Genomic DNA, 113,380 nt, shown 5'->3' with positions numbered 1-113,380 from the left:
CGCCGATGCGACGCAGGTGGCCGCGATGTCGATGAACAGCTCGAAGCCGGGGCTGCCCAGCACCGCGCCGCGCTCGACCGCACCGGGACCGAAGCCCTTGCCGAGGATCGCGATGGTCGTCACGATCGCCGATTGGATGATCGCGAACACCGTGAACACGGCGACCTTGGCCAGCAGGTACGCCGACGTCGACAGCCCGACGGCCTGCTCGCGGCGGAAGATGGCGCGTTCGCCGATCAGCGCGCGGATTGTCAGCGCCGTGCCCATGAAGATCGCGCCGACGTTGAGCATCACCAGAATCTGGCCGGGTTCGTTGGGGGCCTCGCCGCCCTGGATCGCCGGGACGGGCACGCCGAAGCCGACGTCGCCGGGCACCGACAGCGACAGCACGCCCATGATGAACGGCAGCATCATCAAGAACGCGAAGTAGCCGCGGTCGGACACCACGAGCCGAATCTGGCGCCGCGCGATCGTCGAGAGCTGCCGGCCCAGGCTGGTGCGCGTCGGGTTGCCCAGATCGGCCGGGGTCTGGGACGCAGGCAAGGGAGGCGGCGGTCCGTTGCGGGCCAGGTACCGGTCGTGGGCGGCGTCGGGGTCGCCGGCCACGGAGCTGAAGATGTCGGCCCAGTTGGTGGTGCCCATCGACGGGCCGATCTGATCCGGCGGCCCGTAGAACGCGGTCTTGCCGCCCGGGGCCAGCAGCAGCACGTCGTCGCAGACGTCGAGGTAGGTCAGCGAGTGGGTGACGACGAGCACGACGCGGCCGGCGTCGGCGAGCTGGCGCAGCATCGTCATCACCTGCCGGTCCAGTGCCGGGTCCAGGCCGGAGGTCGGTTCGTCGAGGATCAGCAGCGACGGGCCGGTCAGCAATTCCAGCGCCACCGACGCGCGTTTGCGCTGGCCGCCGGAGAGCTTTTCGACCCGGGTGTCGAGGTGTTTGGTCATCTCGAGCTCTTCGAGCACCTCGTTGACGACCTGCTCACGGTCGGCCTTGGTGGTGTCGGGGGGCAGCCGCAGCTCGGCGGCGTACATCAGCGCCTGCCGCACGGTGAGCTGTCCGTGCACCACGTCGTCCTGCGGCACCATGCCGATCCGGGAGCGCAGCGAGGCGTACTCGGCGTGCACGTTGTGGCCTTCGAACGACACCTGCCCGCTGGTCGGGTGGGTGTAGCCGGCGATCAGCCGCGCGAGCGTGGACTTGCCGGCGCCCGACGGCCCGATGATGGCGGTCAGCGTGCCCGGCCGCGCCGACATCGAGATGTTGTCCAACAGGGTCTTGTTGTTCTCGATCGTCCAGGTCACCCCATGCACGTCGAGGCCGCCGGTTGCGGTGTCGGCCGCGGTCTCGGTGCGCCGCACCAGCATCGCGCCGCGGAAGACGAGGTCGACGTTGCCGATGGTGACGATGTCGCCTTCGTTGAGCATCGCCGTGTCCACGCGGGTGCCGTTGACGAAGGTGCCGTTGATGCTGCGGTTGTCCCGGATCTCGGTGCCGTCGAGGGTGGGCACCAGGGTGGCGTGGTGGCGCGAGGCCAGCACGTCGGGGATCACGATGTCGTTGTCGCTGGCGCGGCCTATCCGCACCGATCCGGGCGGCGCCTCGGCGGGTTTACCGGGCCGCAGGATCTTGAGCATGCTGGTGGCGAGGTTGCCGTCCCCGGAGCGCGGGGCCGCGGACGGGCCCATCATGGTGACCGACTCGAGGTCCGGGGAGCTGATCGGAGACGGCGCCTGCCGGGCTGCGCGCGGCGGCGCGGTCGGCGGACGGCTGATCGGCCCGGTGGGCTGGTAGCCGGGTGCGGGCTGTGGTGGCCGCGGGCCGGCGGGGCGGGTGTGGGTGGGCTGACTCGGTTGGCCGGGCTGCAGGCCGGGGCGGGTCACGCTGCGGCCGGCGGCCGGCACCGCACTGGTCGGCGGCGTTCCGGCCGAGCCCTGATGGCGGCCCACCTCGAAGGTCAGCCGGGGTCCGTCGGGGTTGCCGAGGTAGATCTGCTGGCCGTCGGTGATGTCGGCCGCGGGAACACGCCGGCCGTTGAGGTACATGCCGTTGAGGCTGCCGTTGTCGATCGCGACCCAGCGGCCCTGGTCGGACCGCAGCACGAGGTGGGCGCGCGAGATCAACGGGTGGGCGATCCGGACGTCGGCGCGCAGGTCGCGGCCGATGACGACGTCGTTGCCGGCGGCGAAGGTGCGGGTGGATCCGTCGTACCGAACCGTCAGCGTGGGGGCAGCTGGTCGGCTCATCGCTGGCAACTCTATCGGTAGTCGCAGCGGCCGGGCCGCGCCGCCTGCGCTGGGGATGATCTGTGGCCGCTCCGTTATCGAGTTGTCGCCCCAACCGCGACACGCCCGTGACGTGTGCTGCTCACCTCGGTCGTCAAAGCTGCTGCAGGCGATGGTGATCGAGCCGCTCGGCGGTTCTCCGCCCGGCTGATCGCCATTTTAGAGAGCAATCTCTACTTTAGGGTGGAGCGATGCCGCGGCCTGCCCGATATTCCGTCGATGATCTGCTTGACGCCGCTGCCGCCCTGCTGGCCGCCGACGGCGCTGCGGCGGTGACGATGTCGGCGGTGGCGCGTTCGTGTGGGGCGCCCAGCGGTTCGGTGTATCACCGGTTCCCGTCGCGGGCGGCGTTGTGCGGGGAGTTGTGGCTGCGCACCGAGGAACGTTTCGTCGCCGAGCTGCTGACCGCGCTGGCCGAACCCGGTGACCCGCAACAGCGCTGTGTGGCCGCCGCGCGGCGGGTGCTGGCCTGGTGCCGGGACCACCCGGCGCAAGCCCAGGTGCTGCTGACCGGTGCGGCTGCGCTCGGCCTCGGCGAGTGGCCGGAGACGCTGAGTAACCGGCGCAAACGCCTGCAGCGCAAGCAGCGCAAGGCCTTCGCGGAGCTTGCCGAGGACACTGGCCGGGTCAGCGCTGCGCTGATCGACGTGCCGCTGGCGATGGTGCGACGCGCGCAGCGTCCGCGTCAGACCGTGCCGCCCGGTGCCGAGCAGATCGTCGAGGACTGCGCGCGGGCGCTCATCGCCCCGAGCTGACCGGGGACGGCGACCCGGTGCGCACGCAGTAGGTGTGGCTGTAGATGGTCGGCATGCAGAGGTTGCAGTGGTCGCAGATCGACTGCACGGCGGCGTCGGCCTGAATCCGGTTGAGCAGGTCGGGCTCGGCCAGCAGCGCGCGGCCCATCGCGACGAAGTCGAAGCCCTCGGCCATCGCTTTATCCATGGTCTGCCGGTTGGTGATGCCGCCCAGCAGGATCAGCGGCATCGTCAGCTCGTCGCGGAACTTCTTGGCGTCGCGCATCAGATAGGCCTCGTGGTACGGGTACTCCCGCATGAACTTCTTGCCGGTCATCCGGATGCCCCAGGACAGCGGCGGTTTGAACGCCTTGGAGAACTCCTTGACCGGCGCGCCGCCGCGGAACAGGAACATCGGGTTGAGCAGCGAACTGCCGGCGGTCAGTTCCAGCGCGTCGAGCCCGCCGTCCTCCTCGAGCCATTTGGCGGTCTGCAGCGATTCCTCCAGCGTGATACCGCCGCGTACGCCGTCGGACATGTTCATCTTCGCCGTGACCGCGATCCGGTCGCCGACGGCATGACGCACCGCCCGCACCACGCCGCGGGCCACCTTGGCCCGGTTCTCCAGCGAGCCGCCGAACTCGTCGGTGCGGCGGTTGATCAGCGGCGACAAGAACGAGCTGGCCAGGTAGTTGTGGCCGAGGTGGATCTCCACCGCGTCGAAACCGGATTCGATGGCCAGCCGCGCGGCGTTGGCGTGCAGCTCGGTCACCTCGGCGATGTCCTCGCGGCTGGCTTTGCGGGCGAAGCGCATCGACAGCGGGTTGAAGAACCGCACCGGCGCCAGCGCGGGCGCCTTGTTGGTGCGGGCGTTGGCCACCGGACCGGCGTGGCCGATCTGGGCGCTGATCGCCGCGCCTTCGTTGTGGATCGCATCGGTGAGCCGGCGCAGTCCCGGTACGGCTTCCGGACGCATCCAGATCTGCCAGCCGTCGGTGCGCCCGCCCGGCGCGACCGCGCAGTAGGCCACCGTGGTCATCCCGACCCCGCCGGCGGCGGGCAGCCGGTGGTAGGTGATCAGGTCCTCGGTGACGACGGCGTTCGGGGTCGCGGCCTCGAACGTCGCGGCTTTGATGATCCGGTTACGCAGGGTCAACGGACCGAGCTTGGCCGGGGCGAACACGTCGTGCGGGGCTGCCATAACAGGAGCTTCCCATGCCTGCTGTCAGAATGAACGCCGTGGGTGCAATCACTTTGGACGGTAAGGCCACGCGCGATGAGATCTTCGTCGATCTGAAAGAGCGCGTCGCGCGCCTCGCCGAGGCCGGACGCACGCCCGGGCTGGGAACGGTGCTGGTCGGCGACGATCCCGGCTCGCAGGCCTACGTGCGGGGCAAGCACTCCGACTGCGCGAAGGTCGGCATCAACTCGATCCGCCGCGACCTGCCCGCCGACATCAGCCAGGCCGAGCTGGAGGCCACGCTCGACGAGCTCAACGCCAACCCGGAATGCACCGGCTACATCGTGCAATTGCCGCTGCCCAGGCACCTCAACGAGAACGCCGCGCTGGAGCGGGTCGACCCCGGCAAGGACGCCGACGGGCTGCATCCGACCAACCTCGGGCGGCTGGTGCTCAACGAGCCGGCGCCGCTGCCGTGCACGCCGCGCGGGATCGTGCACCTGCTGCGCCGCTTTCAGGTGGAGATCGCCGGCGCGCACGCGGTGGTCATCGGGCGTGGTGTCACCGTCGGGCGTCCGCTCGGGCTGCTGCTGACCCGCCGCTCGGAGAATGCGACGGTCACCTTGTGCCACACCGCGACCCGGCATCTGCCGCAGATCACCCGCGAGGCCGACATCATCATCGCCGCGGCCGGGGTGCCGCACATGGTGACCGGCGAGATGGTTCGTGAGGGGGCCGCCGTCGTCGACGTCGGGGTCAGCCGCGACGAGAACGGCAAGCTCGTCGGCGACGTGGCGCCGGACGTGTGGGAGGTTGCGGGTCACGTGTCGCCGAACCCGGGCGGTGTCGGACCGCTCACGCGGGCGTTCCTGCTGACCAATGTGGTCGAGCGGGCCGAGGTCCTGGCCGGGTTGTGACCGCCAGGCAGTCCGTCCGCAAAGTCTTCTCCGGGCAGTGGCCGATCCTGCTGGTCGCGCTGTTTCTGGTGGCGGCGTTCGCGCTGGTCGCCGCGGGCTTCTGGCGCCGCGGCGCGCTGGTGATGGCGCTCGGGGTGGCCGTCGCGGCGGGACTTCGGCTGACGCTGCCCGAAGAGCGGGCCGGGCTGCTGGCGGTGCGCACCCGCACCGTGGACTTCGTCACCACCGCGTCGGTGAGCGCGGCGATGCTCTACATCGCCTGGACCATCGACCCGCTGGGCACCAGCTGAGAGTTCCTCTCTTTTGCTCGCGGCTCGGCTTTTGCTCGCGAAAGTGAGACCACGGTCGTGATTCCTGCGCGATCACGACCGTGTGTGCACTCTCGCGGTGTTGGCGGGCGGCGGCCCTCAAGTTTCAGTGAACGAATGTTTAGTTACCGACAGGTAGGGATATCTCTGGTGCGTCAGCCGTCGCTGTGACTGCAGTCACAGCGACGGTCCGTAGTGCGATCGAGGGAGGGACATGGCCGGACTGGTGAAGAGCGTGACCCGCTGGACCAAGGCGCCGGCGCGCGACGTCGAGGCGCCGACCGGAGGCTGGGTCAACATGATCCGCGGGCTCGCCGCTCGCGCGACGACACCCCTGCTGCCTGACGACTACCTGTCGTTGCTCAATCCGCTCTGGTCAGCACGAGAACTGCGCGGTGAGATCGTCGAAGTCCGTGCCGAGACCGAGGATTCCGCGACGGTGATCATCCGTCCCGGCTGGGGCTTCGCGCGCGACTACCAGCCCGGCCAATATGTCGGCATCGGTCTGCGGGTCGACGGCCGGTGGCACTGGCGGTCGTACTCGCTCACCTCGGTGCCCGAGCAGGCCGAGGGCGAGATTTCGATCACCGTCAAGGCGACCCCCGAGGGCTTCCTGTCCACCCACCTCGTCGGTGGCGTCGAACCGGGGACGATCATCCGGCTGGCCGCCCCGCAGGGGGAGTTCACCCTGCCCGATCCGCCGCCCGAATCGCTGCTGTTCATCACTGCGGGAAGCGGCATCACCCCGATCATGGCGATGCTCCGGTCTCTGCGTGCCCGCGGGCAGCACCCCGACATCGTGCACGTGCACTCCGCGCCTTCGGCGGAGTCGGTGATCTTCCACGACGAGCTGCGGGACTTCGAACGTGAGCAGCGCGGCTACCGTCTCCATCTACAGCTGACCGAGCGTGACGGCAAGGTCGAGATCGACGAGCTCGACCGGATCGTCGAGGACTGGCGGGACCGCTCAGCGTGGATATGCGGACCGTCAGCGATGCTGGATGCAGCCGAAAAAGTCTGGGAAGACCATGATCTGGCTGACCAGCTGCACATGGAGCGGTTCACGATCGCCGCCACCGACAAGGGCGGCGAGGGCGGCACCCTGCGTTTCGGGATTTCGGACAAGACCGTCGAGATCGACGGTGCCACCACGATCCTGCAAGCCGGCGAGGACGTCGGTATCCAGATGCCTTTCGGTTGCCGCATGGGTATCTGCCAGACCTGCGTGCTCCCGCTCGAGGAGGGGCACGTCCGGGACATCCGCTCCGGGCAGGAACACGGTGCGGGCGACCGCATCCAGACATGCGTGTCCACCGCGTCCGGCGACTGCACCATCAAGATCTGAGGAGAGTTTCATGGCGATCACCGACATCAAGGTCTACGCGCATCTCACCGACGAGGACATCGACGCGCTCGCAGCCGAACTCGACCAGCTCCGGGCCGACGTCGAGGAGTCCCGAGGGGAGCGCGACGCCCGCTACGTCCGGCGCACCATCCAGCTCCAGCGCGCGCTGGCCGCCGGGGGGCGTCTCGCGCTGTTCGCGAGCAGCAGTCGGATCGCCCGGATCGCCGGCACCGCGATGCTGGCCTCGGCCAAGATCATCGAGAACATGGAGCTGGGGCACAACGTCATTCACGGGCAGTGGGACTGGATGAACGATCCGGAGGTGCACTCCACCGAATGGGAGTGGGACACCACCTGTCCGTCGTCGCAGTGGAAGTACTCGCACAACTACGTGCACCACAAGTACACCAACGTGGTCGGCCTCGACAGCGATGTCGGCTACGGCATCATGCGGGTCACCCGCGACGAACCGTGGGAGCGGTGGATGATCGGCAATCCGATCTACAACCTGTTGCTCGGAACGCTGTTCGAGTGGGGTGTCGCCGCGCACCACATCGAGGTCGACAAGATCCGCAAGAAGGAGAAGACCTGGGCGCAGGCGCGCAAGGACATGCGCGTGATGGGCCGCAAGATCGCCAAGCAGGTCGGCAAGGACTACATCGTGTTCCCGGCGCTGGCCGGAACCAACTGGAAGCACACGCTCAAGTGCAACGCGGTGGCCAACCTGATCCGGAACTACTGGGCCTACATGGTGATCTTCTGCGGACACTTCCCCGACGGGGCGGAGAAGTTCACCGTAGAGGAGTTCGAGAACGAGACCCGCGGGGAGTGGTACCTGCGACAGATGCTGGGGTCGGCGAACTTCCACGCCGGTCCCGTCATGGCGTTCATGAGCGGCAACCTGTGCTACCAGATCGAGCACCATCTGTTCCCGGACCTGCCGAGCAATCGGTACGCCGAGATGAGCGTGCGGATTCGCGAGCTGTGCGAGAAGTACGACCTGCCCTACACCACCGGGCCGTTACTGCGGCAGTACTGGCAGTCGTTCTGGACGATCCTCAAGCTCGCGGTACCCGACAAGTACCTGAAGGCAGACAGCGACGACGCCCCCGAGACGCACTCCGAGCGGCGCTTCCGGCGCATCGAGCGCGCGCCGGGCACGCCGAAACGCGGCCTGCGCACGGCGATCCGCGAGCGGACGAGAGCCGCCTGACCTCCGCGGTGGCGCCGTCGCGGTCAGCCCAGCGTCGCGCGGATGCACACCGTGATGTACGGCAGCGCGAGGCCGGTGCCGTTGGACAGCGCCGGATGAGTGGCCAGCAGTTCGCGGACCTGCTCCAGGGTGCGGGTACGGACCTGCTCGGGCGAGGTGATGCAATAGCTGCGCGACGCGACCAGGTCGATCAGCGCCTGCGGGGTCAGGTAGTTCGTCCACTCCACCTGGTGGCGCTCGATGTCACCGAAAGGCGCTGGCAGGTCGGCGGTCTGGCTGAACGGATCCACCTCGTGGCCGATGATCTCGCCCAGCTCCTTCACCCAGCCCAGGCGTTCGTCGCGGTTGTTCCACACCAGCCCGAGGCGGCCGCCGGGCCGCAGCACCCGAGCGACTTCCTTGACCGCGCGATGCGGGTCGAACCAGTGCCAGGCCTGCGCCACCAGTACGGCGTCGACGCTCGCATCGGGCAGCGGAATCTCCTCGGCGGTGCCCAGCAGCGCCGGAGTGTCGGGCAGCGAGCTACTCAGTACCTCGAGCATCTCGGGAATCGGGTCGACGGCCACCACGTCGAGACCTCGCTCGACCAGCCGGGTGGTCAATTTGCCGGTGCCCGCGCCGAGGTCGAGTACGTCACGGACCCCGGCGGGCAACAGCCAGTCGATCGATTCCGGCGGGTAGGACGGACGCCCCCGCTCGTAAGCCGCGGCCTGGGCGCCGAATGACAACGACCGCGGCTCGGGCGCGTCGGTCACCGGCTCGCCAGCTCCAGCGTGCGGCGGATCAGCTTGCCGACGGCGTCGGTCTCGAGCAGGAAGCCGTCATGACCGAACTCGGAGTCCACGACATCCAATCCGTCGCACCCGGGCAGCAATTCGGCCAGCTCGGCCTGCAGCCGCAACGGGTAGAGCCGGTCGGAGGTGATGCCGCCGACCAGCGTCGGCACCGGGCAGCCGCGCAGCGCAGCCTCGATGCCCCCGCGGCCGCGGCCGACGTCGTGGCTCGACAATGCGTCGGTCAACGTGACGTAGGTTCCGGCATCGAAGCGCCGCACCAGCTTTCGGCCCTGATGCTCGAGGTAGCTCTGTACCGCGTAGCGGCCGCCGGAACCCGGGTCCTCACCGGTCTGCGCATCGTTGCTGAACCGCTCGTCGAGTTCGACCTCGCCGCGATAGGTCAGGTGCGCGATGCGTCGGGCGACCTGCAGCCCGGCCTCGGGACTGCGTCCGGTGCCGTGGTAGTCCCCGCCGAGCCAGTCCGGGTCCGACCTGATCGCGGCGACCTGGGTGCTCTGGGTGCCGATCTGGTCGGCGGTGGCCCGCGCTCCGACGGCGAGGACCAGCGCCGCGCGCACCCCCTGTGGGTGGGTGACGATCCACTCCAGGGCCCGCGCGCCGCCCATCGAGCCGCCCATCACCGCGGCCACCTCGGTGATCCCCAGCCGTTCCAGCGCGGCCACGTCGGCGGCCACCTGATCGCGGATGGAGATCGCCGGAAACCGCGAGCCCCAGGGCTTTCCGTCGGGAGCCTCGGTGCTCGGGCCGGTTGACCCGCGGCAGCCGCCGAGCACGTTGGTCGAGATCGCGCACCACCGGTCGGTGTCGATCGGCGCACCGGGCCCGGCGATGCCGTCCCACCATCCAGCGGTCGGGTGGTTCGGGCCGGCGGGGCCGACGATGTGCGAGTCGCCGGTGAGTGCGTGCAGCACCACCACGACGTTGTCCCGGTTGGGGGACAGTTCGCCCCAGCGCTGCACCGCGATCGACACATCCTCGATGACAGTGCCGTTCTCCAGCGTCAGCGCGCCGATGTCGACGACGCCGATCTCGCCCTCGGGCGGCAGTGTCGCGCGGTCGTCGGCAGATACATCCACGATGGTCACGTCAGCTCGCCTCTTAGAACGACGCCACGGTGTTCGGATCGGTGGCGGCGCTGCCGCCCAGGTACGGTTTGGCCGCGGCGAAGCCCTGCTCGAGGTCGGCGAGGATGTCGTCGATGCCTTCGATGCCGACCGCCAGGCGCACCAATCCCGGTGTGACGCCGGTGGACAACTGCTCCTCGGGGGAGAGCTGGGCGTGGGTGGTGGAGGCCGGGTGGATCACCAGTGACCGGACGTCCCCGATGTTGGCGACGTGGCTGTGCAGCGTCAGCGCGTTGACGAACGCCTTGCCCGCCTCGACGCCGCCGGCCAGCTCGAAGGCCAGCACTGCGCCGGTTCCCTTGGGCGCCAGCTTCTTTGCCAGCTCATGCCACGGCGAGGACGGCAGTCCCGCGTAGTTGACCGACACCACGTCGGCGTGGTCGTCGAGGTAGGCGGCGACCCGCTCGGCGTTGGCCACATGACGTTCCATGCGCAGGCTCAGCGTTTCCAGGCCCTGGGCGATCAGGAACGCGTTGAACGGTGAGGCGGCACTGCCCAGGTCGCGCAACAGCTGCACGCGCGCCTTGAGCGCGAAGGCCGGCGGTCCCAGTTCGGCGAACACCACGCCGTGGTAGCTGGGGTCGGGCTCGGTGAAACCCGGGAAGCGCCCGTTGGTCCAGTCGAAGGTGCCGCCGTCTACGAGGACGCCCGCGATCGCCGAGCCGTGCCCGCCCAGGTACTTCGTGGCCGAGTGCACGACGATGTCGGCGCCGTGGCTCAGCGGCTGGATCAGGTACGGGGTGGCGATGGTGTTGTCGACGATCAGCGGCACCCCGTGGTCATGGGCCACCGCGGCGACCGACGGAATGTCGAGCACATCGATCTGCGGATTGGAGATCGTCTCGGCGAAGAACGCCTTGGTGTTGGGCCTCGCCGCGGCACGCCAGGACTGCGGGTCGTCGGGATCGTCGACGAAGCTGACCTCGATGCCGAGCTTGGGCAGCGAGTAGTGGAACAGGTTGTAGGTACCGCCGTAGAGGCGCGGGCTGGAGACGATGTGGTCCCCGGCCTTGGCCAGGTTCAGGATCGCGAAGGTCTCGGCTGCCTGACCGGAGGCCAGGAACAACGCCGCCACTCCGCCTTCGAGCGCCGCGATGCGCTGCTCGACGACGTCGGTGGTCGGGTTCATGATGCGGGTGTAGATGTTGCCGGGCTCGGCCAGGCCGAACAGCGCCGCCGCATGGTCGGTGTCGCGGAAGACGTAGCTGGTGGTCTGGTAGATCGGCAGGGCCCGCGCGTTGGTCGCGGCGTCGGGCGTCTGGCCGGCGTGGACCTGTTTGGTCTCGAACGACCAGTGCGAACTGGGGTCTGATTGCGTCATCGACGTGCTCCTCCGTGAAACAGGGGCCCGTTTCGCGGCGGACCCGCGCTTGCCTTATAGCCGTGTGCGGCTACTCAACCTGGTCGTCTCCCGGGGCACCCCACCGCGGTTGGAGGGTTGCCGGCCAGCAAGCCGGGGCTTGACGCTGGCACTCATGACCGAATCGAACTCTATCTCAGGCAGCACCGATCGTGCCAACAGGCCTGCCCGCGACGTGCGTCAGCCGATCGCCTTGTTGGGGTCGGCCTGGTCGTCGAGGAAGTCGAGGATCAGCCCGGCGATCAGCTCGGGGGCCTCGAACATCGGGATGTGACCGACCGCGTCGAGCTCGGTGTAGCGGGTGGTGCCGGGCAGGTGCTTGCGGAAGTGGTTGACGAACCGGGGATGCGGCAGCACCCGGTCCTTTTCGCAGATCACCATGTGGGTGGGGATGTTGGTGTCGGCGAGTTCCATCAGCCCGGGCAGCAGCAGCGCCTTGATCAGCAGCTGGTAGTAGGCCGCGCAGTGAGTGACGTCGTCGATGATGTCGCGCAGGTCGTCGTCGCTGATGCCGTCCGGGGTGGCGCTGCACGGCACGCTGGCCAGCACGCGCGCCCCCGGCAGCCGCGCCGCGCGCGGGCCGAACACCTTGGCGGTGATCCACACCGGGGCGCCCATCAGGAACTTGAACACGATCTCGTACTTGGGCAGCGACCACCGGTGCCAGCCCCCGGCGGGGGCGATCGCCGTCAGCGAGCGGGCCCGGCCCCGGCGCTCGAGCTCGAAGGCCACCCAGCCGCCCAGCGAATTGCCGACGATGTGGGCGGTCTCCCAGCCCAGCTCGTCCATCCGGCGCTCCATGTCGTCGGCCAGCTCCGCGGTGTCCAGGAAGAACCGGCCTTTCACCCCGCCGTTGTGGCCGGGCATGGTCGGGGCGAGCACCTCGTAGCGGCCCGTGTCGGCCAGCCGCGGCGCGACGCCCTTCCACACGTTCTGCGACATCATGAACGGGTGCAGGAGCAACACAGGCTCCCCGGATCCGAGGTGGATCGGTGCGCGAAGGCTCATGGGCCCGACAGTAAGGTGATACCGGCGGTACCGCAAGAACCGGGTGTTCTAGGGTCTGGGCCGTGATCGTCACGACCATCAACGTCAACGGCGTCCGGGCGGCCGTCAAACAACGGTCCACCGACAACCTCGGCATGCTGGCCTGGCTCAAGCAGACCCGCGCCGATGTGATCTGTCTGCAGGAGACCCGCGCCGACGACGACCAGTTGGCCGACGCGCTGGGCCCCGCGATCGCCGACGGCTGGCAGCTGGCCGCCGCCGGACCACACCGGAAGGGCCGCAACGGCGTGGCCGTGTTGTCCCGGACGCCGTTCGACGCGATCCGCATCGGCTGCGGCGCCGAGGAATTCGAGGCCCACGGGCGGTACCTGGAGGTCGACACCGCGGGGGTCACCGTGGCCAGCATCTACGTCCCGACCGGCGAGGCGCAAACCGAGCGGCAGGCGGAGAAGGAACGATTCATGGCCGCGGTGGCCGCCCGGATGGCCGAGCTGCGGGTCGGCGGCCGGGACGCGATCGTCTGCGGCGACTGGAACATCGCCCACACCGAGAACGACATCAAGAACTGGAAGGGCAACGTCAAGAAGTCGGGCTTCCTGCCCGAGGAACGCCAGTGGGTCAGCGATCTGCTGGCCGACGGCTGGGTCGACGTGGTGCGCCGGCTGCACCCCGACGTCGCCGGCCCCTACGCCTGGTGGTCGTGGCGCGGGAAGGCCTTCGACAACGACGCCGGCTGGCGCATCGACTACCACCTCGTCACCCCGGATCTCGCGCAGCGGGCGGTGTCGGCCGGCACCGAGCGGCCCGCGGCGTACGCGCTGCGCTGGTCGGACCACGCACCGGTGACCGTGGAGTTCGAGTGATTTCGGCGTGCTTTTCGTCGCCCAGCGTCGATAACCACGCCGAAATCGCTCGGGTGCGGCGCCATGGAAAGATCGACGCATCATGAGCGACACAGCCCGGCCCGTCGTGTTCTCCGGCGCGCAACCCACCTCCGATTCCCTGCACCTCGGCAACGCCCTGGGCGCGGTGGCCCAGTGGGTGGAGCTGCAGAACAGCAACGACGCGTACTTCTGTGTCGTCGACCTGCACGCGATCACCGTCGCCCAGGACCCCGAGACGCTGCGCAAGCGCACGCTGGCCACCGCCGCGCAGTACCTCGCGCTCGGGGTGGACCCGGCCCGCGCCACCGTCTTCGTGCAGAGCCACGTCCCCGCGCACGCCGAATTGGCCTGGGTGCTGGGCTGTTTCACCGGGTTCGGGCAGGCCTCCCGGATGACGCAGTTCAAGGACAAGTCACAGAGGCAGGGCGCGGACTCCACCACGGTCGGGTTGTTCACCTATCCGGTACTGATGGCCGCCGACGTGCTGCTCTACGACACCGAGCTGGTGCCCGTCGGCGAGGACCAGCGCCAGCACCTCGAGCTGGCCCGCGACGTCGCGCAGCGGGTCAACGCGCGGTTCCCGGACACGTTCGTGGTGCCGGAGCCGATGATCCCGAAGGCCACCGCGAAGATCTACGACCTGGCCGACCCGACGGCGAAGATGAGCAAGTCCGCGGCCACCGACGCCGGGCTGATCAGCCTGCTCGACGATCCGGCCAAGACCGCCAAGAAGATTCGCTCCGCGGTGACCGACAGCGAACGCGAGATCCGGTTCGACCCCGACGCCAAACCCGGGGTGTCGAACCTGCTGACCATCCAGTCGGCGGTCACCGGCAGGGAGGTGGACGCGCTCGTCGACGCGTATCAGGGCCGCGGCTACGGCGATCTGAAGAAGGAGACCGCCGAGGCGGTGGTCGAGTTCGTCACGCCCATCAAGACCCGGGTCGACGAGTTGCTCGCTGACCCGACCGAACTGGAGAGTGTGCTGGCCACCGGCGCGCAGCGGGCGCGCGAGGTGTCTGGACAGACGTTGCAGAGGGTATATGACCGGCTGGGCTTCCTCGCGCCGCGACCGCGGGTGACGGACTAGCCACCAGCGAGGAGGGATGCCATGACCGCCCCGGACCGACCGTCGGACACCGACGACAAGCCGGGGCTGGTCGACCGGCTCCGCGCGCGAATGCCCTGGTTCGACCACGTGATGCGGGCCCAGCAGCGCTACAAGGACTCCAAGGGCGACTTCTACGCCGCCGGCATCACCTACTTCACCATCTTCGCGCTGTTCCCGCTGCTGATGGTCGGGTTCGCGATCGGCGGTTTCGTGCTCGCCAACCAGCCCGAGCTGCTGGCCACCGTCCAGGACCGCATCCGGTCATCGGTCGGCGGCGACATGGGCCAGCAGCTCACCGAGCTGATGGAGTCCGCGATCGACTCCCGGACCTCGGTCGGGCTCATCGGTCTGGCGGCGGCGGCATGGGCCGGGCTGGGCTGGATGGCCAACCTGCGCGAGGCGCTCAGCCAGATGTGGGGCCTGTACCGCGATGAACTGCCCGGCTTCCTGCGCACCAAGATCTCCGACCTGCTCGCACTGCTGTCGGTGTTCGTCGCGATCGTGCTGACGATGGCGCTGACCGCGCTGGGCAACATGTCGGTGATGCGCAACGTGCTGGAGTGGTTCGGCATTGCCGACGCGCCCGGGTTGACGCTGGTGCTGCGCGTCGCGTCGCTACTGGTGTCGGTGCTGGTGTCGTGGCTGCTGTTCACCTTCCTGATCGCACGGCTGCCCCGGGAGTCGGTGAGCTTCCGCAGCAGTGTCCGCGCCGGTCTGCTTGCCGCAGTCGGTTTCGAGATCTTCAAGCTGGTGGCGGCGATCTACCTGCGGTCGGTGCTGACCGGCCCGGCGGGCGCGACATTCGGCCCGGTGCTCGGTTTGATGGTGTTCGCCTACATCACCGCCCGATTGATCCTGTTCGCCACGGCGTGGGCGGCCACCATGCCCGAGAACATGCGCGAGGACGTCGTCGCGGCGCCCGGACCGGCGGTGATCCGCAACCGCATCATCGCCCGCCCCGGTCTGCACCCGTGGCAGGCCGCAGCGGCGGCGCTCCTCGGCGCCGTTGGCGCGCTGAGCTTTTCGCCTCGCCGCCGGAGCCCCGACGTCAGCCGCGCTGAGGGCGGCGGTTGAGCGCGCGAGCGCCCATGATCAGGCTGAACACGATGACCGAGCCGACCACGCCGACACCCACCCGCACCGGCGTGGCGTCCACGTCCGACAGCACCGCATTGGCTTTCGTCGTCGTGGCCGCCGCGGTGTCTTCGGCGATCCCGCCCAGCGACGGGTCAGGGTCGACCAGCGTGCCGACCTTGGTGCCGGGGGGCACGGCGAACCCGTAGTCGAGCAACCGTGCGGCCTGCTCCCACGGTGCGATGGGCTGGCGGGTGCCGCGCAGCAACACGGCCACCAGACGCCGGCCGTCACGCTCGGCGGCGCCGACGAAGGTCTGCCCGGCGTCGTCGGTGAAGCCGGTCTTGCCGCCGAGCGCGCCCGGGTAATTCGCCAGCAGGCGGTTGTCGTTCTCGATCGGATAGGTGCCCTCCCCGCGACCGGGGAAGGTGAACGACTGCGTCGCAACGATTCTGGAGAACGTCGGATCGTGCCACGCGTACCGGTAGAACAGGCCGATGTCGTAGGCCGAGGTGCTCATCCCCGGCCCGTCCAGACCCGACGGGGTGGCCACCCGGGTGTCGCGGGCGCCGAGCTTGTTGGCCAGGCCGTTGATCTTGTTCAGCGCGGCTTCCATGCCGCCCATCTGGCGGGCCAGCGCGAATGCGGCGTCGTTGCCGGAATACATCAGCAGACCGTGCAGCAGGTCGTTGATCGAGTAGAACCCACCCTCGCCGACGCCGACCTTGGTGCCTTCCTGCGCGGCGTCCTCGGGAGTGCCGGGCACCACCTTGTGCAGCGGCAGGTCGCGAAGGGCCTGCATCGCGGTGAGCACCTTGATGACGCTGGCGGGTCGGTGGCGGCCGTGCGGGTCGCGGGCGGCGATGACGTCGCCGCTGTCGATGTCGGCGACCAGCCAGGCTTCGGCGGACACGTCGCCGGGGATCGGCGGGGTGCCCGGCGCGACGATCACGCCGCAGTTCGACAGCGCGTCACCGCCCATCGGGGTGGCCGGCACCGGCAGCGGGGCCGGCGGAGCCTCGCCCGGCTTGGGCACCTCGGACGCGTCGACGGCCGGCGGCGTGGTCTCCCGGTACAGGCAGGCGTCGGCCGCGGGCAGGCCGGGGTCGGCGCCGGCGACCGGCGCGACGGTCAGCAGCGCGACGGTCATCGGGGCGGTCAGCAGCGCCGCCGCTCGTGTCGCGAACGTCCGGAAAGTGCCCATCGTGTGCGCAGATTAGGCGATCAAACTGCCTTTTCCCGGGAGCCACGCGGCGTCTTGACCGAGCTGACACCGCTGTCGGCTCCCGGCGGCGCATAGGCTGGCCTGACTCATGTTCTTCCTGATCCTCGCCTCGGTCCTCGGGCTCATGCACCTCTACGTGTGGAAACGCGTGGTCAAAGACACCACCCGGCCGGGGCGGGTGCGGCGGTGGGCGTCACTGGTTCTGGTCGGCCTGTTGGCGCTGCTGGTCGCGGCGTTGGTGGTGCCGCGGACCGCCGGGGTCACCGGGTTCCGCTGGCTGGCCTGGCCGGGCTACCTGTGGTTCGGCGTGGTGGCCTACCTGTTCCTGACGCTGCTGGCGCTCGAACCCGTCCGTCTGCTGCGTGCCCTGTGGCGCAGGGGCCGGCGCTCCGAGGAACCGGAATCGGTGCAGCGCCGGATCTTCCTGTCCCGGGTCGCGGCGGTCACCGCCGGGGCGGCCACCGTCGGGCTGGTCGGTACCGGTCTGACCAACGCGTTGGGCCCACCGCAGATCCTGCGCGTACCGGTGCGGCTGCCGCGCCTGGACCCGGCGTTCGACGGGTTCCGCATCGCGGTGGTCTCCGATATCCACCTCGGACCGCTGTTGGGGCGGGCCCACACCGAGCGCATCGTGGCGATGATCAACGAGACCGAACCCGATCTCGTCGCGGTGGTCGGCGACGTCGTGGACGGCACGGTCGCCGAGCTCGGGTCGGCCGCGGCGCCGCTGCAAGATCTGGTGGCGCGCGAGGGCGCCTTCTTCATCACCGGCAACCACGAGTACTTCGTCGAGGACACCGACGAATGGCTGCGCGAGCTCGACCGTCTCGGGCTGCAGCCGCTGCGCAACGAAAACACCAGGATCCGCCGCGGCGCCGGCGGGTTCGACCTGGTCGGCATCAACGATCTGGCCGGCGAGTCCCGCTCGGATCCCCCCGACCTCGACCGCGCGCTGCGCGGGATCCAGCGCGGCAGCCCGACCGTGCTGCTGGCCCACCAGCCCGTCCAGGTCGGCGAGGCCGCTGAGCGCGGCGTGGACCTGCAGATCTCCGGGCACACCCACGGTGGCCAGATGTGGCCGTTCCACTACGCCGTGGACCTCGCCCAGCCCGCGCTGGCGGGGCTGTCGAGGGTGCGCGACACCCAGCTCTACGTCACCCGCGGCGCCGGGTTCTGGGGTCCGCCGCTGCGCGTCGGCGCGCCGCCGGACATCAGCGTGCTGACGCTGCGCAGCCCGTAGGTTCGGCAGGTTTGCCGCAGTGTGAGCTTGGGCACTTCTTAGCAAGCTCACGGCAATTCCGCCGGCTGCGCACAGGTGTTGACCGCATCCTGAGTTCACAGCCGGGTATCCACCGGTCTTCTCGGGAGGTCGACGACATGACAACACCGCAGGTTGGCGCCACCGTCATCGATTTGCAGTCGCACTCCGCCCGCCGCCGGGCGCGCTTCGACGAAGCGATGCGACGCCACCCCGCCTATGCGTCGCGGATGGCTCTGACCGGGGACGCCTGCTCGCGCGAGGCGACCGTGCACCGGTTCACCCGGTAGCCGCCAGGTCCACCCAACCCAGGTAGGGGCCGCCGATACTGCCCAGCCACAGCCGTCCGGCGTGCTCGAGGGCGCTGGTCGCCATCCAGAACTGTGGGTGCGTGGTGTGCACGCCGGCGATCGCGTCGCCGGTGTCGGGGTCGAACGCGACCGCCCAGACCACCTTCTCCGGTTTGGGCTGCAAACGGCTCGGCAGCCGCCAGATCAGCCTGCGCAGCAGCGGCGGTGCGCCGGCCAGGCGGTCGGCCAGCGGATTGGCCGGTGTGACCATCGCGCACCAGATGCGGCCGTCGGCGCCGGTGGACAGGTTGTCGGGCATCGCGGGCAGGTTCACCGCCAGCGGCGTCACCGAGCCCGCATCGGGTCCGGTCAGCCAGTACTTGGACAGCCGCCTAGCCTGCGTCTCGGCGAACACCAGCGCCGAACCGTCGGCGGTCGGGGTCACGCCGTTGGCGAAGTACAGCCCCTCGAGCAGCGTGCTGATCGCGCCGTCGGGGTCGCGGCGGTGCAGGGCGCCGCGGCCGCGGGCCTCCAGGATGGCCCCCAGATAGTCGTCGATCGTGAACGCCGACGTCGATTCGGTGAAATACACCGTTCCGTCGGGCATCTCGACGGCGTTGGAGCAGAACTGCAGGCGCCGGCCGCCGATGTGGTGCACCAGCGTCTCGCACTGCCCGGACGACGGGTCCAGCCGCAGCAGTCCGCGGGGGCTGTCGCACACCAGCAGCCGGCCGTCGCGGGTGCAGGCCAGACCCAGCGGCCGGCCGCCGGTGTTGGCGACGACCCGGGGGTTGGTGCCGTCGGCGTCCAGGCACACGATGCTGCCGTCGGCGGCGCCGACCCACAGCCGTCCGTCGGCGTCGACGCGGACGTCCTCGGGTTCGGCGCCGGGGATCGGCACCAGGGTGAGGTCGGCGGCGGGCGCCGGTGGCAGCGGCTCGACGGGCGGCGCCTGCCAGCGGACGGGATCGATCGGCGGCCTACCCACAGGATCACATCCGCGCGGACGCCTCGGTCAGCACGGCGCGCAGCACGTCGTAGATCGCGTCGAACTCGGCCTGCCCGCTGATCAACGGCGGCGCCAGCTGCACCACTGGGTCGCCGCGGTCGTCGGCGCGGCAGTACAGACCGGCCTCCCACAGCGCCGGGGTCAGGAATCCACGCAGCAGCCGCTCGGACTCCTCGTCGTTGAACGTCTCCTTGGTGGCCTTGTCCTTGACCAACTCGATGCCGTAGAAGAAGCCCTCGCCGCGTACGTCGCCGACGATCGGCAGGTCGTAGAGCTTCTCCAGCGTCGCCCGGAACGCCGGGGCGTTCTCCTTGACGTGGTCGTTGATGCCTTCCCGCTCGAAGATGTCCAGGTTGGCCAGCGCCACCGCCGCCGACACCGGATGCCCGCCGAACGTGTAGCCGTGCCCGAACACCGTGGTGCCGTCGTTGAACGGCTCGAACAGCCGGTCGCTGGCGATCATCGCACCGATCGGGGAGTAACCCGAGGTCAGGCCCTTGGCGCAGGTGATGATGTCGGGCACGTAGCCGAAGTCGTCACACGCGAACATCGAGCCGATGCGGCCGTAGGCGCAGATCACCTCGTCGGAGACCAGCAGCACGTCGTACTCGTCGCAGATCTCCCGCACCCGCTCGAAGTAGCCCGGCGGCGGCGGGAAGCAGCCGCCGGCATTCTGCACGGGTTCCAAGAAGACAGCGCACACCGTCTCCGGGCCCTCGAACTCGATGGCCTCGGCGATGCGGTTGGCGCAGTACTCGCCGAACGCCTTCTCGTCGTGCGCATACGGCTCGGGCGCCCGGTAGAAGTTGGTGTTCGGGGCGCGGAAGCCGCCCGGCACCAGCGGCTCGAACGGGGCCTTGAACGCCGGGATGCCGGTGATCGACAGCGCGCCCTGCGGGGTGCCGTGGTAGGCGATCGAGCGGGACACCACCTTGTGCTTGCCGGGCTTGCCGGTCAGCTTGAAGTACTGCTTGGCCAGCTTCCACGCGCTTTCGACGGCTTCGCCGCCGCCGGTGGTGAAGAAGACGCGGTTCAGGTCGCCGGGGGCGTAACCGGCGATGCGCTCCGCCAGCTCGATCGCGGTGGGGGTGGCGTAGGACCACAGCGGGAAGAACGCCAGCTGCTCGGCCTGCTTGGCGGCGGCCTCGGCGAGCTCTTTGCGGCCGTGGCCGACCTGGACCACGAACAGCCCGGACAGGCCGTCGATGTAGCGGCGGCCCTTGTCGTCGAAGATGTGCACGCCCTCGCCGCGGGTGATGATCGGCGGGGTGATGCCGGCGCCGTGCCGGGCGAAATGCCCCCACAGATGGCGGTTGGCTTTGGCGGAGAGGTCAGAGGTCGCGGTGTCGGGAGTTTCGGAGATGATGGTCATCGGGTGCCCCAATTGTATTGCTGCTTGACGAGTTTCAGATAGACCAGCGTTTCGGTGGATATCACTCCCGGCAGCGCGCGGATCTGGGTGTTCAACAGGTCCAGCAGGTGGTCGTCGTCCTCGCAGACCACCTCGGCGATCGCGTCGAAGGACCCCGCGGTCAGCACGACGTAATCGACGGCGTCGATCTCGGCGAGTTGTTCGGCGATCTTGGTGGTGTCCCCGGTGCACTTGATGCCGATCATGGCCTGGCGGGCGAACCCGAGTTGCATCGGATCGGTGACGGCGACGATCTGCATCACCCCGGCGTCGACCATGCGCTGTACCCGCTGGCGGACGGCGGCTTCGGACAGGCCGACCGCCTTGCCGATGCCGGCGTAGGAGCGCCGCCCGTCCTGCTGCAGCTTCTCGATGATGGCTTTGGACAGGTCATCAAGGGGGAACGCAGCGCCGGGGCGGGAGGTGTTCACGCGAAACGACACCGGGCCGACGGCGTGCGGCATCCCGGGGTTGGCCATCCTGAGATTGTGCACGGAATCCGTCGTCTCGGGCAACCAGGACCATGAAATCACGCGTATGGCCGCGTTGGCGCTGCCGTAATGCGTAGCCTGGTTCGGCTCCGCGTTATAGCGTGGGGTCATGGGCATGGCAAGCAGCTGGATCGACGGCGCGCCGGTGAGCACCGCCGGCGCGACGCACACCGTGATCAACCCGGCCACCGGCGCGGCCGTCGCGGAGTACACCCTGGCAGCTCCGGTTGATGTGGACCGCGCGGTGGCGTCGGCGCGGGCGGCGCTGGCGGACTGGGCGGGGGCGACGCCGGCCGAGCGCTCGGGGGTGCTGGCATCGTTGGCCCGGTTGGCTTCCGAGGCGTCGGCCGAGTTGGTGGCCGAGGAAGTGGCTCAGTGCGGCAAGCCGGTGCGGCTGGCCGAAGAGTTCGACGTGCCCGGCAGCATCGACAACATCGACTTCTTCGCCGGGGCAGCACGTCATCTCGAGGGCAAGGCTTCCGGGGAGTACTCGCCCGATCACACGTCGTCGATCCGCCGCGAGGCCGTCGGTGTGGTCGCGACCATCGCGCCGTGGAATTACCCGCTGCAGATGGCGGTGTGGAAAGTGTTGCCCGCGTTGGCTGCCGGATGTTCGGTGGTGATCAAGCCGGCCGAGATCACCCCGCTGACGACGCTGACGCTGGCGCGGCTGGCCGGCGAGGCCGGACTGCCTGCGGGGGTGCTCAACGTGGTGACCGGGTCCGGCGCCGACGTCGGAGCTGCGCTGGCCGGGCACGCCGACGTCGACATGGTGACGTTCACCGGGTCGACCCCGGTGGGGCGTCAGGTGATGGCGGCCGCGGCGGTGCACGGCCACCGGACCCAGCTCGAGCTGGGCGGCAAGGCGCCGTTCGTGGTGTTCGACGACGCCGACCTCGACGCGGCCATCCAGGGCGCGGTCGCCGGCGCGCTGATCAACACCGGCCAGGACTGCACCGCGGCGACGCGCGCGATGGTCGCTCGCGGTCTGTACGACGACTTCGTCGCCGGGGTGGCCGAACTGTTCTCCAAGATCGTCGTCGGCGACCCCAACGACCCGGACACCGATCTGGGGCCGCTGATCTCTGTCGCGCATCGGGAGAAGGTCGCGGGCATGGTCTCGCGGGCGCCCGGGGAGGGTGGCCGGATCGTTTGTGGCGGGGTCGCGCCCGACGGGCCGGGGTCGTTCTACCGGCCCACGCTGATCGCCGACGTGGCCGAATCCTCGGAGGTGTGGCGCGACGAGATCTTCGGCCCGGTGCTGACGGTGCGCTCGTTCGTCGACGACGACGACGCGTTGCGGCAGGCCAACGACACGGCCTACGGCCTGGCTGCGTCGGCGTGGACCCGTGACGTCTACCGCGCCCAGCGGGCCTCGCGCGAGATCCATGCCGGCTGCGTGTGGATCAACGACCACATCCCGATCATCTCCGAGATGCCGCACGGCGGCTTCGGCGCGTCCGGCTTCGGCAAGGACATGAGCCAGTACTCCCTCGAGGAGTACCTGTCGATCAAGCACGTGATGAGCGACATTACCGGGGCGGCCGAGAAGGACTGGCATCGCACGGTTTTCGCGAAGCGCTAGGGCTGCAATTTCATGGCTACCCCAGAACGCATCACGTTGCCCAGCGACTCGACGTTTTGCGGACTGGCTGGCGCAATTCCCTGTTAGCTCCTTAAGGCGTGCTGGAAGCTATACATCGGCTGTTCGTGTCAGTAGTACCGCACAAAATTATAAATTTCGGTGCCCTCGAACTCAGCCATTGCATTTTTGATGAGCACCCTACCGCCGTTGATCTCGAACCAGTGAGCACCGTCGGTATAGTTCTTGGTCTCGTGCTTTCCGGAGCCGATCCAGTCGTAAGTGCGTGCCACTTCGCTGTTTTCTTGTTTATCTTGAGGTTGATCCAGCCATCGGGGAATGCTGTCAAATACATCCCTTAAATGAATTGCCGGATAATCAAAATTCGGGGGCTGAACAATGGGAGAAGCAAACGTCACAAGTGCGCGAACCCGCCTGCTGTGTCTTCCCTGTTCCGCATAATTCTGTGCAATCATGCCACCTTTACTATATCCAACCAGCATGATTTCCGCTGGTTTGTACTTCTGCCAAAACTTATCAATTTCATCAGCGACTTCGTGGGGTATCTGACCATTTGCAACCGCAACTGCACCCGCAGAAGATGCCAACTTGGCGAAAGGGTTAGCTTTTCCGAGCATTCCGGACAGATATACCACCATCCGTGTTGTCTCGGGGGTTACCTCACCGTCATCGGGATCCGTATCGATGATTTGGATTTTGATCGCTTCCCTTGTTTCGTTCGAATCCGGAATGCGTCCAAGCAAGTTGGAAGCCCGCATTTCCTCGGTTTCAACCTTCTTCTCAACTTGATAGTCTCCGGTCGATGGAATCAATCTGGACAGAGCTTCTTGAAGCGCCTGCATGGCGATGAACTTCGTGGCTACACTATTAATCTTTGCGGTATCAAGGACGAGCACGGCCTCTTGGCCGTTACTGCCGTAATCGAGGTCACCGCTGGTGATGTACATCCGGTGGCCATCCGGGCTGATAGCTATCCCGCCAGTCTGGGGGTCTACGCCGGCAACGTTGATCGGGACGATGGTCACGTCTTTGGTGATGGCGTCGAAAACGATGACCCCCCCATTCCCGGTATTGGCGTAGACGCGACGACCGTCCGGGCTGACGGTGACTGCGTAGGCGTAGGGATTGCCGTAAAGGTAGGGGACGGGGACGGGGACGGGGATGGTGGTGATGGTCTTGGTGGAGGTGTTGAGCACGGTGATGGCTGTGGTGCCGTCGCTATTGACCCCGACGGTGTAGGCGCTGCGACCGTCCGGGCTCAGGGCAAGACCGCGTGCAAATAAGGGACCGTTAACAGGGATGGAGGAGACAGTGTTGGTGGCTGTGTCGAGCACAGTCACGGCGACGGAGCCGTTAGGCGTTACCCTCGTCGTGTAGACGCGCTGGCTATCCGGGCTCACGACCACTCCGTGCACAAAATATGGAGTGTCGCTGCTGTTTTGGTTGGGGACGGGGATCGTGCTGACGGTGTTTGAGGTCGTGTCGAGGACAGTCAGCACCTGCTGATGTGTTCCGCCAGCGTTACCGGTGACGCCGCTGTAGTAAACGTGACGGCCATCCGGGCTTACGGCTATCCCCACCTCGTTGAAGTAAGCGCCGCTGATTGGGATGGTGCGCACGGTGTGGGTGACGGTGTCGAGGATGAACGCCGCAGGCTGGTAGCTGATTCCGGTGAAGGTGAGGCCGTTGGTGTAAACACTTCGGCCGTCTGGGCTCACCGCGATTCCGTACGCGTTGTAGGGGTAGCCGTTGCCGACGGGAATCGTCTTCACCGTGTTGGTACGAGTATTAACGATGCTGATCGCCTGCTGCACCGTAGATCCGGTCCCGCTGATGCTGACGGTGTAGACGTGTACACCGTCCGGGCTCACGGCCACCTGGCCCGCGTACGGAAAGACAGCGCTGGTGGAAATGGTGGCGATCGGGGCGACTGCCCGGAGTAAGGTCGACTCGATGTTGGCGGCACTGATGGCGACGCCCTGCACGCCCCCTGCCAGCGCTGATTGGGCCGCAACTGTCGCCGGCGCGCTCGCCGGGGCGGTGACCATCGCTTCTACCGTCATCAACGCCGGCGCGTCCCAGGCGGTCGCAGCGAGGTTCTCCGGCGCACCGCCCGCGGCGTATGCAGTAGTTGCGGTCGCAGCTCCCCCGATGACGAACACCCGGGATGTCGCGTCAATCATTCCGCCATTCGTCTCCACCGTGACCTGATAGATGCTGCCGCGTGGACCGAACATCACAGACCCGGCCGGGGTGCCCGTGATCGGGTGGGTGATCGGGGTAATACCCATCGGCGAGATAACGGAGACCGTGGTGCTCGAATCTCCCGAGTAGGGATCGATGCGCCCGACAGATTGGTAAACCGTCCCATCGGGTGCGAACACGACGGATCCCGCTGGGCTGCCGTCGATGGTGTGGGTCACGATGCCCGTCTCGCTGATGACCGACACCTTGGTGGTGTTAACACCGGAATCGGGGTCGACGGCGCTTGTGGTTTGGTAGGCGGTTCCGTCCGGCGCTACCACGACCGACCAGTTCATCGCAGTCAGTTGCGAGTCGCCGGGACGGCCCGCGAGTTCTCGAATGGTCGTGCCATTGGCGGTGATCACCGCCACTCTGGTGGTGTCGGTCTCGGCGTCGTAGGTCGTCAGGAAGGCGCGTCCGTCGACACCCGGCACGACCGGACCGACCGCCTCACCGGCGATGTCGGTGATGTCGGTGTCGCCCGTGGCGGTGAGCACGGCCAGCGTGGTGCTCGTTGTGTAGGTGGCAGGGTCAAGGTTTTGCGCCACCTGGTATGCGGTGCCGTCCGGTCCGACCACGACCGGCAGCACACTCGATCCGTCGGAGGCTCGCAGCGGGATGCCGGCGATATCGGAAAGGATCGACGTCAGGCCCGTCGGGGTGATGACCGCCACCGCGGTGACGTACTCGACTGTGCCTGCGTCGGCGTCGAATACAGGGCTGAAGACGGTTTGGTACAGGGTCCCGTCGGGGCCGATCACCGGACTGCCGATAGGAATGCCGTCGACGGTGCCGCCGAGCTGGACGAGTCCATTGTCGGTGAGGACAGCCAACACAGCGGTGCCAAGTGTGGCATCGGGGCGGGTAGGCGTCTGGTAGATCGGCTGGTAGACGCTTCCATCGGACGCAAGCCCCACGCCGCCCCCTGCGGCACCGTCGATCGAGGACGTACTTGGCCCGTTCGGGCCGAGGATTGCCACCGTCGTGGTGTGTTCGCCGGCTTGCAGTGTGTTGGGGTCGATGACCCAGTCGCCCACGGTGAGATACACCGTGCCGTCCGGCGCTACCACCGGACCGGACGGCGCACCGATTCCGGAACTGCCGGGGAAGCCGTTGAGCGTGTAGGGGGTCGCCCCATCTGAGGTGATGACGAGAACCGTTGTGGTATAGGTACCGTCGCTCATGAGCTGCGAGAGCGTCTGGTACCCGGTGCCATCGGCCCCGAGTACGACCGGACCGGCGGGGGCGCCAACGTGGTGGCCGGTGAACCAGCTTTGACCGGCCGGCGGCATGATGATCACACCGGTGACGGTGGCGTCGGTATCGGAGTCGCGGTGGGTGATGGTTTGGTACGCGGTGCCGTTCTCGCCCATGACCAGTGGCCCTGCCGGGTCACCCGAAACCGGTTCGGTATGGGTGGTCGTGCCGCTCGGCGCGATCACGGTGACGGTGACGGTGGCGACGCCTGCCGAGTCGCGGGTGCTGACGGTTTGATAGATGGTGCCGTCGGCGGTCACGACCGGGCTGCTGTAGATCGACCCGTCGACGGAACCGGGTGTACCTGCAATCGGTTCGCCGATCACGGTGGCGCCGAGCAGGCGGGCCACCGCCACCGGGGTCAGTACGATGATTCTGCCGAGCGCACCATCGTCACCGGTTGCGGTGAGTGGCACATAGACACGCCCGTCGGCGCCCAGCGTCACATCGGCGGGGTAGCTGTCGCTGCCGAGGTTGGCAACTGCAGCGATAGAACCGTCTTGGTTGAGCACGGTGAGAGTGCCAGTATCGGGGTCGGAGACGTACACGGCACCGTTGCCCCCGACCTCGACGCTCCAGGGGGTGCCGCCGAGATCGATGGTGTGGGCGATGGATCCGTCACGCTCCACAACCGTGACGGTCCCCTGCCAGGGATCGGTGACATACATCCGGTCAGTCGGGCCAACGGCGACACCGGTGACACCGGTCGCAGCGTCTGCGGGCTCTGGAAGGTGGATGACGTCGGCGTTGGAGCCATCAGGGTTCAAGACCGTGATCGTCTTGGTGGTCCAGCTACCCACATAGACACGTCCGGCGCTGTCGACGTCGATGCCTGAGGCAGGTTCGGCAAGTTCTGCAAACAGTGCGACGGAGTAGTCGCTCGCGGGGTCGATGACCAGCACCGCGCCGTGGAAGGATTCTTGAACATAATCCTCCCAGCTGTCACCGACCTCGCTGCTGACGTAGACCCGACCGTCTGGACCAACGGCGACGTCATAGGCAGTGCTGATCGCCTGAGGAATGACCGAAGCGATGTCAATGACGGCATCGACAGAACCGCCGCGTCCGATGACCGTGACCTGGCCCGCCGAGTCATCAGCAAGGTACTGAGTGAGGTACAGGCGGCCATCCGGTGATATGGCCAACCCTTGAGCTTCGAGTCGCTCCGCGTCGATATCGAAGACGTCTCTCGTGAAGGTCACCGCGGCATCGATCGGCGCCACAACATTGATAGTCGTGGTGGCCTGCCCATCGGAGACGGTGACTGAGAAGGTGGCACTGGATTCCCCCGTACCAAGCCAGGCGCCCAAACGGGCCTGCGCTGTCGGTATGAACTCCCACGATCCGGTTTCGGAATCGATGGCTACCATGCCGACTTCTTCTACAGGGCGTGCGGTCAGCTCGAAAGTGAGTGTGTCACCGTCTGGATCGGAGACGTTGATGGTTCCGGTTACGGTACCGCTGCCACTATTCGTCGTGAAGTCGTAGGCGGGGGTGCCGGCGACGGGGGTGGCGTTGTACACCGGCACGATCACGGTCAACGTGGCGGTGTCGGTGAGTCGTCCGTCGGAGACTGTGTAGGTCAGCACCTCGGTGCCGGTGAAACCTGTTGCGGGGGTGTAGGTGACGGTGCCACCGGAGAACGTGGCAGTTCCGTTGATGGCTCCGGTGACAGCGACGACACTCAGGGAGTCGCGATCCGGATCGGTGTCGTTGGCGAGGACGTTGAAGGTGGCACTCGTGGCGTCGGCGGGCATGGTGAACGTGTCGTCAGACGCGACAGGCGCGTCGTTGGCCGGGGTGACGGTGACGGTCACGGTGGCGGTGTTGGCTGCGGTGCTGTCGGTGACGGTGTAGGTGAAGGTGTCGTCGCCGTGGTAGTTCGCGTCGGGGGTGTAGGTGATCTTGCCGTCGGTCACTACCGCCGTGCCGTGGCCCGGTGTGCTGACTTTGGAGATGGTGTGGGTGTCGCCGTCGGGGTCGGTGTCGTTGGCGAGGACGTCGATGACGGTCGGCGTGTCCTCTGCGGTGCTGGCGGTGTCGGCGGCCGCCACGGGGGCATCGTTGGTCGGGGTGATGGTAACGGCGACGGTGGCGGTGTCGGTGGCGGTGCCGTCAGACACGGTGTAGGTGAATGTGTCGTCGCCGTGATAGTCGGTGGCGGGGGTGTAGGTGATCTTGCCGTCGGCTACCACGGCTGTGCCGTGGCTGGGTGTGCCGACGGTGGAGATGGTGAGGGTGTCGCCGTCGGGGTCGGTGTCGTTGGCGAGGACGTCGATGACGGTGGGCGTGTCCTCGGCGGTGGTGGTGGAATCGTCACCGGCTGAGGGGGTTTGATTCTCTATGGGGTTGACGGTGACGGTTACGGTCGCCGTCGATCCATGGCCGCCCTTGAGTAGACTGGCCAGGGAATGAACGTGCCACGGGCTGGCCTCGTCGGAGACCCGGTAGGTGAAGGTGTCGGTGCCGACGTATCCGGCGTGCGGCGTGTAGGTGAAGCTCCCGTCATTGTTTAACGACACCACGCCATTGGTGGCCTGCGTGTACTCGGTGACGGTCAGAACATCACCGGCACCGCGGTCGGTATCGTTGTCCAGCACAGCGATTCGCGTCGGGATGCTCTCCGACGTACTGGCGACGTCGCCGACAGCGTGCGGAGAGCTGTTGAAGAACGTACGCGTCACTTCGCGACGGACGAAGGCGAGCACGCCGAGCAGCAGCGGTGGATCGCCGGGCATTGTCGGTGCCGGCGAGAAGAGCATGTTGATCGCCTTGACGGCGATATCCAGCATCGCCGCCGGTCCACCGAGAATCGCCCCTAGCGGCGTCTTCGGCTGGCGCACCAGGGGTGCCGGGGCAGGTACATCGCGGGTTTCGGTACCCGGGTTGTCGGGGGTGCGCGGCCGGTGCGTCGACGGCGATGACTGTTCCGTCAGGATGCGGAATTCCATGATGCCCGTGGATCCAGCGCCGTCATCGGCGGGTGAGATCTCCGACGACGAGGTGGTCTCCGCGCGCTCGGGCCCGGACGCCGCCGGGCGTCGTGTCCGGTCAGCGGGCAACGTCACCGATGAACTGCGGTCGGAGATGTTCGCAGTGGCGGGTGCATCGCCGACGAGGGTCCGTCCGGCGCGTCTCTCGTCTGCCTCGTCTTCTTCGTTGACGGGCCCAGGCTCAAGAGCACTGGTGTCCTCTGCGACGTTGTCGCCGGACTCCTCGTCGTCAATGGTCAGTTCAGGCTCGTCGACTGCCTCTTCGACATCGTCTCCCGCGTCAATGTCATCCGCGTCGATTCCCGTCGTCAGCCGGGCGGGTTCAGACGAAGCCGTCGGCTCCGACAGCGCCGTGGGACCAGGCGACCCCGCACGACGATCGGGGCCCGCCGACGCACGTGACCGCGCGTCGGCTACACCCGTCGACGAAGTTTCGGTGTCATTGGTCTGAGTATCGGCCCACGCGGGGTTGGCAACGGCGGTGCCAATCCCCAGTGCAACAGCCAACGCACCAACCCGACCAACGTATTTTGCATAGCCCACGGCCAATGCCCCCCTGAAGTTGTGACCTTCTGTGGTCAACTGCTGGCAGATGCTACAACTGGCAACAGAGTCGACACGCGATAAATGAGCTCTCAAATTTTCAGAGGGCAACATTTGCAGCGCTTTCAACAGGGCATTTGCTGAGGGGCCGATGAAATTCATACGTTCGTATGACACCGAATGCAGCGGCAGAACTAAGACCGAGCAAACGCGAACACGGACGACGTCCGACGGTGGGACCGTGCCCGCGCCCCGCACTAAACTCGCCCCCATGACCACGGTGGCCGAGTTCGAGGAGCTCCGGCCGCATCTGCTGGCGGTGGCATACCGGCTCACCGGCACCTTCGCCGACGCCGAGGACATCGTGCAGGAGGCCTGGATCCGGTGGAACAGCCAGCGCGACAGCAGGATCCGCGATACGAAGGCCTGGCTGACCACGGTGGTCAGCAGACTCAGCCTGGACCGCCTGCGCTCGGCGGCGCACCGGCGCGAGAGCTACACCGGTCAGTGGCTGCCCGAGCCGGTGGTGACCACGCTCGACAGTGACCCGCTCAACGCGGTGGTGGCCGGCGAGGACGCCCGATTCGCCGCGATGGTGGTCCTGGAGAACCTTTCCCCGGACCAGCGGGTCGCGTTCGTGCTGCACGACGGATTCGCCGTGCCGTTCGACGAGATCGCCGACGTCCTCGACACCACTGCGGCGGCGGCGCGCCAACTCGCGTCCCGCGCGCGGCGCACCGCGGCGCGAGCGCCGGCGCCCGCTGCCGAGCACGACGAGGTCGTCGCAAAGTTCCTCGCCGCCATGGCATCCGGCGACCTGAAGGCCGTCGTCGCGGCGCTGCACCCCGACGTGACGTTCACCGGCGACGCGGACGGCAAGGCACCGACTGCGGCGCGGGTCATCACCGGTGCCGACAAGGTGGCCCGGTTCCTGCTCGGTCTGGCCGACCGCTACGGCCCGCGGCTCTTCGACGCCGGGCGGCCCGCGCTGGTCAACGGCCAGCTGGGGCTGTACTCGCCGGGCGCGGACACCGACGGGCGGTGGCCGGTGCTGATGCCGCGCATCTCGGCGATCACGGTGCGCGACGGCCGCGTCGCCGCGATCTGGGACATCGCCAACCCCGCCAAGTTCACCGCGTCACCGCTGGCTACGGCGAGGGCTACGGCGATCCCCAAGGCACCCGGCACGCGTCCCCGGAGCTGAAGCCCTGCTCGGTGATGCCCAACGCGGTGTACATCCGGGCGCGCATGTTCTCCACGCCGATCTGATAGGTCAGCTCGACCACCCCGGCGTCGCCGAACCGCCTGCGCAGATCGTCGACCTGCTCGTCGGTGACCCCGTGCGGGTCGGTGGTGACGGCCTCGGCGTAGGCGATCGCGGCGCGCTCGTCGTCGGTGTAGTCCGGCGAGGTGGCGTAGTCGTCGATCCCCCTCAACCGGTCGACGTCCAGACCGTCGAGCCGGGCCAGCATCGCCCCGAAATCGACGCACCAGGAGCAGCCGATGCGGCGAGCCGTCCAGAACACGGCCAGTTCGCGCACGCTGGCCGGCAGATGGTGCGAGGCTGACTGCAGCAGCCCTTCGTGGGCGGCGTTGGCGAGGAGAAGTCGCGGGTGATGTGCCGCGACCGCGAAGGGTTCGGGCACCTCCCCGAAGCGGTGCCTGGCGTAGCGGTACATCAGCCGGGTGAGCAGCGAGGTTTCGTCGGGGGAGCGGGGAGGAATGCGAGGAGTCATACAACAGAGACGAGACAGGCCGCGCGGGTGTGACGGTGCGAGGTTGAGCGTGGTCGGACCGGGTACAGCAGCCGCAGCACCGGGAGCCGAAATCGATCCCATCCGGGGCGGCCACCGCTCCGAATGCACCGCAAGAAGACGTTCCGTCGACCAGCGGCGCGACCAGAAGGAGCATGCCCTTGAACAGCGGTGAGCGGACCCGGGCAGCGGTGGCGGCCCCGAACTGGTGGCCGGCGGGCGCCGCCGAGCTGGCGGACTGGCGCGACGACGTGCGCAAGGCGGTACGTACCCATCTCGTCGACTTCGTCGATCGCGAATGCGTCGAACGTCTGGGCGACGCCCACGTGGACGTGTCGCCGGGTCTGTTGCGTGATTTCGTCGAAGGCGGCAAGTACGTGCGGTCGACGTTCATGTATCTGGGCTGGCTGTGCGGCGCCGACGAGGACGACGCGGCGCTGCGCGCGTCGGCCAGCCTGGAGCTGCTGCACGCGTTCGCGCTGATCCAGGACGACGTCATGGACGGCTCGCCGATGCGGCGGGCCCGGCCGGCCGCGCACGTCGTGTTCGCGCGCTGGCACCGTGACCACACACTCGGCGGCTCCGCGGAGCGGTTCGGCGAGTCCGCGGCGATCCTGCTCGGCGACCTGTGTCTGGTCTGGGCCGAGCAGATGCTGCGCCACAGCGGGGTGGGCGCCGACGCGCTGGCCCGGGTGTGGCCCCGCTACGACGACATGCGCGTCGAGTTGGCGGTCGGCCAGTTCGCCGACCTGGTCAACAGCTCGCACGCATTCCCCACCCTGGAGGAGGTGCTCGACGTGCTGCGCCGCAAGTCGGGCAATTACACGGTGCGCCGGCCGCTGGAGATCGGTGCCGCGATGGCCGGGTGCGAGCCGGAGGTGTGCGACGCGCTGTCCGGTTACGGCGCGGCGATCGGCGAGGCGTTCCAGTTGCGCGACGACATCCTCGGGGTGTTCGGCAGCCCGACGTTGACCGGCAAGTCCGCCGGCACCGACATGGAGACCGGCAAGGCGACCAGCGTCATCATCGCCGCCTACGAGCTGGCCGGGCCGGGTCTGCGCAGTCAGCTCGCCGACCTGATGAGCGCGTCGGATCTCGACGCGGCCGCCGTCGAGCGGTGGCGGGCGCTGATCGTGGCCAGCGGCGCCATGCAGTGGATCGAGGAACGCATCAGTGAACGGCATCGCCGGGCGATGGGGTTCCTCGACCGGGTCGACATCCCGGATCTTCCCCGCGCCGCGCTGGCCGAGATGGCCGTCGCCTGCACCCAGCGGGCGGCGTGATGCGCACCGTCACCGGAAAGACCGACCGGGTCGTCATCGTCGGAGCCGGACTGTCGGGGCTGTCGGCGGCCATGCAGCTCGCCGGCCGCGGCCGCGCGGTCACCGTGCTCGAACGCGGCAGCCATCCCGGTGGCCGGGTCGGCCGCGCCGACATCAACGGTTACCGCATCGACACCGGGCCCACCGTGCTGACCATGCCCGACATCATCGACGAGGCGTTCGCCGCCGTCGGTGCGTCGCTGACGGATTTCCTTGCGCTGCAGGAGGTTCACCCGGCCTACCGTGCGAAGTTCGCCGACGAGAGCGAGCTGGCGGTGCACACCGACGGCGCGGCGATGGCCACCGAGATCGAACGCTTCGCCGGCCGCAGCGAGGCCGACGGCTATCTCAAGCTGCGCGAGTGGCTGACCCAGCTGTACCGCACCGAGTTCGACGGGTTCATCGCCAACAACTTCGACTCGCCGCTGTCGCTGCTGACCCCGCAGCTGGCCCGTCTGGTCGCGCTGGGCGCGTTCCGCCGCTGGGAACCGGTGGTGCGCAAGTTCCTGCACGACGAACGCCTGCTGCGGGTGTTCACCTTCCAGGCGCTCTACGCCGGCGTGCCGCCGCAGAGCGCGCTGGCGGTGTACGCGGTGATCGCCTACATGGACACCGTTGCCGGGGTGTACTTCCCCGACGGCGGCATGCGGGCCCTCCCCGATGCGATGGCGGCCGCCGCTGCCCGCGCCGGTGTCGAATTCGTCTACGACGCACCGGTTTCCGAGCTGGAGTTCAGTGGCCCGCGGGCCACGGCGGTGCGTACCCTCAACGGTGGTCGCTACGCCGCGGACGCGGTGGTGCTGACCACCGAGCTGCCCGACACCTACCGGCTGCTGCGCCGCACCCCGCGCCGCCCGCTGAAGCTGCGGGCCGCCCCGTCGGCGGTCGTCGCGCACGTCGGCTGCACGGCGGTGGGGCCGCGGGCCGGCCACCACACCATCCTGTTCGGCGATGCGTGGAAGGACACCTTCCGCGACATCATCGACGACGGCCGCGTCATGCGCGACCCGTCGCTGCTGGTCACCCGGCCGACCGCGGGCGACCCGTCGCTGGCGCCGCCCGGCCGCGACCTGCTCTACGTGCTCGCCCCGGCCCCCAACACCGAGGTCGGCACCGTCGACTGGGACGCCACCGGGTCGGAGTACACCGACCAGATGCTCGACGCGGTCCGCATCCGGATGCCCGGCGTCGGCGACGACGCCGAGATCCTGCAGGTGGTCACCCCGGCGGACTGGGGACGCCAGGGCATGGCCGCGGGCAGCCCGTTCGCGTTGGCGCACACCTTCTCTCAGACCGGCCCGTTCCGCCCGGCCAACACCGTGCGCGGTGTGGACAACGTCGTCCTGGCCGGGTCCTCGACCGTCCCCGGTGTCGGAGTTCCGACCGCGATCCTGTCCGGCCGGCTGGCCGCCGACCGGATCACCGGGCTCACCGCTGTCCGCTCGCACACGGAGGTCCACCGCTGATGATCAGCTCAGAGCTCGATGCCGCCGGGGTCACCGAACCGTCGCTGCGGGAGGCCTACCGCCAGTGCCGCGACGTCAACGCCGCCCACGGCAAGACGTTCTTCCTGGCCACGCGCCTACTGACCCCGCGGCAGCGCCCGGCCGTGCACGCGCTGTACGGGTTCGCCCGCGGCGCCGACGACATCCTCGACCAGTTCGACGATCGCGACGTCGAGCAGCGCGCCGACGAACTGCAGCAGCTGTCCAAGAAGCTGTTCGCCGGTCTGGTTCAGGACGAGCCGTGCGACGACAACCCGACGCTGACCGCCGTGGTGGACACCGCCCGCAAGTACGACATCAGCTGGGACCTGTTCGACGATTTCCTGGCCTCGATGCGGATGGACCTGACCGTCACCGACTATCCGGACCGGAAGTCGTTGGAGCAGTACATGTACGGCTCGGCCGAGGTGATCGGGCTGCAGATGCTGCCGGTGCTGGGAACCGTCGGTCCGCGCGAGGAGGCCGCGCCCTACGCCGCGGCGCTGGGCAAGGCGTTCCAGCTGACCAACTTCCTGCGCGACGTCGACGAGGACCTGCGCCGCGGCCGCGTCTACCTGCCGGCCGACGAGCTGGCCGCCCACGGCGTCGACCGGGATCGGCTGCTGTGGTGCCAGCGCGAGGGCCGCGTCGATGACCGGGTGCGCGCGGCGCTGGCCGAACAGCACGCCATCACCCGCGGGGTCTACGAGCAGGCCCGGCCCGGCATCGACGTCCTGGCGGCCTGTTCGCGGCCGTGCGTGGCGGCGGCGCTGACGCTGTACTCGGAGATCCTGGACCGGATCGAGACCATCGATTTCGAGATCTTCGGCCGCCGTGCGACGGTGGGCAAGCCGCGCCGACTGGCGGTCGCGGTCGCCGGCCTGGGCAAGGCGTGGGCGAGCAGAGTTCGATCCGGGAGTGCGTGACGGTGATGGTGCTGCGGTGGGGGCGCGTACAGCCGTGCGCGCCGAGCGAATGAGCGACCGGCGACGGCAGCGGTGGCCTGGCCGGCCGGGGTTGACCGCGGTGCGGGCCGACGGGCAGCGGCCCAACGTGGTGGTGGTCGGCGGCGGCATCGCCGGGCTGGCCGCGGCGACGGGCCTGGCCGAGCGTGGTGTCCGCGTCGACGTGGTGGAGCGCTGCGACTATCTCGGCGGGCGGGTCGGCGGCTGGTCGGACACCCTGGCCGACGGGACCCCGGCGGCGATGAATCGCGGTTTCCACGCCTTCTTCCGCCAGTACTACAACCTGCGGGCGCTGCTGCAGCGCAGCGATCCGACGCTGTCCGCGCTCACCCCGGTCGACGACTACCCGCTGATCGACGGCGACGGCCGGCGCGACACCTTCCGCGGGCTGCCGCAGACCCCGCCGTTGAACGCGCTGGCATTCGCGTTGCGCAGCCCCACGTTCCGGCTGCGGGACCTGGTGCGGCTCGACGCGAAAGCGGCGGCGCCGCTGGCCACGGTGTCGGTGCCCGAGACCTACGAACTGCTCGACCACCGGGACGCGGCGACATTCCTGCGCGACATCAACTTCCCCGACGCGGCCCGGCATCTGGCGTTCGAGGTGTTCGCGCGCAGCTTCTTCGCCCGGCCGGAGAAGCTCTCGGCCGGTGAGCTGGTCACCATGTTCCACATCTACTTCCTGGGCTCCAGTGAGGGGCTGATCTTCGATGTCGCCAACGCGAACTTCGATGTGGCGCTGTGGAATCCGCTGCGCGACTATCTGTCCACCCGAGGGGTGGCGTTCCACACCGGCGTCGAGGCGCACGAGCTGACGGTGGGCGAGCAGGTCACGCTGTCCAGCTCGGCCGGCGACTTCGAGGCCGACGCCGCGGTGCTGGCCACCGACGTGCCCGGCCTGCAGCGGCTGGTGGAGGCCTCTCCGACGCTGGGCGACCCGCGCTGGCGCGAGCAGGTGGCCGGCATGGGCATCGCGCCGGCGTTCGTGGTGCTGCGGTTGTGGCTGGACCGCCCGATCCGTTCGGATCGCTCGGCGTTTGTCGGGACAGGCGGGCGGGAGCCGCTGGACAATATCAGCGTGCTGGAACGCTACGAACGCGAAGCCGCCGACTGGGCCGCACGCACCGGCGGGTCGGTGGTCGAGTTGCACGCGTACTCGGTGACCGACGCCGATGACGCGGTGTGCAACGGGCTGATCAAACGCATGCACGAGCTGTATCCGGAGACCGCCGACGCGACCGTCGTCGACCAGCGGGTGCTGCGCCGCCAGGACTGCCCCCGCTTCGCGCCTGGGGACTTCGCCGACCGGCCCACCGTGACCACGCCCGACCCCCGGGTCAAGCTGGCCGGCGACGGGATCCGCATCGACCTGCCGGTCGCGTTGATGGAACGCGCGGCGACGACGGGCTGGACCGCGGCCAACGAGCTGCTCGGCGACTTCGGCCTGGCCGGCCACGCCCTGCACACGGTGCCCAACCAGGGCCGCTCCGTGCTGCTGCGGCGTCTGGCGGGGGGTGCGCGATGAGCGCGACGGGTCAGTGGCGCAAGCGGCTGGCCCAGGCGTTCCCGTTCCAGGTGATTCCGCCGACGAACTGGTCTGCGCAGACGCCGTCGTACGCCGACGCGAACCCGGCGCTGATCCGCTCGGCCCTGAACCGGGCGCAGCGCCGGCCCGGCGGCAACTGGTTCACCTTCGCGGCGAGTTCTGCGATCACCACCAAGGCGTTCGGCACCTCGGTTGGCGGACGGGAGCTGGTGGCGTGGCGGGGCCGCGACGGACGGCTGCTGGTCGCGCCGCGAGCCTGCCCGCACCTGGGCGCCGACCTGGCGACCGCCCCGGTGGAATGCGGCACACTGGTGTGCCCGTGGCACGGGCTGCGTCTGGGCGAGCAGCGCCACGGCAGCTGGAAGCCGTTGCCCGCCTACGACGACGGCGTGCTGTGCTGGGTGCGACTCGACGACGTCGGCGGGCAGGAGCCCACCGAGGCGCCGGTCGCGATGACCCGGCCGCCGAAGCCGTCGATCGCCGCGGTCGCCCGCCTCGAGGGAGTCTGCGAGCCGGCCGACATCGTGGCCAACCGCCTCGATCCGTGGCACGGCGCCTGGTTCCACCCGTATTCGTTCACCCAGCTGCGGGTGCTCAGCGCGCCGCCGGCTGAAGACGACCTGGCCGAGGACGACGACAAGTTCGTCGTCGAGGTGACCTTCCGGATGGGCCGGCTCGGCGTGCCCGTCGTCGCCGAGTTCACCGCGCCCACCCCGCGCACGGTGGTGATGCGCATCGTCGACGGTGAGGGTATCGGCAGTGTCGTCGAAACCCACGCCACGCCACTGGGTCCCGGGTTCGACGGCCGGCCGCGGTCGGCGGTGGTGGAGGCCGTCGTCGCGCATTCCGACCGGCCGCACTTCGGCAAGGGGCTGGTCGCCGCGCCGCTGATCAAGCCCCTGATGAGCCAGGCCGCCGCCCGGTTGTGGCGCGACGACCTGGCCTACGCCGAGCGCCTCTACACCTTGCGTTCCTGAGCGATTTCGGCGTGTTTATCGTCGCTGAGCGTCGATAAACACGCCGAAATCACCGAGAAGCGGGATCTGTTCGGTGGCCCAGGGACTGAGCGCCCAGCCGAGCCCGGCGGCGGCGCGCAGCTGCTCCCACTCCACCCAGACGTAGTCCATGACCTCGTCGGGATTGGGCTGTACCGGCCCGACCGCCCGGGCACAGTAGACCGGGCACAGCTCGTTTTCCACCACGCCGTCGGCGGCGACCGCGTAGTAGCGGAAGTCGGGCAGCGCGCAGCGCAGTTCGGCGACGTCGAGGCCCAGCTCCTCGCGCACACGCCGGGCCACCGCGTCTTCGATGGCCTCCCCGGGAGCGGGGTGGCCGCAGCACGAATTGGTCCAGACCCCGGCGAACGTCCGTTTGTGCAGCGCGCGGCGGGTCAACAGCACCCGACCGGTGTCGTCGAACAGGTAGCAGGAGAACGCCAGGTGCAGCGGCGTGGAACTGTGGTGGACCTCGGACTTCGGCGCCGAGCCGATGGTGCGGCCGGCGTCGTCGACGAGGACCACCAACTCGGGAGTCGTCACGGACGTCATGCCAGTCATTCGACGCCGACGCCGCCGCGGATGAGGGATTTCGGCGTGTTTATCGTCGCCCAGCGTCGACAACCACGCCGAAATCACGCGACGAGGGGGTCAGCGCGCGAACATCAGCGCGCGCTTGACCTCCTGGATCGCCTTGGTCACCTCGATACCGCGCGGGCAGGCCTCGGTGCAGTTGAACGTGGTGCGGCAGCGCCAGACGCCGTCGACGTCGTTGAGGATGTCGAGGCGCTCGGCGGCGGCCTCGTCGCGGGAGTCGAAGATGAAGCGGTGGGCGTTGACGATCGCGGCCGGGCCGAAGTACGACCCCTCACTCCAGTACACCGGGCACGAAGTCGTGCAGCACGCGCACAGGATGCACTTGGTGGTGTCGTCGTAGCGGGCGCGGTCGGTCTGGCTCTGGATGCGTTCGCGCGTCGGCTCGTTGCCCGAGGTGATCAGGTACGGCTTGATCGCCTTGTAGGCGTCGAAGAACGGCTCCATGTCCACCACCAGGTCCTTCTCCACGGGCAGCCCGCGAATCGGCTCGATGGTGATGGTCAGCTGCTTGTTCGGGTTCTTGGGCAGCATGTCGCGCATCAGTACCTTGCACGCCAGCCGGTTGACGCCGTTGATGCGCATCGCATCCGACCCGCACACCCCGTGCGCGCACGAGCGGCGGAACGTCAGCGTGCCGTCGAGGTACCACTTCACGTAGTGCAGCAGGTTCAACAGCCGGTCGCTGGGCAGGCACGGCACCCGAAAACTCTGCCAGCCGGCCGAATCCGGGTCCTCCGGGTTGAATCGGGCGATCTTCAGCGTCACCATCACCGCGCCCTCGGGCATGGGTGGGGTGTCTTGCTTGTCCAGCACAGGCGCGCTCATCAGTACTTCCGTTCCATCGGCTCGTAACGCGTCATCACGACGGGCTTGTAGTCCAGGCGGATGTCGCTCAGCAGGTCCGAACCCTCTTTGTAGGCCATGGTGTGGCGCATGTAGTTGGTGTCGTCGCGGTTCGGGTAGTCCTCGCGGGCATGGCCGCCCCGGGACTCCTTGCGGTTCAACGCGCCCACCACGGTCACCTCGGCCAGCTCGAGCAGGAAGCCCAGCTCGATGGCCTCGAGCAGGTCGCTGTTGTAGCGCTTGCCCTTGTCCTGCACGGTGATCCGCGCGTACCGCTCCTTCAGCGCGTGGATGTCGGTCAGCGCCTGCTTGAGGGTCTCCTCGGTGCGGAACACCGCGGCGTTGTTGTCCATCGACTGCTGCAGCGCCCCGCGGATGTCGGCGACGCGCTCGTTGCCGTGCTCGGAGAGGATGTCACCGACCCAGTCCACGACCATGCCGGCCGGGTTCTCCGGCAGCTCGACGAAGTCATGTCCCCGTGCGTAGTTCGCCGCGGCGATGCCGGCGCGACGCCCGAACACGTTGATGTCGAGCAGCGAGTTGGTGCCCAGCCGGTTGGCGCCGTGCACCGACACGCATGCACACTCGCCGGCGGCGTAGAGGCCCGGCACGATCGTGGTGTTGTCCGAGAGCACCTGCCCGTTGACGGTGGTCGGGATCCCGCCCATCACGTAGTGACAGGTGGGGTAGACCGGCACCAGTTCCTTGACCGGGTCGACACCGAGGTAGGTGCGGGCGAACTCGGTGATGTCGGGCAGCTTGGCCTCGAGCACGTCCTCGCCCAGGTGGCGCACGTCGATGTAGACGTAGTCCTTGTTCGGTCCCGCGCCGCGGCCCTCGAGCACTTCGAGCACCATGGAGCGGGCGACGATGTCGCGGGGCGCCAGGTCGACGATCGTCGGCGCGTAGCGCTCCATGAAGCGCTCACCCTCGCCGTTGAGCAGGCGTCCGCCCTCGCCGCGCACGGCCTCGGAGATCAGGATCCCCAGCCCGGCCAGACCCGTCGGGTGGAACTGGTGGAACTCCATGTCCTCCAACGGAAGTCCCTTGCGGAACACGATGCCCAGGCCGTCGCCGGTCAGCGTGTGCGCGTTGGAGGTGGTCTTGTACATCCGGCCCGACCCGCCGGTGGCGAACACGATCGCCTTGGCGTGGAAGACGTGGATGTCACCGGTCGCCAGCTCGTAGGCGACCACGCCGGTGGCCACCGGCCCGCCCGCGGTCTCGGTCAGCGTGATGTCGAGCGCATAGAACTCGTTGAAGAACTCGACGTCGTGCTTGACGCAGTTCTGGTACAGCGTCTGCAGGATCATGTGGCCGGTGCGGTCGGCGGCGTAACAGGCGCGCCGCACCGGGGCCTTGCCGTGATCGCGGGTGTGGCCGCCGAACCGGCGCTGGTCGATGCGGCCCTCGGGGGTGCGGTTGAACGGCATCCCCATCTTCTCGAGGTCGAGCACCGCGTCGATGGCCTCCTTGGCCATGATCTCGACAGCGTCCTGGTCGGCCAGGTAGTCACCACCCTTGACGGTGTCGAAGGTGTGCCACTCCCAGTTGTCCTCTTCGACGTTGGCCAGCGCGGCGCACATGCCGCCCTGCGCGGCGCCGGTGTGCGAGCGCGTGGGGTAGAGCTTGGTCAGCACCGCGGTACGGACGCGCGGCCCGGCCTCGACCGCGGCCCGCATTCCGGCGCCGCCGGCACCGACGATGACGACGTCGTAGCGGTGTTCGTGAATCATGCAGATCCCCCTAAGAGATCGTGGCGTCGAAGGTCAGCAGCACGTAGGTGCCCAGCACCAGCGTGAACACCATCGACAGCGCCAGCAGCGAATTGAGCCAGAACTTGGTGGAGTCCTTGCGGCTGTAGTCGGCGATGATCGTGCGCATCCCGTTGCCGCCGTGCAGCTGGGCCAGCCACAGCAGCAGCAGGTCCCAGGTCTGCCAGAACGGTGAGCTCCACCGCTCGGCGACGTAGTTGAAGTCGATGCGGTACACCCCGTTCTCCCACATCAACATGATGAACAGGTGCCCGAGCGCGAGAAAGACGAGCACCACGCCGGAGAAGCGCATGAACAGCCACGCGTACTTCTCGAAGTTGGGCATGCCGCCGCCGCGGCGCGCCGCGCGCGGGTTGTCCAGGCCGGGCGGCCGGTCGAAGCTGCGCTGCAGCACCGGGGCCTCCGGGCCGCGCGTGTTGTCTGCTGCCGGTGCGGTCATACGAATCGCTCCCACATGTGCATGCCGATGACGCCGACGGAAGCGATCATCACCGTGATGAAGACCCCGGCCACCACCCAGAGCATCTGGCGCTGGTAGCGCGGACCCTCGGACCAGAAGTCGACCAGGATCACGCGGATGCCGTTGAGGGCGTGGTAGAGCACCGCCCCGACGAGCCCGATCTCCATCAGTCCGATGATCGGCGTCTTGTAGGTCTCGATGATCTCGTTGTAGGCCTGCGGGCTGACCCGCACCAGCGCGGTGTCGAGAACGTGGACGAACAGGAAGAAGAAGATGGTGGCGCCCGAGATGCGGTGCAGCACCCACGACCACATGGCGGGGTCACCGCGATACAGGGTGCGGCGTCGCGATTTTGATCGCGGTGCCGCGATGCCGGCATCGGGTGATGTCGCGGTACTCATGTGACCTCCAACGCCATCGGTGGACGCGCGGGGCACGGTCGGCTCGGCCGGGCCCCAGAACCTCGGGGCGACTCTAATCCCCTTTGTACTGCCGAACGAACTAGCGTGGGAGGCAAAGCCCCGGTAAAAGGGGCGAAGTTAGGGTGCCCTATCTCGGGTTCGGGTCGCGTAACGAGGTGTTCGGAATGGATTCAGATTCGGTTCGGACGGCCTGACATGGCGCCGGAAATCGACTGGAAAATGTTGCGCTGCAAGGCGATCGAGGTGTCCGACCATGCCTACGCGCCGTACTCGGGGTTCCGGGTGGGGGCGGCGGCGCTGGTCGACGATGACCGAATCCTTACCGGATGCAATGTGGAAAATGTCTCATATGGCCTAGGTCTCTGTGCGGAGTGCGCAGTGGTCTGCGCCCTGTTTTCCGGCGGCGGCGGACGCCTGCGCGCGTTGTCGTGCGTGGGCCCCGACGGCGAGGTGCTGATGCCGTGCGGGCGCTGCCGCCAGGTGCTCTACGAGCACGGCGGACCGGACCTGCTGATCGATCACCCCGCCGGTCCGCGGCCGTTGAGTGCGCTGCTGCCCGACGCGTTCGGGCCCGACGACCTCGACCGTCGCGACCGCGGGGAAACACCGTGACGCACGCCACATTCGACGCTCCGCAGCCTGATCGAGCGTTCGACGCTCCTGAGTCCGATCGAGCGTTCGACGCTCCGACGGTCATCCGGACCAAACGCGACGGCGGCGCCCTCTCCGACGCCGCCATCGACTGGGTGATCGACGCCTACACCCACGGCCGCATCGCCGACGCGCAGATGTCGGCGTTGTTGATGGCGATCTTCCTGCGCGGGATGAGCGGCGCGGAGATCACCCGGTGGACCGCGGCGATGATCGCCTCGGGCGAGCGGTTCGACTTCGGCGACCTGCGCCGTGACGGCACGCCGCTGGCGCTGGTGGACAAGCACTCCACCGGCGGGGTGGGCGACAAGATCACCATTCCGCTGGTGCCGGTCGTGATGGCCTGCGGGGGGTCGGTGCCGCAGGCGGCCGGGCGCGGGCTCGGCCACACCGGCGGCACGCTGGACAAGCTGGAATCCATCGCGGGATTCACCGCCGAGTTGTCCGAAGACCGGATACGGCAACAACTCCGCGACATCGGGGCGGCAGTGTTCGCCGCCGGTGAGCTCGCCCCTGCCGACCGCAAGATCTATGCGCTGCGCGACGTCACCGCCACCACCGAGTCGCTGCCGCTGATCGCCAGCTCGGTGATGAGCAAGAAGATCGCCGAAGGTACCCGCGCGCTGGTGCTCGACACCAAGGTCGGGGCCGGGGCGTTTCTGAAGACCGAGGCCGAATCCCGTGAGCTGGCCCGCACCATGGTCGAGCTCGGCGCCGCGCACGGCGTCGCGACCCGCGCGGTGCTGACCGACATGAACACCCCGCTGGGCCGGGCGGTCGGCAACGCCGTGGAGGTCGCCGAATCGCTGGAAGTGCTCGCCGGCGGCGGCCCGGACGACGTGGTCGAGCTGACCTTGACGCTGGCGCGGGAGATGCTCGACGCGGCCGGGCTGGACGCCGTGGACCCCGCCCAGACGCTGCGCGACGGCACGGCGATGGACCAGTTCCGCCGGCTGGTCGCCGCGCAGGGCGGGGACCTCGCCAAGCCGCTGCCGCTCGGCGCGCACACCGAGACCGTCAGCGCGACCCGCGGTGGCACCATGGGAGACATCGACGCGATGGCGGTGGGGCTGGCGGTGTGGCGGCTCGGGGCAGGCCGTTCCGAGCCGGGCCAGCGTGTGCAGTTCGGCGCCGGGCTGCGCATCCACCGCCGGCCGGGTGAACCCGTCGCGGCCGGGGCGCCGCTGTTCACCCTCTACACCGACACGCCGCAGCGGCTCGGCGCGGCACTGGCGGAGCTCGACGGCGGCTGGACCGTCGGCGATCACCCGCCGCCGGCGCGGCCGCTGATCATCGACCGCATCACCTCCAGGAGTCGCGCATGACCACCCCGTTGACGCTGGACACCATCGGGCAGGCGCCCAAAGCTCTGCTGCACGACCATCTCGACGGCGGGCTGCGGCCCGCCACCGTGGTCGAGCTGGCCGCCGAGCACGGCTACGACGGGCTGCCGGCCACCGATGTCGACGAGCTCGCGACGTTCTTCCGCACCGCCGCGCACAGCGGCTCCCTCGAGCGCTACCTGGAGCCGTTCGCCCACACCGTCGGGGTGATGCAGACCGCCGACGCGCTGCACCGCGTCGCCTACGAGTGCGTCGAGGACCTCGCCCGGGACAACGTCGTCTACGCCGAGGTGCGGTTCGCCCCCGAGCTGCACATCGACGGCGGGCTGTCGCTGGACGCCGTCGTCGACGCCGTGCTGTCCGGGTTCGCCGCGGGGGAGAAGGCCGCCGCCGCCGACGGGCGCACCATCACGGTGCGCTGCCTGGTCACCGCGATGCGCCACGCGGCGCGCTCCCGCGAGATCGCCGCTTTGGCGGTGCGGTTCCGCGACCAGGGTGTGGTGGGATTCGACATCGCCGGCGCCGAGGCGGGCTACCCGCCCACCCGCCACCTCGACGCGTTCGAGTACATGCGCAGCAACAACGCCCGCTTCACCATCCACGCCGGCGAGGCGTTCGGGCTGCCCTCCATCCACGAGGCGATCGCATTCTGCGGGGCCGACCGGCTCGGGCACGGCGTGCGCATCGTCGACGACATCACCATCGACGACGACGGCGCCGCGCGGCTGGGTCGGCTGGCATCGCTGTTGCGGGACAAGCGGATTCCGTTCGAGATGTGCCCGAGCTCGAACGTGCAGACCGGCGCCGTGAAGAGCATCGCCGAGCATCCGTTCGACCTGCTGGCCCGGCTGCGGTTCCGGGTCACGGTCAACACCGACAACCGGCTGATGAGCGACACGTCGATGAGCCAGGAGATGCTTCGGCTGGTCGAGGCGTTCGGCTACGGCTGGAGCGATCTGGAGCGGTTCACCATCAACGCGATGAAGTCGGCGTTCATCAGCTTCCCGGAGAGGCTGGCGATCATCGACGAGGTGATCAAACCCCGCTACGCCGTCCTGATCGGCTGAACTACTCCTCGCGCAGCCGCGACTCGACGAAGCTTTCCAGCGACTCCCACTGGGACACCGCCTCCGCGTACGGCGGGTTGGGCCGCGGCGCCGAGGACGGGTCCAGCGCATAGGCGATCACCCGGCCCAGCGGCGCGTCCGACGACAGTTTGGCGGCCACGCTGGGGTCCTCGGCGTAGTCGCCGATGTCGCGCAGCAGCTCGACGGCCAACTCGAGCTGGTCCCGGTCGAGGGTGTCGGGCCCGTCGGCCAGGTCGTCGACGATGTCGGTGAGCACGTAGACGTTGTCGTCGGTGACATCGACGCGCAGCGAGCCGTCGGTCGCGGCGGTGCGGATGTCGTCGTAGGTCGCCAGGTCCGACAGGTCGTGGTCGTGCTCGTCGGCCAGGTAGCGGGCCAGCGCCCGCTCGGACGGAAACACGCTGATGCGGCCGTTGCGGCCGAGGAAGATCGGCTGGTCCTCCAGGTAGCAGCGCAGCGTGAAGTAGGTCCCGCCGCGGGTCATCAACCGCACCGGGTCGATGCCCACCCGCGCCCAGAAGTCCTCGTCGCTGCCCAGCACTTTGTGCTCGGCGGCCGCGGCCAGCTCCGCGGACTCCTCGTCGGTGTCGACGATGTCGTCGATCACCACGTCGTCGACGTCCTCCGGTTCCGGCGCGGGTCCGTCGAGCTCAGCCTGGGCCTTCTGCACGGCCGCGGCGTCCACGGCGGGTGTGGTGATGATGTCGTCGATCGCGGCGATCACGTCGTCCCACCCGCGGGCGATGATCTTCTCGATCTCGGCCCACCGCTTGCGCCCGGCGCGGCCGGCGAACGCATCGGCGCCGCCGCCGACGGTGCCGAGCACCGGGTTGCCGTTGAAGAACTTGGTGACCGCCGGCAGCTCGCACACCGAACCGATCGACGACACCACGGCCAGCGACCCGTGCAGCGTGCGCACGCTGTCCTCGGTCGGCTTGGCCGACAGGATCTCCTCGAACGCGGCCAGGTCGTGGGTGTGCTCCTCGGTCGGCGCGAGCCGGTGCGCGTTCTCCGAGGTCAGCTTCTCCCAGGCGGGGTGATCGGTCAGGTCGTTGTCGTTGTTCGTCCGCACGAACGCGGCCAGATCGGCGACCGAGTCGAACACGTAGAGGTCCTCGTCCTTACCGAGGAACGCCTCCCATTCGTCGCCTTCGGCGCGCCACCGCGGCGCCCACAACGTGTACACGTCGCCTTTGGTCAGCCTCAGCCCGATCGGCACGATGTCAGCCATGGCGCACAGCCTAACGGGGGGAGGACCGGTCTCCGGCGAGCGCACCTATTGGTCGAGTGTGTGTTCGGGGGTGGCCCCGTAGGTTCGGCGGTAGATCGAGTGGAACCGGTCCAGGCGCCAGAAACCCCATCGTCGGGCGATGCCCGCCACTGTGTTCGTCTCGGGGTCGGCGAGAGCGAGACTGCGGTGTGCCTGGGCCAGCCGGACCTGGCGGAGGTACTGCGCGGGAGAATGGTTGCGGTGCCGGCGGAAGAGCCATCGCAGGGTGGGCGCCGAAACGCGGGCCGCGTCCGCCACGTCCGCGGGTGAGATGTCGAGGTGGGCGTTGTCGTCGATGAATGACGTGGCCCGGCGCAGCGCGTCGAAATTGTCCAGCTCGCCGCCGAACTGCCGGTCCTCGCCGGCCGTGTGCGGGAACGCCGCCAGCAGGCCCGCGGCCAGATACCGGGCGGCGGCGCCGACGATCAGAGGTTCTCGTAAGGCGATTGGGTTGCTCAGCAGGCCGAAACGGAGGTGGTCGACGACGTCGACGACGTATTGGTTGGCCGCCTCGGACCACGGCGTGGTGCTGATCAGCTGCACGGCGTCACTGTCCGGGTGATCCCCGGCGACCTGCGCCAGCGTCGGCCGCGGGACGCTGACCATGTGGTAGCGCGCCTTTTCGACGCGGCCTTGCACTGGGTGCGGGATCGCGCCGAACGCCATCGCCGCGCCGATTCCGTGCCTGCGGGTCGGTTGCCGGTAGTGGGTTTCCTCGAAAGCGCCGGAAAGCATGCGGCACAACAGGATCTGGTCGGGGGCCTCCATGTGGTAGGTCATGTCGAAGAAGTAGTCGACGTCGTCGATGCCGAGCACTCCGGCATAGTTGCGCCAGACCCGGATCCGGGTGTCGTGTCCCGGGCCGACGGCCTTGATGTGGATCGTGTTGAAGGCGGCGCTGATCTGTTCTTGAGCGTCGTCGATGTCATCGGCGGCGATCAGCAGGGCGCCCGGTATGCCGTCAGAGATGTCGTTCACGACCCCTCCCCGAGTGCGGCGCGTAGCACAACTCTATGCCACAGCCGGGTGTCATCGACAGCCTTCGGAAGAATCGCTATTCATACTGGTAAATTCGGCAATCGCCGCGGGCCGGCGCATACGCGACGAAGCGTCCTGTGCCCATTCTGGCAAACTCGACACATTGACGCGTGCGTCAGCGCTAATCTTGGCCGGTGGCACCGCTGAGTGCGACGGACGTCGGCCCGCTCGACCTCCGGGCTCCCTCGGTCGCCCACCTGTTCGTCGAGCGCGTCGCCGCCACGCCCCGAGCCGAGGCGTTCCGGTTCCCCGACGACGGCGGGTGGGCCAGTGTCACCTGGGAGCAGGTCGGTCACCGCGTCCGCCGGATCGCCGCCGGGCTGATCGCGCTCGGGGTCGAACCCGAGGACCGCGTCGCGCTGGCGTCGTCGACCCGCTACGAGTGGGTGCTGGCCGATTTCGCGGTGCTGTGCGCCGGCGCGGCCACCACGACGCTCTATCCCACGACCAACGCCCGCGACGTCGCGTTCATCGTCGCCAACTCCGGCAGCCGCGTCGTCATCGCCGAAGACCAGTCGCAGCTGGACAAGGTGCTGGCCCACCGCGGGGAGCTGGCCGCGGTGGACCACGTGGTGGTCATCGACGGCGCCGGGGACGGCGAGTTCGTCCTCACCCTTGCCGAGCTCGCGACGCGGGGAGCGGAGCTGCTGGCCCGGTCACCGCAGCTGATCGACGAGCGGGTCGCGGCGATCCGGCCCGAACAGCTGGCCAGCATCATCTACACCTCGGGCACCACCGGCCGGCCCAAAGGCGTCCGGTTGCCGCACAGCGCGTGGACCTACACCGCCGCGGCCATCGACGCGCTCGGCATCCTGCGCGCCGACGATCTGAACTTCCTGTGGCTACCGCTGGCCCACGCGTTCGGCAAGGTGATGCTCGCACTGCCGCTGCGGATCGGCTTTCCCACCGCGATCGACGGCCACGTGGACCGCATCGTCGACAACCTCGCCGCCGTGCACCCAACGTTCATGGCCGCGGCGCCGCGGATCTTCGAGAAGGCGCACGCGCGGATCCAGGGGGTGATCGCCGACGAAGGCGGGGTCAAGAAACGCATCTTCGACTGGGCGATCGGGGTGGGCCTGCGCGCGTCGGACGCCCGGGAAGCCGGACGGACGCCGTCGCCGCTGCTGGCGGTGCAACGCGCGGTGGCCGACAGACTGGTGTTCGCGTCGATCCGGCAGCGCTTCGGTGGCCGGTTGCGCTTCTTCGTCTCGGCTGCCGCGCCGCTCAACCGCGACATCGCGCGGTGGTTCGACGCCGTCGGAATCCCGGTGCTCGAGGGGTACGGACTGACCGAGACAGCGGCGGCGTCGTTCATCAACCGGCCCGACGCCTACCGGTTCGGCACCGTCGGGATCCCGTTCCCCGGCACCGAGGTCAAGATCGCCACCGACGGAGAGATCCTGTTGCGCAGTCCCGGCGTGATGACCGGCTATCACGACCTGCCCGAGGCCACCGCGGAGGCCCTCGACGCCGACGGCTGGTTCTACACCGGGGATATCGGCGAGATCGACGCCGACGGGTTCCTGCGCATCACCGACCGCAAGAAGGACCTGTTCAAGACCTCACAGGGCAAGTACGTCGCACCGTCGGCCGTCGCTGCGGCGTTCAAAGCGGTCTGTCCCTACAGCAGCGAGATCATCGTGTACGGCGAGGGCCGGCCCTACTGTGTGGCGCTGGTGAGCCTGGACAGCGAGGCGATCGCCGAGTGGGCCGCCAAGAACGGGCTCCAGGACCTGGAATTCGCCGAGCTCGCGCGCCACGGCGCCACCAACGAGCTGATCGCCGGATACGTCGACACCCTGAACGCCGAGCTCAACCGGTGGGAACAGATCAAAAGATTCGCAATCCTGGACCGGGAATTGTCCGTCGCCGCAGGCGATCTGACCCCCAGCCTGAAGGCCAAACGCAACGTCATCGTGAAGAACTTCGCCGACACCATCGCCGCTCTCTACGACTGAACGAGCTCGGAATTGCCCTGGGCTGCTTGATAACCGCCGACGTTGCCGCAATCCCGCGACACAACAGCCGGTGGTTCGGCAGAATCGAGCCATGGCGAATGGCCGGGGCGTCGCGGTGGCAGGCATCATCGGCGCGGCACTGCTGGCGGCGGCTCTGCTGGTGCCCGCGATGCAGATGGGTGTGGACCGGCCCTGGCTGGCCGTCATCGTGATGGTCCTGCCCGTCACGGCGCTGCTGACCGCGACCGGATACCGGCACTACGGTCTCGCGCGCGCGTTCGCGGTGGCGCTGGCGGTGACCGTGGTGGCCGGCGGGGTCAGTTGGCTGGTCGCGATCTTCACCCTGGTGAAGGCGTTGAGCGGAAGTGGTGTCGGGTTGGTCTGGGCGGTGCTCCTGTTCGCCACGCCGGTCCTGTCCGTGCTCGCGCTCGGCGCGCTGGCGTTGCGCACCGTGCCGACGCAACCGGCCCCGGGCTGACGGACGGTCTCCTGCGGCGGGGGTCATGCACAAGAGACTTTCGCCCTTCAATCCGGGGACTTGCGCTGAGCGCAAACGGTCCGGTCGGGCGGTGCCCCCGGCGTAGCATCGACCCGTCGAGCAGACTTGTGCGACCCGGGCGCGGTGCTGTGTGCCGGGTCCTCCATCGTCGAGGGCGGAAACATGACGTCGACACATGCAGACACCGAATCCGTTCAACGGCAACAGGTGACCGACCACGGACCACCCGACACGGCGCGGTTGGCCGAAGTCGACGCAGTGGTCGACGCCGCCGCCCGCGCCGCCACGGAGTTCCGCGCCCTCGACCAGGAACAGGTCGACCGGATCGTCGAGGCCATGGTCCGGGCGGGGCTGCGGGCCGCGGCCGAACTGGCCGGCGTGGCCATCGAGGAGACCGGGTTCGGGGTGTTCGAGGACAAGGTCGTCAAGAACTACGTGGCCACCGAATTCCTGCACGACTACCTGCGCGGCAAGAAGTCCGTCGGCGTCATCGACGAGGACGTCGAGAACAACATCCGCTACGTCGCCGAGCCCATCGGTGTGGTCCTGGCGATCACCCCGGTGACCAACCCGACGTCGACGGTGCTGTTCAAGGCGATCGTCGCGGCCAAGACCCGCAACGCGGTGCTGTTCCGTCCGTCGCCGTATGCGATCCGCTGCTGCGAACGCAGCGTGGAGATCCTGCGCGAGGCGGCCGAAGCCGCCGGGATGCCGCGCGGTGCGCTGCAGGTCATCCCCGACGCCGCGCACGAGGTGACCCACCATCTGTTCAAACACCCGAAGGTCGACTTCGTCTGGGTCACCGGCGGTCCGAAGATCGTGGCGCTGGCCAACGCGTCGGGCAAGCCCGGTGTCAGCGTCGGGCCCGGCAACGCGCCGATCTACATCCACCGCACGGCCGACATCAAGGGCGCCGTCGTCGACATCCTGATCTCGAAAACCTTTGATTCGTCGGTGATCTGCCCGGCCGAGCAGACCTGCATCATCGATGACGCGATCTACGACGCGACGATCGCCGAGTTCGAGCGGATGGGAGCGCGGCTGCTCACCGAGCAGGAGGCCGAAAAGATAGCCGAGTTCGCGTTCGGCTGCGGCGACAAGGTGTCGCTGGACGCGGTGGGGCAGCGCGCGTCGGAGCTGGCCGCACGTGCCGGCTTCACCGTGTCCCCGGCGGTGAAGATCCTGCTGGCGCCGCTGCCGTCGGACCTCGACGAACTGGCCGCGCACCCGCTGGTGGCCGAGAAGCTGATGCCGGTGCTCGGCGTGGTGCGCGCCCGCGACGTGCAGCACGGCATCGACGCCGCGGTGCTGGTCACCGAACACGGCGGGCTGGGCCACACCTCGGCGATCTACGCCAACGACGACGACGTCGTCGACCGCTACGGCCTGGCCGTGCGCACCGGCCGCATCCTGGTCAACGCGCCGACCGCGGTCGGCGCGCTCGGCGGCATCTACAACAATCTGACCCCGACGTTCTCGTTGGGCTGCGGCACCTGGGGCGGGTCGAGCACCACCGAGAACGTCAACTACCGCCAATTGCTCAACATCAAGACCGCACTCTCTGGCACGCGCCCCATTGTGCAGCACGGCACCGTTGCTGACCAGTGTCACCGAAAACATGAGGTCGCCAGTCGGCTGATCAGGCCCCTGCAGGCGCCTGCGGTGACGGTCGTGGTGCTGCTGATCGCAGCGGTCAAAACCCAGTTGGTGATGTGGCATTTCATGGAAGTACGGCAGGCACCGCGGTGGCTGAAGGTGACGACGAACGGCTGGCTGGTCGTCCTGTTCGGTGCGCTGCTGGGCCTGTACTTCAGCGCTGTCTAGGGATCCGCGAACTCAGCCACCGCGCACCTCATCGGTGATGTCGGCGAGCTGGTTGTCGTCGCGGTGGTCGTTCATGTTCCGGCATTCCCCGTAGATCTCGACCGCGCCGCGGTCGGGGTAGTTCCCGGGGCCGACGAGGACCATCACGCCGCCCTTGTGGACCGCGTCGCCGGCGGGCTGGAAGCCCGGCGGCGGCCCGGGCGCCCAGCCGGGCCGGGCGGCCAGGGTGTCGGCGATCTGCCGGCTGACACTCTGGCCTGGCGGCGTCTCGAACGCCACGTCGACGCGGCCGTGGAACGGCGGGTCGCCCTGATCGTTACACCACTCCCATTGGAAGCTCGCGTACGTGACACGCAGGTTCGCCGCCCGCACAACATCTTTGGCCGCATCGACGACCTGGGCGCGGGATTCGGCGTCGGACGGCGGCGGGGCGGTGGGCCCCCCGGCCTGTGGTGTGTTCGGCAGGGACGGGGACATCGGTGAGCATCCTCCTACAGCTGACGTCGCGGCGGCGAGGATGACGGCCAGCCCCGCGATACGACGACTAGTACCCGTGGTCATTGGTCACCGATCCTCCCGCCCGGTTCCATTCGGGGTCATAGATCACCGGCGTCTCGACGTTCATGTGCGGCAACGGAACCCTCTCCGAGGATCGGGACGTCGAGCTGCTGCGGTGTCGACACCGTCAGTTCGGTGCGCGGCTGCGCCAGCAGGCCAAGTTCGCCGAGACGGTCGGGATTGCCGGTGACGATCTCGGTCATGGCGCGCAACGACTCGCTACCGACGGCGTAGTAGTACGAATGGTCGGACGGGTCGATCATGTCCGCACCGGGAACCTCGGCCCGGAACCGCGTCGCACCGAAGTCCTCGAACGCCGGGTCGGCGCCCAGGCCGGCCGTCGGGCCGACCATGTTGCCCAACGAATCGTTGAGTTCGCCCGGCAGCGTGTTGCCCATCTGACCCAGCCAGCCCACCGGGTCGGTGGACGCGTCCCCGATGTAGACCTGCCCGCCGTCGAGGTTGAAGTCCGCGGCGCTGCCCGCCACGTCGGTGCCGGGACTGCCGAGCAGGATCGCGTCGTCGGCACGCATCCCGCTGTTGGCGAACGCGTCGGCGACGGTGGTGGAACCGTAGGAGTGCCCGATCACCGTCACATGCTCGGACACGCCCGCCTCGTGGGTCACACTGAGCCCGTTGACATCCCACGCCAGGGCGTCGCCCCCGGCGCGTGCCAGGCCGGTGTTGGCGATGTTGGGGTCGGTGAAGCTCTCGGGGGTGTCGTAGCCCATCCAGGAGATCACCGCGGTCGGGTCACCGGGATCGGCCTTGAGTGACTGGCCGTACAGATTGATGGCGTCGTTGTGCCCGTCGGACAGCCAGCCGTCGCGGACGCTGGCGCTGGTGCCGGGCACGATGACCGCGGTGTTCGACGCCTTGTCCGGATTGCCGATCGAGACCGCCGCGCGGCCCTTGCCGTCGAAGGCCTGCGGGTCGTAGGCCCACAGCATGGTCGGCCGCCAGTTCCTGTCGTGCCGCTCCTGTGCGCCGATCTCGCTGTAGCGGCGTGACTCTCCGTCGGGCGCGCCGAGCTGATGCAGCAGTCCTTCCTGGGTCCGCTTCGCGTTCTGGTAGCGCGTGACGTCGCCGTCGGTCAGCCCATAGCGGCCCGGATTGCCCACCACCTCGTCGGCCGGGACGTGGTTGCGGGACGCCACGTTCTCCACCCGGTCGAGGTCGTCGTCCATCACCGCGACGTTGACCTGGTCGCGAACCTCGGCGGGAATCCCGTTGAGATTGCCCAGGATCGGTGGATGCTGGTCGATCAGCCCACGGCGCTGATCGTCGGTCAGCGCATTCCACCACGCCGTCACGCCGGCAGGATCGGTGTCCGCCGAGGGGATCTGGATGTTCTGCCCGCCCACGGCCACGGACGGACTCGGGATGTCGACTCCGGCGGCCTGATCGATCGCCGACGCGGTGTTCTCGTCCGGGTCGGTGAACAGCTGCAGCATCTTCTTCAGAAACGCGGTGAACTTGTCGGCCAGGCTGTCCAGAAAGCGCCCGACCAGCCACTGCTGCGGGGTGACCGTCCCGTCGTCGGCGACGGCGAACCCGAACCGGTCCAGCGTCGACACCAGGTCCAGCAGAGCGCCCCGCAACGCGACCATCTGCACACCGCCGTTGCGCAGCGCGGACTCGAGGTGGCGCAGCCGCCGGGCGATCCGGTCCTGCTTGGCGAGGTCTGTGACCCCCTGCGCGACCGCGCCGTTGGCGGCCTGCCCGGTCCAGTGCTCCTGCAGGTGGGCCAGCATCTCTCGTTCGCCGGTGAGGATCGTCTCGAGTTCGCTGCGTCGGCGGCCCAGCGCGTCGGCGGCGTCGACCACCCGGTCGGGATCCGAGTCCCGCACCGTCGACACTGAAACCGACATGGCCCTCCTGTTCCGGTCGCAACGATCGTTCCATATCGAGGGCCGGAGCCTGCGGAGTTACTGTGGGCGGGTGGGCACTCAGGTGATTCCGGGCGGCGTGGTGCACGAACTTCCCGATGATCTGCGCACCGCGCTGACCGGGAACGCGACGGCGCTGGCGGCGTGGCAGGACATCACCCCGCTGGCGCGCAACGAGTTCATCTGCTGGGTCGAGGACGCCAAGCAGCAGAAGACCCGTGAGCGGCGGATCCGCCGCACTCAGGAGGAACTGGAGGAGGGCATGCGCCGGCCGTGCTGCTGGCCGGGTTGCAAGCACCGCGAGCGCAACGGCAAGGCCTAGCGGCTGCGCCGGCTCTCCCGCCGGTTGGCCTTCTTGATCTCCTCGACGAGTTCGTCCTTGGTCATCTTCGACCGGCCGGGGATGTCGAGGCGACGGGCCAGGTCGACGAGGTGCTTCTTGCTCGCGTTGGCGTTGACGCCCTCAGCGGTCTCACCCTTGGCCTGCGGCCCGCCGCTCTCGGCCCGCTCGTCGGACGGCCCGCTCTGATCCTTCCTCTCCCAGTGGTCGCCCACCTTCTCGTAACTGTGCTTGAGCGCGCTGTAGGCGACGCGATGCGCCCGCTCGCCCTCGCCGTATTCCTCGGCGGCGGCGTCGTGCGCCTTGGCGAACGTGCGCTTGGCCTTGTCCTCGGAGCGTTGCAGAGTGCTCGGCAGTTCACTTTCCTTGGCCTTGCCGTAGCCGGCCCCGCACAGGGCGTCGGCCTCCGCGCCCCTCAGGGTGTGGATGAACGTGGCCAGCAGCTCGCAAGACGTCAGGGTGGCAGGTGGTGAGTCGTTCGGCGAGCACAGCAGGCAGGTCGATGTTGTGGGCAGTGGTCATCGCGTTGATTCCCAAGCTCCGAGTGACTTTGGTCGGTCTCTCGAAGAATCACGCGATGACCTTCAATCGCTCGGCTGCGACACGCCGGTACCCCTGATCAGGTCCGACTCGTACACCACTCTGCTGGACGCAAACCAGCAGCCTTGGGTTGATCCGTCACCGGTCGCAATCGGCGGTCTCAGCTCCGGCGGTGGACTGGCTGCGGCGCCGCCGATACATGGGCGGCCCCCAGCGGCCAACGCCCGCCGCACCGTATTGCGGCCCACGTCCATCACCCGGGCATGGTTCTGCAAGACCGTTGCACCGCAGGGTAATTCGCCACCTGCCAGCGTCCAAGACGCATCCACTTCAGCCGTCGCGGACATCAGATCACCCTGGCATTCCGACACCGCCCGGGACTCGACTTACACCGCGGGTAAGGTTCACAGCGTGCGGCTTTGCTTGACTCCGTCTTGAGAGGCGACAAGCAAACGCCTGGAACGAGAGGTAGCAGTGGACGATTACGAAGAGATCAGGCGCGTAATTGCTTTGCACGCTCAGCTGCTCGACGAACGTCGATGGGCCGACCTTGCGGCGTTGTTCTGTGATGACGGTGTGCTGCCATGGGCGGGACAGACGTTTCGCGGGCGAAAGGCGATCATGGAAGGGTTGCCTGCAACGCAACCCTCCACTCCCCACAGGATCAAACATTTCGTCTACGCGCCGGTAATCGACATCTACGAGAACGAGGCTAGAGCCTGGAGCGACGTGATTGTGTCACTGATACCAGAGGACGGGCCGGCAGAGATGTCGTTTGTGGGGCGATATCACGATCACTTGCGCCGAGAGGACGGCCGCTGGCGTCTGTCGAAGCACATCACTGTGAAAACCGGAGATGTACTGCCTGACGGTGAACGGCTGCCCTCGAGGCTATCTGATTAACCGCGGACTCGACCTTGGCATTGGTTAGTTGCCGGTCGGGGTGATCGGGCCGTTATGGGTGATTGCGAACGCGTGGAGCGCAGGCTTCCCCTCATGCCCATCGGTGCCCTACCTCGCCCGGTCGGATCCAGTGCTCGGTGAAGAGATAGAGGCATTTTTTCGCGGCCTGGTCGGGTCGCCACGTCGGTCCGGAGTTGACGTTTTTGACCCGTGCCCGCGAGACGCCCTCACTCGCCGATGCCATCCCAGCGGGCATTCGTCGCGGATGCGGGAGTTCAATGATTCGACGTAGCTGTTGCGCCACGGGTGTCGGGGCGGGATGACGTGCAGGTCAACCTGGCCCGGCATGCATGTTGCTGACACGGCGCTCCCGATGACGGCCCGCCGTGATTCGCGCAGCAGCAATCAACGAACCGCAAAGCCGGCATCAAGGGGCCACGCCGTTCCGGTGATGAACTTGGCTTCATCCGAGACCAGGAAGGCCACCGCGTTCGCCACGTCTTCGGGCGCCAGCACCGGAATCGGCAAGACGTTCTGCATGGCCTCCATCGCGACGTCCCCGGACTCCAGCAGTTTGCCCATCGCTTCGTTCATGACCATGCCGGTCGCCACTCCGGTGGGATGGATGGTGTTCACGCGAATGGAATGCTTGCCCAGATCGTTGGCCCACACCTGCATCAGGCCGACGAGTCCTCGCTTGGCAGCCGAGTAGGCCTGACCGCCGGTCCGGTCGGTGCCGGTGGCCTTGAGTCCGGCACTGGAGCTGGTGATGACGATCGATCCGCCACGTCCACCATCGATCAGGGTGGGGATCGCGGCGTGCACGGTGTTCCACACCCCGATCAGGTTGACGTCGACGATGTCGCGGAACACCTGCCGGTCGTCACCCCCGCTGCCGAGCCGGATGATGCCGGCGTTGGCGATCACGATGTCCAGGCGCCCGAATTCGGCGAGGCCGTCGGACAATGCCGCCTCCACGGCGTCGCCGTCGCGGACATCGGCCTGGCGTGCCACGATGCGTCGGCCCGTATGCTCGACCAGCTTGACCGTCTCGTCCAAATCGGAAGGGGTGGCGTTGGGGTAGTCCATCGACGCGATGTCAGCGCAGATGTCCAGGGCGATGATGTCGGCGCCGTCGGCGGCCAACCGCACCGCATGCGCGCGTCCTTGCCCCCGCGCGGCGCCGGTGATGAAGGCAACCCGACCGTCCAAAACTCCCATGTCCCTCAACCCTTTTCGCTGTTGTATTGCGCGCTCTCGCCCGCCGGGAGTGAGACCCGCGGGCGGGCACCGACGTGCCACCGGGGACCTCCACCAACTCATGGACATCTGCCGTCGGCCCCACGCGGCGGGATACCGACACTATGGCAGCCGAGTGTCAACAGTCAAGAGCGCGACTCGATGATTTCGCCCCGAACCAGTCAGGCACTGCACTGAACGATACAACGGCGATTGGGACTGGTCGTAGGAGTCGTTGTGCTGTCGGCTAATAAACGATCAGCAGTTCAGTGCAGTCTTGGCGACCAACTCCCTACTGTTGTACATCGACGGTGAGCGAACGGCCACGGCAGGCATCCATCGTGTGGTTAACAGGACGTGGTGACAGTTGCCTGTCATACATGTGGGGGAGCCGGGGTAGCGCAAGGCTGGCGACAGGACCAGAACTTGCCGGATGAAGTCCCTCGACGGTGTGATCATGAGAGCCGTTCCCCTACGACCGTCACCGGCGGCGCTTTCCCCGGACACTATGACAGTCTGGTGTCACCCGATTCAACCCGCGGTAGCCATCCTCGCGCCCTACCCTTTCCGACATCGGCGCTGGAATTCTCCTGCCGTGCGGTGGGATTTCGGACTCGGAAGTCGCGGCATGCTGTTGCCGAAACGCTGCGGTGCGAGCTGTCGCGCTGTGGTGGCGCCGGCTGCCGAATATGATTGTCCAACAACATGATTAATCACCGCAGCATTTGCTGGGGGTGAGTGCGCGCACGGCCTCGCCAGCCGCGTCCGAGATGTCCATTCGCGATTGGCATGCCCCCGTGAATTCCCGGTCAACATGGCAGATGCACCTCGAGCAGGCCCGATCGAAAGGCCAGTGCTTGGCAGGACATTGACTGTGACAGTCGTCTGTCATAGTCTCGCATCACTCGAATCCTTTCCCCGAAAGGCGTGTCCGTGGCGGAGAACCTGTTCCTCGTGTTGAGCAACCCCATCGAAGGTCAAGACGACGCCTTCAATTCGTGGTACGACTCCACGCACGTGCCTGAGGTGCTCGAGGTTCCCGGTGTCGTAGCGGCGCAGCGCTACGACCTGTCCGAGATCACGGTGCCCGACGACGAGGACCTCCCCGCACAGCTGCCGCCACCGACGCACCGCTACCTGGTGATCTACGAACTCGATCGTGAGCCCGAGGCCGTGATGGGAGAGTTCCTCAAGCGGGTCATGGCGGGAACGTTGACGCTGGGTGAGACCTTGGACCTGAGCACCGTGTCGTTGACCGGCTGGACCCCCCGCGGCGAACGCCGGGTGGCGACGTGAAGGCCGGGACCCGTGCAACGCGACACGCTTGATGGCGGCATCGCTCGGACCCACGCCCATGACCTTTCCCGTTCGACCCGATGAGTGAGGCCGCATCATGCCCTTGGCGTTAACCGAAGACCACAGTGAGCTCGCCGACGTCGCCAAATCACTGGTGACCGGTCGCGGGGGAACCGCAGCGGCCCGCCGCATCCTGCTCGACCCGGACGACGACGGCCGCTGGTGGCAGAACGACGCCTTGTGGAAGGAGATCGTTTCCACCGGTTGGCTGGGTTTGCACATCGACGAACGCTACGACGGCCAGGGCTATGGACTTCCCGAGCTGACCATCGTGCTCGAACAACTCGGCCGCGCCGCGATCGCGGGGCCGTTCCTGCCGACCGTGGCCGCCTCCGCAGTCATCGCCGAGGTGGGCACCGAGGACCAACGGCAACGCTGGCTCCCGAAGCTGGTGTCGGGCGACGTGGTGGCCGCGATCGGCACGACGAGTAATGCCACGATGAGCGGAGCGGCGGTCGTTGCCGACGCCGTGGCGACCCTAGGGGAGCGGCGCGCCGACATCTTCCTCATCCCGGTCGGGGGGGATCTGGTGCTCATTGAGGCCGGCGACGCGGTGAGCACGACGCGCAGCGACTCCGTCGATCAGGTGATGCGTCCGATTACCGTCGTCACATTGACCGAAGCGCCGGTGGCGGAACGTTTCCCGGGAGCGGCCCGCGGGGCCGTCCAGACGATGCGCCTGCTGGCCGCCGCCGAAGCCACCGGAGGGCTGGCCGCGTGCACCGAGATGGCCAGCATCTATGCGGCCACCCGTGAACAGTTCGGGCGACCGATCGGGTCCTTCCAGGCGATCAAGCATCATTGCGCCAACATGTTGGTGGACACCGAGCTCGCCGTGTCCGCCACCTGGGATGCGGCCCGAGCCCCGGCGTCGGAGGCCGAGTTGGCGGTGACGATGGCGGCGGGCCACGTGTTGCCTGCGTACCAACGTGTCGCATTGAAGAACATCCAGATCCACGGCGGTATCGGGTACACCTGGGAACACGACGCCCACCTCTATGTCCGGCGCGCTACGGTGCTGCTGGCGTTCGCCGGCGGCGAGGACGCGCTCCGCGAAGATGTCGCAGCCCTTCAGATCGGTGGTGCACGCCAAGGCACATCGCTGGGCCTACCACCGGAAGCCGAACAGTACCGGCAGGCGGTCCAGGACTTCCGGGCGGAGCTGGCCAATACCGAGCCCGCCGAGCAGCAGAAGCTGTGGGCTCGCACCGGCTATCTCGTGCCGCACTGGCCGAAACCGTACGGCCGCGCTGCCGGATCCGTCGAGCAGCTGATCATCGAGCAGGAGCTCGACGGCGTGGAGCGCCCCAGCCTGGGACTCGGCGAGTGGATGGTGCCGACGGTGCTTCAGCACGGCAGCCCCGAACAGATCGACCGGTTCATGTGGCCCAGCTTGGAGGGCGAGGTGCGATGGTGCCAGCTGTTCAGTGAACCGGGTGCCGGCTCCGACGCGGCTGCGGTGTCGACGAGAGCCGTCCCCACCGAAGGCGGCTGGATCCTCACCGGTCAGAAAGTGTGGACCAGCGACGCGGTGAACTGCCAGCTCGGGTTGGCCACGGTGCGTACCGACACGAATGTGCCCAAGCACAAAGGCATTACGGCGATGATCATCGATATGTCGGCACCGGGTGTCGAGATCCGGCCGTTGCGGGAGATCACCGGGGAAGCCTTGTTCAACGAGGTGTTCTTCAACGAGGTGTTCGTCGCTGATGATCGCGTGGTCGGCGAGGTCAACAACGGCTGGCGGGTGGCGATGGCAGCGCTTGGCAACGAGCGGGTGTCGATCGGTGGCGGTTCGGTGACCATGGTCGCTGAGGACCTGCTCGATCTGCTGGCTCGTCACCGCCGCGATGATCATCGTCTGGCCGGCGAGGTCGGCGCGCTGCTCATCGAGTCGTACGCCCTGGCGACGGTGAACCTGCGCCAAGCCGCCCGCGCGGTGTTCGAATCCGGACCCGGTATCGAAGGCAACATCGCCAAGCTGTTCGGCGCCGAGCACGCCCAGCGCGTCGCCGAACTGGCACTGCGCATTGCCGGGCCTGCCTTGTTGACCGGACCAGACGGCAACCCGGCCGCCGACGGCGATCCACTGGGCCGGCAGGCCGCCGGAACGGTGGTGCACGACTATCTGTTCAGTCGCTGCCTGACCATCGCTGGCGGCACCTCCGAGGTTGTCAGAAATCTGATCGCCGAACGAATCCTGGGCCTGCCCAGGGACCCAGCCCCCGCGCCGACCACTACCTAACCAAGATGACTGGAGAGATGAAATGACCTGTGCCGTCATCGGAATCGGCCGCACCACCTACTCGAAGAAGTCCGGCCGCACCACCCGCGGCATGGCCGTCGCCGCCTGCCGGGATGCCATCGAAGACGCCGGGCTGACACCTGCCGACATCGACGGAATCTGTACGTTCTCTGCAGGAGACTCCGAGCAGCCGATCTTTGTGGGGTGGGCGCTCGGAATCGACGAGTTGGCATGGGCCAACTCGATGTACGGCGGTGGGAACCTGGTCGCCGACCAGATCGCCACTGCCGCAGCGGTGATCGAAGCCGGGATGTGCAAGGCGGTACTGGTGTATCGCTCGCTCAATGGCCGGTCCGGTTACCGGTTCGGTCATGTCGAGGGTCCGATGCAGGTGCCGCATCACGACCAGTTCGACACCGCATCCGGTTTTATGGTGCCGCCGCAGTGGTTCGCCATGTGGGCCCGCCGCCATCAGCACGAGTACGGCTCCACCTGTGAGGATCTCGGTCACATCGCGATCACTCAGCGCAAACATGCTGGCCCCAATGAGCATGCGCTGCGTCGTGAGCCGCTGTCGATGGACGACTACTTGGCCGCGCGGTGGATCAACGAGCCGTTCCGGGTGCTGGACTGCACGTCCGAGGTCGACGGGGCGGTGGCTATCCTGATCACCGGCGAGGACATCGCGCGCAACGCCAAGCAGGATCCCATGTGGCTGGTCGGATCGTCGAACTCCCAGGGCGGGGCGGGGTGGACAGAGTGGGATGACCCAACCGAGATGTATTCGCGCACGGCGGGTCCTAAAATCTGGGAGAAGACGGGTCTGACGCCGGCCGACATGGATCTGGCCTGCATGTACGACTGCTTCACCTACACGGTGATGGCCACCATGGAAGGCTTCGGTTTCTGCGAGAAGGGCGAGGTGGGCAAGTTCTTCTCCACCGGCCGCGCGACGTACGGCGGCGACGTGGTGGTGAACCCACACGGCGGCCTGTTATCCGAGGGCTACATCCACGGCCTCAACCACCACTACGAAGCCGCCTTGCAGCTGCGCCACGCCGCCGGCGTACGCCAGGTCGACGACGCACAGCTCGCTCTCGTCACTGCCGGCGGCGGTCCTTTCGGCGGTGCCAACGTCTACAGCAGGGAGAAGCCATGACATCAACAGCCGCGGCATCGCCATCGGCCACCAATCCGCAACTGATGCCGCCGATCCCGGTTCCGGACCCGGACTCGGCACCGTATTGGGAGGGTCTCAAGCAGGGCAAGTTGATGCTGTGTCGCTGCGACGACACTGGCAAGTGGATTCATCCCCCGTTGGAACGCAGCCGATATACCGGCGGCCCGGTGCACTTCGAAGAAGTCAGCGGTCGGGGCACCATCTTCAGCTACATCGTGATACGCCAGGCGCTGGTGCCGGGCCGCATACCGCCCTACGTCGTCGGCCTCATCGAACTCGACGAACAGCCAGGCCTGCGTATCAACGCGGTTATCGACGCCGACCCGGCCGACGTCCGCATCGGCCAACCAGTGCAGGCCTGCATTGCGGACCTCGGCGAGAGTGGTTACCGCATACCCGAATTCACCATCCGGCACGAGAGCGACGGGACCTAGCCAGCATGACCGGCATGTGGCCTCAACGGTAGGCGCTTCGACGATTCGTCGGCGGTAGCGAAGCCTCTACTTCAGTACCGCGGGCAGCGCCGCGAACTCCTGGCGGATCAGATCGTCGAGAGCGCGCCCCGGTGCCGACACCCATCGATCAAGGACGCGCTCGACCAGCAGCATACCGATGGCCGCCAGCAGTCGGCACTCGTCGTTGGGTGTCGGCAGATGTCGCCGTTCGGCAATCACCTTCACCACTGTCGCGGCGTTCGCCTCGTGACCGCCGAGTACGGCCCGGCCACCGGCACCTACATGAGCCCGGACGGCAAGGTCTACACCCAGGCCAATTTGGCCAGGGGCGCCTCGAAGGAGTAGACGTAGCAGTCCATGGTGGCATCTCCGGGGAGCTGAAAGCCTCCGGCGCTGACACCACCGAAACGTCGGACGACGAAACATCCTCCGCCGCCGACGTTCTCGACTACGCCGACGCAGTCGGCGCGACGACGACACTGATGACCTCACCGAGGGCCGGACCGAGAAAGAAGCCGGCCGCTGGGTACCGCACCTGCGGCGGGGGCTCGTCGCAGGTTTGGTCACGGTGCTCGCCCTTGGCGCGTTGGCCGGGTGGTTGGGCGTGCACGCCCACGAGGCCAGGCAGTCGACGCAGGCCAACGGGTTGTACCTGCAGGCCGCCCGGCAGGGCGCGGTGAATCTCACCACCATCGACTACCACGAAGCCGACGTTGACATCCAACGCATACTGGACTCCGCTACCGGCACCTTCTACGACGTCTTCGCCCAGAGGTCAACGCCGTTCGTCGACCTCGTCAAACAGACGCAGTCGAAGGCGGTTGGCACGGTGGCCGAGTCCGGGCTGGAGTCGGTCACCGGAGATGAGGCGAAGGCGATCGTTGCGGTAAAAGTGATCACGTCGAATGCCGCTGCGGCATAACAGCAACATCGGCCGCGTACATGGCGGATGCGTTTGACCATGCAGAAAGATTGGACACGACGTGAAGGTCTCGAACGTGGAGTTCGTGCAGTGATCACATTGAAGAGGCGTGGGAGCGTTGGCGTCGCCGACGCGCCACCGGATGGCTCACCTGCGCAGGAGAGCTCCGTTGACGTCGATGCCGTCGCGCCGCTGGGCGATGACGTTCCCGCACCCGATCGCACAGCCGATGTCGACGAGGGGGAACAGAAGCTGCCGGCCACCGAGACACGTCGCACCGCCTGGCGTCGGATACTCGTGTACGGCGTACTGCCCGGTCTGGCGCTGATACTGGCGATGGCGGGGGGGCTACTTCAAGTGGCAGTACTCCTCTGTGCATGATTCGCAGACCGCGGCCGCCGAATCTCTCTAGGCGGCCAAGGATTCCACCAACGCACTGCTGTCCTACAACCCCGACACCGTGGATCGGGACCTGAGTGCGGCACCGACCATTCCGGCGGCGGTGTCGGTGTCCGCCGACGCCGATCACGCCGTCGTGCTCGTCTTCGTGAGCCAGGCCGTCACGATCGGAAAGGACAATCCAAGCGTGAGCGTGTCCAGTGTTCGCGTGAGTCTCGATAAGATTGACAACCGTTGGCTGATCTCTGGATTCGATCCGGTCTGATCTGTCGAGGGCCGGGTGGGCGTTACACCGGCGATGGAGCAGGAGTCCATTCCTCGATCAACTTGTCGACGGTGGTCAGCCGACCGAGTACGGCAATCGTGTTGTTCAGCACCTGCTCCGCGTACTCGACCGGGGTTCCTCCGACGGCGTCGCGGGGTACGACGAGCTCGAAGCCGGCTTGGGTGGCGTGCCCGGCGGTGTGGGTGATGGCCAGATTCAACGACACGCCCACCAGAACGATCGTGGTGATGCCAAGGCCCTTCAGTACCGGCAGCAGTTCCGAGTCCACCGTGGGAAACAGGCCGTGATGACGGGGGAGTACGAGATCATGCTCGCCCAACAACTCTGGAACGACGGAGGTTTCAGCTGTGCCAGGCTTCCAATGCGCTGTCGCCGGGCCGAGCGCGCGCCACAGCCAGGCGGTACCTGTCGGCTGGCCGCCAAAGTTGCCCTCATAGGTGGCATGCACCACTCGGGCACCGAACTCGCGCGCGGATTCGAGCAGGCGGCGCACGTTGCTCACAAGGTCGGCGCTGTCGGCGGCCAACGCCGGCAAGACCGATTCCGGCCCCAGCACGCCGTTCTGGCATTCGACGCAGACGACGGCGGTGGTTTCGGGGTTCCAAATGGTACGGGGCATGCTACTAGACTAGACGACTTGGGGACGCGGTAAAACCCTACCCGCGAACAGGATTGGTACCGAGAAGCTTACGAGCAAGGAGAGTGGCATGCAGATCCGTGACCATGTCGACGTGGACAAGCCAGCCATCATTCTGGCCCGAGCGGGCACCGAGATCGGCTTCGCTGAACTCGAGGAACGGGCCAATCGGCTCGCTCATTTCTGGCGGGCCGCCGGCCTGCGTGAGGGCGATACCGTGGCGGTGGTCATGGAGAACAACGAACACATTCACGCGGTGATGTGGGCGGCTCGACGCAGTGGTCTGTATTACGCGCTGATCAACACCCACCTGACCGCGGCCGAGGCGGCGTACATCGTCGAGAACAGTGGCGCCAAGGCGGTGGTCGGTTCGTGTGCCATGCGCGCGGTGTGCGAAGGCCTCGGAACCCATCTTTCTGCCGGACTGCCCGACGTGTTGCTGATGGCCGACGACGACCTCGCCGGCTGGACGCGCTATCCGGAATGTGTTGCCGACCAACCGTCGACGCCGATCCCCGACGAGACCGAGGGCGACCTTCTGCAGTACTCCTCGGGTACCACCGGACGGCCCAAGGGGATCCGCCGAGAGCTTCCGCATCTGCCGCCGGCGAAGGCGCACAACATATTGATGCCACTGCTTGATGCCGTTGGAATCACCGGTGACTCTGTGTACTTGAGTCCGGCGCCGTTGTACCATACCGCACCGTCGTTTTGGTCGATGGCGGTGCAGTCATTGGGCGGCACCACCGTGGTCATGGAGAAGTTCGACCCCGAGGCCGCGCTGGAGTGTATTCAGCGATACGGCGTCACGCACGGCCAGTTCGTTCCGGCAATGCTCGTTCGGATGCTCAAACTGCCTGAAGGAGTCCGACATTCGTATGACATCTCGAGCCTGAAGCGGGTAGTCCACGCCGCAGCCCCCTGCCCGATCGACATCAAGAAGCAGATGATCCAGTGGTGGGGGCCGATCATCGACGAGTACTACGCCTCGTCGGAAGCCGTGGGTGCGTCCTTCATCCGCGCGGAGGACTGGCTGAACCATCCGGGTTCGGTGGGCCGTCCGCTGGTCGGAGTGCCGCACATCCTCGACGGGGACGGCCGCGAGTTGCCGCCCGGACAGGCGGGCGAAATCTATTACGAGGGTGGCTATTCCTTCACTTACCTCAAGGATGAGGCGAAAACGTCGGCTGCGCGCAATGCACACGGCTGGGCGACGGTGGGCGACATTGGGTATCTCGATGACCACGGCTACCTATATCTCACCGACCGCAGACACCACATGATCATCTCGGGCGGCGTGAACATCTACCCGCAGGAAGCCGAGGATCTGCTGATCACCCATCCCAAGGTGCTCGACGCCGCGGTGTTCGGCATCCCGGACGACGAGATGGGGCAGTCGGTCAAGGGGGTGGTTCAGCTGGTCGATCCTGCCGACGCCACCGACGCATTCGCGACAGAGCTGCTCGACTGGCTTCGGAAGCGATTGGCGCACTACAAGTGTCCGCGCTCGATCTCGTTCGAGGCGCAGTTGCCACGCACCGATGCCGGCAAGCTCTACAAGCAGCAGCTCGTCGTCAAGTACTCCTAGACGGTGTAACCCGTCACCCCAGCCGTAGCGGGAGCCGCGCCAACCCGAAGGTGTTCGCCGGGAACACGATCTCAGGGGTGAAGCCGGGCTCGAGCGAGAAGTCCGGGATGCGATGTAGCCACTCGCCGATGATCAGGTTCATCTCCATGCGGGCAAGATGCGAACCGAGGCACCGGTGCGGCCCGCCGCCGAATCCCCAGTGCCGGTGCACCTTTCCATCCATCACCACGTCGTTCGTTGAGATCGAATCGCTGTCGTCGCGGTTGATCGCACCGATGCACAGCCGAACCTGGGTGTTCGGGGGCAAGGTGATGTCGCCGATGGTGACCTCGGCGGTGGTGACCCGCGGCACCATCGGCGCGGGCGGCTCGAGTCGGACGATCTCCTCGACGAACACGCTCATCTGGCTGGGGTCGTCGCGCAGCGTGGCACGCAACTCCGGATTGCGAGCGAGTTCGAGAAGTGCGGCGGTCATGGCCGCGGTGACGGTATCCAGTCCGGCCAGCACGAACAGGTAGCTCAAGCCGATCGCCTCGGCATCGTCGAGGGCGTCGTCACCAGTGAGCAACTGCGACAAGATGTCTGGACCCGGGTTGGCGCGTCGCTCGTTGATCGCCTCAGTCAGATAGGCGAACAGTTCGAGTGCTGGTGTGAGATCGGCGCCCTCGAGCGACGGTGCATCAGCCAGCGCGATGACGGAGTCCTTCCACGCGACAAGTCGGTCGCGATCCTCCAGCGGCAGCCCGAAGAGGGTGAGGAAGACCTGCGAGGGATAGGGGATGGCGATGTCGGCCACCACTTCGCATTCGCTCTTGGCGGCGACCGCGTCGATGATGTCGATCGCCTGCTTCTGTAGCGAGGGCAACATCTGCGACAGCGTGTGCGGGCTGAAAAACGGTTGCAACATCTTGCGGAATCGGGTGTGCTCCGGCGGGTCGAACGCGATGGGGACCAGGGGCAGCGGGCTGCCGAGGACGTCGAATGCCTTCTTCGAGGAGAACAAGCCGGGGTCCCGCAGTGCGGACAGCACGTCGTCGCGGTGGGTCAGATAGAACCAGCCGTCGACGAAGACGACCCGGCCCGCATCGCGCAGAGCCGCCCACCCGGCGTTGCGGTCGGCGGCCATAGGCAGTCCGGCGAAGGCCAGCTCTGGGGCACCCAGGGTTTCCATTCGTTCTCCTCGTCGTCAGAACGCCGAGCGGTGCAAGCCACCGTCGACTTCGATCCAGCTGCCGGTGATGTATCCGGCCGGCTCGGAACACAAATATGTGATGAGAGACGCGATTTCGCTCGGCCGTCCCATGCGGGCCGCAGGGACGCGGGCCTGGTTCAGCATGAACTCCCGGCGCTCTTCATCGGAACTGGTGCCGAGGTGGTTCTGCAGATAGTCGAGCGCGTTCTGCGTCTCGATCCAACCCGGTGCGACGGTGTTGACCGTAATGCCGTATCTGGCGTACTCGTCGGAGACCGTCTTGAGCATGCCGACGGTCGACGGTCGACTGGTGTTGGCAACCGCATGATGAATGTTGCCCGCCGGTTCCTTCGCGGTGGCCGAGCCGACGTGGACGAATCGCCCCCAGCCGGCCTTCTTCATCGCCGGCAGCACTGCATGAAGGAGCAGAATCTGGCTCATGGTGTGCATCTCGAAGGACTCGCGGTAGAGATTCACGTCGGTGATGTCGGCGAAGTCTCCCGGGCGCTGATACTTGGCCTGACCGACCACTATCAGCGGCGGACCGTGTGCGGCTGAGGTCTCGCGGACGGCGGCGGTGAGCTGCTCGGGATCACTGACGTCGCCGGTGACGCCGATCGCCGTGCCGCCACCATCCCGGATGGCCTCGACCGCGGCGTCGACGTCGGTTTTGGTCCGCGCGAGCACCGCCACCCGCGCACCCTCGTCGGCGAGCTGCTTGGCGACCTCGAAGCCGATTCCCTTACTGCCGCCGACGACCAGCGCCGAGCGGTCCGCTATTCCGTACTGCATCGGGTGTCGTCGCCTAGCGCTTGACGTCCATCCCGGCGTCTACCTTCAACAAGCTCCCGGTGAACGAGCGACCCGCGTCGCTGATCAAGAACAGGATCGCGTTGCTGACATCGCGTGGTTCGATCATCGGGAAGTCCGGCAGCGCGGTCGACATCGCGTTGACCAGGTGCGGGTTCTCCTCGATCACCTTGAAGAGTGCCGGATTCTCGGTGATCATCGGTGTCGAGCAATTGGTCGGCGCCACGGCGTTGACGCGAATGCGGTCGGCGGCGAGCATGAGTGCGTAGGCGCGCACCAGGCCGGTGATCGCGAGCTTCGACGTGAGATAGGCATCGGTGCCACCGCGTCCGTCGGTGAGATCAAGCAACGCGATCATGGAACTGGTCGCAATCAGGTTGCCGCCCTGGCCGCGCTCCTTGATGTGTGGGATGGCGACCTGGAAGGTGTTCCACACCCCGATCAGCATGATGTCGAGGCCCAGTCGCAGCGCTTCGGAGGCGTCGCGCTCGTCTGCATTGGTGAGCACCACACCGGCGTTGGCGATGACGGTGTCGATGTGGCCAAACCGCTCCACTCCAGCGTCGAAAACCTTCTGCAGTGCGGCCATGTCGCGGACGTCGGCCTTCTCGAACAGCATTTCCTGCCCGGTCTTCTCGACCAGGCGAGCGGTCTCCTCGAGATCGTCGTAGGTGCCGAGCTTGTAGGGCACGACGTCGAGGTCCTCGCAGATGTCGACTCCGACAATGTTGGCGCCCTGTTCGGCACACATCACCGCGTGCGAACGGCCCTGCCCGCGGGCGGCGCCAGTGATGAAGACGACCCGGCCGTCGAGTGAACCCATCGATTTTCCTCCATTGAGATCGCTGTTTTCCGCGCCCGGCGCGGCGGTGCGGGCATGCCTAAGTGACGTGCGCCATTCCGTGGATGCTACGCCGGGAAGTTGGAATCCTTCAACTATTTGGCTAATTTGATGCTGACGGAACACTCAAAGCTCTGGAAGGGATTTCAGATGTCCGACAGCCCCAACGGCGGTCCGCGCCCACCCGACGGCGACTGGCTCGGCACCCCGTTTCTCACGTTCACACGAGAGGGGGCGTTCGCGATCTGCACCTTGGATCGACCGCAGGCACGCAACGCGATGACTCCGGCCATGTACTTCGGCATCCGCTACGCAATCAGTCGGGTCAACGCGGATCCTGACCTGGCGGGACTGCTCATCACCGGCACCGGTGACGTCTTCGCGCCCGGCGGCGACCTCGGTCAAGCGGCAGAGGACAACTGGATGGACTTCGCCTCCACCATGGGCATGGACGTGACGCCCTTCGACGTGTTGCGGCAGTCTCCGAAGCCGGTCGTGTCGGCGGTCAACGGGCTGTGTCAGGGCGGCGGCCTGCAGATCGCGATGTGCAGCGATCTCGCCGTGGTCAGCGACCGGGCCACCTTCCGCGTGCCCGAGCTGTTCCGCGGCATCGCAGACACCTACTACAGCCAGGTGCTGGCGCGGATGATCGGCCCGGTCCGCACAAAGGACCTGATGTTCACCGGACGGACGTTGAACGCCCAAGAGGCGGTGGAGTGGGGCATGGTCGCCAGGGTGGTTCCCCACGACGAACTGCTCGACACCGCGAAAGAGCTTCTGGCACAAAGCTGCCGGACTGCTCCAGCGGCCCGCGGGGTAATCAAGGCCAGCCTGGACAACTACCTGGGCCTGTACGACCGGATCGGCATGCAGACCAGCCTGTTCGGTCCGGAGGCGCGCGAAGGCTTCCGGGCGTTCAAGCAGAAGAACTCACCGGACTGGGTGCATCCGGAACTTCAGGTCGAGGGACGGCTCTGAGCCCGGAACCGCGTGCCAGCCACGGTGATTGCCAGTCAGATTAACCGCGCGTCAACGAAGACGCTCTGCGGAACGCCGTCGTCCAGATCGCTTGGCACGGACCGGCCATTGCGGGCCAGCAGGTCGGCCGCGCTGACGCCGGACGCCCGCCAACCGTGGGCGGTGAGCCAATCGACAACCTCGGTGCGCTCCTCCTCGTAAAGGAGATTGCCAGACGCAGCGATGTCCTCCCGGCCCAGCTTGGCCGCGGCTTCGCGATATAGCTGGATTTGTTCCTCGCGTCGCGCAAAACTCTCCGCGCTGAAGAACTCGTTGTTGAACGCCTCCACCGCCGCCCGACTGCCGGCTGCGCTCAGATCCGTGATCCGCTCGAAGAGCACGTCCTGCGCACTGGCGGTCAGATACGGCAGCATGCCCTCGGCGGACCAGGCGGTCGGGGTGGCGGGATCGAAGCCGGCCGCGCGCAGGGCGGCCGGCCAATCGTTGCGCAGGTCGACCGGAACGCCGACGTAGGTTGCTGCTGGTGAAACCCCGTGCGCCTCGAGCGCGGACAACTTGAAGTCCAGGACCTTCGGCTGATCGATCTCGTAGACCACACTGCCGGCAGGCCAGTCCAACCGCCAGCCATCATCGCCTGCATCCGCTCTTTGAAGCGGGGATTGATCTCGACCAGTTCGGCGGGCAGTTCCTCTGGGCGCAGATACATGGTCCAGACACCGTTTCCCGCAGCCTCGAGGAACATCTGCGCGTACGGATCTCGGATCAGCGGATTCTCGCTGTTGGTCTCCGCGGCCCGGCCGGCCGCAACACCCAGCGCGGTCGCGCCCACGCTCTGGGTGATGTCCCACGTGTCGTTTCCGCTCTTGCCATGGTCGCCCTCCGCCGGCTTCGTCCGCCCAATCTTATAGTGGCTAACTATCTGGGCGCAGGGAAGTAGACCTCCTGGACAGCGGTACACACCAAGTGCCCGCTTTTGTTGTAGATTGCGCCCGCCGCTAGCGCACGACCGTCGGCCCCAGTGGGTGAGGTTTGTTCGTAGAAGAGCCAGTCCGAGAAGTCGGCAGGCCGGTGGAACCACACGGTGTGATCGAGCAGCGCCGATATGTCGTACTGCGACTTGCGCATTGGCCCCAACGTGGCCTCGACCGGTGTGAGGGCGCTTTGAAGCGTGAGTACGCAACTGTTGGTGACGGGGTCGACCGGGAGGGCACCCCTGGCCCGTAGCCAGATCCGGCTCACCGGTCGCGCTGGTTCATCTGAATCCATGGCGACGCGCGGAGGCGGGTCGACGTAGCGGACGTCGAACGGACGCTCATCGGCCCACCAGCCGCCGAACTCCTCGGCGTAGGGTGCCAGTTGCTCTTCAATCGGAATCAAGGATTCGGGCGGCGGCGCGTAGGGCATTTCGCGCTGGTAGGTGGCGGAGTCGGCGCCGCCGGTGAACGAGGCGAGGCCCTCCATCAGCACCTCACCGCCTTGGGTGGCGACGATCCGGCGAGCCGAGAACGTGCCGCCGTCATGCAGGCGAGAGACCGCGAATCGGACCGGCCGGCGTGCATCCCCGCGGCGCAGGAAATAGACGTGCACGCTGTGCGGTGGGCGCCCCTCCACGGTGCGACTGGCGGCCATCAGCGCCTGTGCGGCGATTTGGCCACCGACGATGTGGTGATTGGGCGGATCGGGTTGGGTGCCCTCGAAGGTGTCGGGTTCCAGCACCGTCAGCTCAAACAGGTTCAACACATCCGAAAGCGTCCCCACCAACCGACCCCAATCTTCGTGCCTTCGCGGCGCCTCAGCGCGCCTGCCGACGATCGGACGGACGGTCTGGCTGCCGGGCGCCAGCCAGACCGTGACGTCGTCGGTTCCGAATTATTTCGGGGTGAAGCGCTGCGCCCCGTCGAGGCGCATGACCTCACCGTTGACGTAGGTGTTGGTCAGCAGGAACGCCGCCGCATCGGCATATTCGTCGGGTGCGCCGAGCCGCTTCGGGAACGGGATGTTGGCGGCGAACTTGGCGATCGCTTCTTCTCCGACGGACTCCATGATCGGAGTCTTCATCGTTCCGGGGGCGATCGTGTTGACCCGGATTCCCACGGAGCTCAGGTCGCGGGCAGCTGCGATCGTCAAACCGATGACGCCGGCTTTTGCTGCGGCATAAGCAGTTTGCCCGATCTGACCTTCGTACCCGGCCACCGAAGCGGTCATCACGATGGCACCCCGTTCGCCGTTGTCGAGGGGTTCGGCGCCGGCGACAGCGGCTGCAACCAGGCGGGTCAAGTTGTAGGTGCCGTTGAGATAGAGGTTGATGGTCTTGTCGAATGCCGTCATGTCGGCCGGGCTGCCGTCGCGCTGCACGATCCGTTGCGCCACGCCGAAGCCGCCGTGCGCGACGACCGCGTAGCGCAACTGGCCGAGCTGCTGGGCCTGCTCGATAGTGGCAAGGACGCTGTCGTCGCTCGTCACGTCGGTGCTGACGAACAACGCCCGCGACCCGAGTTCGTCTGCGAGCGCCTTGCCCCTGTCCGCGGCGAGATCGGCGATCACGACGCCGAGCCCGTCGGCGTGGAGGCGGCGTACCGTCGCCTCTCCCAGGCCGCCGGCACCGCCGCTGACGATGGCCGAGGCGCCGTCGAATTGTTGCACAGTCACGTGTTCTCCCTTATCAATTGGTGTTTTCGAGTTGGGCCAGATCGCCCGCTATCAGGTCCCACGGATCCTCCGCGGCCAGCGCCAGCCGACCCAGACGGCGAGCGAAGTTGTTGGTGGTGCCATAGTCGGAGCTCCAGCTCTGGGCCCGCAACGTGAACAGCCACAGCGGATGCTCACTGGTGACACCGATCGCACCGTGCAGCTGATGTGCAGTGGTGGTGACAGGACCGATGGCACGGCCGACCGCGACCTTGGCGACGGCGACGGCATAGTCGGTGTAGGGGGAGTCGAAGCCGTGTTCGGTGGCCGCAGCGACTGCCAGTTCGACTGCGGCGCGGGCCCTTTCGATCTCACCCGCCATTCCGGCGAGCGATTGCTGGACGGATTGAAACGCGGTCAGGGCGCGGCCGAACTGCACCCGTTGGCGGGTGTACTCGACGGTCAGCGTCGCGGCGGCGTCGAGTGCTCCGACGATCTGGACACATCGTGACCATGCGCCGCGGCGGATGAGTTCGTCCTCCGCTGTTGTCGCCACGGCTCGCAATTGGGCGGCAGGCACGTCGAATTCGATCGAATCGCGGGGTTCTCCCGCCAGATTGTGATTCTCGTGCGCGATGGTGGACGCCGGGTCGAGCACACCGACCCGCAGGCCGCCGCGCCCGCGGACCGCGAGCACCGTGGTGCATGCCCGCGCCCAGGGCACGTCCCTCGCGGTGCCGGTGATGCGCGTGCCGTCTGTCTCGGCATCAGCGACCGCCACGGTCAGTGGCCCGCCGGGCAGCTCGACGCCCGCGAGTTGACCGAGCCATCCTGCGAGTGCGTCGGTTTCGGCCAAGGGGACCGCGCCGGCATGCCGCGCCACGCCATAGAGCGCTATCGCCAGCTCCGACGGCCCGGCGCCCATGTCGGGGGTGCTCGTGAGCCTGGCCAGTCCGGTCGCCTCGAGGTTGTCCCACAGTTCGGCGTCGAACACGTCGGGGATGCCGCGGCGGCCCAGCCCGGCGTCATAGGAACGCCGCCCGAGATCGTCGACGAGCCCGCGGAGTTCGGCGTCGCTGTCCCCGGTGTCCTTCGTGGCGAACACGCCGCCGATGAGCGCACTCACCGCAACCCCATTCCTCGAGCAACCACGCCGCGCAGCACCTCGTTGGTGCCGCCGCGCAGGGTGAACATGGGCTTGTGCAGCCAAGCGGTGTTCAGCATCGCCTCCAGCTCCTGGTTCGGCGGTGAGTCCTCCAGTAGGTCGGCGGCCAACTCGACCGACTCGGTTTCGAAGCGGGTGCCGAGGTCCTTGACCAGTGCCGCCTGATTCGCTGCATCGCCGCCCTCGCTGAGGGTGCGGGCCACCGACAATGACAGCTGTCGCAGCGAGATCAGTTGCGCCATCAGATGTCCGATTTCGCCCGCCGTGCGATCGTCTGCCTCGAGACCGGAGCTGAGCGCGCGGATCGCGGCAAGCAGTAGCGGTCCGGTGGACAGGATGCGTTCGGGCCCGCTGCGTTCGAACGACAACTCGGATGTGACCTGGTGCCACCCGTTGCCGATCTCGCCGAGGACATCCGCGTCGGAAACGAAGACCGAATCCAAGATCACCTCGTTGAAGTGATGAGCACCAGACATCAGCAGGACCGGTTCCACGCGCACCCCGTCGGCATCGCAGGGCACGAGGAACTGGCTGAACCCTGCGTGTCGATGTTGAGGATCCGGCGGACTTGTGCGTGCCAGGACGACTACCTGATGCGCGTGGTGTGCCCCGCTGGTCCACACCTTCGTGCCGGACAGCAGCCAGCCGCCGTCGGCCCGTGTTGCCTTGGTCGATACGGCCGCTAGATCAGATCCCGCGCCGTGCTCGCTCATGCCGATCGATGAGTAGAACCGGCCCGCCGCGATCTGGGGCAATAGCCGTTCGCGCTGCTCTTCTGTGCCGTGGCTCAGCAGGCCCGGCGCGACCTGTCGGTCGGCCGTCCAATGCGCCGCGACGGGCGCACCCGCTGCGATGAGTTCTTCGGCCACCACGTAGCGGTGCAGATGCCCGAGTTCGTGGCCGCCGTATCGCTTGGGGATGGTCAGTCCGACGAATCCGGCATCCCCCAGCCGCGCCGAGAATGCCTCGTCCCAGCCGGCCAGCCATGAATCGACGCCGGGTCGCCAACCGAACTCGGCTCGGTCGGACCGCAGGAAGTCCCGCACGGCGAAGCGCAGCTTGGCCAACTCGGGCTCACGGGCGGTCAACGCATCGAACGAATTCAAGCGATGTCTCCTAGATGGTCGGCAACGTGGCTGACGGAAGGTAGAAGTTGGGCGTCAGGTCCTCTTCGCGTGCGGCCAGTCGGTATTCCGACAGATCGTGGACGCCCTCCTCGCGCAGGATGCCCTCGTCGGTGTAGAAGTGGCCAGTGCAGGCCGCCGCGGGCCGGGTAACCAGGGCGTGCACAGCATCGGCCATGATCTGCGGGCTGCGGGCCTGCGCGCGCACGACGGCCTCGCCCATCGCGACCACCATCCCCGTGCTGGCGACGGTGGTGGCCGGCCACACCGAATTCACGGCGATGGGCACAGAGGCGAATTCCTCGGCCCAGCCGAGGGTGAGCAGGCTTTCGGCGTACTTGCCGACCGTGTGGCCGACGTGGGCACCCACCCACCTGGGGTTCATGTCCAGTGGGGGAGCGACGTTGACGATGTGCGCGTTCGCCGACTTGCGGAGGTGGGACAGCGCGGCGTGCACAACCGCGTACGGGCCCTCGACATTGACCCCCAGAAGTCGGCGCAGGTTCTTCGGCGGCAACGTCTCGGTCGACCGCAGATCGAGCGCGCCCGCGTTGTTGATCACGACATCGATGCCGCCGAACGTGTCGGCAACCGAGGCGATCGCCGCCGCCACCGCGTCCGCGTCACGCACGTCACACGCCACCGACAGAGCCCGACCGCCCGCACGTTGCACGGCGTCCGCCGTCTCTGCGAGGGTGCCCGCGATCTTGGGGTTGGGGGTTTCGGTCTTGGCCAGCAGCGCAACGGCCGCGCCGTCTCGGGCCGCTCGGACAGCGATAGCGGCGCCGATGCCGCGGCTGGCGCCGGTCACCACGACGACGCGATCCCGCAGGGTTCGGGGATCCGGACTGTTCACAGTGTGGTTGACCCTTCCGCTTTCGCTCGGCTGCGCGCTTGAATGCTATAACTATATAGCTCATTAGTTGAGTGGCGTCACACGCCCATGACCAAAGCGAGGCTCGATGACTCAGATCGGCTCCATCGGCACCTATCTGCCGCCGTGGACCGTGCGGGATCGACGGGTGAAAGGGCCCGATGAGGACGCGCTGACCATGGCGGTCGCCGCGGGACGCGCCGCCGATCCCGACGCGACCGCGAAACGCGTGGTGCTGGTGTCGCGCGACTTCCCCCTCCTCGAAGGGGGTAACGGCGCGGTGCTGCTGGCCGCGCTGTCGCTGCCGGCCGCGACGCCCGTCACCGAGGTTCTCGGCTGCGCGCCCGCCGTCCTGGATCAGATCGTCGGTGCCCCAGAGGGCACCCTGGTGGTCGCCGCCGACGACAACGACGCAACCGCGGGTGCGGGTGCGGTCCTGACCGGCGGCGGTGGTGTCGCCGTCAACCCGATCGCGCGTCAGACCCGCAGCCTGCCGTTGATGGCACGTGGCGAGGACGGTACCCGGCACGCGTACCCCGATCCCAGGCTGCAACGGGAGGTCGGATTGCGCTCGACGCTCGACCGCCTCGGCCTCACCGGAACGCCCGTGCTCGCCGCGGTGGCAGGGGTGCCGCTGGCGCAACTCAAGAGCGGCTTCGATACGTCGGCGGCCGTCGGTGAGACGAGCGTCTCCGCAGCGGCCGTCGTGCGTGTCCTCGCCGCCGCGATCGAGTCCGGCGCGGGAGGGTTGGTGCTCGCCGTCGAACAGTCCAGCATCAGCGCGGCTGAGCTCGTACTCGGGGATGAGCCACCGCGGCTCTCGAGGGACGAGTACCCAGCACAGGAGTTGCCGAAGACCCGCACCGCCGAAGGCATCGGCATCCCGATCTCGATGCCCGCCTACGCGCGGGCCTTCGAGCCGAAAATCCGCTGGGAAGCAGCGGTTTTCGACGAGCGGCCTGGCATCGACGCCGCGCCGCAGTTTCCGCCGCGGCTGAGGGTGGACAACTCCGGACACCTGGCCACCGAGTACCGGCTCGAGTCTTTGCCGCGCACGGGCACGGTGTACACGCACACCACGGTGCGCATCCCAGTCCCCGACCTGCCCAGCCCGTACTCGCTGGCGGTGGTACAGCTCGACGACAGTCCGGTCCGGGTGCTCCTCAAGGTGACCGGCGTACCCGCGGGCGAGGCGACGATCGGGCAACCAGGATCGATCGTCCTGCGCAGAATCGCCGTTCGTGCTGGCATCCCCGACTACGGCTACATGTTCTGGCCGGGGCGCACCTTGAAAGGAGCGCACGCATGAGAAACGTCGCGATCGTCGGCGCGGGGATGACGCCCTTCGCCGAACACTTCGAACTCGGCATCAAGGACCTGGTGCCGATGGCATACGCCGAAGCCGTCTCCGGGGTGGACAAGGGCATCGAGAAGGCAGACATCGAGGCGGCTTGGTTCGGCGAGCTGTCCACCACTGACGGCTTTCCGTCGGGGATCCTCGCCGACACCCTCGATCTCACTGACATCCCGGTCACCCGAATCGAAAATGCCTGCGCCACAGGCAACGACGCAATTCGCAATGGAACGATGGCGATCGCGTCGGGCATGTACGACGTGGTGCTCGTCGTCGGAGCGGACAAAGTTCGTGAAACCGCCTCGAACACCACGTTCTGGGACTGGGCGGCGATGACCCGCGACAACGCATGGGACTATCCGCTCGGGCTCGTCGCGCCGGCGAACTTCGCGCTGCACGTGATGCGGTATCTGCACGAGTCACCGGCCACCAAGGAGCATATGGCCATGGTGGCGGTGAAGAACCATTTCCACGCGCTGAAAAATCCCAAAGCCCAACTGCGTTACGAGATCACCGTGGAGCAGGCGCTGGCGGCGCCGATCGTGGTGGAGCCGTTCGGACTCTACGACTGCACACCTCAGAGTGACGGCGCTGCCGCCGTCATCCTGGCTGCCGAGGACGTCGTGGACCGCTATACCGATCGACCGGTGTGGGTGCGTGGTGTCGGGCTCGGTATGGACAGGGTGATGCACCAGCACAAGAACGACATGACCAGCTTCCCGCCGACGGTGCGGGCAGCCAAGGCCGCCATGAAGATGGCCGGTGTGACACCCCGCGACATCGACGTCGCGGAGGTGCACGACTGCTTCACCGGAGTTGAGCTGATCAGCTATGAGGATCTCGGGTTCGCCAACAGGTACGAGGCTTACAAGCTCGTCGAGGGCCGCGAGCACTACGTCGGTGGCTCGATGCCAGTCAACCCGAGTGGGGGATTGAAGGCCAAGGGGCACCCCCCGGGTGCCACAGGCGTGGCACAGTGCTACGAACTGTTCAATCAACTTCGCGGTGAGGCCGAGAACCAAGTCGACGGGGCGCGAGTAGCCTTGGCACACAACATCGGTGGGCCGACCGCGGTGTCGGCGGTCACCATCCTTTCCATCGACAAGAACTGACGGGACATCACATGACGACTTCAGAAATCGCTACCCTGGCCGGCTACGAGCAGTTCGCCCCCTGGTTGCTGGTGGAGAAGCGCGGCAATGTCCACGTTGTCAGCATCAACCGCCCCGAAGCGCTCAACGCCGTCACCGAAGAGGTGCATCACGCGTTCGCCACCATCTGGAAGGTGCTCGACGCCGACACCGATGTGAAAGCCGTCGTGACCACCGGGGTGGGCAAGGCCTTCTCGGCAGGCGGTGACATGGTGATGTTCGGTCGCCTGATCGAGGACGAGGTGGCGCGTACGTTCCAAATCCACGAGGCCCGAACGGTTTTTCTCGAGGTCATCAACTTCCCCAAACCACTGGTGTCCGCCGTCAACGGACCCGCTGTGGGCCTGGGTTGCTCGATCGCCCTCCTGAGCGACCTGTTGGTGATGGGGGAGAACAGCTACCTGGCCGACCCACACGTCGCGGTCGGGCTCACGGCGGGCGACGGTGGCGCGGCGATGCTTCCTCTGCTGATCGGCATGATGAAGGCCAAGGAGTACGTCCTGCTGGGCGATCGAATCACCGCATCCATTGCGGAGAAGCTGAACCTGGTCACCAAGGTCGTCCCCGACGACGCCGTGCTCGACGAAGCATTGGCACTGGGCGAGCGGTTCGCTGCGTTGCCCCCGCAGGCGCTTCGGTCATCGAAGGTGGCGCTCAACATGCACCTGGCCCGCGCTGCGCAGGGTGTGTTGGAGTACGCGCTCGCAGAAGAGTTGACCTCGTTCTCGACACCCGAGTTCAAGGAACGGGTGGCGGACTTCCGCGCACGCTCCAAGAAGTGAGGGCCATGAAGTTGCGGGCTGCCATCGTCGCCATGGGCCTTGCTCCGGCGGCACTCGGCATTGCCGCGCCTGCTGCCGCCGATCCAGCGGCTGACCCATGTCAACTCGCAGTCACGTTCCTGTGCAGATTTGTGCCGATGGCGGCTGATCTCGACCACAACATCGACCTCACTCAGGAAACGGGTGTCAACAACGGCCAACCCGTTCCGCAACTGCCCATCGGTGAGTAGATTCCCGAGCCGGGGCCACCAGGAAACCCCTGTCCCGGCGGTCGCGCCCAGCGACGCGCACTCCGGTCACGTCTAATACCGCGTTGACGCCGGAACGTGTTCTTGGACTTCGGATGTGACTCATCACTCCCAATGGGTCCACGCGGGCGACGCGCCATTTGCGTTCTGCACCGTCGGCCTGCGGGCCGTCGACGAGGCGGGCAGAATTGACGCGGTGCTCAGCGGTAGGCGGTCAGGCGCGCGGTGAGCGCGACCTTGCCGTCGTCGCCGATGGCCTTCGCGTCGCCCACTGCGGAGTTGCGGCCGACGCGCATCGGTGTGCCCTCGTAGCGAGAGTTCGCTCCGGCGAAGAAGGGCCGCAGAAAGTTGACCCGGAGCGAAGCGGTCCGCAAAGGGGCGTCGGGTAGACCGTGGTTGATCGCCGCCGACGCCGCGAATTCCAGGCCGGCCGCCGCTACCCCGCCGTGCACGATATCGATGTCATTGTTCAAATTCGGGTCGATACGTTGCACCAGGACATGGCCATCGGCCTCCGGCCCAACGTGAACTGCCATCCGGTCTGCAATCGACGTCTGGGGCGACAGGTCCAGGGTTTCCGCCGGCCACTTGGAGACACCGACATCCGCGTCGATGAAGAATGAGCGCACCGTGCCGCCGCCGATAACAACCCCGTCGTAGGTCAGTGTGCAGATCCCCAGCGATGTGGCACCCAACGGTCCGAACGCATGGGCGGTGGCCAGCACGGGACCATCCAGGTCCCGGACGTCGCCGAGGCTAAGGTCTATCGACAACTCGCTGGACACCGTCCACTGGCCGGGCCGCCGACGGTAGTGGTTGACGATTCCAGCAGCTGCGTCGACCAAGATCGCCAAAGGCCCCAACGATGGCGCGCCGGTGAACGGATTTCGGTACTGCCACATCGGCATCGACATCGTCGCGGTCGCGTCGGCGGGGTCGGCTTCGAGGTAGGTGATGTCGAAGCGAACCTGAATCGAGTCAGGCGTCTCGAGATCGTGCTCGTTTACCCGTTCGTCCACGCTTCTCATTCGAGAAGATCGACGACAGTGGACATTTCGGAGCCGGACAGCACGAACTCCTCTGCCTTCTGCAGGTGCCGCTTCCAAAGCTCGCCGGCGTTCTCGGCGTCGCCGGCCTTGATCATGTCCAACACCATCCGGTGAGTCTTGGCCGACCGGCGGACCGCCTGCTCGGCGCGCGCACCGGCAGTGGGCTGCAGCGAGCGATTCGCCTTTTCGATGATGTGATGCAACATGTCGCTCACGATCTGCAGTGTGCTGTTGCCGGACAACCGCGCCATCGCAGCGTGGAAGTCGGTGAGCTGATCGACCGCGTCGCTGCCGGGTTTCAATTGGGACTCGCGATCCACGATCTGCTCCAGTTCGGCAATCACCTTCGGATTGCGGTCCTTGGCGAGCTGCTCGACCATGGGAACCTCGAGTGTCACCCGGGCGTCGTACACGTCCTTCACGGTGACGCCCTCGTACTCCAGGATCAAGCCGGCATAGCGCGCCAGCGTTTCGCGCCGCGGAGGGGTGACGCGAGCTCCGCCACGCACCCCGCGCTGTACCTGGATGAGGGATTCGGACTCGAGCACCCGAAATGCCTCGCGCAATGTGGGCCGCGACACCCCGAAGCGTTCCATAAGTTCCGATTCAGGCGGAAGCATGGTGCCCTCGGGAATCTCACCCCTGATGAACATCCGGCGCAGCACTGTGGCCACCCGATCGGCCATCTTCGGTTCGCGAAGACTGGTGACCTCCATGACAACCTCCCCGACGTATAAATCCAGAAAACAACTAACTATTTGGCAGGTTAATCGAATCTCCGGATAGAGCCGCGCATTGACGACCCGCCAGTGACCAAGGTCATGCCTAGTATCCCATCGCCCGGCCCATGAGGTCCTTCATGATTTCCGTGGTGCCCGCATAGAGCCGCTGGACTCGCGAATCCCGCCATAGCCGGGCCACTTCGTATTCGTTGATGTAGCCGTAGCCGCCGTGCAACTGCAGGCAGCGGTCGATGATTTCCCATTGGACCTCGGAGGTCCACCACTTCAGCCCGGCGGCGTCCTGATCGGAGAGGGTGCCGTCGTTGACCGAGAGTACGCATTGATCCAGATAGGTCTGGGCGGCATCCAGCTTGGTCTGCATCTCGGCGAGGAAGTGGCGGTTGACCTGGAATTTTCCGATGGGCTGTCCAAACGCGGTGCGTTCCAGTGCATACGCCTTGGTCAGATCCAGCGCCCGGCGGGCGGCGGGCAGCGCGTAACAGGACACACCGACGCGCTCGCTGGGCAGGTTGGAGACCAGATGGTAGAAGCCGCGATTCAGCTCTCCGACCAGGTTCTCCTTGGGTACCTTGACGTCCTCGAAGAAAAGCTCGGCAGTGTCGGCGGAGTACTGGCCGATCTTGTCGAGCTTGCGGCCACGGGTGAACCCCTCCATGCCGTCCTCGATCATCAGCAGGCTGATGCCCTTGTGTCGCGCCGTTGGATCGGTCTTCACAGCGGTGAGCACCAGTTTGGAGAGTAGACCGTTGCTGATGAATGTCTTCTGACCGTTGACCACCCAGTGGTCACCTTCGTCGCGCGCCGTGGTCTTGATGCCGGCCAGGTCCGACCCGGCAGCGGGCTCGGACATCGCGATGGAACCGATCAGTTCCCCTCTGACGAAGCCGGGCAGCCAGCGCTCCTTCTGCTCGTCGGTGGTGAGGTTCTGCAGGTAGGGCATCAGAATGTCGTTCTGCACGCCGAGGCCGATGCCTACCGAGCCGGTGGCGAACATCTCCTCGGAGATGATCTGGTTGAACCGGAAGTCCTTGACGCCGAGGCCGCCGTATCGCTCGTCGAACTCCCAGCCGATCAGACCGTGCTCGCCCGCGGCCAGCCACGCTTCGCGGCTGACCTTGCCGTCGCGTTCCCACTTCTCGATGTTCGGCACGCAAACGCGTTCGAAGAACTCCCGGGCGGTGGCCCGGAAATCGTCATGAATTTCGTCAAAGATGTTGCGGCGCATGACCGTCCTTTACTTGGTCCAGGAGACGATGGCCGGCAACGCGCGGCCGGGAGCGTAGATGTCGAAGAGTCGCTCACCGAGCAGCGCCTCGAGCTGATCGTGCGACCCGCACAGGGCGTCGACCTGGAAACCGCGCGTGACAAAGCGGTGCAGATCGTGCTCGGCGGTCAGGCCGATCGCCCCGCACACCTGAAGCGCCACATCGCTGACCGCCCGGTGTGCCCGTCCCGCGGCGGCCTTCGCGGTGAGCGCCGACAGCCGGCCGCCGAATCGCCATGATTCGCCCAGCAGGGCGCGTGCGCCTTCGAGTTCCGCGGCCGCATCGGCCAGGGCGTGACGAGGTGACTGCAACGACCCGATCGGGGCGCCGAACTGCACCCGGACGCTGACGTGCTCGACCGCGATGTGCAACGCCCGCTCGGCAAGTGCCACCAATTCGGTGGCGAGTGCGCGATGCGCCGCACCGATCGCCCGGTTCCATTCGGTCGATGCCTCGACCAGAGGGGCGTCGAACGGCCCGCTCACCTGGGTCCAGAACGCCGACGGATCAAAGGTATCCAGGCGCCGGCCCTCGAGCCGGGTGGCCTCCACGACGCCCACCGACACCGTTCCCATGGCGCCGGACACCGGCACCACGAGCCGACCCTCGAGCGGCCCGAGGACGATGCCCGACACCCGGGCATCGTCGGAACCGGGGACATAGCCAGGGTTCAATGCCGGGAGCAGGACGTGGTCGGCGGGTCCGTCCAGAAGGCTGCCCAGCTCGGCGAGCATCACGCGGTCGAGGCAGTCGGTGTGGGCGAGCGTCCGGCCCTGCGCGCGGAACAGCAGCTCGCATGCCTCGACCGGGTATTCCGACTCGATGTCCGACCAGCCCAGCTCGGCCAGCCGCGGTCCGATCGCCACGTGCTGCTGATCGTCGCCGACCTTGCCTGCCAGTTCATCGAAGAGGCGGAAAACGGCCTCCTCCACCATGGGCCATGTTTCGTCGGTCACTTCCGCTGCCCTCTGCTTTCCTTCGGCAACCCGAGGATGTGGTCGGCGATGATGCCGCGTTGCACTTCTGCGGTGCCGCCCATCACGGTCGCAGCCCGCGAGTACCACCACTCGGCGCGCGCGGTGTCAAGCGCTGCGCCGCCCCGACCGGTGGCCGAGCCGGATGTCGCCGCTCCGGCGATCATCTGTTCCCTGGTGATCTCGAGGATCAGGTCGTTCGCCTTTTTCTCGGCACGGCCGAAGAGCAATTTGTCGATGCTGCTGTCCGCACCGACCGCCTCGCCAGCGGCCAGTCGACGGACGGTGGTCGCGGTTCGGGCCTGTGCGGCCACGACGTCGACGTAGACACCGGCGAAGCGTTGACGCTGTGCAGGGGTCGTACCCGCGGTCACCATGTCCTCTCGCAACCTGCCGAGCTCGACGAGGACCTTGTTGAGCACCGCGTAGCCGTACATGCCGCGTTCGTACTGCATGAGATGCATCGCGACAGCCCAGCCGCCGTCGACGTCGCCGACCACGCGCTCGCGGTCGACCCGCACATCGTCGAAGAACACCTCGGCCAGCTCACGGCGCCCGCTGGCCAGCGCAATCGGCCGGATGGTGACACCCGGCGCCTCGGCGTCGATCATCATCATGGTCAGGCCTCGGTGGCGACTCTCGGGCGTACCGGTGCGCACGAGGGCAAGCAGGCGTTTGGCCGTCGGTCCCTGGCTGGTCCAGATCTTCTGACCGTTGACGACGAACCCGCCTGCCCCGTCGTCGACGGCGCGGGTGCGCAGAGTGGCCAGGTCGCTGCCGGACTCCGGCTCGGAGAAGCTCTGCCCCCACCACTCGGCGCCGCTGAGATAGCCCGGCATGTAGGTCGCGGCCAGGTCCGGTGCAAACCGGATCAGGGCGGGGCCCAGTGTCTCCAGCGTCCACTGCTGGGCTGGGATCGGCAGCATCGCGTGCCCGAGTTCCTCGTAGTACACGGCGCGATGGATCTCGTTGCCACCGAGGCCGCCTGCCGCTTCGGGCCAGCCGTACCGGTTCCAGCCGTCGGCATGCAGGCGGGCCATCATCGTGGCGTCGTGGGCCAGGCCGTCCTCGGCGCTGGAGAACACGGCGGTGCGCCACTGGTCGGCGACCTCCAGCTCGCGCAGATACCGGCGGAATTCCTGGCGGTACAGGGCGACATGCGCGACGTACTCGACTACGGCATTGTCGACAGGGGCGGACAACCCATTCCCCCCTTCATGAAGGCCAGATCCGGCAGCTACAACCGAATCAGCTAAACAGTTATCTATAAGTGGGTACAATAGCCCACACCGCCACTTCTGTGAGAGGGACTGCCAATGACGGCTTCACCGATTGCCGCCGCCACCGTCAACTTCAACCCCGAGACCCGCCTACTCATCGACGGGCAGCTGCGCGACGCTGCAGGCGGTCGGACGGCCGACAACGTCAACCCCGCCACCGAGGAGGTGCTCGGCGTCACCGCCGACGCCGGCGCCGGGGACATCGATGAGGCCATCGCCGCCGCCAGGCGTGCCTTCGACACCACCGACTGGGCGACCAACCGGGAGTTCCGGCAGCACTGCCTGATGCAGTTGCACGACGCACTCCAGCAGGAAAAGGAGGACATGCGGGCCGAGGTGATCGCCGAGGCGGGGGCTCCCCTGGGCATGACCTGTATAGCTCAGTTGGAGTGGCCACTGGCCGATGGGATCCGCTGGCCTGCCCAGTACATCTCCGAGTTCGCCTGGGAGCGGCAACTCGACGAGGCCGCCCTGATGGGAGTGCCCTACAACCGTGTCGTGGTCAAGGAGGCGATGGGTGTCGTCGGCGCGATCACGCCGTGGAACTTCCCGATCGAGATCATCGCCAACAAGGTGGGCCAGATTCTGGCCACCGGCAACACGATGGTGCTCAAGGCGCCTATCGAGACACCGTGGACTGCGCTTCGATGGGGCCGCGTCATCGCCGAAAAGACCGACATCCCAGCGGGTGTGGTCAATGTCGTCACCGCATCGGACAACGACGTCGCGCAGCGTCTGGTGACGGACCCGCGGGTAGACATGATCTCCTTCACCGGGTCCACCGCGGTCGGCGAACTCATCGGTAGGCTGTCTGCTGCCACCATGAAGCGCAACCTGATGGAGTTGGGCGGCAAATCGGTGTACCTGCTGCTCGAGGACGCCGACCTGGCCACGACCGTCCCCGGGTGTATCGGCGCGCTCATGCACTCCGGTCAGGGCTGTGCGCTGACGACCCGCATGCTGGTGCCCCGCGCGCGCTACGACGAAGCCGTCGAACTGGCCACCACGACGTTCGCCTCGGTCACCATCGGTGACCCCGCCGATCCGGCCAACTTCTGCGGCCCGCTCATCTCGGCCAAACAGCGTGACCGCGTGCTGGACTACATACGGATCGCAAAGGAGCAGGGTGCCCGGGTGACAGTAGGCGGCGGTAAACCCGAGGGCTTGGACCGCGGATACTTCGTCGCCCCAACGATCCTCGCTGACGTCCGCCCCGATCATCGCGTCTTCCAGGAGGAGATCTTCGGCCCGGTCATCACGATCACCCCGTACGACGGCAGCGACGACGGTGCCGTCGAGATGGCCAACAACTCGATCTACGGGCTTGCCGGCACCGTGCTTGGCGACCCGGAGCGGGCGATGGCAGTTGCGCGGCGCATCCGCACCGGATCGGTGAACGTCAACAACGCGATCTTCTACGGCGCCGACGCTCCGTTCGGCGGATACAAGATGAGCGGCATCGGCAGGCAGAACGGGGTCGAGGGCTTCGAGCAGCACCTGCAGACCAAAGTCATCGCGTATTAACCCGATCACCAAGCAAAGGAACCAATGTCCGACATTCTCAGTGGAATCCGCGTCGTCGAGCTGGCGGCGTGGACGTTCGTCCCCGCGGCTGGCGCTGTGCTGGCTGACTGGGGCGCCGACGTCATCAAAGTCGAGCACCCCGAAACCGGTGATCCGCAGCGTGGCCTGATCAGCTCCGGGATCGTCACCGGCGCAGGGGGAGTGAACCACTTCATCGAGCAGCCCAACCGCGGCAAGCGCAGCATCGGCCTGGACACCTCCACCCCCGAAGGGCTGGAGCTGTTGATGAAGCTGATCGAGACCGCCGACGTGTTCGTCACCAACCTGTTGCCGGACTCCCGGCAGCGGATGGGCATCGATGTCGAACAGGTCCGGGCACGCAACCCGAAGATCATTTACGCACGCGGCCACGGTTACGGCATCAAGGGCGATCTGGCCGCTCAGGGTGGTTTCGACCTGGCGGCGTACTGGGCACGCGGCGGCATCGCCGACGCCTACTCGGCCGGCGACGGTTCGTACCCGCCGATCCAGCGTCCCGCGTTCGGCGATTCCTACGGCGGCTTGGCGATCGCGGGTGGCATCGCGGCGGCACTGGTGAAGCGCGAGCGCACCGGCGAGCCGTCGGTGGTCGACGTGTCGCTTCTCAACGCCGCGATCTGGCAGCTCGGTCCGGACATCGTCGGATCAGGGGTGACCGGTCAGGACATTCCGAAGTTCAACCTCGACGAGATGCCCAACCCGGTGGCCAGCATCTACAAGACCCGCGACAACCGATTCATCGCGTTCGTGCTGCTGCAGGCCGACCGCTTCTGGGCGGACTTCTGCACCCGACTGGGCCGCACCGACCTGATCGATGACGAACGGTTTGCTTCTGCGGCAGTACGATTCGGCAATCGCAAGGAGTGCATCGCTGAGTTGCGTTCGGCCTTCGAGTCCGAAGATCTCTCCCATTGGGAGAAGGCGTTCAAGGGATTCGACGGGGTGTGGGACGTCATGCAGACCGCACACGAGGTGCACAGTGACCCACAGGCAGTCGCCAACGGATACCTGCCCAGGGTGACCGATGCGAACGACAACGAGTTCGCGCTGGCGGCAAGCCCTGTGCAATTCGATGAGACGCCGCTGGATCTCACCTGCGCCCCAGGGCATGGCGAGCACACCGATGCAGTGTTGACCGAGCTCGGCTTCACGGAGGATCAGATCATCGAGTTCAAGATCAACTCGGTCGTCCTGTAGTGGGATCCGAGCAACTCGCCCGGCGCTTCTTGCATGTCAACCTCAACTGTGCCGCGCTCGACGCCACCGAGCGCGTCTATGGTGACGTGCTTGGCCTGACGGCGCGGATGCGCACCGATCCGGAAGTGGCCACCGACGGATCGATTTTGGGATTAGACGGTGAAACCTACTGTGCCACCGCGTTTCTCTATGATGCCCGCGGTGGGCGGGGTGGTTGCGCGCTGGAGGCCATCGAGTATCACTCGCCTCCACTGAGCCGTGACCCGAGTGCCGATCCCGTGCGACCCGGTATCCGTGGACTGCAGTTGGCGGTTGCCGATGTCGATGCAGCGGCGGCCGCATTGCGCCGGGGCGGTCTGGAAGTCGGCGATCCCGTCGACGGTCTGATGGGCGGCGGGAAGTCTGTGCTCGCGCTCGATCCCGACGGGGTCGTGATCGAGTTGACCGCGTTGCCTCCCGATGCCGACTCATCAGGGGGCGCGCTGTTCGACGGCATCCGGATCGCGGCGATCGACGCAGCCGCAACCGGTGAGTTCCTCACCGACATCGGGTTCGAGGAACTCGCCGCGCCGAGCACGCAGTCGGTCGCGGGAGCGCAGCTGAGTCCTGGCGCATCCGGCGAAAACGATTGCGTGGTAGCGTGTTACGCTCTTGCCGAGGACGGTCGTCAGTTCAAACTGGTGGTGGTGCAGCACCCCGACACCGCGGCTGTACCGGTGCCGTGGGGCGGCAACCGCCAGGGTCTCTACCGCTGCGCGCTCCGGGTGGAAAACGTGCATGACGCGCTGGCGCAGGTGCCCGACTCGGTTGAGCGCATGGGTGATCCGGTGTGGTGCCCGTTGCCGGGGACCAAGATCGAAGGTCTGCACATCGCCTTCCTGCGCTCACCCGACGGCGTGGTGTTCGAGTTCGTCGAACGGCCACTGAGTTTCTTCACCAGATCGGGGAGTTGACGTGGATCTTGCAATGACGGGAAAGGGCTACGTCGTCGTCGGCGGGTCGGCGGGGATGGGACTGGCGGCAGCCCGCGCGCTCGCTCGCGAGGGTGCGTCGGTCGTGGTCGTGGGGCGAGACGCGGATCGCGCCGAGAAGGCCGCACAACAAGTCGCCGAAGCCGGCGCCGTCTCGGCCCACGGGTTGTCCTACGACGTGAGCCGGCCTGGCCAGGCGGTCGCCGCCGTCGACGAAGCAGCCCGCATCCTGGGCAGGCTGGACGGCATCGCCATCACCATGGGCACCGCGGGCATGATGCCTATCGACTCCGACGACGACGCCTGGGACACAGCTTTTCACGACGTGCTGCTGGCGACGACCCGCAGCGTACAGGCGGCGCTGCCCCATCTGACCGCCACCAAGGGCGCGATCGTGACCACCGCGGCCTACTCGGTGCGCGCACCGCACGAACCGCGGCTACCCTACGCCAGCCTCAAGGCCGCGGTCGCCACGTTCACCCGCGGCATCGCGCGCACGCATGGCCACGCAGGCATCCGGGCCAACAGCGTGGCGCCCGGGGCCGTGGAGACCGATGCGTTGCACGCCATCCGTGGATACGTCGCGGAGAGCAAGGGCTATCCGTACGAAGAGGCCCTCGAGCGAGCGCTCGTCGAGGACTTCGGTTTCGATGCCGCGCTCGCCCGACCCGGGCAGCCCGACGAAATCGGCGCGCTGATCGCCTTCCTGCTGTCCGATGTCTGCGCGTTCGTCACCGGACAGACCATCTTCGCCGACGGCGGGGCGCCCTAGGCTGGTTGGTGGGCGATGAAGAAGTCGTCGACAATCCGGATGCAGTCGTCGCGGCCGATGGCGCGGACACCGGTCAGACGGCCGAACAGTAGCGGTCCCAGGAGTTGCGCCAGCCCCAGCGTCAGGTCGAAGTCGCCGAGTTCGGCGCGGGCCTGCGGGCTCTCGGGGGACCTGCAGCGCAACCACTCGCCGCGGCGGCAAAGGCTGCCTTCACTCACGGTCACAGTCAGGCCGCTTGGGTTCTGGCTGCGGCGACCGTGGTGAGCGCAATCGTGTTGGCGCTGTGGATGCCGGAACGCGAGCCTGCGCCGTACGGACGTCGCGCGAAACTCGACGGTCAACCGGTCCGAGAACCTGCTGTCATCGCCTGACAGGAGGTCCGCGCAACGGCGTCACGCCATCGACTCCGGCCGCGCTTGCTTACCGTCGATGGAGACGGGGTCTGCGCAACACTAGTCAGCGGGTAGCGGCCCGGCCAGTCCCCGCGGCGAGGTGCCGTAGAGCCAGCTGACGGCCTGACCGATCTCGGAGAATGCAAGGGAATTACCGTCTTTGGCGTGGTAGGCGCCGGGTGCCTCGGTGAAGCCGTCGATTCGGGTGAGCTTGTCACCGTTGATGCGCAGGATCTGGCCGGTGAGCCACGATGACTGCGCGGACTGGAGCCAGGCGACCACCGGCGAGCTGCGAGCGGGATCCAGCGCGGGGTCGTCAGCGCGGCTGCCGAACACCTCCTGGGTCATCCGTGACATCGCCAGCGGCGAGATCGCGTTGACCGCAACGCCGTAACGCTGAGCTTCCATCGCGGTGACGATGGTCAGGTTGGCGATGGCGGCCTTCGCCGCGCCGTAGGCGCTCTGCCCGACATTGCCCCACAAGCCCGCACCCGACACCGTGTTGACGATGTGCGCGTCGATCGGGTTGCCCGCCTTGAATTGCGCCCGCCAGTATTCACAGGCATGCCGGGTGACCGCGAACGTGCCCTTGAGATGCACAGCGATGACGCTGTCCCAGTCGGCCTCGGTGGACGCGGCGACCATGGAGTCGCGCAGGATGCCGGCATTGTTGACCACACCAGTCAGGGACCCGAACGTGTCGACGGCGGTGGACACCATGTCGGCCACGTCGTCCCACGAGGACACCGAACCGGTATGCGCGATGGCCTTGCCGCCCGCCGATTCGATCTCGGCGACGACGTCTGCAGCGGGACCTGCTCCGTCACCGCTGGAGCCGTCCCGGCCAACACCGGGGTCGTTCACGACGACGGCCGCGCCTTGGCGGGCCAGCTCGAGGCAATGGCCGCGGCCGATGCCGCGTCCGCCTCCGGTGACGAGCACGACCTTGCCGGTCAGAGGGCCTTCAGGCATCGCTCGTTAACTCCTTCATTTCGAGAACAATTCGGTGATCAGGTGCCGTCGCCGCGACCAGTCGGCGCCCCGCAGGTCGGCGTGACCGGATTCGGTGACGATCACGTCGACGTCGTGGGCGGGGGTCGACGCCGGACGGCTCAGTCGCTCCACCAGGGGTGAGCGGCCGTTCGTCGAAGACGGCACGGCGATGATGGACAACCCGCCGCGGCTCATTGCGCCTGCGGCGCAGTAGTCCGGGTGTCCACCGATTCCGCCGACGACTTTCTCGCCGACGCCTTCGACGTTGATCTGGCCGTACGGGTCGAGCTCGATGGCGGTGTTGACGGCGACGAACGGTGCGCCAGAGGCAAGTCGGACGAAGTCATGGGTGTACTCGATGCCGCGCAGGATGGGCTTGCCGTCCGCCCAGTCGTACAAGACGTCGCTGCCCATCAGATACGTCGCGGACGGCATCGCGGCCAACAGTCCGCGCCGTTCGAGGCCGACGACGGCGTCGGTGAGCAGCCCGGTGTCGATCTGCAGCGGCACTGCTGCGCGGTTCAACAGCGCCGTGCCCAGTTGGCCTGGCCCGTACTGCAGCCGGGCTCCCTCCGGGACGAACCGCAGCACGGAGTCGGCGAGAGCGTCGTGCACCGCTTCGGGCGCCTTGGGCGCCAATCGCATCGGACCGTCGGCGCTGCGCCCGACCACCGTCACTTGAGCGGGGTCCAGCGCAGGCAGAGCGCTGGCCATCGGCGCCACGCCGTCGACGATCCCCAGTACCGGCACTCCGGCCTGAACGAGTTCACGCTGCCAGGACACTTCGGTAGCGAAATGCAGTTCGCCACCGCGTTCGACGACCCGCGTGATGAGCAGGTCGGGCCGCAGGACCCCGGCGAGTAGAGCGCCGATGGCCGAGAGTCGGGTGGGTATGAAACGGGCTGTCGGGGTTCGTAGTAGGTCACGGACGCCCCACCCGGGCATCAAGGCGGCCACCTCGCCGAATGCGTCGGCCTCGAGGCCGGCGACCGGGCCGGGCAGCCAGCCGAGCACGAGTCGCACCGAACCCACCTCGCGCGCTACACCGCTGAGTGCCGTGCCCATCGATGAGCCGTCGTCGAGACAGGACAGTGCACCGACGCCGTCGCCGAGGGCCACGGTCGTTCCCGGACGCACCGCCTGCCGCAGCGCACCCGACAGGGTGGCTGCGGTCAAAGGCGCTGTCACCGTGGTGATCTGCTCTTCGCGCAGGGGCTCATCGGGGCTCCTTCGGGAGCCCCAGCACCCGCTCACCCAGGATGTTGCGCTGAATCTCGCTGGTGCCACCGAGAATCGTCTGCGCCCGCCCCACAAGCATGTGGTGCACGAGATCGGCCGCCTCACCGGAGTCGGCCGGGTCGACGCACGCGTCGGTGCCGAGCACCTCGGTGGCCACGTCGCCAAGGTCCTGATCGGTCTCCGAGGTCATCAACTTGAGCACGGAGAATGCAGACGACGTGAGATCGCCTGAATCGATCGCACGTTGCCAGGTGTAGCGCAAGAGCCACATCCGGGTCCACAACCGGGTCATGGACCGCGACAGCACCGGGTCGAGGAGGTCATGGTCACGCGCGGCGTTGACCATCCGCTCATGCAGCTGGAACATCGCCACGGCTTGGGTGCCCAGTGTCAGGCGTTCGCGGCCCAACGTCACCATCGCCACGGCCCAGCCTTGTCCGACCTCACCTATCAGTGCATCGTCGCTGAGATCGGCACCGTCGAAGAAAACCTCGTTGAACTTGCTCTCGCCATCCATCTGGACCAACGGCCGCACCGAGACTCCCGGGGCATCCATCGGGACAATGAACATCGACAAGTCGCGGTGCTTGTCGGGGCCGGTGCGGGCCAGCAGGAGCCCGTAGTCGGCCGATGCCGCCGCCGAACTCCACACCTTCTGGCCGTCGATCCGCCACCCGTCGGCGGTGCGCTCGGCTCGTGTCCGCACGCCGGCCAGATCCGATCCCGCGCCCGGTTCGGAGAACAGCTGTGTCCAGACGGCGTCACCGAGCCGAATCGGTTCGAGGTAACGCTCCTTGTGGTCTGGGGTGCCGAACTTGATCAACACCGGGCCGACCAGATCTACGCCCGTGATGTTCAGCTGACGGGGCACTCCCGCTCGGGCGCACTCCTCGGCGAAGGCAGCCTGGTAGGCCACGGTGGCTGCGGCGCCGCCGAATTCGACCGGCCAATGCAGACACGTGTAGCCGTGATCGGCCAGATAGCGGTGCCACGCACGGCCCGGCTCGACGTCGGCCGCGGTGGGCGTGGGTCCGTAGTTCCTCAACCCGGCCGGTTTGGGCGCGCTGTCGAGGAACGCACGAAACTTCATGCGTAGGGCGTCGATGTCCTCGATGAGATCAGGGGAGGCCGCCACCACTGCTCCTTGGCGCGGGACGTGTTGGGATCATTTCCCCGCGCGATAGTCGTTGTATTCGTCTCGGACTGACTCCATGGCGTTGAGCCGGCGCTCCAGCAGCGTCAGTTCCGTATCGGCTGACGCATGGTCGCCCGCGGCGGACCGCACTTCGTCGAGCCGGGCCCGGGTGCGCCCGATCTCTTCGACGAGGCGCTCGCGCGCCTCGTCCTTGGTGAGCAAATCCTGGTCGGTCCAGTCCGAGCGGGCGAGCTGTTCGACCCGCTCCACGTCGTCGCCGGCGGGAGTCACGCTGCCCGCGGGAAGTTGTAGAACGCGCGGGCATTGAGTTCGACGATCTTGTGGGCTTCGTCGTCGGGAACGTCCTTGAGCGCCTGGGCGGCCCGGTCACGGCTCTGCGGCCAGTACGAATCCGAGTGCGGGTAGTCACATTCCCAGGTGATCTGGTCGACCCCGATGTGGTCGCGGACCGCCATGCCGAAGTCGTCCTCGATAAAACAACCGTGAAAGTGCTTCTTCCACAGGTAGCTCGGCGGATGGTCCTGGTTGACGTTGTTGTAGAAGCGGTGCTTGCGCCACACACTGTCGGCGCGCTCCAAGATGTAGGGAATCCAACCGACGCCGCCCTCACTCAAGCCGATCTTCAGCTTGGGATGCCGGTAGAGCGTGTGGCTGAACAACCAGTCGGTCAACGCGGTCATCGACATGGTGCCCATTAGCGTCACGAACACCGCGAACGGGGCATCCGGAGCGATCGGCGGCGGGAAACCACCGGAACCGAAGTGCTGAGCCAGCACCAGACCGGTGTCCTCCATCGCCGAGAGCAGCGGATCCCAGTGATCGGAATGCACCGACGGCAATCCCAGCTTGTCGGGCAGGTCGGGAAAGGTCACACACTTGGCGCCCTTGGCCGCGACGCGATGGATCTCGGCCACACTGGCCTCGACGTCCCAGAACGGCAACATGGCCACCGGGATGAACCGGTCGGGCGCCGTGGCGGCCCACTCGTCGAGGTGAAAGTCGTTCCACGCAGCCGAACACAGCCGGGCCAGTTCCTTGTCCTCACCCTCAGCGAACACCGCACCGGCGAACCGCGGGAAGGACGGGAAGCAGGTCATCGCCTGCACGCCGTCGATGTCCATGTCGGCGACCCGCGCCTTGGGGTCATAGCAGCCGGGAATCATGTCGTCGTAGCGCACCGGTTCGACGCCGTACTCCTCAGGCTTCTTGCCCGCCACCGCGTTGAGCCCGATATAAGGGTAGATCCGGCCCTCGTACTCCCAGACCTGACACATCTGCCCGTTATCGGGGCGCTCCCACTCGATGATCTTCGGACCAACGTCCAAGTACTTCGTCGGGAGCCGGTCGCTCCACACCTTCGGATGTTCGATCAGGTGATCATCAACCGAGATCAACTCCATCCAGGGCTGCAACGGCACTGGGGCCTCCTCAGGGGCTTCGGGCTGTGAGCAGAAACAGAAAAACATTTAGTTATTTAATGTGAGTCTAATCACCCACCTGTGACGCGGGCAAGCAGACTCAGTAGTTGGCGCCTAGGGCAAACTCAGTTGAGCTTGGTCAGGTTTGCTAACCGGTCCCAGTGTTGGGCGGGTGCACCGAAAATCACCTCGTCGGTTCGGGCCCGCCGAAAATAGAGATGCGCCGAGTCTTCCCACGTGAAACCAATGCCCCCGTGGATCTGCACATTGGCGCGCACGGCATTTCGCAGCGATTCCGAGCACACCGCCTTCGCCATGCTGGCGCGCCACTGCGCCTCGCTGGCGATCGCAGCATCCTCAGAGTCGAACGCCTGAAGCGCGGCGTGCGACGCCGACCGTGCCCACTCCAGATCAACGAGCATGTCCGCACACTTGTGCTTGATGGCCTGGAAGCTGCCGATGGGACGGCCGAATTGTTCGCGCGTGCGGGCGTAGGCGGTGGCAAGTTCGAGGACCCGTTCGCAGGCGCCGACCTGTTCGGCCGACAGCACTGCCAGCGCGACGTCGACGTTGCGCTGGACGAGGTCGTCGACGGGGCCGTCGCCAGACAGGCGCATCGCGGCCGCCCCGGTCAGGGTGATGGTGGCCATCGGACGGGTCCCGTCGAGCACTCGTTCGGCTTCCACGTCGACGCTGTCGATCTTCGGGTCGAGCAGGAACACCGCAGGCTCGCCGTCGTCTGCTGCGGCGACCACCACGAGGTCATCGGCGGCGGTGCCGCCCAAGACGTGGCGGACGGTGCCGTCGACGCTCCAGTCGTCGCCGCGACGCGTGGCGCGCAGCGTCACCGCGGATCGGCGCCACAATCCGCCGTCGCCGGTGAGGGCTGCGGCCGCGGTGCGCCGGCCTTCGATGAGCTGCGCCAGCCGCTTCTCGGCATCGGGGTAGCGGTCGGCCAGGTCGAGTAGCAGGCCGGTCGCCAGCACCGTGGAGCCGAGGAACGGCACCGGCGCCAGTGCCCGGCCGAGTTCATGGGCGACCACGCCCAGCGCGGACGCGCCGTAGCCGGCGCCGCCGAGGTGCTCGGGCAGCGCGATGGCTGCCACCCCGACCTGGTTGCACAGCACGTCCCAGAGGGCGGTGTCGAAACCGGAGGCGGCATCGCCCTCTCCGTAGGCGACGGCCCGGACCCGTTCCTCCGGCGCGATCCGCTCACAGGCGGAGCGCACAGACTGCGCGAGTTCCTGACGTTCGTCGGGCGCCAAGGCCGTCATGAGGTTCCTCCTGCGATCTGACGGGCCAACTCGGACTTGGCGACCTTGCCGAGCCCCGTCAGCGGGAATTCGTCCACGACGACGAGCCGCTCAGGCCACTTCTGCTTCATGAGTCCACGCTCATCGAGGAATGTGCACAGCTCGTCGAGGGTGACGTCGCGGTGGCGGGGCGAACGTCGCACCACCGCACACACCAATTCACCGCGCAGCTCGTCGGGCTGGCCGAGCACGGCGATCTCGTCGACGAGGGGATGGGCCAGCAGCTCGTTCTCCAGCTCGTCCGGCGCGACGTTCTCACCCTTCCGGATGATCAGGTCCTTGGTCCGGCCGGTGACCACGATGCGCCCGTCGGGACGTAGGTGGCCTCGGTCGCCGCTGCGGAACCACCCGTCCTCGGTGCGCGCGTGCTGCCACTGCTCACGATCGGTGTATCCCGGGGTCAGGTTCTCGCCGCGCAGTTCGATCTCGCCGCCGGCACTGATCCGCACCTCCGATCCAGGGATCGGACGGCCCGCGCTGTTGGCGAGTTGTTCTTCGCTGTCGGTGAATTCGCTGACACAGATCATCGGTGCCTCGGTCATGCCGTAGGCGTGCACGACTGGCACGCGCAGGTGTTCACGCACCTGGCGATGCACCTCCGGCGGGCATGCGGCGCCTCCGCCGATCAGCATCCGCAGCGAGGGCATCAGCAAATCTGCTGTGGGGGCACTCATTTGGGCCGTGTTCAGCATCTGATAGAACGCCGTGCTGGCACCGGTGACCGTCACCTCGTGCTCCGCGATCAGCCGGGGCAGATTCTCGGCGGTGACCTTCGGGACAAGCAGCACAGGGAAATCGCCGAGCAGCGCGCAGGCGAGGTAGACCATGCCGCCCACGTGAGCGATGGGGAACGCGATCGTGCCGAGTTCCTTCGGATGGCTGCCTACCCCGAGGTGGGAGACGTACCCGCGGGCGGCCCTGAGCAACGTGGCGTCAGTGTGGCGCACGCCTTTCGGGCGACCGGTGGTGCCGGAGGTGAAGTACACCCAGCGCGGGTCGGTCGGGGCTGGCCCGTCGAACTCCGGGTGCGCTGTCGCGGTCACGGTTTCGAGCCTGGCGAGGAGGTCGGGTGGCACCGTGACGGTCGGCATTTGCGGCGCATCGCTCGCCGTCGACTCGTCGACCAGCAGGATGTCGGCGTTCGCGACCTCCACAGCCGAACGGACCTCTCGTAGCCGGTAGAGGTGGAGCACCGGCGCCTGGACGACGGGCATCCGAGCCAGACCCAGCATCACAATTGCCGCATTGACGGTTGCCGGCATCTGCCAGGCAACCGTCATGCCGGGCCGTATACCGGCATCCCACAGCCATTGCGCTGCGGCCGACGTCAATGCGGCGACGTCTGACACCGTCAAACTGTGGCCCTCTACGTCACGTAGCAGCGGACGTTGCGGCCTGTCGGCGGCGCACTCGTCGAGCAGCCCGGCGATGGTGCCAGCAGTCACTGAGCACCTCCCGTTCTGCCACACAATCTAAACATTTAACCAATTGAGCGACCCCAGCTTCAGCTGTTCGTCGTTGCCGATCACGACAGCCGAATAGTCAGGCCGAACACGCGGACACGCTGTTGTCAGCCCAACCGCTTGCCCGGCGTGAACCTGACCCGCAGCTTACGCACGGCGTACACCTCACCTGCGTCTTCGAAGAGTTCGGGTTCCGCCGCCAGTTCGAAGTCGGGCAGTCGCTTCAGGATCTGGGTCATCATCACCTCGAACATCATCTTGGCGTAATGGGACCCGAGGCAGCGGTGCATGCCGACCCCGAATGCCATCTGCTTCTTGGCATTCGGGCGCGACAGGTCCAGTTTGTCGGGATCCTCGAACACGGCCGGGTCTCGGTTGGCCGCGGCCCACATCAGGATCGCGCGGTCGCCCTGACAAAGTGGCTGGCCGTGGAACTCGGCGTCGCGAGACACCGTGCGCGCGAGGCCGAGGGTCGGCGTATACAGCCGCAGCAGCTCGTCGGTGCCCTTCTTGATCAGGCCCGGATCATCGATGAACTGCTGCCGCAGGTCGGTGTCGCGGCACAGGCGGGCAAGCACGTTGCCGGTGAACCCGCTGGTGGTGTCCATGCCCCCGAGCATCATCAGCACCGTGTACATGGTGATCTGCCCGTCGTCGAGCGGCTTGCCGTTCAGCGTGCCACGCAGGATGTCGCTGAACAGGTCGTCGCCCAGCCCCTCCGCCCGGCGCTCCTCCATGTGCTTGACGATTTCACCGAACATCTCCATGCCGGCGATCCCGGCCTTCTCCGGGTCGTGGGCGCGGTCGTGCACGGTGCTGTGCACCCAGCGCACCCAATCCATGTGCCGCGACTCGTCGAACTTCAGCAGCCGCAGGATGAGTCGCGCCGGTAGTGGTGTGGTGAGCTCGCCGACGAGGTCGCATTCGCCGCGCTCGATGAACGCGTCGATGGCCTCGTTGGTCATCTCGATGGCGCTCTCGCGAAACCGCTCCGCCGAACCCGGCGAGAACCGCCGCAGAGTGACCTCGCGCAGCTCCTGGGTCTCAGGCGGGTCTGACTCGATCGGCAGGATCGGTAGAGGCATCTCGCTGGCCGGCACGCCGACTGACGGGAAGGAGTTGAAGAGGGCGTCGTCGCGGGCGGCTTCGAACACCGACGCGTAGTCGACCAGCGCCCAGAAGCCCTCGTAGTGGTCGGAATGAGCTACAGGACAACCTGATTCGCGCATTTTGCGGAAGGTGCCGTGCGGATCCTCGCGAAACTCAGCCGAGTGGTGGTCGAGATCCACCTCGGCGCGGGGACGCGAGTCGGCCTGAGTGTCGGTCATCTGCTGTGAACCCCTTCGTCGATTACTTGGAGAGGATGGCGACGGCGGCGGTTCCGGGCGCCCCGTACAGCTGAGCGAGCCCGACCCGCGGATCATTGGGTACCTGGCGGTCACCGGCGGTACCGCGCAGCTGCTGCACGAGCTCGTAGACCTGGCGCAGTCCCGAGGCCCCAACCGGTTCACCATTGGCGATGAGTCCACCATCGGTGTTGATCGGCAGCCGCCCGCCGATCTTGGTGGCCCCGTCGGCGAGCAGTGCCTCCTGCTCACCGTCCTTGCAGAGCCCGGTCTCGGCCATGTGGATGACCTCCGACCCGGAGTCGGTGTCCTGCAACTGTGCGACGTCGACGTCGTCGGGGCCGATGCCGGCCAATTCGTAGGCGGCCTGCGCGGCCTCGGCCGTGGTGCCGGGCCTGATCGGCAGTTCGATCGACGTCCGCAGCAGTTCGTAGGCGCCCTCGCGTCGACTCCGAAGCGCGGTCGAGCGCAGGTAGATCGGGGTATCGGTGTACTGCTTGGCCTTGTCGGCACGGCACACCACCACGGCGGCGGCCCCTTCGTTGGGATTGCAGTACATGTACTGACGCAGCGGCGCGTTCACAACGGGAGAGCTCAGAATCGCGTCGATACTCATGGGCTTGCGGCGCCAGGCATGCGGCGCGAGTTCGCCGTTCTCCATGTTCTTGGCCGCGACGCGGGCCAGTGTCTCCTCGCTGATGCCGTGGTCGTGCATGTACCGCATGATCTTGGTGCCGAAGTAGTGCGTCGTGAGGAACATGCCCTGATCGCCGTACCACTGCGGCAATCCCGAGACCGACGGGTCGGCTCCGAACGCGCCGCGCGGGTGCTTGTCGAGCCCGACGCCGACGGCGATGTCGGCCTCGCCGAGCTGAACGTCACGGGCGGCCAGGGTCAGCAGCGAGTTGCCGGTAGCGCAGCCGCTCAGCGTCGCCCGTGCCGGGATTCCGGTCATCCCCGCCAGCCCGGTCACGGCCTCCGGGTTCGCCACCTCGAGGCTGCCCGCATACAGGCTGCCTACGTCCGACCACGGGACGCCGGCGTCGCGCAACGCCCGGCTGATCGCCACGGCACCCATTTCCAGCGCCGACCGATCCTCGTACCGTCCGAAGGGGTGGATTCCGACGCCGATGATGGCGATCTCGGGCGTGCTGGTCATTGCGTTCCTTTCGGCAAGGCGTCATGTCGTTCCCACCGTCGGCAGGAGTGCGCGTTGACTTGGATGCCTGTAAGCCTATAACTATATAGCTGATTCTGTGACCGGGGTCTAGGATCGCCGTACTCGGAGTAGTGAAGGCAGGGCGTTGAGCATTTCGTTGTTGTTGGAGATGGCGGTCTCGGGCGACCCCGGTCGGGCTGCGTTGGTGGACGGGGACACCCGACTGACGATCGGAGAACTCAGCGCGCTGGCCGATGGCGGTGCGGGGGTGATCGCGGCGTCGGGTGCCGCGCACGTGGTGTACGTCGGCCTGGGCGGCGCGATGCAGCCGCTGCTGATCTTCGCTTCGGCGCGCGCCGCACGCGCGTACACCCCGCTCAATTACCGGTTGAGCACCGACGGTGTCCAGGAGTTGATCGAACGACTACCCGATCCGCTGGTGATCGTCGACAAGCGCTATCGCGACGCCGTCGGCGATGCCGCTGACCGCGTGATCGAGTCCGAGGAGTTCCTCGAGGCGGCGCGCACCGCGGAACCGGCAGCGGAGTTCGCCGACCCCGACGCCGTGGCGATCGTGCTGTTCACCTCGGGCACGACGTCGAAGCCGAAGGCGGTCGAGCTGTCGCACACCAACCTCACCAGCTATATCACCGGCACCGTCGAGTTCGGTTCGGCCGATCCCGACGACGCGGCGCTGATCTGCGTGCCGCCGTACCACATCGCCGGCGTCAACGCGGCGATGTCGAATCTGTACGCCGGCCGCAAGATTGTGTACCTGCCGAACTTCGACGCCCGCGAATGGGTGCGCCTCGTCGCCGACGAGCGGGTGACCACCGCCACCGTGGTGCCGACCATGCTGGACCGCATCGTGACCGCGCTGGAGCAGGAGCCGACCGACCTGCCGACGTTGCGCAACCTGGCCTACGGCGGCTCGAAGGTCGGACTCCCGTTGGTGCGCAAGGCGCTCGACCTGTTGCCGAACGTCGGTTTCGTCAACGCCTATGGCCTGACCGAGACCAGTTCGACCATTGCGGTGTTGACGCCTGACGACCATCGCGACGCGCACGGCAACCCCGACGAGACGATCGCGAAGCGGCTCGGTTCGGTGGGCCAGCCGGTGCCCGGCATCGAGGTGCAGATCCGTGACGAGCACGGCAAGGTGCTCGGAGCGGGGGAGTCGGGCGAACTGTTCGTGCGCGGTGAGCAGGTCTCTGGAAAGTACACCGGGATCGGGTCCGTCTTGGACGACGAGGGCTGGTTCCCGACGAGGGACATCGCCACGCTCGACGAAGCCGGGTATCTGTTCATCAGCGGGCGCTCCGACGACACGATCATTCGCGGCGGCGAGAACATCGCGCCTGCCGAGCTGGAGGACGTGCTCATCGAGCACCCCGACGTGCACGCAGTGGCCGTCGTCGGGGTAGAAGATCCGAATTGGGGGCAGGCTATCGTCGCCGTCGTGGTGCCTGCCACGGGCGTCGACCCCGATCCCGACGAACTGCGCGAGCACGTACGGAAGTTCCTGCGGGGTTCGCGCACTCCCGACCGGGTCGTATTCCGTGACGAGTTGCCGACCAACGCCACCGGCAAGCTGCTTCGTCGCGAGATCGTTGCGGATCTTCGCGACGCGAACGTTGAAAGGTAAAGGAACGTAACATGATCAAGAATGGAACCCGCCTGCAGAGTCAGGTGTGCGACACGCAGGTGATCGTCGTCAAGGCGGCCGAGAGCCTCGACGACCTGCGCTGCGGTGGCTTGCCGATGCTGCCGCTGGACGCCGATCGGCCCGCGGACGCGCAGCTGGATCCGGCGTTCGCCGACGGCAATGCGATGGGTAAGCGCTACGTCGACGCGACCGATGCCGAAGTCCTCGTCACGAAGGCGGGGGCGGGGACTCTGAGTGTCGGTGCCACCGCGCTGGCACTCAAGGAGGCCAAGCCGCTACCGGCCAGCGACTGAGGCGGCCCGCCGGCTGACCACCTGCTGCCGGCACTGGGAACTGCGCGGTATCCCGGTTCTTCGACATCAAGGACACCGAGGGTTGTCCTGTCCCGCCGCCGCCCACTTCGGAGACCTATAGGGGCAAAGGCGGTTCGGGTTGGCGAGGGATCGGTGACCTACCGACCTAGGGGGTGTCGCCGGCCCGCTCGACGAGGGATTGCAGCTCGCGACGGACGATCTTGCCGGTGCTACTGCGGGGGAGTGCGTCGAGCACTGTGATGGTGCGCGGCACCTTGTAATTGGCGAGGTTATCCCGGACGTGGGCATGTCGATCAACTCAACATCTCGGTGAAGCTCATCTGTAGTCCGCGCAAAGAAAGGAAGTGTTCGTGAGAGGTGGACCGTCGATCAAGCACCTCGACGACGTACCAGCTGAGGAGATGCTGCGCTACGAGTTCGCGGATGGTCACACGGCGTCGATCTGGGAGAAGTGGATCGAGCTGACACCGCGCTACTTCGCGTTCTGGAACAAGTGGGATCCGGGTGCAATCTCCTCGCAGCACGGCCACACCGGCGATCACAGCAACTTCATCCTGGCCGGTGAGATTCGTTGTGGCGACATCGTCGCCCGCGCCGGCACGCACATCATGCTGGAGTGGGGTGACGTTTTCGGCCCGTGGGAGGCCGGCCCGCAGGGCTGCGAGCTGTACGGGTTCATCGCCGGCGAGGGCCAGCCGTTCGGCGGTGACACATCCGCCTACGAAGCGCTCCTCCAGGAGCGTGGGGCCCGACCGGTCCCGCTACCGATGCCCAAACGTCTGCCGCCGTGGATTCTTGCCAAACTCGGCAACGGATTCACTTCGTCGGTCACCCAGTGGAGTACGTCGGACTGAGGTCGTCAAACCAACCGCGGAATAGCTTGTATTGGGCTACAAGCTATTCCGCGGCAGAAGTTGATCACTGATTCATGCGTTCGCCAGCGCGGGGGGCTTGACCGCCTCCGGATCGGGGTTGGCCAGCGGGAGTCCCATGAAGCGGCGGGCGTTGTCACCCATGAAGTCGTACGTGCGGCGAACGTCCATGCCTTCGGCGTACTTGAAGTAGCCCTTGGGGGTGGCGAGGCCTTCGGGGTGGGGCCAGTCCGAGCCGAACATGACCTTGTCCCATCCGACGGTCTCGACGACGTCGGCGACCGAGCCCTCCCAGAACGGGCTGACCCAGCAGTTACGGCGGAACACCTCGTGCGGATGCTCTTCGAAGTTCTGCGGCATCTTCTTGTAGGTCATCTCCAGATCATCGAACAGCGGCTTGATCCAAGCACTTCCGTTCTCCACGCTGGCGATGCGCAGCTTCGGGAACCGGGTGAGCGTGCCGTGGCAGATCAGGCTGGTCAGCATGTCGGCGATCTCGCGATGGCCCAGCGCGGTCCACTTGAACGCCGACATCTCGAAGGCGCTGCTGGTGTCGGCGGGTTCCCACTTCTCGATGTACTCCTGCAGCGGGGGTTGGCTGGCATGCAGCACGATCGGCAGCCCGGCCGCCTCGACGTCGCGCCAGAACGGGTCGAACTCCGGCAGCGCGGGGGAGCGCCAACCCTTGTACCCCTTGACCGGTGCGGGCTTGATCAACGCGACCTTGGCGCCGTTCTCGAGAATGTATTCGAGTTCGCGGCGGCCCTCCTCGACGATGCCCAGGTTGATCACCGGTGTCGAGTAGATCCGGTTCTCGTGGTTGAACCCCCAGTGCTCGTGCATCCACTGATTCAGTGAATGGATGATCGCCGCGGTCAGTTCAGGGTCCTCGGCCGAGGAGTGTTCGACCAGGTTGGCCAGGGTGGGGTAGTTGATACACGCTTCGACGCCTTGGCCATTGAGTTCGGCGATGCGGTCCTCGGGGTTGCGCGCCCCTGGCGGGCAGTCGATGCCCCGGCCGGACATCTCGCGCATCGTCAATCCCTCAGGGTTCTGGCCGGAGTAGAACTTTTCGTGCGCACCGGGCGCAGCGACCCGCTCGAAGGTCGGGTTCGGCATGTAATCGGTGATCTTGTTCAAGATCGCGATCCGGGTATGCCGGCCTATCTGGACGAACTGCACGGATTTCTTGTGCTTCTCCGGCAGGAACTTCAGCAGTGCATCCGGGGTCTCGTACATGTGCTGATCGGCGTCGAAGATCGGTGCGTCGGTGAACTGGGTCATCGTTGTGCCTCTCGCTGCTCTACATCGGGCTTGCGTATGAGCCTGGCGCAACTTGACGGTTGTGTCAAGTATTGCCGTGAAGAAGTTCGATAGCTGTCTTCAAGTGCAGTTATTGCGCTTGACGATGTTGTCATATAGCGTCGCCACATGACGGTCGCCTCAAGTGCTCCTGACGCGTCGCCACAGGACGCCACCCGCGGTGAGCGGACCCGCGCGGCAATCCTGAAGGCAAGCCGTCGACTTTTTCTCGAGCGCGGATATGCCGGCACGCCCATCAACGCAATCACCGAGGCTTGCGGTATCTCGCGCGCGGGCTTCTACACGTACTTCAAGGACAAGCGCGAGATCTTCAACGTCCTCGGCCAGACGGCGTATCACGACGTCCTGGCTGTCATCGCCGAATGGGCGGAGGCGGAGGCGCCGTTGAGTCCCGCCGACATTCGGGTGTGGGTGGGCCACTACTTCGACTACATGGATCATCACGGTGCGTTCGTGCTGGCGTCGGCGCACTCCGCCCCTGACGACGATGCGTTTCGAAACTCGCGCAATCGCATGGTGACTCGCGCGTCGTGGAAGTTGGGACAGGCTATCTCCAGGGCCGGCGCCCACTCACCGGACGTCATCGGCGTTGCGGTGATGGGCTTGCTCGACCGGGCCTGGCACACGGTGAATCGGCAGACCGTTGCCGTCGACCGCGACGAAATGATCGCGGTGGTCGCCGAAATGATTACGGCGATGGCGGTTCTCGGCGCGTCGGGATCAGCCGTCTAACCACCGACCGGTGTGGGTAACCGTGGAACCGTAGACGACGCCGGTCCAGCCTCGCGCCGGCTCATTCGGACACCGAAGGAGCACCACATGTCAGGCTTCGATACGAGCCAGCCGATCGCCGACGAGAAGTCGCTCAAGGATATCGACCCCGCCGACAAACGAGGCGCGGCCGCCGCCAGCGACCCCGAATCTGCCGAGTCGGACCAACTCGGCGACGCCACACCGGGCCCTCGCTGACGGGCAAACCCCAGAAGCTCTACGGGTCAAGACCTCCCAGGCGTCGAATGTCACCGAGGTGATGATGGCATTCATGCCAGGCGCTGCGCGCGACGAGCGCAACTGAGATCTCCCGACCGTCGAGCGTCACCGGGTGGTCGGCGGAATCGTCGTCCAACGCAATTAGCGCATCGGCGAGCCGTTGGATCCGTCGCTCGAACTGCGCGAGCAGTTCATGCGGATCGGCGTCGTTGTAGGCGGACTGGGCGACTGACTCGTCCGGGTCCACCGCTGGTATCAGCGGATTGTTTTCGGACAGCGCACACTCGATGAGCCAGCGGTGGAACGCCATCGACTCCCGTAGGTGCCCCAGGTACTCCAGCGGGGACCATACCGTGGCTGCCGGTCTGCGCCGAAGCTCATCACCAGAGATGGCAAGGACGCTGGCGCCGATCGCCTGGGACATCGGTGACAACTCCGTGGCGACGTCCGACGGTAGCGTCTCGGACTGATCGAAACCGCACTCGCGACAGATCTCCTCCATGACCGGATCCTTGGATCAGCTGGCCGGTGCGCTGCCGGTTTTCGCGGTCCACTTTCCGTAGGGGATGTGGTCGGGGATCTCCCAGAAGCTGCGCACGGAGCTGGTGCCGTCGGCGTTGACTCGCCACACATCGACGCTGGGGATGACGAGTGCCTCGCCCTGGTAGGTGCCTTCGTTGTGGCACACGACGACGGCCTCGGATCCGCCGAGGATGATCTGCTCGATGCGAACGGCCGGGTGATTCGGCCCGGTGCGATCCCACAGTTCGGCGGCCAGTTCCCAGCCACGTTTGACCGGTGTTCCGACCGGGTCCTCGAGCGTCGGTTCGCCTGGCGCGGCGTGCTTCCAGTGCTGCAGCCAGCGCTGCTTGTCCTGGTCGTTCCACAATTCATACCAGCGCCGGATGAAGTGCTCGAGATCGGCTCCTGTGATCGTCATTGAAAGTCATGCCTTTCTGGGAGGTTGGGTGTCAAGCACATGTGGCTCAAGGCGTTTGGTGCGATGGATTGAGTAGTTGCGGCAGGACCTGAGTTGCACGGTGACGGTGTCCATTCGGCAATCGCACGAGCGGTTGAGTGGGAAACCGCGCTCTTGAACGTCTCGGCCGGGCCCTCGAAACCGTACATCGGCATCTTCTCGTCGAGTGGTCGGCATCGACGATCGCTGTGCATCGGCCGTCGACCGGGCTTCCGGCCTGTCTCGAGAATGGCTTTCCCAATAATCGGGACATTGTCTGGGAACGCCATTCCCGCTAGTGCCCCACACCAATCGGTGGGGGCTGCACCGCGGGGGCGGACAGCCCCGTCAGGATCAGCGCGACGACCTGGTTGCGCACCTCGTCGAAATCGGTGTCGAGCCGCCCGCGGATGCGGGCTTCGAGGTGACGGACGGCGATCGCGTGGATGGCGAAGGAATCGAGTTCGGGGCGCGCGTTGGGCAGGCTGCCGTCGGCCAGGCCGGCGGCCAACGCCGCGGCCAGCGGCTCGCGGTGCCGCGCGTACGTCGCCTCCAATGCCGCTGCGATACCCGGCGCTCCCGTGACCTCCGTGGACATGAACGCCAAGGCATCGCGGAATCGTGCCTCCTGCCAGCCGATGCTCAGATAGTCCTCGATCCAGGCGATGATTGCCGCTGCTGGCGTGTCGGCGGCAGCGACCGCTTTGCGCAGGTCAGCCAAGATCAGCTCGCCGGCCCACTCCTGCATCGCGATGATCAGGTCGTCCTTGGAGGCGAAGTGCCGGTAGAAGATCCGCCGGTTCACCCCGGCGGTTCGAAGGATGTTCTCGATCGACGTCGTTCCGGTGCTCGAGCCATGACTGATCAACCGGTATGCCGCCCGCAGGATCGCATCCCGTTCCGATTGGTGACCGTCGTCGCTCATGGGGCGGCTCCATTTCCTGGGAATACATTTCCCAAAGTAGCATCATCATTGTTTGGGAACGCCATTCCCGCTAGGGTCGAGAAATAGTGCCGATGGCGTATCCCAATCGATGAAGGAGCAATCGTGAATGGTCTACCCAGCATGCAGCCGACCGGGTGGTTCCAGGTCGCGTGGAGTGCCGACCTGGCCGAGGGCGACGTCATCCCGTTGCGCTACTTCGGCGTCGAACTCGTCGCCTTTCGAGACCTGCAGGGGGCGGTGCACGTACTCAATGCCCACTGCCAGCATCTCGGCGCCAACCTGTCCAAGGGTGGCTGCGTCGTCGAGGACGGTATCCAGTGTCCGTTCCATGGCTGGGTGTGGAACGGGGAGGGCCGCAACGTGCGGATCCCCTACGAGAACCGGCCCAATCGAGGTCGCAAGGTTCGGTCCTGGCCGGTCACCGAACTCAACGAGTCCATCTACATCTGGCACGACGCCGCCGGGCGCGCTCCGATGTGGGAGGTGCCCGACGGACTGCGGGTGCTCGGGGAACACATTCACGATCGGGACTACTTCCCAGTCGGCCCGGAAGCCCGGCTCAAATTCGCCGGAATCCACGTGCATCCGCAAGTCATCGCCGAGAACGCCGTCGATCCGCATCACTTCCGGTTCGTGCACAAGACCCCGATCAGTCCGGTCGTGCTACGGGAGGATACCGACGACGTGACGTGGTCGGCGAAGGTGGGTTTCGGCCGACGGTGGAGTGAGGGCGTCGACCGGCCGGGCGAGACGACCAACACCTTGGAGATCTACTGGTCTGGCCTCGGCATATCGTTCAACGGCGAGCACACCCGCGAGGGCTTTCGCGTCATCGCCATCTGCGCCACTCCCGTCGACGACGACACATCAGACATATTCTCCACGTACTGGATTGACCAGGCCAACGGAAATTACGACGAGCGCCTGACGGTTGCGCAAGCCGCGTTGCCGGACGACATCGCGATTTGGGACAGTCAGGTCTACATGGATCCGCCGGGCCTGACCGCCTCCGAAGCCGCAGGGTTCCGGCAATTGCGCCGTTGGGCGCGTGGCTTTTATCCCGACGCGGAGCCTGCTGAGGCGAAACTCGCGCCATCCGGCGCCCACTGACTAAGCTCAAACACCCAGTGCCAGTTCCGAATTGGACACTCACAGTGGCCGACGTCGTCGCCGAGACCGCCGACGCTGTCACCATCGTGTTCGACCCACCCAATGGTTGCGATGTCGGTTACCGGCCTGGCCAGTTCCTGACGTTGCGAGTGCCGAGCGAGCGGACGGGGTTCGTCGCCCGTTGCTATTCTTTGTGCAGCTCGCCGGACACCGACAAGCGGCTGGCTGTGACGGTGAAGCGTACCGCTGCGGGGTATGCCTCGAATTGGTTGTGCGACAACGTCCGTCCAGGTGATGAGTTTCGAATGCTTGCCTCCGGCCGGCATTTTCAGTCCCGACGACTTGGACAAGGATCTACTGCTGCTTGCCGGCGGCAGCGGCATCACCCCCATGATGTCCATCACCAAGTCCGTGTTGGCCCAGGGGCGCGGGCGAGTGGTGCTCATCTACGCCAACAGGGACCCTGATGCCATCATCTTCGCCGAGGCGCTGCGCGAACTCGTTGCTGAGCATTCTGATCGGCTGACAGTTATCCATTGGCTTGAGAGTGTGCAGGGCCTGCCCAATGACGCGACCCTGACACCACTCCTCGCACCATTCGTGGACCATGACGTTTTCATCTGCGGCCCAGCACCATTCATGAAGAGCGCGCGCAGTGCGATCGAAAGTCTGGGAACACCGCGCACCCAGATCCACATTGAGAACTTTGTTTCACTGTCCGGGGATCCGTTCGTCGGCAGGCCGGTGAGTGTCGATCAAATCGGCGATTCTGCCGATGACCAGCTGACCGCCGAGGTGGTCGTCGAGCTGAACGGTTCGACCCACACGCTGACATGGACACCGAAAGACACCTTGATCGACCTGCTCGTCGACCAGGGGATCGAAGCGCCCTACTCCTGCCGTGAAGGTGATTGCGGCACATGCCAATGCGTTCTGATCGACGGGAAGGTCGAGATGGATACCCACGGCGTGCTCGACGATGACGACATCGCGGACGGCATTGTGCTGGGATGCCAAGCCCGGCCATCCTCTGAGCGCATCAGGATTGAATTCTGATGCCGGTCGACCCCGATAACCGCCGGCGACACAGGACGCTGTCGACGAGGATCGTCGCCAGCGCGGGATCCGCTGCAGCGCAGGCCCGTCGTCAGACGTCGAGCGACGAAGCCGCCATCTCGAGTTGGATCACCCAGCACATGGGTGCGCGCGTCCTAACCGTCACGCGTCAGGCGCGATGGCGCTACGCCTGGTTGGTCGATGCCGAGCGCGACGGCGAGGAATTGCCGTTGGTCGTTCGTGGTGAGCGCGGCGCCGGGATACCCATGCAGTTCCCGTTGCGTCACGAGATGTCACTGCAGCGGGTGATGTCCGAGCAGGGCATTCCGGTCCCCACGGTGTACGGATGGATCGATGAGCTGCCCGCCTACGTGATGGACCGCGTCGACGGCCAACCCGGATTCGAGGGCCTCACCACCGATCAGCGCGACCTCCTGATGCGCGACTACATGGGGCAGCTCGCGAGGCTTCACCGCCTGCCGCTGAAGCCGTTCCTCGAAGCAGGTATCCAGCGGGCCGCGACTCCGGCCGGGATCGGGAGCTACGGCATCGGCCGCTTCGAGGCCGTGTGGCGGGCAGGCAAGAATGCGCCCAACCCGCTGCTGGAGTTCGTCCTGGGTTGGCTGAAGCGAAATCCTGTGGACACCAAGGGGCGTGAGTCGGCCATCGTGTGGGACTCGGGTCAGTTGCACCAGAAGGACGGACAGCTGCGGGCGATCCTCGACGTCGAGGCCGGTCACATCGGCGACCCGATGATGGACCTGGCCGCGCCGAGGATGCGGGACACCGTTCTGCACTTCGGAGACTTCGAGAAGCTGTATCAGGAATACGAGCGGGCCGGCGGCTTCCCCGTCGACATGGACGCAATTCAGTTGCACCACATCGCCTTTGCCCTTACCAATGAACTCGCCTTCCGGAACTCGCTGAACGATCCGCTGCCCGAGTCGGACTACATGACCAACCTGCACTGGTGCAGCGAGACGAACTTGCACGCCATCGAGGCGCTGGGGGAGCGCCTCGGCCTCGAGCTCGAACCGCCGGAGCTCCCCGCGGCGACGGTGACACGGGCCGCTACTGCGCACGATCAACTCGTCGGGATGCTGCGCGGAATCGACACCGACGACGAGTACATCCGGTACCGGTTACGCGGCGCGTTCCGCTTCGCCCGCCACGTGCAGCGGGAAGACGAAGTCGGCGTGGAGTTCACCAACTCCGATCTCGATGACCTCGTCCCGGTGCTCGGCCATCGACCGGCGACGTGGCAGGAAGGTGATGCGGCGCTGGAGCAGTTCGTGCTGGCAGACGGCGGTCGGCACGACGGGCAGCTGTGTCAGTTGTTCTATCGCCGCCAGATCCGGCACAAGAACACGCTCGGCCCACCGGGGTCGGCGATGGTCGCCCACCACACGTGTCAGCCGTTTCCTGCACGCGTGTGACGACTCCGCCCGAGGTCACGGGTGCAGCGAAGTAGTTCGATTGGCCTCCGCCGGTCGGCCGGGTGATCTGATATTCGCTGTACTCCGTCCCTCCCCGGCGTCGATCAGGCTGCGACGGCGTCCTTCTCGGCAGCCAGGGACTGCGTCGGGGTCGACGGCATGACCATCTTGAACCCGACCCAGGCGTACGCGACCGACAGAACCGCTGACACCGTGGCGCACAGGTTGATGATGAGCAGCGAGGTGGTGGAGCTCATGGCCAAGCCGATCGGGACGATCGTGGTCACGCCAACGCCGATGATGAAGCTCGGCACGAGGAGCACGAGGTAGGCGGGGCGCCCACGCACCAGCGCGGTCTTCCTGGCGGCATGGACCAGCAGGGACACCACGAAGATGGCGGCGGTGTTGGAGAAGGCCATCCAGAGGGGGTATCCCCAGACCGCGATGGGCTGCTGCGATCCGTAGTACTGGTAGAGGCCGAGTTGGAGCATCGGCACCTCGAAGAACAACGTGAAGGGGATGGACAAGGCGAACAGGCCCATCCACCGTTTCATGGCAAGGCCGGTCTCGAGGCGGGTGACCAAGTACAGGATCGCCGGGCCCCAGAAGACGGGGTACATGAACAACACCCACAGTGGGATGGTGCCGCTGAAACCGGTCAGCGAGGTCAGTGCGCCTGACCGGTGATAGGTGATGTCGACCATGTAGTCACCGAGAGGCTCGTAGAACACCGCGGCCAGCGCTCCGAGCGTGATCCAGAACATTTCGGAGCGTCCGGTGGTGCGCCACGTCCTGAGGGCGTAGCCGAAGACCAGCGCTGCCAGGATCACTGTGACGGCCAGCATGGAGACCTGCCACGTCATCGATTTGATCAGTTCCGGTGCCGGATCCTTGGGGATGAGATCCGCCCGCGTAGCCAGTTGATCGACGACGCTCAGCATGTCTGCTCTCCTTTGCTGCACTCGTCGTGGACCACAAGAGTTAGTCACATCAGACAAATATCGCGCAGTTGTTGGGTCTACAACACAATAGGTAATTTTGTCGGACAGGAGCAATAGCCGGAGGTAAGCTCCTGACTCGTGACCGCGCACCCGGAGGTGAATCGTGCCGGCGCCTGGGGCGCGGACTTACCGCTGAACGAGGACGAAGCGCGAGAACGACTGCTGGCAGCCGCGGAAGCCTGCTATGCCGACCGTGGACCGACCCGCACCCGCATGAGTGACATCGCCAACAAGGCGGGCGTCAACCGATCCACGGTCTACTACTACTTCCCGAACAAAGACGCGATTCTCGTTTCCTCGTTCGTTCGTGCCCTTGACGGCGTGCTCGCCGCCGCCGACCATTGCTGGCGTACAGACGAGCCTTTCCTCGATCGTCTGGTCGCGGCGTGTCTTGCCGGAAATGCCGCAGCCCGCACATCGCCGATCATCCGACTACTCATTCACAACGACGAAGCGGCGCACACCTACCATGCGGCCGAGCACTCAGACCTGTGGCGTGACAAGCTCGCCGAAGCGCTCGGTCATCGTATCGCCGGCGCTGCGGCGGCCGGGGAAGTGCGCGATGATCTCTCCCCGGACACGTTGGCCCGTTGGGTGACTCGAATCAACTTCAGCCTCATGTCTGAACCTGCGAATCCAGAGGACGGCGGTGAGGAGGGGATTCTCCGCAATCTGCTCGCAGCATCGCTCACACCGCGGACATCGGCGGTCAAGCGTGCGGGGAAGGCGCGGGATTAGGCCGCGCGCATCTGGTCGATCAGCGCCTCGGCGTCGGCGACGCTGCGCAGCAGATCGTTGAGATGGGTGCACGTGCTGGTGCCGAACAACTCCTGCCGAACCCGGAAGTGCAGTTCGCGCAGTGTCATTCCGGCGATCCGCTCGGCGCTGGCCACTGCGCCCGGGCATTCCTGCCAGGGCAGCACTCGCGGAGTGGCGTGTGACTCGAGGATCACTCCGGTGTCGGCGTCGACAGCCGCGGCCAGGGTGTACTCGTGGATGATCGTCTCCACGGCGTCGGTCCGCACATAGGTGTCGCGGAACATGGCGTCGATGCCGATTCGCCCGTCACCGTCGTCGTAGACGTCGATGCGCCGGCGCCGGCGCATGCCGTTCACCGGCAACGGCGGCATCCGGTGCCACGCCCACCGGTCATCACCGCCGTCGAGATCCGGCGCTGCGGGCCCGGTGACCACGGCAGGATCGCCGGTTTCGAAGGAGTTCATCAGGAGGCCGCCGGTGGCAAATCCAGCGCACTGGTCGGCCACCGGTAGGTACCCGGACTGCGCGTAATGCCCCAGCAGGCCTGACGCGGACAGGGCGTGGCCGGAGATCAGTGTCGCCACGGGGACGTCGTCGAGCAGCGTGTAGCGCAGGTCGCGAGCGGCGCGCAGGTCCGGGGCCGCCTTGTCGGCGGCCGCGCGAAAACCGCTCATCGCCGGTGCGCCGGAGAGGTGTGACACCGCATCGACCGGCGGTGTGACTTCGACGTGCCGGACGACGCGGGCGACCAGTTCGATGGTGGCCGACAAACCGGCCTCGCCGAGCACGGTAGCGGTGCCGTCGGGCGCCGTCCGAAGGTCCCTGGCGCGACCGTTGAGGTGCACGGGGTCCAAAGTGCCGTCGTCCCGGGTCATGTCGATCGACGTGGTCCGTCGAGCGGATCCGGGGCGACGCGGCGGATTGCCGGTCGTCGGTTGGTGCACGCCGTGCAGGGGATGAAGCCCGAACGGCGGGCTGCCCAGGTCGGTCACATCGTGGACCCTACGTGGTGGGACGGAACGCGAACGTCACCAGTGACTTGCCGTCGTCGGTCTCGAGCGTCGTGGTGGTCGACACCAGGCGCTGGCCGATCTGCAGCTGCTCGGCGGTCGCGCCGACGATCAGCGACTCCACCAGCACGCCCTCAGCCAACTCGACGAAGCCGACCACGTAAGGCCTGAACGCCTTCGGATCGCGCTTGCCCTTGTATGGCAGCGGCGGCAGGAACTCCTGCGTGGTGTAGGTGTACAGCGTTCCCTCGGTGGACAATTCGATCTTTTCGATGTCGTCCTGGATCTCGGGGTCGCCGTCGAAGAGTTCGGGCCGTTCGGCGGGGAACTTCACCACGCCCGACGACCGCCTGCGGGACGCGAACAGCACCGCGCGCTCGCCGTCCAGCCGGAACAATCCCTCGGTGATCAGTGCGCTCATGTCAGGCCACCTCGATGACCATCGCGGCGCCCATGCCGCCGCCCG

The 113,380-nt window shown here is 66.9% G+C and carries 105 protein-coding genes, 6 pseudogenes and 1 riboswitch (2 of these 112 cut by a window edge); of the genes and pseudogenes, 51 read left to right on the top strand and 60 right to left on the bottom strand.

Annotated features, from left to right (window positions below):
• Positions 1–2,244 carry the 5' portion of an ATP-binding cassette domain-containing protein gene (locus tag G6N31_RS15845; protein ID WP_163722215.1) on the bottom strand. Its footprint begins 345 nt before the window's first position, so only the first 2,244 of its 2,589 coding nucleotides appear in the window; its start codon is at positions 2,242–2,244; the stop codon falls past the left edge of the window.
• Between the two features lie 230 nt (positions 2,245–2,474).
• On the opposite strand from G6N31_RS15845, the gene G6N31_RS15840 reads away from it, so the two are divergent.
• Complete coding sequence (locus G6N31_RS15840; protein ID WP_098002256.1) at positions 2,475–3,038, top strand: TetR/AcrR family transcriptional regulator; 564 nt, start codon at positions 2,475–2,477, stop codon at positions 3,036–3,038.
• Here G6N31_RS15840 and G6N31_RS15835 read toward each other — a convergent pair.
• Positions 3,022–4,218, bottom strand: a complete 1,197-nt coding sequence (locus G6N31_RS15835) for an NADH:flavin oxidoreductase (protein ID WP_098002257.1) — start codon at positions 4,216–4,218, stop codon at positions 3,022–3,024. The genes G6N31_RS15840 and G6N31_RS15835 overlap by 17 nt on opposite strands.
• Positions 4,219–4,256: 38 nt before the next feature.
• On the opposite strand from G6N31_RS15835, the gene G6N31_RS15830 reads away from it, so the two are divergent.
• The 4 genes from G6N31_RS15830 (at position 4,257) to G6N31_RS15815 (ending at position 7,980) form a co-directional block, all read left to right on the top strand.
• Positions 4,257–5,114: a bifunctional methylenetetrahydrofolate dehydrogenase/methenyltetrahydrofolate cyclohydrolase gene (locus tag G6N31_RS15830; RefSeq protein WP_179964191.1), complete on the top strand. Its 858-nt coding sequence runs from the start codon at positions 4,257–4,259 to the stop codon at positions 5,112–5,114.
• Entirely contained in the window at positions 5,111–5,404 is a 294-nt protein-coding gene (locus G6N31_RS15825) for a DUF3017 domain-containing protein (RefSeq protein ID WP_098002259.1), read from the top strand. The genes G6N31_RS15830 and G6N31_RS15825 overlap by 4 nt, the downstream gene beginning before the upstream one ends.
• Positions 5,405–5,636: 232 nt before the next feature.
• Complete coding sequence (locus G6N31_RS15820; protein ID WP_098002260.1) at positions 5,637–6,767, top strand: ferredoxin reductase; 1,131 nt, start codon at positions 5,637–5,639, stop codon at positions 6,765–6,767.
• 10 nt (positions 6,768–6,777) lie between these two features.
• The gene (locus G6N31_RS15815; protein ID WP_098002261.1) at positions 6,778–7,980 is read left to right on the top strand and encodes a fatty acid desaturase family protein; all 1,203 of its coding nucleotides are present in this window, start codon (positions 6,778–6,780) and stop codon (positions 7,978–7,980) included.
• Between the two features lie 23 nt (positions 7,981–8,003).
• Here the strand turns inward: G6N31_RS15815 and G6N31_RS15810 are convergent, their stop codons facing one another.
• The 4 genes from G6N31_RS15810 to G6N31_RS15795 form a co-directional block, all read right to left on the bottom strand.
• Complete coding sequence (locus G6N31_RS15810; protein WP_098002262.1) at positions 8,004–8,735, bottom strand: class I SAM-dependent methyltransferase; 732 nt, start codon at positions 8,733–8,735, stop codon at positions 8,004–8,006.
• Entirely contained in the window at positions 8,732–9,862 is a 1,131-nt protein-coding gene (gene metX / locus G6N31_RS15805; RefSeq protein WP_098002263.1) for a homoserine O-acetyltransferase MetX, read from the bottom strand. Before metX ends, G6N31_RS15810 begins: the two co-directional genes overlap by 4 nt.
• Before the next feature lie 13 nt (positions 9,863–9,875).
• The gene (locus G6N31_RS15800) at positions 9,876–11,222 is read right to left on the bottom strand and encodes a bifunctional o-acetylhomoserine/o-acetylserine sulfhydrylase (RefSeq protein ID WP_098002264.1); all 1,347 of its coding nucleotides are present in this window, start codon (positions 11,220–11,222) and stop codon (positions 9,876–9,878) included.
• 40 nt (positions 11,223–11,262) lie between these two features.
• Positions 11,263–11,382: riboswitch (SAM riboswitch) on the bottom strand.
• A 59-nt stretch (positions 11,383–11,441) separates the two neighbouring features.
• Positions 11,442–12,269: an epoxide hydrolase EphH gene (locus tag G6N31_RS15795; protein WP_098002265.1), complete on the bottom strand. Its 828-nt coding sequence runs from the start codon at positions 12,267–12,269 to the stop codon at positions 11,442–11,444.
• A 62-nt stretch (positions 12,270–12,331) separates the two neighbouring features.
• Here G6N31_RS15795 and G6N31_RS15790 point away from each other — a divergent pair, with 62 nt between their 5' ends.
• The 3 genes from G6N31_RS15790 (at position 12,332) to yhjD (ending at position 15,338) form a co-directional block, all read left to right on the top strand.
• The gene (locus G6N31_RS15790) at positions 12,332–13,132 is read left to right on the top strand and encodes an exodeoxyribonuclease III (protein ID WP_098002266.1); all 801 of its coding nucleotides are present in this window, start codon (positions 12,332–12,334) and stop codon (positions 13,130–13,132) included.
• Between the two features lie 82 nt (positions 13,133–13,214).
• The gene (gene trpS / locus G6N31_RS15785) at positions 13,215–14,243 is read left to right on the top strand and encodes a tryptophan--tRNA ligase (protein WP_098002267.1); all 1,029 of its coding nucleotides are present in this window, start codon (positions 13,215–13,217) and stop codon (positions 14,241–14,243) included.
• A gap of 21 nt (positions 14,244–14,264) precedes the next feature.
• Positions 14,265–15,338: an inner membrane protein YhjD gene (gene yhjD / locus G6N31_RS15780; protein WP_098002268.1), complete on the top strand. Its 1,074-nt coding sequence runs from the start codon at positions 14,265–14,267 to the stop codon at positions 15,336–15,338.
• Here yhjD and G6N31_RS15775 read toward each other — a convergent pair.
• Positions 15,313–16,542, bottom strand: coding sequence for a D-alanyl-D-alanine carboxypeptidase family protein (locus G6N31_RS15775; protein WP_098002269.1), 1,230 nt, complete (start codon positions 16,540–16,542; stop codon positions 15,313–15,315). The two genes, yhjD and G6N31_RS15775, sit on opposite strands and share 26 nt — an antisense overlap.
• A 109-nt stretch (positions 16,543–16,651) precedes the next feature.
• Here G6N31_RS15775 and G6N31_RS15770 point away from each other — a divergent pair, with 109 nt between their 5' ends.
• On the top strand, positions 16,652–17,803 hold the full coding sequence (locus G6N31_RS15770) for a metallophosphoesterase (RefSeq protein ID WP_098002270.1): 1,152 nt from the start codon (positions 16,652–16,654) through the stop codon (positions 17,801–17,803).
• A 137-nt stretch (positions 17,804–17,940) separates the two neighbouring features.
• Complete coding sequence (locus tag G6N31_RS15765) at positions 17,941–18,111, top strand: hypothetical protein (RefSeq protein WP_163722212.1); 171 nt, start codon at positions 17,941–17,943, stop codon at positions 18,109–18,111.
• Here the strand turns inward: G6N31_RS15765 and G6N31_RS15760 are convergent.
• From G6N31_RS15760 to G6N31_RS15750, 3 genes are read right to left on the bottom strand one after another with little or no spacing between them, the layout of a single operon-like run.
• On the bottom strand, positions 18,101–19,099 hold the full coding sequence (locus G6N31_RS15760; protein ID WP_098002271.1) for an SMP-30/gluconolactonase/LRE family protein: 999 nt from the start codon (positions 19,097–19,099) through the stop codon (positions 18,101–18,103). The two genes, G6N31_RS15765 and G6N31_RS15760, sit on opposite strands and share 11 nt — an antisense overlap.
• Positions 19,100–19,103: 4 nt before the next feature.
• On the bottom strand, positions 19,104–20,492 hold the full coding sequence (locus tag G6N31_RS15755; RefSeq protein WP_098002272.1) for an aspartate aminotransferase family protein: 1,389 nt from the start codon (positions 20,490–20,492) through the stop codon (positions 19,104–19,106).
• The gene (locus G6N31_RS15750; protein WP_098002273.1) at positions 20,489–21,010 is read right to left on the bottom strand and encodes an Lrp/AsnC family transcriptional regulator; all 522 of its coding nucleotides are present in this window, start codon (positions 21,008–21,010) and stop codon (positions 20,489–20,491) included. Before G6N31_RS15750 ends, G6N31_RS15755 begins: the two co-directional genes overlap by 4 nt.
• A gap of 121 nt (positions 21,011–21,131) precedes the next feature.
• Here G6N31_RS15750 and G6N31_RS15745 point away from each other — a divergent pair, with 121 nt between their 5' ends.
• The gene (locus G6N31_RS15745; protein WP_098002274.1) at positions 21,132–22,607 is read left to right on the top strand and encodes a gamma-aminobutyraldehyde dehydrogenase; all 1,476 of its coding nucleotides are present in this window, start codon (positions 21,132–21,134) and stop codon (positions 22,605–22,607) included.
• A gap of 128 nt (positions 22,608–22,735) precedes the next feature.
• Here the strand turns inward: G6N31_RS15745 and G6N31_RS15740 are convergent, their stop codons facing one another.
• The gene (locus tag G6N31_RS15740; RefSeq protein WP_163722211.1) at positions 22,736–29,824 is read right to left on the bottom strand and encodes an Ig-like domain-containing protein; all 7,089 of its coding nucleotides are present in this window, start codon (positions 29,822–29,824) and stop codon (positions 22,736–22,738) included.
• Between the two features lie 109 nt (positions 29,825–29,933).
• Here G6N31_RS15740 and G6N31_RS15735 point away from each other — a divergent pair, with 109 nt between their 5' ends.
• A complete protein-coding gene (locus G6N31_RS15735; RefSeq protein WP_098002370.1) occupies positions 29,934–30,866 on the top strand; it encodes a sigma-70 family RNA polymerase sigma factor in 933 nt (310 codons plus the stop codon).
• Here G6N31_RS15735 and G6N31_RS15730 read toward each other — a convergent pair.
• Positions 30,823–31,398 carry a carboxymuconolactone decarboxylase family protein gene (locus G6N31_RS15730; RefSeq protein ID WP_098002276.1) on the bottom strand — a complete coding sequence of 192 codons (576 nt, stop codon included), beginning with the start codon at positions 31,396–31,398 and terminating at the stop codon, positions 30,823–30,825. The genes G6N31_RS15735 and G6N31_RS15730 overlap by 44 nt on opposite strands.
• Before the next feature lie 173 nt (positions 31,399–31,571).
• On the opposite strand from G6N31_RS15730, the gene G6N31_RS15725 reads away from it, so the two are divergent.
• The 5 genes from G6N31_RS15725 to G6N31_RS15705 are packed head-to-tail and all read left to right on the top strand — an operon-like array spanning position 31,572 to position 37,707.
• Positions 31,572–32,699 carry a polyprenyl synthetase family protein gene (locus G6N31_RS15725; protein ID WP_098002277.1) on the top strand — a complete coding sequence of 376 codons (1,128 nt, stop codon included), beginning with the start codon at positions 31,572–31,574 and terminating at the stop codon, positions 32,697–32,699.
• The gene (gene crtI, locus G6N31_RS15720) at positions 32,699–34,204 is read left to right on the top strand and encodes a phytoene desaturase family protein (protein WP_098002278.1); all 1,506 of its coding nucleotides are present in this window, start codon (positions 32,699–32,701) and stop codon (positions 34,202–34,204) included. The genes G6N31_RS15725 and crtI overlap by 1 nt, the downstream gene beginning before the upstream one ends.
• Entirely contained in the window at positions 34,204–35,148 is a 945-nt protein-coding gene (locus tag G6N31_RS15715) for a phytoene/squalene synthase family protein (RefSeq protein WP_098002279.1), read from the top strand. Before crtI ends, G6N31_RS15715 begins: the two co-directional genes overlap by 1 nt.
• A gap of 49 nt (positions 35,149–35,197) precedes the next feature.
• Positions 35,198–36,709: an FAD-dependent oxidoreductase gene (locus G6N31_RS15710; RefSeq protein ID WP_098002371.1), complete on the top strand. Its 1,512-nt coding sequence runs from the start codon at positions 35,198–35,200 to the stop codon at positions 36,707–36,709.
• Positions 36,706–37,707, top strand: coding sequence for a DUF5914 domain-containing Rieske (2Fe-2S) protein (locus G6N31_RS15705; RefSeq protein ID WP_098002280.1), 1,002 nt, complete (start codon positions 36,706–36,708; stop codon positions 37,705–37,707). Before G6N31_RS15710 ends, G6N31_RS15705 begins: the two co-directional genes overlap by 4 nt.
• Positions 37,708–37,722: 15 nt before the next feature.
• On the opposite strand, the gene idi is transcribed toward G6N31_RS15705, so the two are convergent.
• The 5 genes from idi to sdhC all read right to left on the bottom strand — a co-directional run bounded on the left by idi (position 37,723) and on the right by sdhC (position 41,801).
• Positions 37,723–38,277 (bottom strand): isopentenyl-diphosphate Delta-isomerase, encoded by a 555-nt coding sequence (idi, locus tag G6N31_RS15700; protein WP_098002281.1) that lies wholly within the window; start codon positions 38,275–38,277, stop codon positions 37,723–37,725.
• A 99-nt stretch (positions 38,278–38,376) separates the two neighbouring features.
• The gene (locus G6N31_RS15695) at positions 38,377–39,147 is read right to left on the bottom strand and encodes a succinate dehydrogenase iron-sulfur subunit (RefSeq protein WP_098002282.1); all 771 of its coding nucleotides are present in this window, start codon (positions 39,145–39,147) and stop codon (positions 38,377–38,379) included.
• On the bottom strand, positions 39,147–40,901 hold the full coding sequence (gene sdhA / locus G6N31_RS15690) for a succinate dehydrogenase flavoprotein subunit (protein ID WP_098002283.1): 1,755 nt from the start codon (positions 40,899–40,901) through the stop codon (positions 39,147–39,149). The genes G6N31_RS15695 and sdhA overlap by 1 nt, the downstream gene beginning before the upstream one ends.
• A gap of 10 nt (positions 40,902–40,911) precedes the next feature.
• Positions 40,912–41,379, bottom strand: coding sequence for a succinate dehydrogenase hydrophobic membrane anchor subunit (locus G6N31_RS15685; RefSeq protein WP_098002284.1), 468 nt, complete (start codon positions 41,377–41,379; stop codon positions 40,912–40,914).
• Positions 41,376–41,801 carry a succinate dehydrogenase, cytochrome b556 subunit gene (gene sdhC / locus G6N31_RS15680; protein ID WP_098002285.1) on the bottom strand — a complete coding sequence of 142 codons (426 nt, stop codon included), beginning with the start codon at positions 41,799–41,801 and terminating at the stop codon, positions 41,376–41,378. The genes G6N31_RS15685 and sdhC overlap by 4 nt, the downstream gene beginning before the upstream one ends.
• Positions 41,802–42,017: 216 nt before the next feature.
• On the opposite strand from sdhC, the gene G6N31_RS15675 reads away from it, so the two are divergent.
• From G6N31_RS15675 to G6N31_RS15665, 3 genes are all read left to right on the top strand, one after another.
• Positions 42,018–42,434, top strand: coding sequence for a cytidine deaminase (locus G6N31_RS15675; RefSeq protein ID WP_163722209.1), 417 nt, complete (start codon positions 42,018–42,020; stop codon positions 42,432–42,434).
• An 83-nt stretch (positions 42,435–42,517) separates the two neighbouring features.
• Entirely contained in the window at positions 42,518–43,798 is a 1,281-nt protein-coding gene (locus G6N31_RS15670) for a thymidine phosphorylase (protein WP_234815209.1), read from the top strand.
• Complete coding sequence (locus tag G6N31_RS15665) at positions 43,795–44,883, top strand: adenosine deaminase (RefSeq protein ID WP_098002287.1); 1,089 nt, start codon at positions 43,795–43,797, stop codon at positions 44,881–44,883. The genes G6N31_RS15670 and G6N31_RS15665 overlap by 4 nt, the downstream gene beginning before the upstream one ends.
• 1 nt (position 44,884) lies before the next feature.
• Here the strand turns inward: G6N31_RS15665 and satS are convergent, their stop codons facing one another.
• Together satS and G6N31_RS15655 are read right to left on the bottom strand one after the other, a co-directional pair.
• On the bottom strand, positions 44,885–46,135 hold the full coding sequence (satS, locus tag G6N31_RS15660) for a protein export chaperone SatS (RefSeq protein ID WP_098002288.1): 1,251 nt from the start codon (positions 46,133–46,135) through the stop codon (positions 44,885–44,887).
• Positions 46,136–46,180: 45 nt separating this feature from the next.
• The gene (locus tag G6N31_RS15655) at positions 46,181–47,152 is read right to left on the bottom strand and encodes a helix-turn-helix transcriptional regulator (protein WP_098002289.1); all 972 of its coding nucleotides are present in this window, start codon (positions 47,150–47,152) and stop codon (positions 46,181–46,183) included.
• A 194-nt stretch (positions 47,153–47,346) separates the two neighbouring features.
• Here G6N31_RS15655 and G6N31_RS15650 point away from each other — a divergent pair, with 194 nt between their 5' ends.
• The 4 genes and pseudogenes from G6N31_RS15650 (at position 47,347) to G6N31_RS27505 (ending at position 51,496) form a co-directional block, all read left to right on the top strand.
• Complete coding sequence (locus tag G6N31_RS15650; RefSeq protein ID WP_098002290.1) at positions 47,347–49,173, top strand: AMP-dependent synthetase/ligase; 1,827 nt, start codon at positions 47,347–47,349, stop codon at positions 49,171–49,173.
• 91 nt (positions 49,174–49,264) lie between these two features.
• Positions 49,265–49,651 carry a hypothetical protein gene (locus G6N31_RS15645; protein ID WP_098002291.1) on the top strand — a complete coding sequence of 129 codons (387 nt, stop codon included), beginning with the start codon at positions 49,265–49,267 and terminating at the stop codon, positions 49,649–49,651.
• Positions 49,652–49,834: 183 nt separating this feature from the next.
• Positions 49,835–51,247, top strand: a pseudogene (locus G6N31_RS15640) (aldehyde dehydrogenase family protein); the annotation flags it as partial.
• Between the two features lie 135 nt (positions 51,248–51,382).
• Positions 51,383–51,496 (top strand): hypothetical protein, encoded by a 114-nt coding sequence (locus tag G6N31_RS27505; RefSeq protein ID WP_342355830.1) that lies wholly within the window; start codon positions 51,383–51,385, stop codon positions 51,494–51,496.
• 12 nt (positions 51,497–51,508) lie between these two features.
• Here the strand turns inward: G6N31_RS27505 and G6N31_RS15635 are convergent, their stop codons facing one another.
• Both G6N31_RS15635 and G6N31_RS15630 read right to left on the bottom strand, forming a co-directional pair.
• Positions 51,509–52,057, bottom strand: a complete 549-nt coding sequence (locus G6N31_RS15635) for a lipoprotein LppJ family protein (protein WP_165776226.1) — start codon at positions 52,055–52,057, stop codon at positions 51,509–51,511.
• A 35-nt stretch (positions 52,058–52,092) separates the two neighbouring features.
• A complete protein-coding gene (locus G6N31_RS15630; RefSeq protein ID WP_308207640.1) occupies positions 52,093–53,925 on the bottom strand; it encodes an alpha/beta hydrolase in 1,833 nt (610 codons plus the stop codon).
• Between the two features lie 70 nt (positions 53,926–53,995).
• On the opposite strand from G6N31_RS15630, the gene G6N31_RS15625 reads away from it, so the two are divergent.
• Positions 53,996–54,265, top strand: a complete 270-nt coding sequence (locus G6N31_RS15625) for a YdeI/OmpD-associated family protein (protein WP_098002373.1) — start codon at positions 53,996–53,998, stop codon at positions 54,263–54,265.
• Here the strand turns inward: G6N31_RS15625 and G6N31_RS27210 are convergent.
• Complete coding sequence (locus tag G6N31_RS27210; protein ID WP_098002374.1) at positions 54,262–54,678, bottom strand: ChaB family protein; 417 nt, start codon at positions 54,676–54,678, stop codon at positions 54,262–54,264. The two genes, G6N31_RS15625 and G6N31_RS27210, sit on opposite strands and share 4 nt — an antisense overlap.
• Positions 54,655–54,805, bottom strand: a pseudogene (locus tag G6N31_RS27500) (IS256 family transposase); the annotation flags it as partial. The gene G6N31_RS27210 and the pseudogene G6N31_RS27500, both read right to left, overlap by 24 nt.
• A gap of 492 nt (positions 54,806–55,297) precedes the next feature.
• On the opposite strand from G6N31_RS27500, the gene G6N31_RS15610 reads away from it, so the two are divergent.
• Entirely contained in the window at positions 55,298–55,726 is a 429-nt protein-coding gene (locus G6N31_RS15610; protein ID WP_234794073.1) for a nuclear transport factor 2 family protein, read from the top strand.
• A 24-nt stretch (positions 55,727–55,750) separates the two neighbouring features.
• On the opposite strand, the pseudogene G6N31_RS27860 reads toward G6N31_RS15610, so the two are convergent.
• The 3 genes and pseudogenes from G6N31_RS27860 to G6N31_RS15600 all read right to left on the bottom strand — a co-directional run.
• Positions 55,751–55,898 (bottom strand): annotated as a pseudogene (locus G6N31_RS27860) (IS256 family transposase); the annotation flags it as partial.
• Positions 55,899–55,978: 80 nt separating this feature from the next.
• A pseudogene (locus G6N31_RS15605) lies at positions 55,979–56,074 on the bottom strand (integrase core domain-containing protein); the annotation flags it as partial.
• Positions 56,075–56,131: 57 nt separating this feature from the next.
• The gene (locus G6N31_RS15600) at positions 56,132–56,947 is read right to left on the bottom strand and encodes a mycofactocin-coupled SDR family oxidoreductase (RefSeq protein WP_069412496.1); all 816 of its coding nucleotides are present in this window, start codon (positions 56,945–56,947) and stop codon (positions 56,132–56,134) included.
• 951 nt (positions 56,948–57,898) lie between these two features.
• Between G6N31_RS15600 and G6N31_RS15595 the strand changes: the two genes are divergently transcribed.
• The 4 genes from G6N31_RS15595 to G6N31_RS15580 all read left to right on the top strand — a co-directional run bounded on the left by G6N31_RS15595 (position 57,899) and on the right by G6N31_RS15580 (position 62,180).
• A complete protein-coding gene (locus tag G6N31_RS15595; RefSeq protein WP_069412705.1) occupies positions 57,899–58,261 on the top strand; it encodes a DUF4286 family protein in 363 nt (120 codons plus the stop codon).
• 97 nt (positions 58,262–58,358) lie between these two features.
• Positions 58,359–60,566 carry an acyl-CoA dehydrogenase family protein gene (locus tag G6N31_RS15590; protein ID WP_069412495.1) on the top strand — a complete coding sequence of 736 codons (2,208 nt, stop codon included), beginning with the start codon at positions 58,359–58,361 and terminating at the stop codon, positions 60,564–60,566.
• Positions 60,567–60,588: 22 nt separating this feature from the next.
• Entirely contained in the window at positions 60,589–61,725 is a 1,137-nt protein-coding gene (locus tag G6N31_RS15585; protein ID WP_098002293.1) for a thiolase C-terminal domain-containing protein, read from the top strand.
• Positions 61,722–62,180 (top strand): Zn-ribbon domain-containing OB-fold protein, encoded by a 459-nt coding sequence (locus G6N31_RS15580; protein ID WP_179964190.1) that lies wholly within the window; start codon positions 61,722–61,724, stop codon positions 62,178–62,180. The genes G6N31_RS15585 and G6N31_RS15580 overlap by 4 nt, the downstream gene beginning before the upstream one ends.
• A gap of 66 nt (positions 62,181–62,246) precedes the next feature.
• On the opposite strand, the gene G6N31_RS15575 is transcribed toward G6N31_RS15580, so the two are convergent.
• Positions 62,247–62,420: a hypothetical protein gene (locus G6N31_RS15575; protein ID WP_234815198.1), complete on the bottom strand. Its 174-nt coding sequence runs from the start codon at positions 62,418–62,420 to the stop codon at positions 62,247–62,249.
• 349 nt (positions 62,421–62,769) lie between these two features.
• Here G6N31_RS15575 and G6N31_RS15570 point away from each other — a divergent pair, with 349 nt between their 5' ends.
• Together G6N31_RS15570 and G6N31_RS27495 are read left to right on the top strand one after the other, a co-directional pair.
• Entirely contained in the window at positions 62,770–63,123 is a 354-nt protein-coding gene (locus G6N31_RS15570) for an Rv1363c family protein (protein WP_133117660.1), read from the top strand.
• A 460-nt stretch (positions 63,124–63,583) separates the two neighbouring features.
• On the top strand, positions 63,584–63,787 hold the full coding sequence (locus G6N31_RS27495; protein ID WP_234815199.1) for a hypothetical protein: 204 nt from the start codon (positions 63,584–63,586) through the stop codon (positions 63,785–63,787).
• Positions 63,788–63,809: 22 nt separating this feature from the next.
• Here the strand turns inward: G6N31_RS27495 and G6N31_RS15560 are convergent, their stop codons facing one another.
• Positions 63,810–64,427, bottom strand: a complete 618-nt coding sequence (locus tag G6N31_RS15560) for a cysteine hydrolase family protein (protein ID WP_069412493.1) — start codon at positions 64,425–64,427, stop codon at positions 63,810–63,812.
• An 88-nt stretch (positions 64,428–64,515) separates the two neighbouring features.
• Between G6N31_RS15560 and fadD4 the strand changes: the two genes are divergently transcribed.
• Positions 64,516–66,033 (top strand): fatty-acid--CoA ligase FadD4, encoded by a 1,518-nt coding sequence (gene fadD4, locus G6N31_RS15555; protein WP_098002296.1) that lies wholly within the window; start codon positions 64,516–64,518, stop codon positions 66,031–66,033.
• A 13-nt stretch (positions 66,034–66,046) separates the two neighbouring features.
• Here the strand turns inward: fadD4 and G6N31_RS15550 are convergent, their stop codons facing one another.
• Genes G6N31_RS15550 through G6N31_RS15540 form a run of 3 tightly spaced genes read right to left on the bottom strand, consistent with a single transcriptional unit; the run spans position 66,047 to position 68,858 of the window.
• Positions 66,047–67,204 carry a cytochrome P450 gene (locus tag G6N31_RS15550; protein ID WP_098002297.1) on the bottom strand — a complete coding sequence of 386 codons (1,158 nt, stop codon included), beginning with the start codon at positions 67,202–67,204 and terminating at the stop codon, positions 66,047–66,049.
• Between the two features lie 15 nt (positions 67,205–67,219).
• Positions 67,220–68,017: an SDR family oxidoreductase gene (locus G6N31_RS15545; RefSeq protein ID WP_098002298.1), complete on the bottom strand. Its 798-nt coding sequence runs from the start codon at positions 68,015–68,017 to the stop codon at positions 67,220–67,222.
• Between the two features lie 13 nt (positions 68,018–68,030).
• Entirely contained in the window at positions 68,031–68,858 is an 828-nt protein-coding gene (locus G6N31_RS15540) for a mycofactocin-coupled SDR family oxidoreductase (protein WP_098002299.1), read from the bottom strand.
• Between the two features lie 168 nt (positions 68,859–69,026).
• Between G6N31_RS15540 and G6N31_RS15535 the strand changes: the two genes are divergently transcribed.
• Positions 69,027–69,854 (top strand): enoyl-CoA hydratase/isomerase family protein, encoded by an 828-nt coding sequence (locus tag G6N31_RS15535; RefSeq protein WP_098002300.1) that lies wholly within the window; start codon positions 69,027–69,029, stop codon positions 69,852–69,854.
• A 35-nt stretch (positions 69,855–69,889) separates the two neighbouring features.
• On the opposite strand, the pseudogene G6N31_RS15530 reads toward G6N31_RS15535, so the two are convergent.
• The 6 genes and pseudogenes from G6N31_RS15530 to G6N31_RS15505 all read right to left on the bottom strand — a co-directional run bounded on the left by G6N31_RS15530 (position 69,890) and on the right by G6N31_RS15505 (position 75,627).
• Positions 69,890–70,755 (bottom strand): annotated as a pseudogene (locus G6N31_RS15530) (SAM-dependent methyltransferase).
• A gap of 14 nt (positions 70,756–70,769) precedes the next feature.
• Positions 70,770–71,612, bottom strand: a complete 843-nt coding sequence (locus G6N31_RS15525; RefSeq protein WP_308207641.1) for an acyl-CoA thioesterase — start codon at positions 71,610–71,612, stop codon at positions 70,770–70,772.
• Between the two features lie 111 nt (positions 71,613–71,723).
• Positions 71,724–72,503 carry an SDR family oxidoreductase gene (locus tag G6N31_RS15520; RefSeq protein ID WP_069412485.1) on the bottom strand — a complete coding sequence of 260 codons (780 nt, stop codon included), beginning with the start codon at positions 72,501–72,503 and terminating at the stop codon, positions 71,724–71,726.
• A gap of 13 nt (positions 72,504–72,516) precedes the next feature.
• The gene (locus G6N31_RS15515) at positions 72,517–73,608 is read right to left on the bottom strand and encodes an acyl-CoA dehydrogenase family protein (RefSeq protein ID WP_098002302.1); all 1,092 of its coding nucleotides are present in this window, start codon (positions 73,606–73,608) and stop codon (positions 72,517–72,519) included.
• Positions 73,605–74,753, bottom strand: a complete 1,149-nt coding sequence (locus G6N31_RS15510; protein WP_098002303.1) for an acyl-CoA dehydrogenase family protein — start codon at positions 74,751–74,753, stop codon at positions 73,605–73,607. Before G6N31_RS15510 ends, G6N31_RS15515 begins: the two co-directional genes overlap by 4 nt.
• A 10-nt stretch (positions 74,754–74,763) precedes the next feature.
• Positions 74,764–75,627, bottom strand: a complete 864-nt coding sequence (locus tag G6N31_RS15505) for an SDR family oxidoreductase (RefSeq protein WP_098002304.1) — start codon at positions 75,625–75,627, stop codon at positions 74,764–74,766.
• Between the two features lie 106 nt (positions 75,628–75,733).
• Between G6N31_RS15505 and G6N31_RS15500 the strand changes: the two genes are divergently transcribed.
• The 4 genes from G6N31_RS15500 to G6N31_RS15485 are packed head-to-tail and all read left to right on the top strand — an operon-like array spanning position 75,734 to position 79,162.
• Positions 75,734–76,954, top strand: coding sequence for a Zn-ribbon domain-containing OB-fold protein (locus G6N31_RS15500; RefSeq protein ID WP_098002305.1), 1,221 nt, complete (start codon positions 75,734–75,736; stop codon positions 76,952–76,954).
• Entirely contained in the window at positions 76,951–78,111 is a 1,161-nt protein-coding gene (locus tag G6N31_RS15495) for a thiolase C-terminal domain-containing protein (RefSeq protein WP_098002306.1), read from the top strand. The genes G6N31_RS15500 and G6N31_RS15495 overlap by 4 nt, the downstream gene beginning before the upstream one ends.
• An 11-nt stretch (positions 78,112–78,122) precedes the next feature.
• Entirely contained in the window at positions 78,123–78,932 is an 810-nt protein-coding gene (locus tag G6N31_RS15490; protein ID WP_098002307.1) for an enoyl-CoA hydratase/isomerase family protein, read from the top strand.
• A gap of 5 nt (positions 78,933–78,937) precedes the next feature.
• Entirely contained in the window at positions 78,938–79,162 is a 225-nt protein-coding gene (locus G6N31_RS15485) for a fibronectin-binding protein (protein WP_133117661.1), read from the top strand.
• 218 nt (positions 79,163–79,380) lie between these two features.
• Here G6N31_RS15485 and G6N31_RS15480 read toward each other — a convergent pair whose 3' ends face one another.
• From G6N31_RS15480 to G6N31_RS15460, 5 genes are all read right to left on the bottom strand, one after another.
• Positions 79,381–80,208: a PaaI family thioesterase gene (locus G6N31_RS15480; protein ID WP_098002308.1), complete on the bottom strand. Its 828-nt coding sequence runs from the start codon at positions 80,206–80,208 to the stop codon at positions 79,381–79,383.
• Positions 80,205–80,945: a FadR/GntR family transcriptional regulator gene (locus G6N31_RS15475; protein ID WP_069412477.1), complete on the bottom strand. Its 741-nt coding sequence runs from the start codon at positions 80,943–80,945 to the stop codon at positions 80,205–80,207. The genes G6N31_RS15480 and G6N31_RS15475 overlap by 4 nt, the downstream gene beginning before the upstream one ends.
• 109 nt (positions 80,946–81,054) lie before the next feature.
• Positions 81,055–82,197 carry an acyl-CoA dehydrogenase family protein gene (locus G6N31_RS15470; RefSeq protein ID WP_098002309.1) on the bottom strand — a complete coding sequence of 381 codons (1,143 nt, stop codon included), beginning with the start codon at positions 82,195–82,197 and terminating at the stop codon, positions 81,055–81,057.
• 9 nt (positions 82,198–82,206) lie between these two features.
• The gene (locus G6N31_RS15465) at positions 82,207–83,172 is read right to left on the bottom strand and encodes an acyl-CoA dehydrogenase family protein (protein WP_098002310.1); all 966 of its coding nucleotides are present in this window, start codon (positions 83,170–83,172) and stop codon (positions 82,207–82,209) included.
• Between the two features lie 17 nt (positions 83,173–83,189).
• Complete coding sequence (locus tag G6N31_RS15460) at positions 83,190–84,413, bottom strand: acyl-CoA dehydrogenase family protein (RefSeq protein ID WP_098002311.1); 1,224 nt, start codon at positions 84,411–84,413, stop codon at positions 83,190–83,192.
• A gap of 114 nt (positions 84,414–84,527) precedes the next feature.
• Here G6N31_RS15460 and G6N31_RS15455 point away from each other — a divergent pair, with 114 nt between their 5' ends.
• Genes G6N31_RS15455 through G6N31_RS15440 form a run of 4 tightly spaced genes read left to right on the top strand, consistent with a single transcriptional unit; the run spans position 84,528 to position 88,994 of the window.
• A complete protein-coding gene (locus G6N31_RS15455) occupies positions 84,528–86,015 on the top strand; it encodes an aldehyde dehydrogenase family protein (protein WP_098002312.1) in 1,488 nt (495 codons plus the stop codon).
• A 24-nt stretch (positions 86,016–86,039) separates the two neighbouring features.
• Positions 86,040–87,251: a CaiB/BaiF CoA transferase family protein gene (locus G6N31_RS15450; RefSeq protein ID WP_098002313.1), complete on the top strand. Its 1,212-nt coding sequence runs from the start codon at positions 86,040–86,042 to the stop codon at positions 87,249–87,251.
• Entirely contained in the window at positions 87,251–88,204 is a 954-nt protein-coding gene (locus G6N31_RS15445) for a VOC family protein (protein ID WP_098002314.1), read from the top strand. The genes G6N31_RS15450 and G6N31_RS15445 overlap by 1 nt, the downstream gene beginning before the upstream one ends.
• A 13-nt stretch (positions 88,205–88,217) precedes the next feature.
• Positions 88,218–88,994: an SDR family NAD(P)-dependent oxidoreductase gene (locus G6N31_RS15440; RefSeq protein ID WP_098002315.1), complete on the top strand. Its 777-nt coding sequence runs from the start codon at positions 88,218–88,220 to the stop codon at positions 88,992–88,994.
• On the opposite strand, the gene G6N31_RS15435 is transcribed toward G6N31_RS15440, so the two are convergent.
• The 10 genes from G6N31_RS15435 to G6N31_RS15390 form a co-directional block, all read right to left on the bottom strand.
• Complete coding sequence (locus G6N31_RS15435; protein WP_069412469.1) at positions 88,991–89,218, bottom strand: hypothetical protein; 228 nt, start codon at positions 89,216–89,218, stop codon at positions 88,991–88,993. The two genes, G6N31_RS15440 and G6N31_RS15435, sit on opposite strands and share 4 nt — an antisense overlap.
• A gap of 228 nt (positions 89,219–89,446) precedes the next feature.
• Positions 89,447–90,358, bottom strand: coding sequence for an SDR family NAD(P)-dependent oxidoreductase (locus G6N31_RS15430; RefSeq protein WP_098002316.1), 912 nt, complete (start codon positions 90,356–90,358; stop codon positions 89,447–89,449).
• Positions 90,359–90,373: 15 nt separating this feature from the next.
• Positions 90,374–91,567 carry an acetyl-CoA hydrolase/transferase C-terminal domain-containing protein gene (locus G6N31_RS15425; RefSeq protein WP_098002317.1) on the bottom strand — a complete coding sequence of 398 codons (1,194 nt, stop codon included), beginning with the start codon at positions 91,565–91,567 and terminating at the stop codon, positions 90,374–90,376.
• Positions 91,568–91,595: 28 nt separating this feature from the next.
• Positions 91,596–92,708, bottom strand: coding sequence for an acyl-CoA dehydrogenase family protein (locus tag G6N31_RS15420; protein WP_098002375.1), 1,113 nt, complete (start codon positions 92,706–92,708; stop codon positions 91,596–91,598).
• A 75-nt stretch (positions 92,709–92,783) separates the two neighbouring features.
• Complete coding sequence (locus G6N31_RS15415) at positions 92,784–93,044, bottom strand: hypothetical protein (protein WP_084293884.1); 261 nt, start codon at positions 93,042–93,044, stop codon at positions 92,784–92,786.
• Positions 93,041–94,192, bottom strand: coding sequence for an amidohydrolase family protein (locus G6N31_RS15410; RefSeq protein WP_197747137.1), 1,152 nt, complete (start codon positions 94,190–94,192; stop codon positions 93,041–93,043). Before G6N31_RS15410 ends, G6N31_RS15415 begins: the two co-directional genes overlap by 4 nt.
• Before the next feature lie 125 nt (positions 94,193–94,317).
• Positions 94,318–95,466, bottom strand: coding sequence for an acyl-CoA dehydrogenase family protein (locus tag G6N31_RS15405; protein ID WP_098002318.1), 1,149 nt, complete (start codon positions 95,464–95,466; stop codon positions 94,318–94,320).
• Positions 95,463–96,950: a class I adenylate-forming enzyme family protein gene (locus G6N31_RS15400; RefSeq protein ID WP_098002319.1), complete on the bottom strand. Its 1,488-nt coding sequence runs from the start codon at positions 96,948–96,950 to the stop codon at positions 95,463–95,465. Before G6N31_RS15400 ends, G6N31_RS15405 begins: the two co-directional genes overlap by 4 nt.
• Before the next feature lie 125 nt (positions 96,951–97,075).
• Positions 97,076–98,296: a cytochrome P450 gene (locus G6N31_RS15395; protein WP_069412463.1), complete on the bottom strand. Its 1,221-nt coding sequence runs from the start codon at positions 98,294–98,296 to the stop codon at positions 97,076–97,078.
• Between the two features lie 22 nt (positions 98,297–98,318).
• A complete protein-coding gene (locus tag G6N31_RS15390) occupies positions 98,319–99,473 on the bottom strand; it encodes a thiolase family protein (RefSeq protein WP_098002320.1) in 1,155 nt (384 codons plus the stop codon).
• Positions 99,474–99,618: 145 nt separating this feature from the next.
• Here G6N31_RS15390 and G6N31_RS15385 point away from each other — a divergent pair, with 145 nt between their 5' ends.
• From G6N31_RS15385 to G6N31_RS15375, 3 genes are all read left to right on the top strand, one after another.
• On the top strand, positions 99,619–101,118 hold the full coding sequence (locus tag G6N31_RS15385; RefSeq protein ID WP_098002321.1) for a class I adenylate-forming enzyme family protein: 1,500 nt from the start codon (positions 99,619–99,621) through the stop codon (positions 101,116–101,118).
• Between the two features lie 11 nt (positions 101,119–101,129).
• A complete protein-coding gene (locus G6N31_RS15380) occupies positions 101,130–101,432 on the top strand; it encodes a hypothetical protein (protein ID WP_069412460.1) in 303 nt (100 codons plus the stop codon).
• A 371-nt stretch (positions 101,433–101,803) separates the two neighbouring features.
• Complete coding sequence (locus tag G6N31_RS15375; RefSeq protein ID WP_069412701.1) at positions 101,804–102,307, top strand: hypothetical protein; 504 nt, start codon at positions 101,804–101,806, stop codon at positions 102,305–102,307.
• A 72-nt stretch (positions 102,308–102,379) separates the two neighbouring features.
• Here G6N31_RS15375 and G6N31_RS15370 read toward each other — a convergent pair whose 3' ends face one another.
• Entirely contained in the window at positions 102,380–103,609 is a 1,230-nt protein-coding gene (locus G6N31_RS15370) for an amidohydrolase family protein (RefSeq protein WP_098002322.1), read from the bottom strand.
• A 147-nt stretch (positions 103,610–103,756) separates the two neighbouring features.
• Between G6N31_RS15370 and G6N31_RS15365 the strand changes: the two genes are divergently transcribed.
• Together G6N31_RS15365 and G6N31_RS27055 are read left to right on the top strand one after the other, a co-directional pair.
• Entirely contained in the window at positions 103,757–104,380 is a 624-nt protein-coding gene (locus G6N31_RS15365; protein ID WP_069412458.1) for a TetR/AcrR family transcriptional regulator, read from the top strand.
• An 87-nt stretch (positions 104,381–104,467) separates the two neighbouring features.
• Positions 104,468–104,617, top strand: coding sequence for a hypothetical protein (locus G6N31_RS27055; protein ID WP_165614533.1), 150 nt, complete (start codon positions 104,468–104,470; stop codon positions 104,615–104,617).
• 19 nt (positions 104,618–104,636) lie between these two features.
• Here G6N31_RS27055 and G6N31_RS15360 read toward each other — a convergent pair whose 3' ends face one another.
• From G6N31_RS15360 to G6N31_RS15350, 3 genes are all read right to left on the bottom strand, one after another.
• Positions 104,637–105,062 carry a DinB family protein gene (locus G6N31_RS15360; RefSeq protein ID WP_234815200.1) on the bottom strand — a complete coding sequence of 142 codons (426 nt, stop codon included), beginning with the start codon at positions 105,060–105,062 and terminating at the stop codon, positions 104,637–104,639.
• A 93-nt stretch (positions 105,063–105,155) separates the two neighbouring features.
• Entirely contained in the window at positions 105,156–105,578 is a 423-nt protein-coding gene (locus tag G6N31_RS15355) for a nuclear transport factor 2 family protein (protein WP_098002324.1), read from the bottom strand.
• A gap of 313 nt (positions 105,579–105,891) precedes the next feature.
• Entirely contained in the window at positions 105,892–106,521 is a 630-nt protein-coding gene (locus G6N31_RS15350; RefSeq protein ID WP_098002325.1) for a TetR/AcrR family transcriptional regulator, read from the bottom strand.
• A 123-nt stretch (positions 106,522–106,644) separates the two neighbouring features.
• Between G6N31_RS15350 and G6N31_RS15345 the strand changes: the two genes are divergently transcribed.
• The 3 genes and pseudogenes from G6N31_RS15345 to G6N31_RS15335 all read left to right on the top strand — a co-directional run bounded on the left by G6N31_RS15345 (position 106,645) and on the right by G6N31_RS15335 (position 110,144).
• Complete coding sequence (locus G6N31_RS15345) at positions 106,645–107,652, top strand: Rieske 2Fe-2S domain-containing protein (protein ID WP_098002326.1); 1,008 nt, start codon at positions 106,645–106,647, stop codon at positions 107,650–107,652.
• Positions 107,649–108,708, top strand: a pseudogene (locus tag G6N31_RS15340) (2Fe-2S iron-sulfur cluster-binding protein). The gene G6N31_RS15345 and the pseudogene G6N31_RS15340 overlap by 4 nt, the downstream one beginning before the upstream one ends.
• Entirely contained in the window at positions 108,708–110,144 is a 1,437-nt protein-coding gene (locus G6N31_RS15335; RefSeq protein WP_098002327.1) for a phosphotransferase, read from the top strand. The pseudogene G6N31_RS15340 and the gene G6N31_RS15335 overlap by 1 nt, the downstream one beginning before the upstream one ends.
• A 104-nt stretch (positions 110,145–110,248) precedes the next feature.
• Here the strand turns inward: G6N31_RS15335 and G6N31_RS15330 are convergent, their stop codons facing one another.
• Positions 110,249–111,085: a hypothetical protein gene (locus G6N31_RS15330; RefSeq protein ID WP_098002328.1), complete on the bottom strand. Its 837-nt coding sequence runs from the start codon at positions 111,083–111,085 to the stop codon at positions 110,249–110,251.
• Between the two features lie 138 nt (positions 111,086–111,223).
• On the opposite strand from G6N31_RS15330, the gene G6N31_RS15325 reads away from it, so the two are divergent.
• On the top strand, positions 111,224–111,883 hold the full coding sequence (locus G6N31_RS15325) for a TetR/AcrR family transcriptional regulator (protein ID WP_234815201.1): 660 nt from the start codon (positions 111,224–111,226) through the stop codon (positions 111,881–111,883).
• Here the strand turns inward: G6N31_RS15325 and G6N31_RS15320 are convergent.
• The 3 genes in view from G6N31_RS15320 to G6N31_RS15310 are tightly spaced (at most 10 nt apart) and all read right to left on the bottom strand, a layout consistent with a single transcriptional unit that may run on beyond the window.
• Positions 111,880–112,896: a DUF2889 domain-containing protein gene (locus G6N31_RS15320; RefSeq protein ID WP_179964189.1), complete on the bottom strand. Its 1,017-nt coding sequence runs from the start codon at positions 112,894–112,896 to the stop codon at positions 111,880–111,882. The two genes, G6N31_RS15325 and G6N31_RS15320, sit on opposite strands and share 4 nt — an antisense overlap.
• A 10-nt stretch (positions 112,897–112,906) precedes the next feature.
• A complete protein-coding gene (locus G6N31_RS15315) occupies positions 112,907–113,335 on the bottom strand; it encodes a Zn-ribbon domain-containing OB-fold protein (protein WP_069412451.1) in 429 nt (142 codons plus the stop codon).
• A 1-nt stretch (position 113,336) separates the two neighbouring features.
• Positions 113,337–113,380, bottom strand: partial view of a thiolase family protein gene (locus G6N31_RS15310; RefSeq protein WP_098002329.1) — the final stretch only. Its footprint extends 1,144 nt past the window's final position; 44 of the gene's 1,188 nt are visible here — the last part of the coding sequence; the start codon falls outside the window, past its right edge; the stop codon is at positions 113,337–113,339.

This window comes from Mycolicibacterium duvalii (assembly GCF_010726645.1).
GTDB lineage: Bacteria > Actinomycetota > Actinomycetes > Mycobacteriales > Mycobacteriaceae > Mycobacterium > Mycobacterium duvalii.
This window is presented reverse-complemented; position numbering and strand designations above follow the sequence as displayed.

What these genes read in the sequence shown, in the direction of transcription:
- G6N31_RS15840 (WP_098002256.1), top strand. Translation starts at nt 2,475, where the DNA reads ATGCCGCGGCCTGCCCGATATTCCGTCGATGATCTGCTTGACGCCGCT.
- G6N31_RS15835 (WP_098002257.1), bottom strand. Translation starts at nt 4,218, where the DNA reads ATGGCAGCCCCGCACGACGTGTTCGCCCCGGCCAAGCTCGGTCCGTTG.
- G6N31_RS15820 (WP_098002260.1), top strand. Translation starts at nt 5,637, where the DNA reads ATGGCCGGACTGGTGAAGAGCGTGACCCGCTGGACCAAGGCGCCGGCG.
- G6N31_RS15815 (WP_098002261.1), top strand. Translation starts at nt 6,778, where the DNA reads ATGGCGATCACCGACATCAAGGTCTACGCGCATCTCACCGACGAGGAC.
- G6N31_RS15800 (WP_098002264.1), bottom strand. Translation starts at nt 11,222, where the DNA reads ATGACGCAATCAGACCCCAGTTCGCACTGGTCGTTCGAGACCAAACAG.
- G6N31_RS15795 (WP_098002265.1), bottom strand. Translation starts at nt 12,269, where the DNA reads ATGAGCCTTCGCGCACCGATCCACCTCGGATCCGGGGAGCCTGTGTTG.
- trpS (WP_098002267.1), top strand. Translation starts at nt 13,215, where the DNA reads ATGAGCGACACAGCCCGGCCCGTCGTGTTCTCCGGCGCGCAACCCACC.
- yhjD (WP_098002268.1), top strand. Translation starts at nt 14,265, where the DNA reads ATGACCGCCCCGGACCGACCGTCGGACACCGACGACAAGCCGGGGCTG.
- G6N31_RS15775 (WP_098002269.1), bottom strand. Translation starts at nt 16,542, where the DNA reads ATGGGCACTTTCCGGACGTTCGCGACACGAGCGGCGGCGCTGCTGACC.
- G6N31_RS15770 (WP_098002270.1), top strand. Translation starts at nt 16,652, where the DNA reads ATGTTCTTCCTGATCCTCGCCTCGGTCCTCGGGCTCATGCACCTCTAC.
- G6N31_RS15765 (WP_163722212.1), top strand. Translation starts at nt 17,941, where the DNA reads ATGACAACACCGCAGGTTGGCGCCACCGTCATCGATTTGCAGTCGCAC.
- G6N31_RS15755 (WP_098002272.1), bottom strand. Translation starts at nt 20,492, where the DNA reads ATGACCATCATCTCCGAAACTCCCGACACCGCGACCTCTGACCTCTCC.
- G6N31_RS15750 (WP_098002273.1), bottom strand. Translation starts at nt 21,010, where the DNA reads ATGGCCAACCCCGGGATGCCGCACGCCGTCGGCCCGGTGTCGTTTCGC.
- G6N31_RS15745 (WP_098002274.1), top strand. Translation starts at nt 21,132, where the DNA reads ATGGGCATGGCAAGCAGCTGGATCGACGGCGCGCCGGTGAGCACCGCC.
- G6N31_RS15740 (WP_163722211.1), bottom strand. Translation starts at nt 29,824, where the DNA reads ATGAATTTCATCGGCCCCTCAGCAAATGCCCTGTTGAAAGCGCTGCAA.
- G6N31_RS15735 (WP_098002370.1), top strand. Translation starts at nt 29,934, where the DNA reads ATGACCACGGTGGCCGAGTTCGAGGAGCTCCGGCCGCATCTGCTGGCG.
- G6N31_RS15730 (WP_098002276.1), bottom strand. Translation starts at nt 31,398, where the DNA reads ATGACTCCTCGCATTCCTCCCCGCTCCCCCGACGAAACCTCGCTGCTC.
- G6N31_RS15725 (WP_098002277.1), top strand. Translation starts at nt 31,572, where the DNA reads ATGCCCTTGAACAGCGGTGAGCGGACCCGGGCAGCGGTGGCGGCCCCG.
- crtI (WP_098002278.1), top strand. Translation starts at nt 32,699, where the DNA reads ATGCGCACCGTCACCGGAAAGACCGACCGGGTCGTCATCGTCGGAGCC.
- G6N31_RS15715 (WP_098002279.1), top strand. Translation starts at nt 34,204, where the DNA reads ATGATCAGCTCAGAGCTCGATGCCGCCGGGGTCACCGAACCGTCGCTG.
- G6N31_RS15710 (WP_098002371.1), top strand. Translation starts at nt 35,198, where the DNA reads ATGAGCGACCGGCGACGGCAGCGGTGGCCTGGCCGGCCGGGGTTGACC.
- G6N31_RS15705 (WP_098002280.1), top strand. Translation starts at nt 36,706, where the DNA reads ATGAGCGCGACGGGTCAGTGGCGCAAGCGGCTGGCCCAGGCGTTCCCG.
- idi (WP_098002281.1), bottom strand. Translation starts at nt 38,277, where the DNA reads ATGACGTCCGTGACGACTCCCGAGTTGGTGGTCCTCGTCGACGACGCC.
- G6N31_RS15695 (WP_098002282.1), bottom strand. Translation starts at nt 39,147, where the DNA reads ATGAGCGCGCCTGTGCTGGACAAGCAAGACACCCCACCCATGCCCGAG.
- sdhA (WP_098002283.1), bottom strand. Translation starts at nt 40,901, where the DNA reads ATGATTCACGAACACCGCTACGACGTCGTCATCGTCGGTGCCGGCGGC.
- G6N31_RS15685 (WP_098002284.1), bottom strand. Translation starts at nt 41,379, where the DNA reads ATGACCGCACCGGCAGCAGACAACACGCGCGGCCCGGAGGCCCCGGTG.
- sdhC (WP_098002285.1), bottom strand. Translation starts at nt 41,801, where the DNA reads ATGAGTACCGCGACATCACCCGATGCCGGCATCGCGGCACCGCGATCA.
- G6N31_RS15675 (WP_163722209.1), top strand. Translation starts at nt 42,018, where the DNA reads ATGGCGCCGGAAATCGACTGGAAAATGTTGCGCTGCAAGGCGATCGAG.
- G6N31_RS15665 (WP_098002287.1), top strand. Translation starts at nt 43,795, where the DNA reads ATGACCACCCCGTTGACGCTGGACACCATCGGGCAGGCGCCCAAAGCT.
- satS (WP_098002288.1), bottom strand. Translation starts at nt 46,135, where the DNA reads ATGGCTGACATCGTGCCGATCGGGCTGAGGCTGACCAAAGGCGACGTG.
- G6N31_RS15645 (WP_098002291.1), top strand. Translation starts at nt 49,265, where the DNA reads ATGGCGAATGGCCGGGGCGTCGCGGTGGCAGGCATCATCGGCGCGGCA.
- G6N31_RS27505 (WP_342355830.1), top strand. Translation starts at nt 51,383, where the DNA reads ATGTGGCATTTCATGGAAGTACGGCAGGCACCGCGGTGGCTGAAGGTG.
- G6N31_RS15635 (WP_165776226.1), bottom strand. Translation starts at nt 52,057, where the DNA reads ATGACCACGGGTACTAGTCGTCGTATCGCGGGGCTGGCCGTCATCCTC.
- G6N31_RS15630 (WP_308207640.1), bottom strand. Translation starts at nt 53,925, where the DNA reads ATGTCGGTTTCAGTGTCGACGGTGCGGGACTCGGATCCCGACCGGGTG.
- G6N31_RS15600 (WP_069412496.1), bottom strand. Translation starts at nt 56,947, where the DNA reads ATGGGAGTTTTGGACGGTCGGGTTGCCTTCATCACCGGCGCCGCGCGG.
- G6N31_RS15590 (WP_069412495.1), top strand. Translation starts at nt 58,359, where the DNA reads ATGCCCTTGGCGTTAACCGAAGACCACAGTGAGCTCGCCGACGTCGCC.
- G6N31_RS15585 (WP_098002293.1), top strand. Translation starts at nt 60,589, where the DNA reads ATGACCTGTGCCGTCATCGGAATCGGCCGCACCACCTACTCGAAGAAG.
- G6N31_RS15580 (WP_179964190.1), top strand. Translation starts at nt 61,722, where the DNA reads ATGACATCAACAGCCGCGGCATCGCCATCGGCCACCAATCCGCAACTG.
- G6N31_RS15560 (WP_069412493.1), bottom strand. Translation starts at nt 64,427, where the DNA reads ATGCCCCGTACCATTTGGAACCCCGAAACCACCGCCGTCGTCTGCGTC.
- fadD4 (WP_098002296.1), top strand. Translation starts at nt 64,516, where the DNA reads ATGCAGATCCGTGACCATGTCGACGTGGACAAGCCAGCCATCATTCTG.
- G6N31_RS15550 (WP_098002297.1), bottom strand. Translation starts at nt 67,204, where the DNA reads ATGGAAACCCTGGGTGCCCCAGAGCTGGCCTTCGCCGGACTGCCTATG.
- G6N31_RS15545 (WP_098002298.1), bottom strand. Translation starts at nt 68,017, where the DNA reads ATGCAGTACGGAATAGCGGACCGCTCGGCGCTGGTCGTCGGCGGCAGT.
- G6N31_RS15540 (WP_098002299.1), bottom strand. Translation starts at nt 68,858, where the DNA reads ATGGGTTCACTCGACGGCCGGGTCGTCTTCATCACTGGCGCCGCCCGC.
- G6N31_RS15535 (WP_098002300.1), top strand. Translation starts at nt 69,027, where the DNA reads ATGTCCGACAGCCCCAACGGCGGTCCGCGCCCACCCGACGGCGACTGG.
- G6N31_RS15500 (WP_098002305.1), top strand. Translation starts at nt 75,734, where the DNA reads ATGACTCAGATCGGCTCCATCGGCACCTATCTGCCGCCGTGGACCGTG.
- G6N31_RS15495 (WP_098002306.1), top strand. Translation starts at nt 76,951, where the DNA reads ATGAGAAACGTCGCGATCGTCGGCGCGGGGATGACGCCCTTCGCCGAA.
- G6N31_RS15490 (WP_098002307.1), top strand. Translation starts at nt 78,123, where the DNA reads ATGACGACTTCAGAAATCGCTACCCTGGCCGGCTACGAGCAGTTCGCC.
- G6N31_RS15485 (WP_133117661.1), top strand. Translation starts at nt 78,938, where the DNA reads ATGAAGTTGCGGGCTGCCATCGTCGCCATGGGCCTTGCTCCGGCGGCA.
- G6N31_RS15480 (WP_098002308.1), bottom strand. Translation starts at nt 80,208, where the DNA reads ATGAGAAGCGTGGACGAACGGGTAAACGAGCACGATCTCGAGACGCCT.
- G6N31_RS15475 (WP_069412477.1), bottom strand. Translation starts at nt 80,945, where the DNA reads ATGGAGGTCACCAGTCTTCGCGAACCGAAGATGGCCGATCGGGTGGCC.
- G6N31_RS15470 (WP_098002309.1), bottom strand. Translation starts at nt 82,197, where the DNA reads ATGCGCCGCAACATCTTTGACGAAATTCATGACGATTTCCGGGCCACC.
- G6N31_RS15465 (WP_098002310.1), bottom strand. Translation starts at nt 83,172, where the DNA reads ATGGTGGAGGAGGCCGTTTTCCGCCTCTTCGATGAACTGGCAGGCAAG.
- G6N31_RS15455 (WP_098002312.1), top strand. Translation starts at nt 84,528, where the DNA reads ATGACGGCTTCACCGATTGCCGCCGCCACCGTCAACTTCAACCCCGAG.
- G6N31_RS15450 (WP_098002313.1), top strand. Translation starts at nt 86,040, where the DNA reads ATGTCCGACATTCTCAGTGGAATCCGCGTCGTCGAGCTGGCGGCGTGG.
- G6N31_RS15440 (WP_098002315.1), top strand. Translation starts at nt 88,218, where the DNA reads ATGACGGGAAAGGGCTACGTCGTCGTCGGCGGGTCGGCGGGGATGGGA.
- G6N31_RS15430 (WP_098002316.1), bottom strand. Translation starts at nt 90,358, where the DNA reads ATGCCTGAAGGCCCTCTGACCGGCAAGGTCGTGCTCGTCACCGGAGGC.
- G6N31_RS15420 (WP_098002375.1), bottom strand. Translation starts at nt 92,708, where the DNA reads ATGAAGTTTCGTGCGTTCCTCGACAGCGCGCCCAAACCGGCCGGGTTG.
- G6N31_RS15405 (WP_098002318.1), bottom strand. Translation starts at nt 95,466, where the DNA reads ATGACGGCCTTGGCGCCCGACGAACGTCAGGAACTCGCGCAGTCTGTG.
- G6N31_RS15395 (WP_069412463.1), bottom strand. Translation starts at nt 98,296, where the DNA reads ATGACCGACACTCAGGCCGACTCGCGTCCCCGCGCCGAGGTGGATCTC.
- G6N31_RS15390 (WP_098002320.1), bottom strand. Translation starts at nt 99,473, where the DNA reads ATGACCAGCACGCCCGAGATCGCCATCATCGGCGTCGGAATCCACCCC.
- G6N31_RS15380 (WP_069412460.1), top strand. Translation starts at nt 101,130, where the DNA reads ATGATCAAGAATGGAACCCGCCTGCAGAGTCAGGTGTGCGACACGCAG.
- G6N31_RS15370 (WP_098002322.1), bottom strand. Translation starts at nt 103,609, where the DNA reads ATGACCCAGTTCACCGACGCACCGATCTTCGACGCCGATCAGCACATG.
- G6N31_RS15365 (WP_069412458.1), top strand. Translation starts at nt 103,757, where the DNA reads ATGACGGTCGCCTCAAGTGCTCCTGACGCGTCGCCACAGGACGCCACC.
- G6N31_RS27055 (WP_165614533.1), top strand. Translation starts at nt 104,468, where the DNA reads ATGTCAGGCTTCGATACGAGCCAGCCGATCGCCGACGAGAAGTCGCTC.
- G6N31_RS15360 (WP_234815200.1), bottom strand. Translation starts at nt 105,062, where the DNA reads ATGTCCCAGGCGATCGGCGCCAGCGTCCTTGCCATCTCTGGTGATGAG.
- G6N31_RS15355 (WP_098002324.1), bottom strand. Translation starts at nt 105,578, where the DNA reads ATGACGATCACAGGAGCCGATCTCGAGCACTTCATCCGGCGCTGGTAT.
- G6N31_RS15350 (WP_098002325.1), bottom strand. Translation starts at nt 106,521, where the DNA reads ATGAGCGACGACGGTCACCAATCGGAACGGGATGCGATCCTGCGGGCG.
- G6N31_RS15335 (WP_098002327.1), top strand. Translation starts at nt 108,708, where the DNA reads ATGCCGGTCGACCCCGATAACCGCCGGCGACACAGGACGCTGTCGACG.
- G6N31_RS15330 (WP_098002328.1), bottom strand. Translation starts at nt 111,085, where the DNA reads ATGCTGAGCGTCGTCGATCAACTGGCTACGCGGGCGGATCTCATCCCC.
- G6N31_RS15315 (WP_069412451.1), bottom strand. Translation starts at nt 113,335, where the DNA reads ATGAGCGCACTGATCACCGAGGGATTGTTCCGGCTGGACGGCGAGCGC.